At 66.0% G+C, this 86,332-nt stretch carries 74 protein-coding genes, 1 rRNA gene and 2 riboswitches (2 of these 77 only partly in view); of the genes, 33 read left to right on the top strand and 42 right to left on the bottom strand.

Features of this window, described 5'->3' with window-relative positions; genetic code table 11:
* Positions 1 to 1,366: ribosomal RNA gene (locus JQ633_RS28150) — 16S ribosomal RNA — on the bottom strand; it reaches 123 nt to the left of the window's first position.
* Between the two features lie 1,032 nt (positions 1,367 to 2,398).
* Here JQ633_RS28150 and JQ633_RS28145 point away from each other — a divergent pair.
* Entirely contained in the window at positions 2,399 to 4,471 is a 2,073-nt protein-coding gene (locus tag JQ633_RS28145) for a M23 family metallopeptidase (protein WP_211988366.1), read from the top strand.
* A 97-nt stretch (positions 4,472 to 4,568) separates the two neighbouring features.
* Positions 4,569 to 4,835: a hypothetical protein gene (locus JQ633_RS28140; RefSeq protein WP_211988365.1), complete on the top strand. Its 267-nt coding sequence runs from the start codon at positions 4,569 to 4,571 to the stop codon at positions 4,833 to 4,835.
* An 18-nt stretch (positions 4,836 to 4,853) separates the two neighbouring features.
* On the opposite strand, the gene JQ633_RS28135 is transcribed toward JQ633_RS28140, so the two are convergent.
* From JQ633_RS28135 to JQ633_RS28125, 3 genes are all read right to left on the bottom strand, one after another.
* Positions 4,854 to 5,264, bottom strand: coding sequence for a hypothetical protein (locus tag JQ633_RS28135; RefSeq protein ID WP_211988364.1), 411 nt, complete (start codon positions 5,262 to 5,264; stop codon positions 4,854 to 4,856).
* 216 nt (positions 5,265 to 5,480) lie between these two features.
* Positions 5,481 to 8,132: an ATP-dependent chaperone ClpB gene (gene clpB, locus JQ633_RS28130; RefSeq protein WP_211988363.1), complete on the bottom strand. Its 2,652-nt coding sequence runs from the start codon at positions 8,130 to 8,132 to the stop codon at positions 5,481 to 5,483.
* Positions 8,133 to 8,324: 192 nt separating this feature from the next.
* Positions 8,325 to 8,891 carry a helix-turn-helix domain-containing protein gene (locus tag JQ633_RS28125; RefSeq protein ID WP_211988362.1) on the bottom strand — a complete coding sequence of 189 codons (567 nt, stop codon included), beginning with the start codon at positions 8,889 to 8,891 and terminating at the stop codon, positions 8,325 to 8,327.
* A gap of 55 nt (positions 8,892 to 8,946) precedes the next feature.
* On the opposite strand from JQ633_RS28125, the gene JQ633_RS28120 reads away from it, so the two are divergent.
* Both JQ633_RS28120 and JQ633_RS28115 read left to right on the top strand, forming a co-directional pair.
* Positions 8,947 to 9,462 carry a GNAT family N-acetyltransferase gene (locus JQ633_RS28120; RefSeq protein ID WP_211988361.1) on the top strand — a complete coding sequence of 172 codons (516 nt, stop codon included), beginning with the start codon at positions 8,947 to 8,949 and terminating at the stop codon, positions 9,460 to 9,462.
* A 53-nt stretch (positions 9,463 to 9,515) separates the two neighbouring features.
* Positions 9,516 to 10,286: an MOSC domain-containing protein gene (locus tag JQ633_RS28115; RefSeq protein WP_211988360.1), complete on the top strand. Its 771-nt coding sequence runs from the start codon at positions 9,516 to 9,518 to the stop codon at positions 10,284 to 10,286.
* Here the strand turns inward: JQ633_RS28115 and JQ633_RS28110 are convergent.
* Positions 10,283 to 10,996: a TIGR02594 family protein gene (locus tag JQ633_RS28110; protein ID WP_211988359.1), complete on the bottom strand. Its 714-nt coding sequence runs from the start codon at positions 10,994 to 10,996 to the stop codon at positions 10,283 to 10,285. The genes JQ633_RS28115 and JQ633_RS28110 overlap by 4 nt on opposite strands.
* Positions 10,997 to 11,227: 231 nt before the next feature.
* Here JQ633_RS28110 and JQ633_RS28105 point away from each other — a divergent pair, with 231 nt between their 5' ends.
* Positions 11,228 to 12,100, top strand: coding sequence for an alpha/beta fold hydrolase (locus JQ633_RS28105; RefSeq protein WP_211988358.1), 873 nt, complete (start codon positions 11,228 to 11,230; stop codon positions 12,098 to 12,100).
* A gap of 129 nt (positions 12,101 to 12,229) precedes the next feature.
* Here the strand turns inward: JQ633_RS28105 and metW are convergent, their stop codons facing one another.
* Positions 12,230 to 12,892 carry a methionine biosynthesis protein MetW gene (gene metW / locus JQ633_RS28100; RefSeq protein WP_211988357.1) on the bottom strand — a complete coding sequence of 221 codons (663 nt, stop codon included), beginning with the start codon at positions 12,890 to 12,892 and terminating at the stop codon, positions 12,230 to 12,232.
* A complete protein-coding gene (gene metX / locus JQ633_RS28095; protein WP_211988356.1) occupies positions 12,889 to 14,097 on the bottom strand; it encodes a homoserine O-acetyltransferase MetX in 1,209 nt (402 codons plus the stop codon). Before metX ends, metW begins: the two co-directional genes overlap by 4 nt.
* 84 nt (positions 14,098 to 14,181) lie before the next feature.
* Positions 14,182 to 14,261: riboswitch (SAM riboswitch) on the bottom strand.
* Between the two features lie 175 nt (positions 14,262 to 14,436).
* On the opposite strand from metX, the gene JQ633_RS28090 reads away from it, so the two are divergent.
* From JQ633_RS28090 to JQ633_RS28080, 3 genes are all read left to right on the top strand, one after another.
* Positions 14,437 to 15,285: a chorismate mutase gene (locus JQ633_RS28090; protein ID WP_211988355.1), complete on the top strand. Its 849-nt coding sequence runs from the start codon at positions 14,437 to 14,439 to the stop codon at positions 15,283 to 15,285.
* Positions 15,286 to 15,371: 86 nt separating this feature from the next.
* Complete coding sequence (gene hisC / locus JQ633_RS28085) at positions 15,372 to 16,469, top strand: histidinol-phosphate transaminase (RefSeq protein ID WP_211988534.1); 1,098 nt, start codon at positions 15,372 to 15,374, stop codon at positions 16,467 to 16,469.
* 8 nt (positions 16,470 to 16,477) lie between these two features.
* Entirely contained in the window at positions 16,478 to 17,416 is a 939-nt protein-coding gene (locus JQ633_RS28080) for a prephenate/arogenate dehydrogenase family protein (RefSeq protein WP_211988533.1), read from the top strand.
* A 251-nt stretch (positions 17,417 to 17,667) separates the two neighbouring features.
* Here the strand turns inward: JQ633_RS28080 and JQ633_RS28075 are convergent, their stop codons facing one another.
* Both JQ633_RS28075 and JQ633_RS28070 read right to left on the bottom strand, forming a co-directional pair.
* Positions 17,668 to 18,654 (bottom strand): Bug family tripartite tricarboxylate transporter substrate binding protein, encoded by a 987-nt coding sequence (locus JQ633_RS28075; protein ID WP_211988354.1) that lies wholly within the window; start codon positions 18,652 to 18,654, stop codon positions 17,668 to 17,670.
* Positions 18,655 to 18,897: 243 nt separating this feature from the next.
* Complete coding sequence (locus JQ633_RS28070) at positions 18,898 to 20,085, bottom strand: DUF2125 domain-containing protein (protein WP_211988353.1); 1,188 nt, start codon at positions 20,083 to 20,085, stop codon at positions 18,898 to 18,900.
* Between the two features lie 125 nt (positions 20,086 to 20,210).
* Here JQ633_RS28070 and JQ633_RS28065 point away from each other — a divergent pair, with 125 nt between their 5' ends.
* On the top strand, positions 20,211 to 20,813 hold the full coding sequence (locus tag JQ633_RS28065) for a gamma-glutamylcyclotransferase (protein ID WP_211988352.1): 603 nt from the start codon (positions 20,211 to 20,213) through the stop codon (positions 20,811 to 20,813).
* A gap of 98 nt (positions 20,814 to 20,911) precedes the next feature.
* Here JQ633_RS28065 and JQ633_RS28060 read toward each other — a convergent pair whose 3' ends face one another.
* Entirely contained in the window at positions 20,912 to 21,487 is a 576-nt protein-coding gene (locus JQ633_RS28060; RefSeq protein WP_211988351.1) for an AAA family ATPase, read from the bottom strand.
* A gap of 192 nt (positions 21,488 to 21,679) precedes the next feature.
* On the opposite strand from JQ633_RS28060, the gene JQ633_RS28055 reads away from it, so the two are divergent.
* From JQ633_RS28055 to JQ633_RS28045, 3 genes are all read left to right on the top strand, one after another.
* Positions 21,680 to 24,976 carry an efflux RND transporter permease subunit gene (locus JQ633_RS28055; RefSeq protein WP_211988350.1) on the top strand — a complete coding sequence of 1,099 codons (3,297 nt, stop codon included), beginning with the start codon at positions 21,680 to 21,682 and terminating at the stop codon, positions 24,974 to 24,976.
* Between the two features lie 77 nt (positions 24,977 to 25,053).
* Entirely contained in the window at positions 25,054 to 25,521 is a 468-nt protein-coding gene (locus JQ633_RS28050; protein WP_211988349.1) for a peroxiredoxin family protein, read from the top strand.
* 115 nt (positions 25,522 to 25,636) lie between these two features.
* Positions 25,637 to 27,118: an aldehyde dehydrogenase gene (locus JQ633_RS28045; protein WP_211988348.1), complete on the top strand. Its 1,482-nt coding sequence runs from the start codon at positions 25,637 to 25,639 to the stop codon at positions 27,116 to 27,118.
* A gap of 277 nt (positions 27,119 to 27,395) precedes the next feature.
* On the opposite strand, the gene JQ633_RS28040 is transcribed toward JQ633_RS28045, so the two are convergent.
* The 3 genes from JQ633_RS28040 to JQ633_RS28030 form a co-directional block, all read right to left on the bottom strand.
* Positions 27,396 to 27,533, bottom strand: a complete 138-nt coding sequence (locus JQ633_RS28040; protein WP_211988347.1) for a hypothetical protein — start codon at positions 27,531 to 27,533, stop codon at positions 27,396 to 27,398.
* A 154-nt stretch (positions 27,534 to 27,687) separates the two neighbouring features.
* Complete coding sequence (locus tag JQ633_RS28035) at positions 27,688 to 27,939, bottom strand: hypothetical protein (RefSeq protein WP_211988346.1); 252 nt, start codon at positions 27,937 to 27,939, stop codon at positions 27,688 to 27,690.
* A gap of 446 nt (positions 27,940 to 28,385) precedes the next feature.
* Positions 28,386 to 30,218, bottom strand: coding sequence for a PQQ-binding-like beta-propeller repeat protein (locus tag JQ633_RS28030; protein WP_211988345.1), 1,833 nt, complete (start codon positions 30,216 to 30,218; stop codon positions 28,386 to 28,388).
* A gap of 214 nt (positions 30,219 to 30,432) precedes the next feature.
* Here JQ633_RS28030 and JQ633_RS28025 point away from each other — a divergent pair, with 214 nt between their 5' ends.
* Both JQ633_RS28025 and JQ633_RS28020 read left to right on the top strand, forming a co-directional pair.
* On the top strand, positions 30,433 to 32,127 hold the full coding sequence (locus JQ633_RS28025; protein ID WP_211988344.1) for a GMC family oxidoreductase: 1,695 nt from the start codon (positions 30,433 to 30,435) through the stop codon (positions 32,125 to 32,127).
* Positions 32,128 to 32,287: 160 nt separating this feature from the next.
* On the top strand, positions 32,288 to 32,578 hold the full coding sequence (locus JQ633_RS28020) for a hypothetical protein (protein ID WP_211988343.1): 291 nt from the start codon (positions 32,288 to 32,290) through the stop codon (positions 32,576 to 32,578).
* A gap of 354 nt (positions 32,579 to 32,932) precedes the next feature.
* On the opposite strand, the gene JQ633_RS28010 is transcribed toward JQ633_RS28020, so the two are convergent.
* Positions 32,933 to 33,688, bottom strand: coding sequence for an SDR family NAD(P)-dependent oxidoreductase (locus JQ633_RS28010; RefSeq protein ID WP_211988341.1), 756 nt, complete (start codon positions 33,686 to 33,688; stop codon positions 32,933 to 32,935).
* Positions 33,689 to 33,921: 233 nt separating this feature from the next.
* On the opposite strand from JQ633_RS28010, the gene JQ633_RS28005 reads away from it, so the two are divergent.
* Together JQ633_RS28005 and JQ633_RS28000 are read left to right on the top strand one after the other, a co-directional pair.
* A complete protein-coding gene (locus JQ633_RS28005; protein WP_249159701.1) occupies positions 33,922 to 35,193 on the top strand; it encodes an HlyD family secretion protein in 1,272 nt (423 codons plus the stop codon).
* Positions 35,190 to 36,779 carry an MFS transporter gene (locus JQ633_RS28000; RefSeq protein WP_211988340.1) on the top strand — a complete coding sequence of 530 codons (1,590 nt, stop codon included), beginning with the start codon at positions 35,190 to 35,192 and terminating at the stop codon, positions 36,777 to 36,779. Before JQ633_RS28005 ends, JQ633_RS28000 begins: the two co-directional genes overlap by 4 nt.
* Positions 36,780 to 36,787: 8 nt before the next feature.
* Here JQ633_RS28000 and JQ633_RS27995 read toward each other — a convergent pair whose 3' ends face one another.
* From JQ633_RS27995 to ftsE, 4 genes are all read right to left on the bottom strand, one after another.
* Positions 36,788 to 37,555 carry a lysophospholipid acyltransferase family protein gene (locus JQ633_RS27995; RefSeq protein WP_211988339.1) on the bottom strand — a complete coding sequence of 256 codons (768 nt, stop codon included), beginning with the start codon at positions 37,553 to 37,555 and terminating at the stop codon, positions 36,788 to 36,790.
* A gap of 13 nt (positions 37,556 to 37,568) precedes the next feature.
* Positions 37,569 to 38,279 (bottom strand): YdcF family protein, encoded by a 711-nt coding sequence (locus tag JQ633_RS27990; RefSeq protein ID WP_211988338.1) that lies wholly within the window; start codon positions 38,277 to 38,279, stop codon positions 37,569 to 37,571.
* A gap of 160 nt (positions 38,280 to 38,439) precedes the next feature.
* Positions 38,440 to 39,411, bottom strand: coding sequence for a cell division protein FtsX (locus tag JQ633_RS27985; RefSeq protein WP_211988337.1), 972 nt, complete (start codon positions 39,409 to 39,411; stop codon positions 38,440 to 38,442).
* A complete protein-coding gene (gene ftsE / locus JQ633_RS27980; RefSeq protein WP_211988336.1) occupies positions 39,404 to 40,063 on the bottom strand; it encodes a cell division ATP-binding protein FtsE in 660 nt (219 codons plus the stop codon). Before ftsE ends, JQ633_RS27985 begins: the two co-directional genes overlap by 8 nt.
* Positions 40,064 to 40,232: 169 nt before the next feature.
* Here ftsE and JQ633_RS27975 point away from each other — a divergent pair, with 169 nt between their 5' ends.
* Complete coding sequence (locus JQ633_RS27975; protein ID WP_211988335.1) at positions 40,233 to 41,090, top strand: MJ0042-type zinc finger domain-containing protein; 858 nt, start codon at positions 40,233 to 40,235, stop codon at positions 41,088 to 41,090.
* Positions 41,091 to 41,123: 33 nt separating this feature from the next.
* The gene (locus tag JQ633_RS27970; protein ID WP_211988334.1) at positions 41,124 to 41,501 is read left to right on the top strand and encodes a response regulator; all 378 of its coding nucleotides are present in this window, start codon (positions 41,124 to 41,126) and stop codon (positions 41,499 to 41,501) included.
* Positions 41,502 to 41,825: 324 nt separating this feature from the next.
* Here the strand turns inward: JQ633_RS27970 and JQ633_RS27965 are convergent, their stop codons facing one another.
* Positions 41,826 to 44,462, bottom strand: coding sequence for a TIGR02302 family protein (locus tag JQ633_RS27965; protein ID WP_211988333.1), 2,637 nt, complete (start codon positions 44,460 to 44,462; stop codon positions 41,826 to 41,828).
* Positions 44,463 to 44,631: 169 nt separating this feature from the next.
* On the opposite strand from JQ633_RS27965, the gene JQ633_RS27960 reads away from it, so the two are divergent.
* Both JQ633_RS27960 and JQ633_RS27955 read left to right on the top strand, forming a co-directional pair.
* Positions 44,632 to 45,015 (top strand): carboxymuconolactone decarboxylase family protein, encoded by a 384-nt coding sequence (locus tag JQ633_RS27960; RefSeq protein WP_211988332.1) that lies wholly within the window; start codon positions 44,632 to 44,634, stop codon positions 45,013 to 45,015.
* A 100-nt stretch (positions 45,016 to 45,115) separates the two neighbouring features.
* Positions 45,116 to 46,027, top strand: a complete 912-nt coding sequence (locus tag JQ633_RS27955; RefSeq protein WP_211988331.1) for an NAD(P)-dependent oxidoreductase — start codon at positions 45,116 to 45,118, stop codon at positions 46,025 to 46,027.
* A 94-nt stretch (positions 46,028 to 46,121) separates the two neighbouring features.
* Here JQ633_RS27955 and lysA read toward each other — a convergent pair whose 3' ends face one another.
* From lysA to argH, 3 genes are all read right to left on the bottom strand, one after another.
* A complete protein-coding gene (lysA, locus tag JQ633_RS27950) occupies positions 46,122 to 47,387 on the bottom strand; it encodes a diaminopimelate decarboxylase (protein WP_211988330.1) in 1,266 nt (421 codons plus the stop codon).
* A gap of 16 nt (positions 47,388 to 47,403) precedes the next feature.
* Positions 47,404 to 47,670: an LPS translocon maturation chaperone LptM gene (gene lptM, locus JQ633_RS27945; protein WP_211988329.1), complete on the bottom strand. Its 267-nt coding sequence runs from the start codon at positions 47,668 to 47,670 to the stop codon at positions 47,404 to 47,406.
* A 91-nt stretch (positions 47,671 to 47,761) separates the two neighbouring features.
* Positions 47,762 to 49,159, bottom strand: a complete 1,398-nt coding sequence (gene argH, locus JQ633_RS27940; protein ID WP_211988328.1) for an argininosuccinate lyase — start codon at positions 49,157 to 49,159, stop codon at positions 47,762 to 47,764.
* 118 nt (positions 49,160 to 49,277) lie between these two features.
* Here argH and tlpA point away from each other — a divergent pair, with 118 nt between their 5' ends.
* Positions 49,278 to 49,958 carry a thiol:disulfide interchange protein TlpA gene (gene tlpA, locus JQ633_RS27935; protein ID WP_433995700.1) on the top strand — a complete coding sequence of 227 codons (681 nt, stop codon included), beginning with the start codon at positions 49,278 to 49,280 and terminating at the stop codon, positions 49,956 to 49,958.
* A gap of 35 nt (positions 49,959 to 49,993) precedes the next feature.
* Here tlpA and JQ633_RS27930 read toward each other — a convergent pair whose 3' ends face one another.
* The 6 genes from JQ633_RS27930 to JQ633_RS27905 all read right to left on the bottom strand — a co-directional run bounded on the left by JQ633_RS27930 (position 49,994) and on the right by JQ633_RS27905 (position 53,959).
* Positions 49,994 to 50,182 (bottom strand): putative motility protein, encoded by a 189-nt coding sequence (locus JQ633_RS27930; protein ID WP_211988326.1) that lies wholly within the window; start codon positions 50,180 to 50,182, stop codon positions 49,994 to 49,996.
* A gap of 74 nt (positions 50,183 to 50,256) precedes the next feature.
* A complete protein-coding gene (locus JQ633_RS27925; RefSeq protein ID WP_211988325.1) occupies positions 50,257 to 51,138 on the bottom strand; it encodes a 3-hydroxybutyryl-CoA dehydrogenase in 882 nt (293 codons plus the stop codon).
* A gap of 205 nt (positions 51,139 to 51,343) precedes the next feature.
* Positions 51,344 to 52,294 (bottom strand): electron transfer flavoprotein subunit alpha/FixB family protein, encoded by a 951-nt coding sequence (locus tag JQ633_RS27920; RefSeq protein ID WP_211988324.1) that lies wholly within the window; start codon positions 52,292 to 52,294, stop codon positions 51,344 to 51,346.
* Complete coding sequence (locus JQ633_RS27915) at positions 52,294 to 53,043, bottom strand: electron transfer flavoprotein subunit beta/FixA family protein (RefSeq protein WP_211988323.1); 750 nt, start codon at positions 53,041 to 53,043, stop codon at positions 52,294 to 52,296. The genes JQ633_RS27920 and JQ633_RS27915 overlap by 1 nt, the downstream gene beginning before the upstream one ends.
* Positions 53,044 to 53,160: 117 nt before the next feature.
* Positions 53,161 to 53,733, bottom strand: a complete 573-nt coding sequence (locus tag JQ633_RS27910; RefSeq protein WP_211988322.1) for a cob(I)yrinic acid a,c-diamide adenosyltransferase — start codon at positions 53,731 to 53,733, stop codon at positions 53,161 to 53,163.
* 31 nt (positions 53,734 to 53,764) lie between these two features.
* Positions 53,765 to 53,959, bottom strand: coding sequence for a twin transmembrane helix small protein (locus tag JQ633_RS27905; RefSeq protein ID WP_211988321.1), 195 nt, complete (start codon positions 53,957 to 53,959; stop codon positions 53,765 to 53,767).
* Positions 53,960 to 54,125: 166 nt separating this feature from the next.
* On the opposite strand from JQ633_RS27905, the gene JQ633_RS27900 reads away from it, so the two are divergent.
* Entirely contained in the window at positions 54,126 to 54,986 is an 861-nt protein-coding gene (locus JQ633_RS27900; protein WP_249159715.1) for a YihY/virulence factor BrkB family protein, read from the top strand.
* On the opposite strand, the gene JQ633_RS27895 is transcribed toward JQ633_RS27900, so the two are convergent.
* Both JQ633_RS27895 and gluQRS read right to left on the bottom strand, forming a co-directional pair.
* On the bottom strand, positions 54,913 to 56,244 hold the full coding sequence (locus JQ633_RS27895; protein ID WP_211988319.1) for an ATP-binding protein: 1,332 nt from the start codon (positions 56,242 to 56,244) through the stop codon (positions 54,913 to 54,915). The two genes, JQ633_RS27900 and JQ633_RS27895, sit on opposite strands and share 74 nt — an antisense overlap.
* Positions 56,245 to 56,546: 302 nt before the next feature.
* Positions 56,547 to 57,416 (bottom strand): tRNA glutamyl-Q(34) synthetase GluQRS, encoded by an 870-nt coding sequence (gene gluQRS / locus JQ633_RS27890; RefSeq protein WP_211988318.1) that lies wholly within the window; start codon positions 57,414 to 57,416, stop codon positions 56,547 to 56,549.
* A gap of 163 nt (positions 57,417 to 57,579) precedes the next feature.
* Between gluQRS and JQ633_RS27885 the strand changes: the two genes are divergently transcribed.
* The 4 genes from JQ633_RS27885 (at position 57,580) to JQ633_RS27870 (ending at position 62,383) form a co-directional block, all read left to right on the top strand.
* Positions 57,580 to 58,344 carry a DNA-3-methyladenine glycosylase family protein gene (locus JQ633_RS27885; protein ID WP_211988317.1) on the top strand — a complete coding sequence of 255 codons (765 nt, stop codon included), beginning with the start codon at positions 57,580 to 57,582 and terminating at the stop codon, positions 58,342 to 58,344.
* Positions 58,341 to 59,429 carry a DUF2855 family protein gene (locus JQ633_RS27880; protein WP_211988316.1) on the top strand — a complete coding sequence of 363 codons (1,089 nt, stop codon included), beginning with the start codon at positions 58,341 to 58,343 and terminating at the stop codon, positions 59,427 to 59,429. The genes JQ633_RS27885 and JQ633_RS27880 overlap by 4 nt, the downstream gene beginning before the upstream one ends.
* Positions 59,430 to 59,520: 91 nt before the next feature.
* On the top strand, positions 59,521 to 61,308 hold the full coding sequence (locus JQ633_RS27875; RefSeq protein WP_211988315.1) for a flavin-containing monooxygenase: 1,788 nt from the start codon (positions 59,521 to 59,523) through the stop codon (positions 61,306 to 61,308).
* Between the two features lie 100 nt (positions 61,309 to 61,408).
* The gene (locus tag JQ633_RS27870; protein ID WP_211988314.1) at positions 61,409 to 62,383 is read left to right on the top strand and encodes a peptidyl-alpha-hydroxyglycine alpha-amidating lyase family protein; all 975 of its coding nucleotides are present in this window, start codon (positions 61,409 to 61,411) and stop codon (positions 62,381 to 62,383) included.
* A gap of 244 nt (positions 62,384 to 62,627) precedes the next feature.
* Here JQ633_RS27870 and JQ633_RS27865 read toward each other — a convergent pair whose 3' ends face one another.
* Positions 62,628 to 63,602, bottom strand: coding sequence for a Bug family tripartite tricarboxylate transporter substrate binding protein (locus JQ633_RS27865; RefSeq protein WP_211988313.1), 975 nt, complete (start codon positions 63,600 to 63,602; stop codon positions 62,628 to 62,630).
* Positions 63,603 to 63,729: 127 nt separating this feature from the next.
* Positions 63,730 to 65,490, bottom strand: coding sequence for a chloride channel protein (locus JQ633_RS27860; RefSeq protein ID WP_211988312.1), 1,761 nt, complete (start codon positions 65,488 to 65,490; stop codon positions 63,730 to 63,732).
* 194 nt (positions 65,491 to 65,684) lie between these two features.
* Between JQ633_RS27860 and JQ633_RS27855 the strand changes: the two genes are divergently transcribed.
* From JQ633_RS27855 to JQ633_RS27830, 6 genes are all read left to right on the top strand, one after another.
* Entirely contained in the window at positions 65,685 to 66,242 is a 558-nt protein-coding gene (locus JQ633_RS27855) for an HNH endonuclease (RefSeq protein WP_139486795.1), read from the top strand.
* Between the two features lie 159 nt (positions 66,243 to 66,401).
* Positions 66,402 to 68,453: an FUSC family protein gene (locus tag JQ633_RS27850; RefSeq protein WP_211988311.1), complete on the top strand. Its 2,052-nt coding sequence runs from the start codon at positions 66,402 to 66,404 to the stop codon at positions 68,451 to 68,453.
* Entirely contained in the window at positions 68,450 to 68,656 is a 207-nt protein-coding gene (locus JQ633_RS27845; RefSeq protein ID WP_211988310.1) for a DUF1656 domain-containing protein, read from the top strand. Before JQ633_RS27850 ends, JQ633_RS27845 begins: the two co-directional genes overlap by 4 nt.
* A complete protein-coding gene (locus tag JQ633_RS27840) occupies positions 68,653 to 69,519 on the top strand; it encodes an efflux RND transporter periplasmic adaptor subunit (RefSeq protein ID WP_211988309.1) in 867 nt (288 codons plus the stop codon). Before JQ633_RS27845 ends, JQ633_RS27840 begins: the two co-directional genes overlap by 4 nt.
* Before the next feature lie 364 nt (positions 69,520 to 69,883).
* On the top strand, positions 69,884 to 71,692 hold the full coding sequence (locus tag JQ633_RS27835; RefSeq protein WP_211988308.1) for a multicopper oxidase family protein: 1,809 nt from the start codon (positions 69,884 to 69,886) through the stop codon (positions 71,690 to 71,692).
* Positions 71,692 to 73,881 carry an alkaline phosphatase family protein gene (locus JQ633_RS27830; protein ID WP_211988307.1) on the top strand — a complete coding sequence of 730 codons (2,190 nt, stop codon included), beginning with the start codon at positions 71,692 to 71,694 and terminating at the stop codon, positions 73,879 to 73,881. Before JQ633_RS27835 ends, JQ633_RS27830 begins: the two co-directional genes overlap by 1 nt.
* Before the next feature lie 66 nt (positions 73,882 to 73,947).
* On the opposite strand, the gene JQ633_RS27825 is transcribed toward JQ633_RS27830, so the two are convergent.
* The 6 genes from JQ633_RS27825 to JQ633_RS27800 all read right to left on the bottom strand — a co-directional run bounded on the left by JQ633_RS27825 (position 73,948) and on the right by JQ633_RS27800 (position 83,205).
* On the bottom strand, positions 73,948 to 75,408 hold the full coding sequence (locus JQ633_RS27825) for a PepSY-associated TM helix domain-containing protein (protein ID WP_211988306.1): 1,461 nt from the start codon (positions 75,406 to 75,408) through the stop codon (positions 73,948 to 73,950).
* A gap of 2 nt (positions 75,409 to 75,410) precedes the next feature.
* Complete coding sequence (locus JQ633_RS27820; protein WP_211988305.1) at positions 75,411 to 77,684, bottom strand: TonB-dependent receptor; 2,274 nt, start codon at positions 77,682 to 77,684, stop codon at positions 75,411 to 75,413.
* Positions 77,685 to 77,791: 107 nt separating this feature from the next.
* Positions 77,792 to 77,989: riboswitch (cobalamin riboswitch) on the bottom strand.
* A 220-nt stretch (positions 77,990 to 78,209) separates the two neighbouring features.
* Positions 78,210 to 79,139 carry a CobW family GTP-binding protein gene (locus JQ633_RS27815; RefSeq protein WP_211988531.1) on the bottom strand — a complete coding sequence of 310 codons (930 nt, stop codon included), beginning with the start codon at positions 79,137 to 79,139 and terminating at the stop codon, positions 78,210 to 78,212.
* A gap of 17 nt (positions 79,140 to 79,156) precedes the next feature.
* The gene (locus JQ633_RS27810) at positions 79,157 to 80,647 is read right to left on the bottom strand and encodes an amidohydrolase family protein (RefSeq protein ID WP_211988304.1); all 1,491 of its coding nucleotides are present in this window, start codon (positions 80,645 to 80,647) and stop codon (positions 79,157 to 79,159) included.
* Positions 80,648 to 80,816: 169 nt separating this feature from the next.
* A complete protein-coding gene (locus JQ633_RS27805; RefSeq protein ID WP_249159699.1) occupies positions 80,817 to 81,206 on the bottom strand; it encodes a hypothetical protein in 390 nt (129 codons plus the stop codon).
* A 142-nt stretch (positions 81,207 to 81,348) separates the two neighbouring features.
* Complete coding sequence (locus JQ633_RS27800; protein WP_211988303.1) at positions 81,349 to 83,205, bottom strand: ABC transporter transmembrane domain-containing protein; 1,857 nt, start codon at positions 83,203 to 83,205, stop codon at positions 81,349 to 81,351.
* Positions 83,206 to 83,412: 207 nt separating this feature from the next.
* Here JQ633_RS27800 and rpmE point away from each other — a divergent pair, with 207 nt between their 5' ends.
* Positions 83,413 to 83,640, top strand: a complete 228-nt coding sequence (gene rpmE / locus JQ633_RS27795; RefSeq protein WP_211988302.1) for a 50S ribosomal protein L31 — start codon at positions 83,413 to 83,415, stop codon at positions 83,638 to 83,640.
* Positions 83,641 to 83,874: 234 nt separating this feature from the next.
* Here the strand turns inward: rpmE and JQ633_RS27790 are convergent, their stop codons facing one another.
* The 4 genes from JQ633_RS27790 to JQ633_RS27775 form a co-directional block, all read right to left on the bottom strand.
* Positions 83,875 to 84,492, bottom strand: a complete 618-nt coding sequence (locus tag JQ633_RS27790) for a LysE family translocator (protein WP_211988301.1) — start codon at positions 84,490 to 84,492, stop codon at positions 83,875 to 83,877.
* 14 nt (positions 84,493 to 84,506) lie between these two features.
* On the bottom strand, positions 84,507 to 85,133 hold the full coding sequence (locus JQ633_RS27785; RefSeq protein ID WP_211988300.1) for an FMN-binding negative transcriptional regulator: 627 nt from the start codon (positions 85,131 to 85,133) through the stop codon (positions 84,507 to 84,509).
* Between the two features lie 171 nt (positions 85,134 to 85,304).
* The gene (locus JQ633_RS27780; protein WP_211988299.1) at positions 85,305 to 85,907 is read right to left on the bottom strand and encodes a hypothetical protein; all 603 of its coding nucleotides are present in this window, start codon (positions 85,905 to 85,907) and stop codon (positions 85,305 to 85,307) included.
* Positions 85,908 to 86,070: 163 nt separating this feature from the next.
* Positions 86,071 to 86,332, bottom strand: partial view of a DUF1465 family protein gene (locus JQ633_RS27775; protein ID WP_211988298.1) — the 3' portion only. 251 nt of this gene lie beyond the right edge of the window; the window shows 262 of its 513 coding nt (coding positions 252-513); its start codon lies off the right edge, out of view — the gene reads right to left on this strand; its stop codon occupies positions 86,071 to 86,073.

The following is an 86,332-nucleotide window of genomic DNA, read 5'->3' as shown; positions in this document are numbered from 1 at the left end:
CTCCCATGGTGTGACGGGCGGTGTGTACAAGGCCCGGGAACGTATTCACCGTGGCGTGCTGATCCACGATTACTAGCGATTCCAACTTCATGGGCTCGAGTTGCAGAGCCCAATCCGAACTGAGACGGCTTTTTGAGATTTGCGAAGGGTCGCCCCTTAGCATCCCATTGTCACCGCCATTGTAGCACGTGTGTAGCCCAGCCCGTAAGGGCCATGAGGACTTGACGTCATCCCCACCTTCCTCGCGGCTTATCACCGGCAGTCTCCTTAGAGTGCTCAACTAAATGGTAGCAACTAAGGACGGGGGTTGCGCTCGTTGCGGGACTTAACCCAACATCTCACGACACGAGCTGACGACAGCCATGCAGCACCTGTCTCCGGTCCAGCCGAACTGAAGAACTCCGTCTCTGGAGTCCGCGACCGGGATGTCAAGGGCTGGTAAGGTTCTGCGCGTTGCGTCGAATTAAACCACATGCTCCACCGCTTGTGCGGGCCCCCGTCAATTCCTTTGAGTTTTAATCTTGCGACCGTACTCCCCAGGCGGAATGCTTAAAGCGTTAGCTGCGCCACTAGTGAGTAAACCCACTAACGGCTGGCATTCATCGTTTACGGCGTGGACTACCAGGGTATCTAATCCTGTTTGCTCCCCACGCTTTCGTGCCTCAGCGTCAGTATCGGGCCAGTGAGCCGCCTTCGCCACTGGTGTTCTTGCGAATATCTACGAATTTCACCTCTACACTCGCAGTTCCACTCACCTCTCCCGAACTCAAGATCTTCAGTATCAAAGGCAGTTCTGGAGTTGAGCTCCAGGATTTCACCCCTGACTTAAAGACCCGCCTACGCACCCTTTACGCCCAGTGATTCCGAGCAACGCTAGCCCCCTTCGTATTACCGCGGCTGCTGGCACGAAGTTAGCCGGGGCTTATTCTTGCGGTACCGTCATTATCTTCCCGCACAAAAGAGCTTTACAACCCTAGGGCCTTCATCACTCACGCGGCATGGCTGGATCAGGGTTGCCCCCATTGTCCAATATTCCCCACTGCTGCCTCCCGTAGGAGTTTGGGCCGTGTCTCAGTCCCAATGTGGCTGATCATCCTCTCAGACCAGCTACTGATCGTCGCCTTGGTGAGCCATTACCTCACCAACTAGCTAATCAGACGCGGGCCGATCTTTCGGCGATAAATCTTTCCCCGTAAGGGCTTATCCGGTATTAGCTGAAGTTTCCCTCAGTTGTTCCGAACCAAAAGGTACGTTCCCACGCGTTACTCACCCGTCTGCCGCTGACGTATTGCTACGCCCGCTCGACTTGCATGTGTTAAGCCTGCCGCCAGCGTTCGCTCTGAGCCAGGATCAAACTCTCAAGTTGGACTTGAACTTTGAACCGGCTGATCACAACGTTTGACGAGGTCCCACCATTCTTCATCGACCGAAGTCGACGAGCTGCCTACGATTCACATCGCTGGCAACGATGGTGTAACCTTTGAAACGTGTACCGCCGAAGTCTTTCGTCCACCCTCAGAAATCAAAAGCCGAAGCTTCCGAGTGTTCCGAGAGACGCAAGGACTCCGCCGTCCACGTTTCTCTTTCTTCATCTTCACTTGTCAAACAGCCCGGGATCAGGTGACCCCAACCTTCCAGAGTGGAAGGGTTCCGACACCCTTACCGACGAGGAATGAACTTCAACCGACTTGTGTCGGCTGTTGTGTCACTCAACGAGGTGAGGAGCATCAGTGGCGCGTTCGCTCGCCTTGGTCAGTGACCCGGCGGCGCCGCGCTCAGTGGTTGGTTTATAGTCCCGCCCCCTCGGGATTGTCAACGCCCATTGTCAACAAATCGTCGCACGCCAAAATCCGTTGTGCAGTGCGGGAATGTACTCGTGTTTTCTGAGGCTTAGGTAAGTGGTAAAATTTCGCTACGCAAAGCGCGTGGTAAAAAACTTCAAAAAAAGTTTGCCACTGAGGGACCGGTGAGAGCCTCCGGACGGGGTCCCAGCCTCACCGGCCAAGTCCAGTTCAGGCCCAAGCCAGGATGTACGCGGCCTCGGCTTCAGGAAGCTTTTCCACCTCGAATGCCGCACTTGAGCCACAATCCTGCGACGTTCTCGCTATAACGTATGCTTTGGACTGCTCGAAACCTGTGGGGGCTCGGGTGGTTCTTCTGGGGAACAGGCGATTTTCTTCACAAAGCCGTCGCCTCTTCCCTTCACGGCCGAGCAATATCGAGAGATCTACACACAAGTTGACGTTCGAGATCGCGGCCTCACTGATGGCCCATCGCCTTCCGAACTTCGACATGTGCAGCTCGCCACACCGCCGCAATCCTCTTGCAAGGGGATGAGCGCGGGGACACGGACGGGCAAAGGTCGAGCGCTATTGATGGAATTCGGGGGGACACGGGCTTGAGCCAACGGGCGTCACGCGGAAGCGGTTATGGACGCGAGACCGGGATGATCGATCTCGGTCACGAGCCGCCGCTTTCGGTCGACGGCACCGAGGCCGCGGTGATCGATCGCCGGCGTGTCTCCGTTCAATGGTTCAGCGGCACCATCCTGACCGGCCTGTGCGGCGCGGCCCTGATCGGCGGCGCGGTGTTTGCCTCGCTCGACGGCGAGATGACCTTCGCCAAGGTGCCGGAACGCGTCGAGGGCGCGCTGCGCGGCGCGTTCACCGGCAACGACCGGGTCGTCAGCCTGCACAAGGGCGACCGCCTGCCGCCGCCAAGTGAATCCTCCGCCTCCCGCAGCGTGGTCCGCGTCTCCACCGCGACCCGCGTCGGCAATCGCGACGTGATGCGGGTGCGGCCCTATATCCGGATCTCCGGCAATCTCTCGATGACCACGAGCGACCTGTCGTCGAAGATCCCCGCCTTCAACGCGCAACGTCTGCTCGCCGATGTCGGCTCCGATACGCCGGCGACCGCCGAGGATCCGACCGCCAATCCCGAAGCCGTCGAGCCGGACGCCGAGGTCTCCTTCGTCACCAAGGATCTCGCGACCGTGCTGCCGAAGGCGAAGCTTGCGGCCGTCGTCGCGCTCGACGACGTCTTGATGCGGGTGCGCGATGCCGCCAACTGGCGCGGCTCCGGCGCCTCGGTGCGCTACACGCTGGCCAATGCCACCGCGGATGCGACCGGCGCCGCCGGGGACATGAAGATGGCCTACGCTGCCGAGGGCAACGTTTCCGATCCCTATGCGGGCTTCGAGACGCGCGTGGTGCCGGAGAACGTCACTCTGCTGCCGAAGACCAAGGAGCAGGTCACCGGCGGCAACCCGGTCGGCGAGCGTGTGCACGTCGTTCGGAAGGGCGACACCATCACCTCGATCCTGCGCGACCAGGGCGCGACGCCCGACGAGGCCAGGGCGATTGCCGCGATGCTCGGCCCGCGCGGCCGCGACGGCGGCCTGAAGGAAGGCCAGAAGGTGCGGATCCTGATGGCGCCGGCCGCGCCGGGACCCGGCGTCAGGCTGCAGCCCTATCGCGTGGTGGTCGCCAACGAATCGATCATCGAAGCCGTCGCGGCGCTGTCCGACATGGGCAAGTATGTCGCCGTCGACGTGCAGAGCATGAACACCGTCACCGACACCGCGGATAATTCCAAGGACGACGACGACGAGGACGACGGCAGCGGCGTGCGGCTCTACCAGAGCATTTACGAGACCGCGATGCGCAACAAGGTGCCGCCGGCCGTGATCGAGGACATGGTCAAGATCTATTCCTACGACGTCGACTTCCAGCGCAAGGTGCAGCCCGGCGATTCCTTCGACGTCTACTATGCCGGCGAGGACGAAGGCGTGACGAGCACGGAAAAGACCGAAGTGCTCTACGCCGCGCTGACCGTGGGCGGCGAGACCAAGAAATACTACCGCTTCCAGAGCTCCGACGACGGCATCGTCGACTACTACGACGAGACCGGCAAGAGCGCGAAGAAATTCCTGGTCCGCAAGCCCGTCAACAACGCGATCATGCGCTCCGGCTTCGGCGGCCGCCGCCACCCGATCCTCGGCTATGTGAAGATGCACACCGGCGTCGACTGGGCCACCGCCTACGGCACGCCGATCTTCGCCTCCGGCAACGGCATGATCGAGAAGGTCGGATACGAAGGCGGCTACGGCAAATACATCCGCATCAAGCACGCCAACGGCTACGAGACCGCCTACGGCCACATGTCGGCGTTCGCCAAGGGCATGGAAATCGGCAAGAAGGTGCGGCAGGGCCAGGTGATCGGCTTCGTCGGCTCGACCGGCCAGTCGACCGGCCCGCACGTCCACTACGAGATCCTGGTCAATGGCCGCTTCGTCGATCCGATGCGCGTGAAGCTGCCGCGCGGCCGCTCGCTGGAAGGCCCGATGCTGGCCGCCTTCGAGAAGGCGCGCGACGGGATCGACGCCCAGATGAACAGCCGCGGCAGCTCGCGCATCGTCTCGGATGCGTCCAGCGCCACGCCACAGACCCGCTCCGTCAGCAACCGCTGACCGCTGGAACCTGCCTCCCGACGCACCTTTTCACACGGAACCATCGCTGCCCCTGCGGCTTGTCCGGTTAGGCAAACCTGCAGAGGAGGCGCCGCCGATGACCCGCCTCACCCGCGACGACGTGCTGAAAGCCGTCGGCAATGCCGACGATGTCACCATCGCCAGAATCATCGCATCGGGCGCAACCGTGACGGAGCTTGCCGAGGCGCAGGCCTGGCTAACCAATGACGAGCCGCTGATGAACGCCGGCAAGCCGCTGGCCATCGGCCGCGCCCGCGAGCTGATCGATATTCTTTCCGAACTCGAGCCTGCGGAGGACGACGAGCCCGCTCAACCGGGACCGCCGAGCGTTCCGCAGGAGTGACGGCCGCTCGTGCTCCGTCTATGGCGCAAGGCTCGCGCAGATCAGGAACACAATTCCGATCGCCGTGAGCCCGAACGCGACGGCCGCGAGCGGCAGCAGCATGTCGATGGCGGCATGGGTGCTGTTGATCGTGCTGCCCCAGACCGCGAATTCACCGGTCCGCCAATCACGAAACGGCACGGCCTGCCCGTGGGCTTCGTACGGCCGGCGATATCTCCACCAGATCTTCGAAAGCAGCCATGGCAGGAGGACCGCCATGAACAGCAGCACGGTGACAAATGCGAGCGACAGCTCGGTGTCGTTCTGACGGTCGAACAAGATCCAGGCCGACAGCACGAACCAGGCGATCAGGCCAACGGCCGCGCCGTAGACCCGCGGGTGAAGCTCGTCATAGACGGGACGATTATGGGCGATGAGTTCCCTGCTCATGAGATTCGCCTCCTGCTGAGAGGGACCGGAGCATGTCTCGCGCGAAGAATAGGCGCGAGAAACGCGATCCTGCCGTCGAGGCGGCAGCGGCGCACGACGCCAACCGGTCGCATGAATGAGCAACGACCGCCGGCGCCGGCAGTTTCATTAAAACGGAGCAACGCGCTTGCACTGGATGCGGCCATGGCCGCATCCAGCTGACGAGACACGAGGTGGTTAGTTCAGCTTGCGCTTCGGGACCGGCGCGTCGAACTGCACGATCTCGGCGGTGCTCGGCACCTTGCCGTTGAAGGTCAGCACGTTGCCTTTTTCCGAGATCTTGACGCGATCGCCGTCCTTGACCTCGCCGGCCAGGATCATCTCGGCGAGCGGATCCTGCACGCTGCGCTGGATCACGCGCTTGAGCGGACGGGCGCCGTAAGCCGGATCCCAGCCCTTCTCCGCGAGCCAGTCCCGCGCCTTGCCGTCGAGCTCGAGCGCGATCTTGCGATCCTCGAGCAGCTTCGTCAGCCGCGCGAACTGGATCTCGACGATGCGGCCCATCTCGCTCTTCTGCAGGCGGTGGAACAGGATGATCTCGTCGATGCGGTTCAGGAATTCCGGCCTGAAATGCGCCCGCACGACGCCCATCACCTGGTCACGCACTGCCGCGGTGTCTTCGCCCTCTGGTTGATTCACCAAGAACTCCGAACCGAGGTTCGAGGTCATGATGATCAGCGTGTTGCGGAAATCGACCGTGCGGCCCTGACCATCGGTCAGGCGGCCGTCGTCGAGCACCTGCAACAGGACGTTGAAGACATCCGGATGCGCCTTCTCGATCTCGTCGAACAGCACGACCTGGTAGGGCCGGCGCCGCACCGCTTCGGTCAGCGCTCCGCCCTCGTCGTAGCCGACATAGCCGGGAGGCGCGCCGATCAGACGCGAGACCGAATGCTTCTCCATGAACTCGGACATGTCGAGGCGGACCATAGCGGTCTCGTCGTTGAACAGGTCAGCGGCGAGCGCTTTGGTCAGCTCGGTCTTGCCGACGCCGGTGGGCCCTAAGAACATGAACGAGCCGGTCGGCCGGTTCGGGTCCTGCAGGCCGGCGCGGGCACGGCGCACCGCGGTTGCCACCGCACGCACCGCCTCGGCCTGGCCGACGACCCGCCTGGCCAGCGAGTCCTCCATGCGCAGCAGCTTGTCCTTTTCGCCCTCCAGCATCTTGTCGACCGGCACACCGGTCCAGCGCGAGACCACCTGCGCGATGTGGTTGGCGGTGACCGCCTCCTCCATCATCTCGCCGCCATTGTGCTTGCCGTTTTCCTTGGCCTCGATGTCCGCGAGCTTCTTCTCCAGATCGGGGATCCGGCCATAGGCCAGCTCGCCGGCCTTCTGGAATTCGCCGCGCCGCTGCGCATTGGCCAGCTCGACGCGCAACGCATCGAGCTCGCTCTTCAGCTTCTGGGCGTTGGAGAGCTTGTTCTTCTCCGCGCTCCAGCGCGCCGTCAGCGCCGCCGACCGCTCCTCGAGATCCGCGAGCTCCTTCTCCAGCGACTGCAGGCGGCTCTTCGAGCCGGCATCGCTCTCCTTTTTCAGCGCCTCCTGCTCGATCTTGAGCCGGATGATGTCGCGATCCAGCGAATCCAGCTCCTCCGGCTTGGAATCGACCTGCATCTTCAGCCGCGCGGCGGCCTCGTCCATCAGGTCGATGGCCTTGTCCGGCAGGAAGCGGTCGGTGATGTAGCGGTTCGACAGCGTGGTCGCGGCCACCAGCGCGGAGTCCGTGATACGCACGCCGTGATGCTGCTCGTACTTGTCTTTCAGACCGCGCAGGATCGAGATGGTGTCCTCGACCGTCGGCTCGCTGACATAGATCGGCTGGAAGCGCCGCGCCAGCGCGGCATCCTTCTCGACATGCTTGCGATACTCGTCGAGCGTGGTGGCGCCGATGCAGTGCAATTCGCCCCGCGCCAGCGCAGGCTTGAGCAGGTTGGACGCATCCATCGCGCCGTCGGCCTTGCCGGCGCCGATCAGCGTGTGCATCTCGTCGATGAACAGGATGATGCCGCCCTCGGCGGTCGAGACCTCCTGCAGGACGGACTTCAGCCGCTCCTCGAACTCGCCGCGGTATTTCGCGCCGGCGATCAGCGCGCCCATGTCGAGCGACAGCAGCTTCTTGTCCTTCAAACTCTCCGGCACGTCGCCGTTGAGGATGCGCAGCGCCAAGCCCTCGACGATCGCGGTCTTGCCGACGCCGGGCTCCCCGATCAGCACGGGATTGTTCTTGGTTCGCCGCGACAGCACCTGGATGGTGCGGCGGATCTCCTCGTCACGGCCGATCACCGGATCGAGCTTGCCGTCGCGCGCCGCCTGGGTCAGGTCGCGGGCGTATTTCTTCAGCGCGTCATAGGCGTTTTCGGCGGTCGCGGAATCCGCAGTGCGGCCCTTGCGCAGCGCTTCGATCGCTGCGTTCAGGTTCTGCGCCGTGACGCCGCCTTTGCTGAGGATGCTGGCCGCCTCGCTGCCTTTCTCGAGCGTGAGCCCGAGCAACAGACGCTCGACGGTGACGAAGCTATCGCCGGCCTTGTCGGCGGCTTTCTCCGCCGCATCGAAGGCGCGCGCCAGCTCCGGGGCCAGGTAGACCTGTCCCGCACCACTGCCGGAAACCTTCGGCAGCTTGTTCAGCGCCTCTTCGGTCGCTTTCAAAATTGCTCTGGAATTGCCGCCGGCACGGTCGATCAGACCGCCGGCGAGGCCCTCATTGTCGTCCAGCAGCACCTTCAACAGATGCAGCGGCGAGAACTGCTGGTGACCATCGCGCATTGCGAGCGACTGGGCAGACTGGATGAATCCGCGCGCGCGCTCGGTGTACTTCTCAACGTTCATTTTGTTTCCCTCGGCCTGCCATCGTCACCCATCAGGCATGACAACGGCATCTTCATTGGGTTTCCGCGGGCCGCGTTGACGTTCCTCAACCAGCCTCTGGTCGTCGCCATCATTTTTCAGGCTTGCCGCAGATGTGGGCACTTGGTTCCGAAACGGAAGGGCCACAGCGTTGCGATTTTGCCTCGGTGAAGCTCAGCGCCGCACGATGGCGACAAGGTAGCGGCAAGCCTGAGCAGTCTCATTGCGGAAGACGATATCCGACGGCGGCCCGAGCTCGACGCGGTCGCCCGCGGCGAGTTCGTGGCGGACCGTCCCCTCGATCAGGGTGAGGCGGCCGTCGATGACCCACACCACCTGACGGACCAAGTGATAGGCGCTGGCGGGGAAGCCGGCCTCCTGCCTCGCAGGCAACTCGATCTCCACCAGTTCCAGCGGATTGGCGGGATGCAGGAACACCTGGCGCCGCAGATAGGCCGCCTTTGGATCGCGCCACACCGGCTGATCCTTGGCCCGCTGCAGGCGCGATGCCTCGGCTGCCGCCACCTCGAACAGTGCGGCCAGGGTCAGACCATAGGCGGTCGCGATCCGCGACAGTGTCGCCGCCGTCGGGCTCGCCTCGGCCCGCTCGATCTTACTGAGCATGGCCTTGGAGACCCCGGCCCGGCCGGCGAGTTCCGCCAGCGACCAGCCGCGGCCCTCCCGCTCGGCGCGGACGCGCCTGCCAAGGGCTGCGTCGGTCTTGTCTTCTATAATTGACATATCGTCTTATATAGTAGACGATCGCTTCTCTTCAAGAGGCTTCAAGGAACCACCAATGATCATCCGCCCCGCCACCGACGCGGACATTCCCGCGATCACCGCGATCTTCAATGAGGCGGTCGTCAACTCGAACGCGATCTGGACGGAGAAGCAGGATTCCGACGCCGAGCGGCTCGCCTGGATGAAGGCGCGGCAAGCGCTCGGTTATCCGGTGCTGGTCGCGGCCGAGGGCGAGACGGTGCTCGGATACGGCACGTTCGGCGATTTCCGGGCCTTTCCCGGCTACCGCTACAGCGTCGAGCATAGCGTCTACATCCACGTCGATCATCGCGGCCGAGGCCTTGGCCGCATCATCGTCGACGAGTTGGTGGCCGCTGCGCGGGCGCTGGGCAAGCACGTCATGATCGCCGGCATCGACGGCGGCAATCCCGCCTCGCTCCGGCTGCATGCGCAGGCGGGCTTTGTCGAGGTCGCGCGGATGCCGGAGGTCGGGCGCAAGTTCGGCCGCTGGCTCGATCTCGTGTTCATGCAGCGCGTGCTGGACAGGCCGGGCGCCGAGCGCGCCGATTAGCCGCCGCACTGGGGGCGGTTCTCCTGGCGCGCCAAACGCGCTAGAGCGGGCGGATGGAACAGACGCATCCCTCCGCCAGGATCACCGGCATCTACCGCTATCCCGTGAAGGGGCTCACGCCCGAGTCCCTGCCCCGCGCCGAACTCAAGACCGGCGAGACGCTCCGCTCCGACCGTCGCTACGCGATCGAGAACGGCCCGAGCGGCTTCGACCCGGCCGCGCCGCAATGGCTGGTGAAAATGCATTTCCTGATGCTGCAGCGGGACGAATGGCTGGCGCCGCTGCGTGCCCATTTCGACGACGACAGCCACGTGCTGACGCTGCGCCGGGACGGCGCGATGCTGGCCCAGGGCGATCTCGAGACGGCAGAGGGGCGCGCCGCGATCGAGCGCTATTTTGCCGACCACCATACGGACCGGATCAAGGGACCGCCCAAGGTGCTGGTGAGCCCCGGGCACAGCTTTTCCGACGTTCCCCGCAAGGTGGTTTCGATCATCAATCTCGCCAGCCTGCGCGCCATCGAGACCCTGGTGCAGGCGCCGGTGCATCCGCTGCGGTTCCGCGCCAACCTCTATGTCGAGGGCTGGCCGGCCTGGCACGAGGCCAGCCTGCTTGACCAGACCATCGCGATCGGAAGTGCGCGGGCCAAGGTGGTGAAGCGCATCACCCGCTGCGCGGCGGTCAATGTCGATCCCGACACCGGCGCCCGCGACCTCTCCGTTCCCAACACGCTGATGCAGCGGTTCGGCAACAATGAATGCGGCATCTATGCCGAGATCATCACCGACGGCGCCGCGGCTGTCGGTGACACGATCGCGGCCTAGTTCGTCGGCATCACGTAGGCGTAGATCCGGCCACGCGACACCGGCGCCTCGCGGACGCGGTTGCCGTTGTTGCCCGAGATCATGATCGGATTACCCTTGGCATCGATGCCGGTGATGATGCCGACATGGCCGCCGCCGCGGCGGCTCATCACGGCGATGGCGCCGACCTGCGGGCCGGAGATGCGCTGGCCGTACTTGGCGAACGAGTTCGCCATATCGGAGCCGGTGCCGCGATGGCCGGTGTGCTGCAGCACCATGTTCATGAAACGCGCGCACCACAGGCTGCGGCGGTCGGTCGGGTTGCCGCCGAGATAGCGCCGCGCCTCCATGACGAGGTTGGACGAGCCGAAGCTGCTCGCGGTGCTGTAGCTCTTTTCGAAAGTCACGCCGCCGGTGTTCGGCACAACGTCAGCGTGAGACATGATGCGAGCGCGCGACGTGAAGGGCGTATTGGTTTCCGCGAAATCCTCCGACTGCATCCGCGCTGCCCGGCGCTCGGCGCGCGACAGCCGCGCGGCGTGGCGATAGTGACGATGCGCGGAGTGACGCGCGTGATAACCGCCATGATCACCGCCACCAGCCGAATGCGCGTGATGCGAATGACGGGGACGGGCTGAGGCCGGAGCGGCGGAGACGACGGCGAGAGTGAGCGAACACAGAGCCAGCGCCAAAACACGAAGCGACCGGCGATACGCAAGCAACTGAACCATACTTCACTTGATCCTCTGCAGAACCCCCCGTTCCCCATCGCGTTCCCAAGGGAACGCGGCGGGCGTTTTGAAAATCGGGATGTGGCGAGAGGAAGATTTCATGCGGCGCTGCGGAAACGATTTCGGGGTCATTCCGCGCAGATCTGGTGACGAAAAATATGCGGCATCGCCGCATTGCGGCCCGGAAAATTAACTGCAAATCTGAGCGCGGCCCACGAGAAGGAAAGTTCAATGCCCCACGCCACCACGAAAGATAATGTCCGCCTTTATTTCGAAGAGGCCGGCAGCGGCAGCCCGATCATCTTCCTGCACGAGTTCGCTGCCGATCACACCAACTGGGAACCGCAGTTGCGTTACTTCTCGCGCGGACACCGCTGCATCGCCTATTCGGCACGCGGCTATACGCCGTCGGACGTGCCGCCCAATGCCGACGTCTACACCTACAAGCACTTCTACACCGATGCGCTCGCGGTGCTCGACCATCTCGGCATCGCCAAAGCGCACTTCATCGGGCTCTCGATGGGCTCGTATTCGTCGCTGCAGGTCGCGCTGAATGCGCCCGAGCGCGCGCTGTCGATGACGCTCGCCGCTGTCGGCTCAGGCTCCAGCCTGGAAAATCTCGACGCCTTCCGCGCGCAGTGCCGCGCCAATGCCGAGCAATATGAGGCGATCGGCTCGGTCGAGGTCGCCAAGGTGACGCGCGAGGCGCCGAGCCGGATCCCCTTCCTGCTGAAGGATCCGCGTGGGCACGCCGATTTCTATGCCGCGCTGGCGCGTCATGACGCCAAAGGCTCGGCCAACACGATGCGCAGTTTCCAGGGCGGCCGGACCTCGATCTACACCATGACGGAGACGATCCGTCGCGCCGCGACGCCGGCGCTGATCCTGTGCGGCGACGAGGACGACAATTGCATCGCGCCGAGCATGTTCCTGAAGAAGCATCTACCGGCCGCGGGCCTCGCCTTCTTTCCGAAGTCGGGACACGTGCTCAATCTCGAGGAGCCGGCGCTGTTCAACGAGATGGTGGAACGCTTCATCGCGCTGGTCGAGGCCGGCCGCTGGCCGGTACGCGATCCGCGGTCGCTGATAGCTGCGCCGGTTTGAGGTGTCATTCCGGGGCGATGCGCAAGCATCGAGCCCGGAATCCATTCATCCACGGAGTTTGCTGCCCAATGGATTCCGGGTTCTCGCTTCGCGAGCCCCGGAATGACGGCGGCGAGAAACCGCGCGGCGTTACTTAACGCCGCCCCGGCTCAGCAGGAACACGCCCTGCTCGCCGAACATGTTCCAGACCCACCAGGGCAGATTGAGCGGCACCGGGCGGCCGTAGAGGTCGAGCGCCACCGCGCGCTCCATCTTGACGTTGATCTCGTCGCAGAGCTGCACGAAATCCTTGATGGTGCAGAAATGGATGTTGGCGGTGTCGTACCAGGTCGCCGGCAGATTCTCGGTGCGCGGCATGTGGCCGCCGACCAAGAGCTGCAGCCGCATCTTCCAGAAGCCGAAATTCGGAAACGAGACGATGGCGCGCTGGCCGATCCGCAAGAGGTTTTCCAGCACCACCCGCGGCTGCCGCGTCGCCTGCAGCGTCTGCGACAGGATCACGTAGTCGAAGGCGTCGTCGGGATAGTTGACGAGGTCGGTGTCGGCATCGCCCTGCACCACCGCCAGCCCCTTGGCGACGCAGCCGTTGACGCCCTCGCGCGACAACTCGATGCCGCGGCCGTCTATGCCGCGGCTCTCCAGCAGTTGCAGCAGTTCGCCGTCGCCGCAGCCGACGTCGAGCACGCGCGAGCCGGGGCTGACCATGTCGGCGACCAGCAGGTGGTCGGTGCGATGTGCCCCGGTCCGCTCGGGCGTGACGCCCGGCAGGGGCAGTGTCTGCTGCATGCTCATGACTGGCCGTCACCATTGCCGAGGCCGCGCGCCTTGCCTGCGGCCTGCAGGAAGGCGCGGAAGATCTCGAAGAATTCGGGCACGTCGAGCAGGAAGGCGTCGTGGCCCTTGTCGGTCTCGATCTCGGCGAACGACACCCGCGCGCTCGATGCGTTCAACGCATGCACCAGCGCGCGCGATTCCGAGGTCGGGAACAGCCAGTCGCTGGTGAACGACACCACGCAGAACCGCGTCTTGATGCCGGTGAACGCCTTCGCCAGCACGTCGTTGTGGTCGGCGGCGATGTCGAAATAGTCCATCGCGCGGGTCAGATAGAGATAGGAGTTGGCATCGAAGCGCTCGACGAACGACGAGCCCTGGTAACGCAGATAGCTCTCCACCTGGAAATCCGCATCGAACGAGAAGGTCGGCAGCTCGCGGTCCTGCATCCTTCGCCCGAACTTGCGGTGCAGCGCCGCGTCCGACAGATAGGTGATGTGCGCGGCCATCCGCGCCACCGCGAGCCCGCGATGCGGCAGGGTGCCGTTCTCGGCATAGCGCCCCTGATGCCAGTTCGGATCGGCCATCACGGCCTGCCGCCCGAGCTCGTGGAACGCGATGTTCTGCGCCGAGTGGCGGGTCGCGCAGGCGATCGGCAGCGCGCAGAACACCCGCTCCGGATAGGCCGCCGTCCACTGCAGCACCTGCATGCCGCCCATCGAGCCGCCGACCACGCAGAACAGCGTGTCGATGCCGAGGCGATCGATCAGCATCGCCTGCGCGCGCACCATGTCGGGAATCGTGACGACGGGAAAATCCAGTCCCCAAGGCTTGCCGGTGGCGGGATTGGTCGAGGCCGGGCCGGTCGAGCCCATGCAGCCGCCGATCACGTTGGCGCAGATGATGAAGTAGCGGTCGATATCGAGCGGCAGGCCGTGGCCGACCATATTCTCCCACCAGCCCGGCTTGCCGGTCATCGGGTGAACATTGGCGACATGCTGATCGAGCGTCAGCGCGTGGCAGATCAGGATCGCGTTGGAGCGATCGGCGTTGAGCTCGCCATAGGTCTGGTAGGCGATCTGGAACGGCGCGAGATCGACGCCGCAATCGAGCTTGAGCGGCTGGTCCAGGCCGAACTTCGCCACCAAGGACGACGGATGATCGACCTCTTGGGCGCGATCATCGCTCGGGATCGGTTGGCTGGTTATCGGGCGCACGTTGCTCATCTAGGCGACCTCGCCTCCACGCGGGAGGCCTTGAACAGAAATCTGGCCATAAAAAACCCGGCCTGAACGATAGGTTCGGCCGGGAGCGATCTGTCCCCGGCCTGTTTAGCGAGTTGTTTAACGTGGCTGCAAGCCGGCCGGCTCAAATGACCACGGGATCACGAGAAACTAGTCCCCACGTCCCCCCTCGTCAAGACAGCCCGGCCCGCAGCCCGCATGGTTAACCGGTCGCGCAGGGCACGCCTGCGAGGTTTCTCTTTGCTTTCGGCGGCCGTCTTTCCTAATCAGGGACCTGTCCGGGGCCGTGTCTGGCCATCAGGACCAACAAGGTTTTTCGCGATGTCCAACCCACCCCCGTCGCCGCCGTCGCTGGCCGAGCTGCGCAAGGAGATCGACGCGATCGACGAACAGGTTCACCGCCTGTTGATGGCGCGCGGCGACATCATCGACCGCCTGATCCAGGTCAAGAAGACCCAGGAGGTCGGCTCCGCGTTCCGTCCGGCGCGCGAGGCCAGCATGATGCGCGAGCTGGTGCAGCGGCATCGCGGCATCCTGCCGCTCGACACCATCGAGGGCATCTGGCGCGTCATCATCTCGACCTTCACTTATGTGCAGGCGCCGTTCGCGGTGCACACCGATGTGTCGGTCGGCGAGTCCGCGATGCGCGACTCGGCGCGCTTCCATTTCGGCTTCGTCGTGCCCTACGTTTCGCATTTCAGCGCGCAGGCCGCGGTCGAGGCGGTGGCGAAGTCGAAGGGCGACCTCGCGCTGGTCTCCGCGATCTCGAGCCGCACGCCGTGGTGGAACGCGCTCGAAGCCGACGGCGCGCCGAAGATCATCGCGCGACTGCCGTTCCTCGAGCGCGCCGACCATCCCGCCGCGCTGCCGGTGTTCGTGATCTCGCGGGTCGCCGACGATGCCATGGTCACCGAAGTCCAGACCTGGAGCGTGCGCGTCTCCGGCTGGACCGCCGATGTCGCCCGCGCTGTAGCTCCGCTCGCCGAGATCGTCGCCGTGCCCGACACCGCCTTCGACGGCGCCGCGCTGCTGGTCTCGGTCACCGAACCCGGTTTCGAGACCATCAAGATGGCGCTGATCAAGGCCGGCGCCTCGGTCCGCTCGTCGGCCCTCGTCGGCAGCCACGCAACGCGCTATACGGTGCCCTCGAACGGGCCGGCCAAAGGCTAGGCCGCCCGCCCGGATTCTTGTTTGAGGCGTTTTCCGAAGCGGCCCGGTATCCACGCCGCTGGAAAGCGCTCTGTTTGGAGTTGATGATGTCCCGTTGCGTGCCGAACCCCGGCATTCTCGATATTGCGCCCTACACGCCCGGCAAGACCCCGGTGCCGGAACCGGGCCGCAAGGTGTTCAAGCTGTCCGCCAACGAGACGCCGTTCGGCCCGTCGCCGAAAGCGATCGCGGCCTACAAGGCGGCGGCCGACCATCTTGAGGACTATCCGGAAGGCACCTCGCGCGTACTGCGCGAAGCGATCGGCCGTACCTACGGCCTCGATCCCGACCGCATCATCTGCGGCGCCGGCTCCGACGAAATCCTCAATCTGCTCGCGCACACGTATCTTGCGCCCGGCGACGAGGCGATCTCGACCACCCACGGCTTCCTGGTCTACCCGATCGCCACGATGGCGAACGGCGCCAAGAACGTGATCGCGGCCGAGACCGATCACACCGCCGATGTCGACGCCATCCTGAAGGTGGTGACGCCGAAGACCAAGCTGGTCTGGCTCGCCAACCCGAACAACCCGACCGGCACCTATATCCCGTTCGACGAGGTCAAGCGGCTGCGCGCCAGCCTGCCGTCGCGTGTGCTGCTGGTGCTCGACGCCGCCTATGCCGACTACGTCTCGCGCAACGATTACGAGCTCGGCATCGAGCTGGTCGCGACCACCGAGAACACCGTCGTCACGCACACCTTCTCGAAGATCCACGGCTTGGCCGCGCTGCGGATCGGCTGGATGTTCGGGCCTGCGCATATCGTCGATGCCTGCAACCGCATCCGCGGCCCCTTCAACGTGACGACGCCGGCGATGCTGGCGGCGGTGGCGGCGATCGAGGACACCGCGCATGTGCAGATGTCGAAGGCGCACACCGAGCAGTGGCGCAACTGGCTGACCGCGGAGATTAGCAAGCTCGGGCTCAAGGTGACGCCGAGCGTTGCCAACTTCGTGCTGATCCACTTCCCGACCGAGCAGGGCAGGACCGCAGATGAGGCCGACGTCTATCTGACCCGGCGCGGCCTCGTGCTGCGCGCGCTGAAGAATTACCAGCTGCCGCATGCGCTGCGCATGACCATCGGCACCGAGGAAGCCAACCGCCTCGTGGTCGAGGGGCTGCGCGACTTCCTGGCCGGAAAGTGACGGTGAACGTGAGCACGGCTCCGATTTTCAACCGCGTCGCACTGATCGGCTTCGGCCTGATCGGCGGCTCGATCGCGCGCGGCGCCCGCACCCAGGGCCTGGTCGGCGAGATCGTCACCACCGCGCGCTCGGAGAAGACGCGTGCGCGCGTCGCCGAGCTCGGTATCGTCGACAAGGTGGTCGAGACCAATATCGAGGCGGTGCAGGATGCCGATCTCGTCATCCTCTGCATCCCCGTCGGCGCCTGCGGCCCGGTCGCGGCCGAGATCGCCGCGCATCTGAAGCCGGGCGCGATCATCTCCGACGTCGGCTCGGTGAAGGGCGCGGTGGCGCGGGACATGGCGCCGCACCTGCCTGCCGGCGTCCACTTCGTGCCGGCGCATCCGGTGGCCGGCACCGAGCACTCCGGCCCCGACTCCGGTTTTGCCGAGCTGTTCATCAACCGCTGGTGCATCCTGACGCCGCCCGAAGGCACCGATCCCGCCGCCACCGACCGGCTGCGCGCGTTCTGGGCTGCGCTCGGCGCCAAGGTCGAGATCATGACGCCGGATCATCATGATCTCGTGCTTGCGATCACCAGCCATCTGCCGCATCTGATCGCCTACACCATCGTCGGCACTGCCGACGAGCTGGCGCAGGTGACGGAGTCCGAGGTGATCAAATTCTCCGCCGGCGGTTTTCGCGACTTCACCCGCATCGCGGCGTCGGACCCGACGATGTGGCGCGACGTGTTCCTCGCCAACAAGGACGCCGTGCTGGAGATGCTCGGCACCTTCACCGAGGACCTGTCGAAGCTGACGCGCGCGATCCGGCGCGGCGACGGCGACGCGCTGTTCGACCACTTCACCCGCACCCGCGCCATCCGTCGCGGCATCGTCGAGACCGGCCAGGATTCGGCGGCGCCGGACTTCGGCCGGCAGCATGGGAATTTGCAGAAGCCGGGGTAAGTGCCGGGTAGCTCCACGACGTCGTCCTGGCGAAAGCCAGTTGGTTTCGCGTCGCCCGCCAAAAACACAGCGTCATCACCCGGCTTGACCGGGTGATCCAGTATTCCAGAGACAGTGGTGATTGAGCCGATGGGCCGCGGCGTACTGGATCGCCCGGTCGAGCCGGGCGATGACAGTTGTGGGTGAGGACGTAGCGTCGCGTTCTTGCGACATTGTCCGAGCTTTGCAATTTCGCTCGGCGCGCCCCTGCGCTACGCCGGCGGCAGGCCGAGCGACTGGGCGGCCTCCATCCAGACCGGCAGTTCGCGCTGGTAGAGCGCGTTGCTCTCCTTGAAGCCGATCGCCGGCTCCAGCACGAAGGTGGCGAGCACCTCCTTCACCTTCGGATCATTGTTGGCGGCAACGCAGAGCTCGGACAATCGGTCGACGATCGGCTGCGGCGTCGCCTTCGGCAGCGCCCAGCCGGAGAAGCCGCTCACGGTGAAGAATTTCGATGTCGCGCCCTGCTCCGGCAGCGTCTTCACATGCGGGATCGCATCCACCTTCTTGGTGTGCACGGCGAACACGACGCCGCGATCGCCCTGCAGCACGGTCTGCGCGGCGGTGTAGCTGCCCATCGCGACGTCGAGCGTGCCTTCCGCAAGCCCGGTCCACATCGGCGCCTCGCCGCGATAATGGATTGGCTCGATGATGAGACCATACTGTTTGTTGAGCTCATTGATCGTCATGTGCGGCGCGGAGCCGGCGCTGTAGGTGCCGAAATTCACCTTGCCGCTCCGGCGCGCGAAGGCGATGAAATCGTCCAGGTTCTTGATGCCGAGCTTTGGGCTCGCCACCAGCAGCAGCCCGGCGCCCGGGATGACGCTGACCAGCGTCAGATCCTTGTCCATGTCGTAGCCGGGGTTCTTCATCATCGCCCGGTTCATCACATAGGTGGTCGAGATCGAGCACAGGATGGTGTGTCCGTCCGGCGCCGCCCGCGCCACTTCCGCCGCGCCGATCGAACCGGAAGCGCCCGCCTTGTTCTCGACGACGACGGTCTGCCCGACCTGCTTGGAAATGTACTCACCGAAGGCACGCGCCAACAGGTCGGTCTGCCCGCCCGCCGGGTAGCTGCAGATCATGCGGATCTGCCGCGACGGCCAGGCTTGCGCAGCGGCGCCGCGCGACACCAAGGGCATCGCGGCGGCCGCCGTTCCGGCAGCGATGAAGCGACGTCGATTGAAATGCGTCGGCATGAGTCCCTCCCTCGATTTTTGAGAAAGGGTATCGCATCACGGGGCAGCGGCCACGGGACAGATTGGCGCAGCGATATGCCGTGGGGCGAACAGCCGCGTGGTGACAGCCACGTGCTCGGCCTCATGCCACAGTGCGTAGCCCGAATGGAGCGGAGCGCAATCCGGGACCGGCCGTGCGACGGGTGAGAGCGTTCCCGGATTTCGCTGCGCTCCATCCGGGCTACGGATCAGTCAACCGTTGCGTCAAAACAGCGGAGGAATCTGTCCGACCTTCAGCGGGCCCATATACACGGCACCGTCGGCGAAGCGCAGCGGGAAGCTGCGGGCCTTCTTGCCTTCGAGCACCGCCTCCTTGCCGAGCGAATTGATGCCCGCGGTGATGCCGGCATTGGCGTTCTGCTTGATCACCTTGCCGAGGCCGGGGATGGCGCGGTCGAGCGCGCCGAACAGATTGTTGATGTCCTGGCTCTTCACGCCCGGCGCGACGCGATCGAGCGTCGACTGCGGCACGCCCTCATCAAGCATCTTCTCGATCCCGAGCGCCGGGATGATGCGCTCGAGGCCGGCCACCGTCATCTGCAGCTCCCCTTCGATGCGCCCCTGCGCGTTGAGGCGCAGCGTGCCGGCGGCGACCGAGAGCAGATCGCCCTGCTCGATCCTCGACTGCTGGATATCGACACTGCCATTGGCGGCCTGGATCTCGCGGAAGCGGTCGGGCCACGGTTTTGGCGAGAAATCCTTCAGCCCGTTCAGCCGCGCATGGATGTCCGCATTGAACGGCTGTGCCAGCAGCGGGTGCACGTCCTGCAGCGTGCCGCCGTTGATCTGCAATTGGGTTTCGATCGCGGGGCTACCCGGCGCCGCACCGTCGACCTGCCGGCCATGCAGCTCGATATGGCTGACGCGCGCCAGCGGCGACGGCACCGCGCCGGCGATGCGGTCGATCGCGAGATCGTCGAACACCAGCGAGGCGCGCTGCGGCACCGCCGGCAACCCGACCACGCTGCTGCGCCCGAGGCGCCAGTTCACCGACAGTGACGGCTGCGCGCCGCGCTCGGCGATGGTGGCCGGGCCCTTGAATTCGGCGATGACAAGCTTCGGATCGTAGACCTGCGCCACCACCAGGATTTCGGCGAGCCGCGCCACGAACGCCATTTGCGGCGAGGCCGTCTGCGAGACCAGCATCACGCTCGGATCGGTGCAGCGGACCTCAAACCGGAACGGGTAACCCGCCACCGAGCGGTTGCCGCAATCATAGACCCGGCCGGCCTTCGCCTCCTGCGCCCGCCAGGCATCGGCTTGCACGCCCACCTGCGAGGCGGCGAACCACCAGAAGCCGCTCCACGCCAGCGCGGCGATCAGGACCAGGACAGGCACGGCATAAAGGCCGACGCGCGAGCGCCGGCGCGGTGTTGGGGTCAGGTCGGACATGCGGGTCCTTTGCGGTGCGAATTTGTCAAATCTAAGCGCCGACAAGGCCGTCGGAAAGTTAAGCCTTGGAAACAGAACGGAATTTGCTTCGCTTGGGCGAGGCGTTCTGCTAGCCCATCAGCGCCATGCCCGCAAATATTTCCCAATCCGATACCGCTGACGGCGACCTCTGGGTGTTCGGCTACGGCTCGCTGATGTGGAAGCCGGGATTCGAGTTCCTGGAACAGGTGCCGGCGCGGCTGATCGGCGAGCATCGCGCGCTGTGCGTCTATTCGTTCGACCATCGCGGCACGCCGGAAAAGCCGGGCCTTGTGCTCGGGCTCGACCGCGGCGGCGCCTGCCGCGGCATCGCCTTCCGCGTCGCCGCGCAGCTGCGTGACGATACCATTGCCTATTTGCGCGCACGCGAGCAGACCACCAATGTCTACCGCGAGGTGATGCGCTCGGTGTGGCTGGAGAACGAAGCGCGCGAGCGCGTCAGCGCGCTGGCCTATGTGGTCGACCGCGGCCATGTGCAATATGCCGGACGGCTGTCGCCGGCCGAGCAACTGCGCCTGGTGCAGCAGGGCCACGGCCGCTCCGGCGACAATCGCGACTATGTGCTGTCGACGGTGGCCTCGATCGAGAAGCAGGGTTTTCGCGACGCGCCGCTGCACCAGCTGGCGACCATGCTGCGCGACGCGGGCACCCGCCATCACGATGCGCGTGCGGCGAGCGGGAGCGAATAGGATCTCGTAGGATGGGTGGAGCGCAGCGATACCCATCATCTCACCTTCGGACACGGATTTTGATAGGTATCGCTGCGCTCCCACCCATCCTACACAGATCATCTGCGGAGGCGATCGAGCGCCTCCTCGACACATGCGTCAAGGCTGCGATGCGCGGTATCGACGACAATCCGCTCGCGATCCCGCGCATCATAGACGCGGCCGGCGACGGCATCCCAGTCCGGCAAGACCAGTCCGGCGATGTCGCTCGAGCGCGTCTCGATCCGCCGGCGGTGCTCGGCCGGATCGCTGCACACCACTTCGAGCCAAGTCACATCTGCCCCGGCCTGTCGCGCCGCAGCCTCCCAGCCGTCGCGCGCCGCACGGCAATCGTTGACGCAGTCGGCGAGCACATCGAGGCCGAGCGCGAGATTGTCGGCCGCGACGGCCTGGGCTGCGCGATAAGTCCAGTCCTCGAGATCGCGGGGCGCGGTGGACGATGTCCAGATCGCCTGATCCATCGTGTCAATCCGCAGCCACATGATACCGAGGCGCTGCGCCAGCTGCCGCGCGATGCTCGACTTGCCGGTGCCCGGCAGGCCAGCCAATGCGATCAGTCTTGCCATGGTGTTCCCGGATTCTATTAGGCTGGCGCTGCGCTGCACAGGGTCGCTAGCGCAACCGTAGCCCACCATCGTCCTCTCGGGAACATCGGCGAGTTGCGCCTCTATTGCCCGATTGTTGCCGGATCGCGCGTTTCCACCGCCTCGCGCGGCGCATCCGGCAAATCGCGGCGGAGGTGTGGCGGCGTGCTGTGACATTTGGGCTTTTGCATTACAACGCCGGCAGATAGAAGCTGGCGCGCAACGACGTCGACCGCTGATGCAATGAACCTTTCCGCTCCCTTTGTCCGCCGGCCGGTCGGCACCACGCTGCTGTCGCTCGGGCTCGTGGTGGCCGGCGTGATCGCATTCTTCAAACTGCCGGTGTCGCCGCTGCCCGACGTCGACATCCCGACCATCATGGTGCAGGCAACGCTGCCCGGCGCCAGCCCGGCCGACGTCGCGGCGACCGTGGCGAGCCCGTTGGAAAGGCATCTCGGCCAGATCGCCAGCGTCACCGAGATGACGTCGATGAGCTCGCTCGGGTCCGCACGCATCACGCTGCAGTTCGACATCAACCGCGACATCAACGGCGCGGCGCGCGACGTGCAGGCGGCGATCAACGCGGCGCGCGCCGACCTGCCGACCAACCTGCGCAGCAACCCGACCTACCGCAAGTTCAACCCGGCCTCGGCGCCGATCCTGATCTACACCCTGACCTCGGACACGCTGACACCGGCCGAACTCTACGACGCCGCCTCCACCGTGCTCGCCCAAAAGCTCTCGCAGGTCGAGGGCGTCGGCGAGGTCTCGGTCGGCGGCGGATCGCTGCCCGCGGTGCGGGTCGAACTGACGCCGTCGGCGCTGTACAAATACGGCATCGGGCTCGAGGACGTGCGCGCCGCGCTGACCAGCGCCAATGCGCACAGCCCGAAGGGCGGCATCGACGTCGGCGACCAGCGCTACCAGATCTACGCCAACGACCAGGCCCGGAAAGCCGACGACTACAAGCCGCTGGTGGTGGCCTACCGCAACGGCGCCCCCGTGCGCCTCACCGACGTCGGCGAGGTGATCGATTCCGTCGAGAACGTCCGCACGCTCGGCCTCTCCAACGGCAAGCCGGCGGTGGTGATGATCGTGTACCGGCAGCCCGGCGCCAACATCATCAAGATGGTGGACCAGGTGAAGGGGCTGATGCCCCAGCTCAAGGCCTCGGTCTCGCCGGCGATCAACCTCACGCTCGCGGTCGACCGTTCGAAGACCATCCGGGCCTCGCTGCACGACGTCGAGATCACGCTTTTGGTCGCCGTCGCCCTCGTGATCCTCGTCGTGTTCGCGTTCCTGCGCAACGCGCGCGCCACGCTGGTGCCGGTGGTGGCGGTCGGCGTCTCGCTGATCGCGACCTTCGCGGTGATGTACCTGCTCGGCTACAGCCTCGATATCTTCTCGCTGATGGCGCTGACGGTGGCGACCGGGTTCGTGGTGGACGATGCCATCGTGGTGCTGGAGAACATCACCCGCCACATGGATGCGGGGATGTCGCGGCTGGAAGCGACCCTGCTCGGTTCGCGCGAGGTCGGCTTCACCGTGCTGTCGATGAGCGTCTCGCTGATCGCGGTGTTCGTGCCGATCCTGCTGATGGGCGGGCTGGTCGGCCGCCTGTTCCGCGAATTCGCCATGACTATCACGATCGCGATCGCGATCTCGCTGGTGGTGTCGCTGACCACGACGCCGATGATGTGCGCGGTGCTGCTTAAAAGTGAACGCGGCGAGCAGCACGGGCGGATCTATCGGTTCAGCGAGTGGGTGTTCGAGACGATGCTGCGCGGCTACCGGGCGACGCTCGCGGTCGCGCTGCGCCATCCGCTGTTGGTGATGCTGATCCTCGGCACGACGCTCTATCTGAACTTCCACCTCTACGCGGTGGTGCCGAAGGGCTTCGTGCCGCAACAGGACACCGGCCTCTTGATCGGGTCGATCCAGGCCGACCAGAGCACCTCGTTCCAGCTGATGAAGCAGAAGCTCACGCAGTTCATCGACATCGTCAAAAGCGATCCGGCGGTCGACACCGCGGTCGGCTTCACCGGCGGCGGCGGCGCGGGACCGGGCGGCGCGACCAACACCGGCACGGTGTTCGCCTCGTTGAAGCCGAGCGCCGAGCGCAAATTGCGCGCCGACAAGGTGATCGAGCGGCTACGCGGCAAGCTTGCGGAGGTCGCCGGCGCGACGCTGTTCCTGCAATCGATCGGCGATCTCGGCGCCGGTGGGCGCTCGGGCAACGCGGCCTATCAATACACGCTGCAAGGCTCGACCTTCGAGGAGCTGAATGAGTGGACGCCGAAGCTCGTCGCAGCGCTGCAGAAGGAATCCACGCTGGCCGACGTCAACAGCGACCAGCAGAACAAGGCGCTGCAATCCAACCTGATCATCGACCGCGACGCCCTCGCCCGGCTCGGCATCACGGTGAGCCAGCTCGACAACACGCTGTACGACGCGTTCGGGCAGCGCCAGGTCTCGACCATCTTCGTCGCGCGCAACCAATACCATGTCATCATGGAGGTGACGCCGCGCTATTCTCAGGATCCGCAGACGCTGAAGGAGGTCTACATCTCGACGGCAGGCGGATCGGCCAGCGGCACCCAGAGCAGCAACGCGATCGCCGGCACGGTCTCCTCCTCGTCGCAGAAGAGCTCGGTGTCCTCAGTCGCGGCCAGCGTGGTGCGCAACCAGGCGACCAACTCGATCGGCGCCACCGGCAAGGGCGTGGCCTCGACCGGCACCGCCGTCAGCACCAGCCGGGAGACCATGATCCCGCTGTCGAGCGTGGCCCGGTTCGAGCACGGCGAGACACCGCTCGCGGTCAACCACCAGGACCTGCTGGTCTCCAGCACCGTCTCCTTCAACCTGCCGCCCGGCGTCTCCTTGAGCACCGCGACCGCGACGCTCGAGCGGGTCATGCACGAGATCGGCATGCCGGCGGGAATCCATGGCGGGTTCGCAGGATCGGCGAAGATCTTCCAGCAGGCGCTGGCCAGCGAGATCTACCTGATCATCGCCGCGTTCGCGACCATCTACATCTCGCTCGGCATGCTCTATGAAAGCTACATCCACCCGCTGACCATCCTCTCCACGCTGCCCTCGGCCGGCGTCGGCGCGGTGGCGGCGCTGATGATCTCGCACACCGACTTCGACATCATCGGCGCGATCGGCGTGATCCTCCTGATCGGCATCGTCAAGAAGAACGCCATCATGATGATCGACTTCGCGCTCGACGCCGAGCGCCAGCGTTCGCTGTCGTCGCGCGATGCGATCTTCGAAGCCTGCGTGATGCGGTTCCGGCCGATCATGATGACGACGCTGGCCGCGCTGTTCGGCGCGGTGCCGCTGATGATCGGCTTCGGCGAAGGCAGCGAGCTGCGCCAGCCGCTCGGCATCGCGATCTTCGGCGGCCTGATCCTGAGCCAGATCCTGACGCTCTACACCACGCCGGTGGTCTACCTCTATCTCGACCGCGCCCGGCTCTGGACCGAGCGCAAGCGCGAGGCGCGCCGCGCTCGCCGGGCGGCAGCACGCCCGTCCTGACGCGTTGACAGACCCGCAGCGGCCTTGCCAACTTCCGTTGTGGGCGGACGCAAGAAAATGAGCAAGGAGCCTGATCTGTGACTCTCGCACCGGAACTTGCCGTGACGCGCTGGTTCAACACCAGCGAACCCCTCACCCTGGCCGCACTGCGCGGCCGGCCGGTGCTGCTGCATGCGTTCCAGATGCTGTGCCCCGGCTGCGTCGCGCACGGCACGCCGCAGACCCAGCGCGCCTTCGAGATCTTCAGGCAGTCGGACCTACAGGTGATCGGCCTGCACACCGTATTCGAGCACCACGCCGCGATGACGCCGGTCTCGCTCGAAGCCTTCATCCACGAATACCGCCTGACCTTCCCGATCGCCGTCGACGAGCCCGGCGAAGGCACGCCGATCCCCGTCACCATGCAGCGCTACGGCATGCAGGGAACGCCGACCAGCATCCTGATCGGGCGCGACGGCAAGGTCGCGCATCACCTTTTCGGGCAGCAGAGCGACATGGCGATCGGCGCCCTGATCGCGGCGGAGCTTGCGACGCCGCCCGCCTGACACCGGGGGCGGAGCCGGCTGCAACCCTCATGCGCGGGCCAGGTTATGACGGCGTCGCCGAAGCCGTGCTATCGTTCCGCTCAACCAAACCAGGCGCGCCGACCGGGAGGATATCGTGAAAACCTATCAGCTCTACATCAACGGCCAGTATGTCGATCCCGCCAACGGCGAGTGGTTCGACACGATCGATCCCTACCGCGGCGAGGCCTGGGCCAAGATCCCGCGCGGCTCGGCCGCCGATGCCGACAAGGCGGTCAAGGCCGCCAACGAGGCGATGTGGCACGGCCCGTGGGCGAAGATGACGGCGTCCGCCCGCGGCAAGGTGATGCGCAAGCTCGGCGACCTCGTCGCCGCCAATGCGGAACGTCTCGCCGAGATCGAGGTGCGCGACAACGGCAAGCTGATGGCCGAGATGCTGGGCCAGCTGCGCTACCATCCGGAATGGTGGTGGTATTTCGGCGGCCTCGTCGACAAGCTCGAAGGCGGTCTGGTGCCGATCGACAAGGCCGAGACCTTCGCCTACACGACGCATGAGCCGGTCGGCGTGGTCGCGGCGCTCACCGCCTGGAATTCGCCGCTGCTGTTCGTCGCCTGGAAATGTGCCGCCGCGCTCGCTGCCGGCTGCGCCGTCGTGGTCAAGCCGTCGGAGTTCACCTCGGCCAGCACGCTGGAATTCGCCGCGCTGACCAAGGAAGCCGGCATTCCCGACGGCATCTTCAACGTGGTGACGGGCTTCGGGCCCGAGGCCGGCGCCGCGCTGATCTCGCATCCCGGCGTCGCGAAGATCACCTTCACAGGATCGGACACGACAGGCGCGAGGGTCTATGAGACCGCGGCGAAGAGCCTCAAACGCGTCTCGCTCGAACTCGGCGGCAAATCGCCGAACATCGTGTTCGAGGATGCCGACCTCACCGCAGCCGCGGCCGGCGCGATCTCCGGCATCTTCGCGGCGACCGGGCAGACCTGCATCGCCGGATCGCGCCTGCTGGTGCAGAGCTCGATCAAGGAGAAGTTCGTCGCGCGCGTGCTGGAGCTGGCGAAGTCCGCCAAGATCGGCGATCCCAGCAAGCCCGACACCAATGTCGGCCCGATCACGACGCCGGCGCAGTACAAGAAGGTGCTCGACTACATCGACATCGCCAAGGCCGAGGGCGCGCGCTGCCTGCTCGGCGGCAAGCCGGCCTCGGGCGAGGGCATCACCGGCGGCCAGTTCGTCGAGCCGACCATCTTCACCGATGTCGACAACACGATGCGGATCGCGCGCGAGGAGGTGTTCGGGCCAGTGCTGTCGATCATCTCGTTCGACACCGAGGAAGACGCCATCCGGATCGCCAACGACACCATCTATGGCCTCGCCGCCGGCATCTGGACCAAGGACCTCGCCCGCGCCATCCGCGTGCCGAAGCAGCTCCGCGCCGGCACGGTGTGGGTCAACACCTACCGCGCCATCAGCTACATGATGCCGTTCGGCGGCATGAAGCATTCCGGCGTCGGCCGCGAGAGCGGCATCGATGCGGTGCGGGAATATCAGGAGACCAAGAGCGTCTGGATCTCGACCGCCACCGACGTGCCGGCCAATCCGTTCGTGATGCGCTGAGCGGATGCCTGAACCTCGCGCGGGTTCACCTTTTCTCAAGGAAAGGTGAATCGGCGCGGGGGTCGTCGATCGGCTAATATTGCCGAAGGGGGGCTTCCTCGGGGGAGGAGGCTCGTCGATGACACCACGGTTTGTTTTGATTGTTTTTTCGATCGCATTTGGCCTGGCGGTTACATTCGCCGCTATCACCACATCCAGGCAAGTCGCGGCGTCACATGCCGCGACCGTCGCGCGGGTCATCTAGGCGCGAGACGACGCTTGCAGGCGCGTCGAAGGTTCACAGATAGCGTTTGGCCACCAGCAGAAAGCCAAGCACGCCGCTCGTCACGGCGACGACGGCCACGCCGTTCCAGACGCTGAAATAGGCGGCCGACCAGAACGTAGCGGCTGCAGCCTTGTTCGGTTTCTTCGACATCTGTCGCCATTCGAATCGGCGCCGCCGTCCGGTCAACACGGACGACGGCGCCTGTCTGAGAGGCTTCTGGCGAAGCCACGGCCAACCTAGGCGGCGTTGATGAACGGTTCGTATACTTGGGCCCGCCTTGGCCAACCGAATCCTTCGTTACGCTTTAGAACGAAGCATAGGCATTGCGGAACGCGATGGCGCCGGCCAATGAGCGCGGCCGGGCCCGAACGGCGTGGCCATCATTGCCGCTCTGCACGATCCATTGGCCGTTCTGCTGGCCGACGATCTTGCCGACGTGATGACGCCAGACCACGATGGTGCCGACCGAAGGGCCGCCCGCATTGCTGCCGTATCGCGCCCAGGATCGCGCCAGATTGAACTGCGGACCGGGATCGCTGCCGACCTGCGAGCGCATGTACCACCCGCACCACGCAGCCGGACGCCCCGAATGTGCATAATGACGATGATGATGGTGGCGGCCGCGAGCTTCAGCAGCCGACGAAACAAGTGCCGAGAGCACGGCAACCGCAACGAGGAGTTTACGCATGACAATAGCCCTTCTTGCTGTTGGCGGAGACCATCCTTTTGTGTGGGAGAAAAAATCGCGGATGATCCCGCGATCAGATTGCGAAGCGACCAAATCGGCCGGACGACGCAACACAGAGGCGGGCAATGGCCCGCTGACGCCGTTTAAGTAACGGGCCATGGCCAAAATGTGGCCGGAAATTCGCGTTGAGCGAGCACATATTGCTGCGATCTTGGTGTGGTTGTCACACTGCTATTCAGCGTGAGCGGCGTGACGCAAGTGGCCACGACAGCAACACCAACACGCGCGCGAAGCCGAGAAGACGACGAGCTCTGTCAGGGGTTGCCGACCTCGAAAGCCAGCAGAACGTTGCCGCCCAGGCCGCCCCATTGCGCGTAGCCGGAATTGACGTACAGCATCCCGTCGGCGATGACCGCGCCGGGCCCGTCCATCGCACCGCCATGGGCCGCAACGCCATTCACGGTGGTGTAGTCGCGCGCAGTGTCGATCTCCCACAGCAGCCGTGAGTCATCGGTCGCATAGGCGCGCAAGAAGCCACTCACTCCGCCGGAGAAAACGACACCGGGGATGAGGGTAATCGCCGCGGAGAGGGCCGGACTGCACTGGTGGCGGTCGCCGCAGGCAACCGGCGCCACCTGCATCGAGACTTTCCCGGTCGCAAGATCGAGTGCGAACAGGCCTCCGCCTGCGGCTGCATTCAGGCGCCGCGTGCCGTCGTTCATGAACCGCACGTCGGAGATCGCGACGTAGATGCGGTCGCGGTCGGCGGCGGAGCCCCACTCACTCCCGCCCAACGGGCCACCCGTGCCGACCCGCGTCTGCCACAGGATCTTGCCCTCATGGTCAGGATCCAGCGCATGGACCACGCCGGATTTCTGGCCAATGACCAGCACGCGTTGTCCATCATTCAAGCTGACCAGTATCGGCGATTGTCCGAAGTCATGGTCCGGGCCACGGCTTTCCGGACAGTTGCTCTGATCGGCGCCGAAGCACGCAACAACGAAGCTGTCCTTCGGTGTCGCCTGCTGATGCCAAAGCATTCGGCCGGTCGCCAGATCGAACGCGAGGACGGCATCGCTGGTGTCGGTCGCCGGGTCGGCATAGCTGTTCGACGTCGCGACATAGAGCGCGCGGCGCTGGACATCGATCGTCGGCGCGGACCAGACCGATGCGCCGGCCGGACCGAACAGCTGGGTTCCGATGGCATTCGCCCTCGTCGGATGCGGCGCTTCGGGGATGGTGTAGGCCTTCCAGATCTGCGCGCCGGTTTCGGCCTTCAGCGCAACGACGCTGCCGCGGAACGTGCAGCATTGGTAGGTGGGGCGCGACCCGATGGCCTCCTCGATCGAGGAAACGCCGACATAGACAACACCGGAATAGACGGCCGGTGCACCGGTGATCCGGGCGGCCGGATGATCGTCGACCTTGCTTTTCCAGATCAGCGTGCCGGCCCTGGCATCGACGGCGTAGACGTTGGCACGCACATCGCCAAACACGACGGCAAACTTGTTGTCGTCCAGCGGGACAAAGCTGATGGCTGTCCGCACCGGCGCCTCGGTCACGAATTCCCAGCGGGTGCATCCGGTCTTGGCATCGAGGGCGCGGACCTTGTAGTCGCCACCACCGACGAACAGCAAGCCGCCGACGACAGTCGGCTGCGCGTTGGCGTTGGATGTATCAGGAAATCCGAACGCCCATTTCAGACGTAACCGCGGGACCTGGTCTTGCGAGAGGCCGGCCATTGCCGCCGGCTGAAACCGGCTGTTGTTGAGGTCCGCGGCCCAGCCGTTCCACCGTGGCCCATCGATCGACTGCGGAAAGCCGGACCCGCTCTGCGCACACTGGCCCGCACTCCCGGTCGCCGCTTGCGAAGCGGCCTTCCCGGTGACGAGTGAGGCAATGGCCGCCCGCTCGTCATTGCTCAGCCCCTGCGCGAACGATGCCATCGTGCCGGTGGTGATCGCACCCAGGACCTCGTCGAACGACCTTGATTGCAGCGCCGTGCGGCTCGGCGCACGAACGTTGGTGCCGCCGCCGTCGTGACACTGCGCGCAACGTTGCGCATAGAGGGCAGCGCCGCCATGCTGCGCCGCCACAGGGAGTGAACACCAGATCAACACAGCAACCGCCGCAGCAATCCGTTTCATCGTCGTTCACCGGAGCTTTTGATGACGAGAGCCACGGTAGCCTAGCAGAACCCGGATGATTGCCAACGTCCCCGGCTACAATCTGACCCGAATAACACCTGGGAAGGCCGACCCGGCGGGCGCGCTGGTAAGAACCGCCGCGCCAGGGCCGGCGTGACCTCGCGAGAATTTCCCGCTAACGTCCTCGGACAAAACCAAAAAGGAAACGTCCATCGTGTACGACTACATCATCGTCGGCGGCGGCTCGGCAGGGTCGGTGCTGGCTCACCGGCTCTCGGCAAAGAGCGCCAACAAGGTCCTGCTGTGCGAAGCCGGACAGGACACACCTCCCGGTAACGAGCCTGCCGAAATCCGCGACAGCTATCCGGGCACGGCCTATTTCGATCCGCGCTTCCACTGGACCGAGCTCAAGGTCACGACCCAGGTCGTCAGCCACAACAATCCGGACGAACCGCGTCCTCCGTTACGCAAGTACGAGCAGGCGCGCGTGCTGGGCGGCGGCTCGTCGATCAACGGCCAAATGGCCAACCGCGGCGCGCCGACCGACTACGATGAATGGGAAGCGCGCGGCGCCGCCGGCTGGAGCTGGAACGACGTGCTACCCTTCTTCAAGAAGGTCGAGCGCGACCTCGATTTCGACGGGCCGTACCACGGCAAGGATGGCCGGATTCCCGTCCGCAGAATTCCGCAGGAGCACTGGACGCGGCATTCGCAGGCGTTCGCCGAGGCATTCCGGCAAGCCGGCCATCAATTCGTGCCGGACCAGAACGGCGAGTTCATCGACGGCTATTTCCCGGTGACGCACTCCAACCAGGCCGAGCAGCGCGTCTCCGCCGCGATGGGCTATCTCGATCGCGACACGCGCAAGCGCGCCAACCTCACGATCTCCACCAACACCCAGGTCAGGCAGCTGCTGTTCGAGGGCACGCAGTGCGTCGGCGTCAAGGCACAGGTCGACGGGCGCGAGCAGGAATTCCGCGGCCGCGAGATCATCCTCTCCAGCGGCGCCATCCATTCGCCGGCGCATCTCCTGCGCGCCGGCATCGGCCCGGTCGGCCATCTCCGGGATATGGGCATTCCTGTGCTGATGGGACTGCAGGGCGTCGGCCAGCGCCTGATGGATCATCCCTCGATTTCGCTCTCTTCCTTCGTCCGCCGCGGCGCGCGCATGAACGGGCACACCAGGCGCCACATGCAGCTCGGCCTGCGCTATTCCTCCGGACTGCCAGATGTGCCGAAGGGCGACATGTTCGTCGTCGTGCTCAGCAAGTCGGCCTGGCACGCGGTCGGCGCGCAGATCGGCTCGCTGCTGACATTCGTCAACAAGACCTATTCCGAGACCGGACAAATCAAGCTGGCCTCGCGCGCGCCCGAGGCAGAGCCGATCGTCGAGTTCAACCTGTTGTCAGACCGGCGCGATCTCGATCGCCTGATGAGCGGCTTCCGCAAGATGGCGGCGGTGCAAATGAGCGATGCGGTGAAGGCGGTGACCGACAAGCCGTTCCCGGCGTCCTACACCGACCGCGTGCGCAAGATCGGCGTCGTCAACAACACGAACAGGATTTTGACCAACATCGCCGCGGTCCTGATGGACGGCCCGGCCGCGCTGCGCCACTACATGATCGACAATTTCGTGGTCGAAGGCTTCAGCTTCGACGACGTGATCAACGACGACGAGGCGCTGGAGGCCTTCGTGCGCAAGGGCACCATCGGCGTATGGCACGCCTCATGCTCCTGCCGGATGGGGCGCGCCGACGATCCGATGGCGGTGGTCGACACACAGGGCCGCGTCAAGGGCATCCAGGGCCTGCGCGTCGTCGACGCCTCGATCTTCCCGGTGGTGCCCTGCGCCAACACCAATTTCCCGGTCCTGATGACCGCGGAGAAGATCGCGGCGGCGATGCAGTAAGCGGCGAGGAGAATGGATGAGGTTACGTGCCACGCGCCAGTACGCGCTGGTGGAAGTTCTGCTGAAACCGCTCAAGCTTTATCGATTCTTGCAGATGCTCCTTTACGCCGCGGGCCGTAGGTAAGGATCGCGAGCAGAGGTACGTTTGGCTGAGCGATTGATGTTGGACGACAATACGACGATTAAAATCGTTCTCGCGTTCGCCGCGACGGTTCTTTGGATATTCACCGTTATGCGGCGGGGCCCAGATTTGTCAGTCCGAGGGGCTGATACATGGTCAATGGAGACATTTGGCTTCTGGTGGATAGCGAGAGCCTTGGTCATTCTGACGATAATTGCTCTCGGTATCGGACTTGCCTTCGGCGGCAAGGGCAGCTTTGCAGGTGCATTGGTTCTTTTTTGCTTTTCTGCGGCAACCGCCCTTGTCGGGTTTTGCCGTAGTAGAATTTAGCTGAGAGCTTCCGCGCGCGATCCGACGTCAGTCCAAGGCCGACATGAGCAATAATCGGTGTGAGGTCAGCTTAGCGCCAACACGCGATATCGCACCGCTTCTATCTTCCAAGCGTTGCAACGAGCCGGCGGTGACGTTCAAGCCACTCCGGCTTCTGCAAACCGATGACTCGCACGCACAGCTCCACGCATTCATTGCAGATCGCACCGGCAGTCTGCCGACCACTTGTGCTCACGGATACCGCGTTGACCACGGAAACAACCTCGCCCGGCTCCTTTCCACAAAAGGAGCAGATCAAGTCCGAATTCGTCATACTCTAGTCCCTCTGCGACCGAAGGCAGGCATCACATAACCCTAATGCATCGCCATCGGGTTGCCGCCGTCCACGACGATGGTTTGCCCGGTGACGCTGTCCATCCGGCAATAGGCGACCACGAGCTGGGCGATATCGTCGGCGCTGCCGGTTCGTCCCAGCACCGACTGCGCGCGCGCCGCCTGCCGCATCGCCTCGGGCACCCGCTCGGCCATGCGCGTTCCCTCGACGAGGCCGGGCGCGACGCAGTTGACGGTGACTTCAGGCGCCAGCGCGACGGCGAGGCAATGCGTGAGATGGATCAGCCCCGCCTTGGCGACCGCGTAGGCGATGCTGCTGCCGCCCGGTGCGAGCCCGGCGATTGACGCGATATTGACGATGCGGCCGGCCTTGTGCCGCCGAAGCTCGGGGGCGAAGCCCTTCGCGAGCAGGAAGGGTCCGCGCAGATCGGTTTCCTGAATCCGGTCCCAGATCTCCAGCGTCAGCGCATCAAGATCCTTGAACGGGATGCCGACGTTCCACGCGGCGTTGTTGATCAGAATGTCGAGCCGGCCGAAATGGCCGGTCACGGCTTTCACGCACGCATCGATCGATGCGGGATCGCGCTGATCGAGTTGTACGGCGTGGCTGCGCCGGCCGGTCTTCCGCAGCGCCTCGACCAACTCCGCTGCGCGCGCGGCTTCTCCGACATAGGAAACCGCCACATCCGCACCCGCGGCGGCGAGAGCCCTGGCGATCACTTCGCCGATGCCACCCGACCCGCCGGTGACGAAGGCAACTTTTCCGTTGAGGTCCATCGCTTTCCCTCGTTCACGCGAGCAGTACCGCGCAGGGCGGAGGATACACCCTTCGACGCAGGCGGCAAAAATCCCGCGCCAAATGCCCGGTCACGCGCGCGTGTGCGGCGGCGCAGCGCAGACGGTAACCGCAATCGCTCTGCAGGGAGAGCAATCGCCTTGGCGCAGCCGCCGGTCCGATCCGGTAGGTCATCACCGTGCCCGCAATGGAGCGGATGGAAAGGGGAAGCGACATGGTTGCCTTAACAGCGATGTCCCAAACTGCCGCGGTTGCGCTCTCCGGGGCCGGTCGGGCCGCATCACCGGCGGAAGCAAAGGCTGCTGCGGTCGAAGCGCCGGCGCCGGCCAAAGGTCCGGAAGCCAAGGTCCCTGAAACCAAGATTCCTGAAGCCAAGATTCCTGAAGCCAAGGCTCCGGCAGCCGCTCCGAACAAGCCCGCGACCGGCGCGCCATCGGGCGGCCTGCGACGCCTGCTCATCCCGTTGATGGCGGTCGGCGTGGCATCCCTGCTCGTCCTGATGACGTCGGCCCGCTGGAATGCCTGGCTCGGAGGAGCCGCGGTGCAGAGCACCGACAATGCCACCGTACATGCCGAGACTAGCCGCCTGAGCGCCCGTGTCAGCGGCAATGTCAGGCGCGTCCTGGTGCGGGATTTCCAGCGCGTCAGGGCCGGCGACCTGCTGATGGAGATCGAGCCGGCGGACTACGATGCAGCGGTGGCGCAGGCCAAAGCGAGCGTCGCCGCGGCGCAGGCCAGCCTCGACAATCTGAAGAACCAGAAGGCGCATCAGCGCGCCGTCATTGCCCAGGCGGAGGCGCAGCGCCGCTCCGCCCTCGCCCGCGAGTTGGAGACGCGGCAGGAGCTGGAGCGGCAGGACCAGCTGCTGCGCGGCGGCGTCGCCGGCACGCGGCAGCGGCTGGAGCAGGCGACGGCCGCGCACGACACGGCCGGCGCCGCGCTGGCGGCGACCGAGGCGACGATCGACGCGCAGCGCAGCCAGCTCGAGATCCTGAACGGCGACGAAAGCCTGCTGCGCGCCAAGCTGCAGGCCGGCGAGGCGGATCTCACGACCGCCGAGCTGCGCCTCGGCTATACCCGCATCGTGGCGCCGTTCGACGGCGTCGTCGGCGAGCGCATGGTCCAGGACGGCAACTACGTCAATGTCGGCACCAATCTGATCGCTGTGGTGCCGCTGCCGAGCGTCTACGTGGTGGCGAACTACAAGGAGACGCAGCTGACCCACGTGACGCCGGGCCAGCCGGTCGACGTCACCGTCGACACCTTCCCCGGCGTGGTGCTGCGCGGTCGCGTCGAGCGCATCTCGCCGGCCAGCGGCGCGACCTTTGCGCTGCTGCCGCCCGACAACGCGACCGGCAACTTCACCAAGGTGGTGCAGCGCATCCCGGTCCGCATCGCGTTCGATCAGAGCCAACCGCTGGTCGACCGGCTGCGGCCCGGGATGTCGGTCGTCACGCACATCAAGGTTGCCGGAGACACGCTATGACGGCCGCAGCCATCAGCAGCGGGCCAATCTCTATCGGCCAAACCTCGCACCGCCCGCTGTTCGCCGTCGGCGCCGTGCTGCTCGGCGCCTTCATCGCGAGCTTCGACGTGCGGCTGTTCGCGCTGGGCCTGCCGGACCTCCGGGGCCAGTTCGGCCTCAGCTTCGACGAGGGGGCATGGCTGACGACGGCCTCGACCGCGCCGCAGATCCTGATCGCGCCGGCCGTGGCCTGGCTTGCCACCGTGTTCGGGCTGCGCCGCGTGCTGATCGGCCCGAGCTTGCTCTACATCGTCATCGCGTTGGCGATCCCTTTCGTGCGCGATTACCAGACGTTGCTGGCCCTGCATCTCATGCGCGGCCTGCTGCTCGGCGTGTTCGTGCCGGCGACGATCATGATCGTGCTGCACAACATGCCGATGCAATGGTGGATCGTCGGCCTCGCCGCCTATTCGTTCCGGCTGTCCTTCACCGGCAATGCCGGCGTGTCGCTGGTCGGCCTCTATGTCGATCATGTCGGCTGGCAGTGGCTATATTGGCAGGATGCCGTGGTCGCCGCGCTGATGGCGCTGCTGACCTGGCTCGGCACGCCCCGGGAAGAGATCAACCGCAAGCTGATGGCGCAGGCGGACTGGGGCGGCATGCTGCTGCTCGGCGCCGGCCTTGCGCTGATCTACGCCGGCTGCGACCAGGGCAACCGGCTGGACTGGTTCGAATCCGGCACGGTGACCGGGCTGATCGTCGCCGGCGGCGCGCTCGTTGTCGCGTTCCTCGTCAACGAAGCGCTGGTCCCGGAGCCGTGGGCGAGTCCCACCGTGCTGATGTCGCGCAACGTCGTTTTGGTGCTGCTGACCCTGATGACCTACATGGTCACCAGCCTGTCCAACACCATGCTGGTCCCGAACTTCCTGACCGTCGTCGCGGGGCTTCGGCCCGAGCAGATCGGCCAGCTGTTCCTGCTCTACGTGGCCTTGCCGCTGCTCGTCGCGGTGCCCGCCGCCGTCTGGCTGCTGCGCCGGATCGATGCGCGGATCGTGGTCGTGCTCGGGCTGACGAGCTTTGCGCTCGCAGCCTGGATGGGCACCCGCATCACGCAGCAATGGGCGCCGGAGAATTTCATTCCGATGGCGCTGGTGCAGGCCGTCGGCCAGGGCCTCACCTTCACCGGCCTTCTGATCTTCGTGCTGTCGAATGCGAACCCGGCGCGGGCCACCGCGTTCGTCGCCTACATCCAGGTGATGCGCCTCGACGTGATCGAGATCGCAGTGACGGCGATGACGACCTGGCTGCGCGTGCGCCAGCAGGTCCATTCCAATCTGATCGGGCTGCACGTGTTCGCCGGCGACGGCGAGGTGGCGCGGACGCTCGGCGCCCTGACCGGCCGCTTTGCGCAATTTGGCACCGCCGGAGAGACGGCGCTGGCGCGCGCCACCGGCACGCTGGCGTCGCTGGTCCGGCGCGAAGCCAATGTGCTGTCCATCATCGACGGCTTCCAGATCGCATTCTGGGCGGCGATCATCGGGCTGATGCTGGTCAGCCTGATGCGGGCGGCACCCGCTGGCCCGCTGACGCCGGCGCGGGCGAAGTAAACTGCGTTCTAGCCCTTCGCCGGGGTCGGCACCTCGCCGAACAATTGCGCCTGCTCGGCGCGGGCGGCGTCGACGATGCGGGTGGTAGCGGTCTCGATCTGATCGCGCAGGCGGGTCATGAATTCGTCGCGCGGCAAGCCCGGCGGCAGCGGATCGAGGAATTCAACCACCAGCGTGCCGGGATAGCGCATGAAGGTCCGGCGCGGCCAGAACAGGCCGGAGTTGAGCGCGATCGGCAAGCATGGCACCGCGCTCTCGACATAGATCTGGGCGACGCCGGCCTTGTAGGCGGGCGGCGCGCCCGGCGCGGTGCGAGTGCCCTCGGGAAAGATCACGAGCTGACGGCCCTGCTTCACCTCGGCCGCGGCCTGCTTCAGCGTCTTGAGCAGCGAGCGCGGACCGCCGCCGCGCTCCACCGAGATCATGCCGGCCTTCTTCAGGTACCAGCCGAACACCGGGATCATCATCAGTTCGCGCTTGAGGATGAACAGCGGGTGCTCGAAGAAGCGCACCAGCGCAAAGGTCTCCCAGAACGACTGGTGCTTCGCGGCGATCACCAGCGGTCCCTGCGGGATCTTCTCGACGCCGCGGAACTCGATCCTGATATTGCAGATCACCCGCATCAGGAACAGGCTGATGTCGGCCCACGCCGCCTGCAGCGCCATCAGCGCGCCGCGCGGCAGCAGCAGCGTCGGGATCGCGACGATGCACAACACCACCAGCACCAGATAGAACAGCACGTTGAAGATCAGCGAGCGCAGGAAGATCGACGTCATCTCTATCCCAGTATCAATTCGCCTGCGCGGTGGCCGGGCGGCGCGGCGTGCCGGCCGGCTCGCCCGTATCTGGCCTCAGATCGAGACCGACATCGGCCAGCCGCACCCGCACCTCGGCGGCGACATATTTGGCGTACTCCGATAGCAGGAGACGGAACGTCGCGCCACTTGTCCACCACGGCTCGTCGCGCCATTTCTCGCCGACCACGGCGAACGGGATCAGCGTGATGTCGGGCATCGCATGCGACAGTTCCACGATCGCGCGCGGCATGTGGTAGTTCGAAGTCACAACGATTAGCGACTTGAAGCCGCGCTCGCGCGCCCAGCGCCGCGTCTCCGCCGCATTGCTGCGGGTGTTGACCGCGGAACGGTCGAGATCGACGCAGCAGCTCATCAGCCGCTGGCTGTCCGGTAGCGAGCGCGAGATGTCGCTCGCGTCATTGGTCGGATGCACGCCGGAGATCAACAGACGTTTGCCGTAGCCCGCGGCCAAGAGCTCCATCGCGTCCGACACCCGAGAGGAGCCGCCGGTCAGCACCACGATGCCGTCGGCGGTCTGCGGCGGATCGGTCTCGACACCACGCAGCTGCGACAGGAAGCCGACAAAGCCGATCCCGGCGGCGACGAAGGCCAGCGCCAGTGGCGCGACGATGGCCGCGCGCAGCCAGCCCCGCGGGCGCGCGGCAGGGCCGTTCGGCGACGTATCGTCGGTCTCCAAACTCATGTGATGCGGCAGTCCCTTCCCCCCGGCGGATTTTAGAGCATGAACCGAAAAAGTGGAAATCCGGTTTGCTCGGCGGCAAGACCGGGCGTGCGCGCGCAATGTCACATTCCAGCCGCGCTCGCGATCACGTTGACGGCACCATGATCGCGGTCACGCGCCGTCAGTCGATGTCATCCAGCGTCGCAAACAGCGTGCGTCGCGACGCCCAGGCGGTGATCGCCGCGATCAGCACCGCCTGCAACGCCAGCACCAGATAGCCCGACGGCCGCAGCGAGAACGTGCCGAGCAGCGCCGCGAACTGGTCGCCCACCGGCGTGCCGGAGAACCAGTTGGCGATCGATTCGGAAAAGCCAAATGCCAGCATCGCCGCGCCGCCGCCGATCAGCCCTCCTTCGAGGCCGAGCCGGAGGAAGTGGCGGAGGAAGCGGTTGGCGATGTAGCTGTCGCCGGCACCGACGAAATGCAGCACCTCGACGATCGGCCGGTTCGCCGCCATCGCGCCGCGGGTGGCGAACGACACCGAGATGATGGTGGCGATGATGACGAGAATGAGGATGCCGACGCCGGCGAACATGGTGGCGCCGGTCATCGAGCGCATCCGCTCGATCCAGGCGCGGTGATCGTCGACGCTGGCGGTCGGCGCGACCTGCGTCACCCGCGCGCGCAAGCCTGCGAGGTCGAGCGTGGAGCCCGGCTGCACCCGCGCCACGATGACGCGCGGCACCGGCAATTCGTCGATCGAGAGCCCGCTGCCGAGCCACGGCTCGAGCAGTTTTGAGGATTCCTCCTTGCTGAACGGCCGCACCTCGAGGATGCCCGGCTGCGCCCGCATCGCGTCCGCCGCGGCCTGCGCATCGCGGTCGAGGTCGCGGCCGGTCGACGGTCGCACCTGGATGGTGATCTCGCTCGCGACCTCCGACTGCCACTCGGCCGCCGAGGCACTGACCAGCAGCACGGTGCCGGTGGTGAGCGACGCCAGGAACGTCATGATCGCGACCACCGCGACCAGCGCGCGGCCGGAGATCGAGGCGCGCGGCACGATCGGCGACATGTTGCGCGCGGTGGCCGGGACCTGCGGACGCTCGCGTCCGAGATCGACCAACGGCACCTTCTCGTCGCCGGTCCTACTCATAGATGTGCAGCCGTCCCTGATGCAGCACGAGGCGCCGCGCCTCGTACTGGTCCATCAGCGTGATGTCATGGGTCGCGATGATCACCGCGGTGCCCGATTTGTTGAGCTCGATGAACAGCCGCAGCAGGCGCCGCCCCAGCGTCGGGTCGACGCTGCCGGTCGGCTCGTCCGCCAGCAGCAATTGCGGCCGCGAGATCACCGCGCGCGCGATCGCGGCGCGCTGCTTCTCGCCGCCCGACAGGATCGGCGGCAGCGCATCCATGCGCTCGCCGAGGCCGACCCATTTCAGGAGGTCGATCACCTCGCGGCGGTAGCTCGATTCGTCGCGGCCCATGACGCGGAACGGCAGCGCCACATTCTCGTAGGTCGTCATGTGGTCGAGCAGGCGGAAATCCTGCAGCACGATGCCGATCCGCCGGCGCAGCTCGGCGACCTGGTCCTTGCCCAGCAGCGAGACGTCGTGGCCGAACAGATTGACCAGCCCGCGGGTCGGCCGCAGCGACAGGAACAACAGCCGCAACAGCGAGGTCTTGCCGGCGCCCGACGGTCCGGTGAGGAACTGGAAGGAGTGCGCCGGGATGGTGAAGGAGAGGTCGCGCAGAATCTCCGGGCCGAGCCCGTAGCGGAGACCTACATGTTCGAACCGAACCAAGCCTAGCTCCGTTCGAGAGGGCCGAGAGCCCAATACCCCACACCAGCGACGCCCCAGCCGGCGGACCGGCCGCGCACCGCACAGAAGGGTTGTGCTTCGGTTATGGTTTCCGATTCGTTAACGGTCGCTAAGTAGCATCCGGGCAGAGTCACAGTAGAGATTCGGCTCCATGCACATCGTTTGCCCGCATTGTACAACATCCTACGCCATTCAGCTGGCCACCCTGGGGGACGCCGGGCGCACCGTCCGCTGTTCCCGCTGTAAGGAGGTCTGGCTGGCCCGGCCGGAGGATGCGGTCGAGGCGGTGCCGGCCATGGTGCCTGCCGGCGCCGATGCGGCCAGCGAATGGGCGGCGATGGAGCGCCAGGACCATCAGGACCGCGACGGGGAGCCCCCGATGGTCGAAAGCCCCTCGATCTCGGCCGACCTGCCCGACGAAGGACACGCCGCCGACTGGCCGGAGGTCGCCCAGCAGGATGCCGCCGATCATGCCGACATCCAGGCCGCGGCCGGAACCAGGCGCGGCTTCCGGCTTTCCCGGCTGTTCCGCCTGCCCTCACTGCCCCGGATCCCATTCATGCCGGTGGTCGGCGCCCTGCCCACCACCTGCGCGGCGATGGCGGCGCTGATCGTCGCGCTCGTAGTCTGGCGCAACGACGTGGTGCGCCTGCTGCCGCAGTCGGCGCTGTTCTACAAGATGGTCGGGCTGGACGTGAACCTGCGCGGGCTCGCGTTCAAGGACCTCAAGATCACCAACGAGACCGTCGACGGCAAGCCGGTGCTGGTCATCGAGGGCATGATCGTCGGCCAGACCCGCAAGCCGGTCGAGCTGCCGCGGCTGCGCTTCTCGGTCCGCGACGCGCAGGGCGCCGAGATCTACGCCTGGAACGCGGTGCTGGAGCAGTCGGTGCTTCATCCCGGCGAAAGCGCCTTCTTCAAGTCGCGCCTCGCCTCGCCGCCGCCCGAAGGCCGCAATATCGACGTACGTTTCTTCAACAAGCGGGATCTCGCCGGCGGCCGCGCCTGAGGCTGCCCGCGATCGCTTTACGGAAATGAGCTCATGCCGCGTGTCCTGATTGCCGACGACGAAGACTCCATGCGCTCGCTGGTGGCGCGCGCCATTGCGATGGACGGCCACGAGACCGTCACCGCGCAGGACGGCGCCGAGGCGCTGGAAATGCTGACCCGCGACGAGGGCGCGTTCGACCTGCTGCTCACCGACATCCAGATGCCTGTCATGGACGGCATCGCGCTGGCGCTGACCGCGGCGCGCGACTTTCCGGCGCTGAAGATCCTCCTGATGACCGGCTTCGCCCACCAGCGCGAGCGCGCCTCGGGCCTCGAGGCGATCGTGCATGATGTGGTGACCAAGCCGTTCGCGGTCGCCGACATCCGCACCGCCGTAGCCGACGCGCTGGCAGCGCGGAAGGCGAGCTAACGCATCCTCCTCACCTACCTAGAACCGTCATCCTGAGGCGCGAGCTCTTGCGAGCCTCAGGATGACGGGGATAGCTGCGTAGCCCGGATGGAGCGAAGCGCAATCCGGGAACAGTGTCGCAGGTTGCGCGAACCCCGGATTACGCTGCGCTCCATCCGGGCTACAAGCTCGAGCCACACACACGCTGTCATGCCCCGCGAAGGCGGGGCATCCAGTACGCCGCGACTTTTCGATTCAATCGCTGGTGTCTCTGGAATACTGGATCGCCCGGTCGAGCCGGGCGATGACGGCGGAGGGTGCGGACGAGGCTCAGTAATCCGAGGCTCAGTAATCCTTCAGCAGCCGCTCGATGTAGTCGAGTTCGAGCTGCGGGCGGGACGGGTCGGCGAGGCGGCGGCGGAGTTCTTCCAGGATGCGGCGCACGCGCTGGACGTCGATCTCGCCGGGGATCTTCACCGTGTAGTCGTCGCCGAGGTCACGGCCGTGCAGCGGCCGGCCGAGCGGGTCGGTGCGGTTGCCGCCGCTCTGCTGGCGGCCGGCGCGATTGCTCGGGCCGTCGCCGGGCTGGTCGCCGTCGCCCTGCTGCATCGAATCGGCGAGGCTCTGGGCGCCCTTGCGCAGCGCATCGAGCGCCCGCCCCTGCGAATCCACCGCGCCATCGGCATTGCCCTCGCCGAGGCGACCGGTGGCATCGCCCATCGCGGAATCGGCCTGGTCGAGGCCATCGCCGTCGTCACCCTGGTCGCCCTGATCGCCGTCGCCCGGCTGTCCCTGCTCGGCCTGATCGCCCTTCTGGCCCTTTTGACCTTTCTGGCCCTTCTGGCCGCGCTGATCCGGACCCATGCCGCGCTTGGCGAGCTCGTCCTGCAGCTTCTTCAGGCGGTCGCGCAGCCCCTGCTGATCCTGCTGCAGGTCGTCCATCGACTGGTCGCCCTGCTTGCCGCGCATGCGGTCGCGGCGCGAGTCCTGGCCCTGCTTGAAGGTCTTGTCGCGCAACTGCTGCTGCTTGCGGATCATGTCGCCGAGCTCGTTGAGCGCCTGCTCCATGCCGTCGTCGCCCTGCCCGGGCTGCGCCATCTGCAGGTTTTCCAGCATCTGCTGCATCTGCTCGAGCAGCTGCCGTGCCGCCTCCTTGTCGCCGGAGCGTGACAGCCGCTCCATGCGATCGAGCATGTTCTTCAGGTCCTGCTGGCTCAACACCTTGGCGTTCGGATCGAGCGGCCGGGCGAGCTGCTGCGGGTTGTTGCGGAACTGCTCGACCATCTGGCGCAGGAAGTTGTCCAGCGCGGCGCGCAGATTGTCGGTGAGCTTCTTGATCTCCTCGTCGCTGGCGCCGCGTTCCAGCGCCTGCTTCAGCGCGTCCTGCGCCGCGCGCAACGCCTTGTCGACGTCGGAGATGTTGCCGTCCTCGATGGTGACGGCGAGCGACCACAGGCTGGCGACGACCTCGCGCAGCTGGTCGTCGGTGCGCGCCGCCTCGAGCTGATGGCCGACGCTGAACAGGCCGAGATACTGGCCGGCATCCGGCGTGAACATCTCCGGGGCGATCATCAGCGCCTCGAGCGCGGCAAACACCTGGCCGTTCTGGTTGGCATCGAGCGCCAGGATGCGGCGCTGCTCGATCAGCGCGCGCGCCAGCGGCTTGGTGAAGAGGCGCTCGGGCAGGCGCATGTTGAACGGATCGCTCTTGGCCTCGTTGCCCGCCTCATCCTTTGCGGTCAGCGTCAGCGTCACGTCGGCGCCGGCATAGGGGTCCTCGGTGAGATCCTTCAATGTCTGGCCGACGCCATTACGGGTGCGCGCATTCGGCAGCACCAGCGCGAATTGCGGCGGCTCGAACAGCGGACGCGGCTGCGCGGCCTTGCTCGCGTCGCGGCTGGGATCCTTGACATCGCTCGGCCGCGCCGCGAACTGCGCGCGGGCTTCGCTGACGCCGTAATCATCCTCGAGCTTGTACGAGAGCTGCAGGGAGCCTCGCGCCTGCCGCTCCGGGTCCTTGGCGAGCGCGATCGACGGCGGACGATCCGGGGTTGCGGTGAACTTCCACTGCGGCTGGCCGGCCGGGGCGCGGACATGCGCGGTGCCGTCGGCCGTGATCTTGAAATGCCGCTCGTTGGTGCCCTTCGGCGCCGCCTCGGCGGCCGCGATCTCGGTCACGCCGCCACCGACGGCGACATCGATATTGCCGCCGCTGGAGCGCACCAGCAGCGTGCTGCCGGCGGGAACCGCGAGCGGGCCGTTGTCGGCCGCGGCGGCATCCTTGTTGGCATTGGACAGGATGACCGGCGGCTTGCCGGTGTAGTTCGGTGGCGTCACCCAGGCGTCGACCCGGATGTTGGCCGGCGCCATGATGCCGTTCCAGTCGAACGCGGAGACGAGGCGCAGGCCGCGCTCGTCGCCGGCGGCGACATAGGTGGCGACCAGCATCACGATGACCAGCGCACGCAGCGCCCAGGGATCGTGCAGCGAGACGCGCGGCCGCGGCAGGCCGGCGCGGATGCGCTTGATCGAGGCCAGCGTGCGCTCGCGCTGCGCCTGCCACAGCGCGAGCGCGAACGGATCCTGCGTCGACAGCGTGTCGGAAAGGGTGGTCGCCGGACGGTGACGGATGCCGGCGCCGCGGTCGAGCCGGCTCAGCGCCTCGTCGCGGGTCGGCCAGCGGAAGCGTACGAGCGGCAGCAGCATCGCGAGCGCGGCAAGCGCGAACAGGCCGGTGCCCGCCACCCGCGCGGCAAACGGCAGCACCAGCCAAAGCCCGGCCCATGACGCGACCAGGAACAGACCGACGACCGTGAGGAACCGGGCCAGATGCGGCCAGGCGCGCTCCCACGCAATCGCAAATGTTGCCCGCTGCAGAGCCTCGGTCAGCTTCAGCTGCGTCAGCTTCAGCCGTGAAGCCGCATCGCTGTCGCGCGCGGCGCGTGACGGGTTCTCCGACGGGTCGAGGTTGGCACCGCTCAATAAAATCTCCGGGTTACCAGCACGTCAGCCTAGCACAGCGGCGGCATTGAGGCACCCGTTTCGGGACGAAACCCACACCGGGAAATACGCATAACACGAAGGAGTGACTGCGGCGTTTCGACCCCGTAACGTCCCGGCCCGAACCGCGGCATTAACCTGTGAGGGAAGTATGGACCAGAAAACGCACGACAAGGGCTTGGAGATCCGCAAGGCGGTGCTTGGCGAGGCCTATGTCAACAACGCGCTGAAGAACTCGGACAGCTTCAACAAGCCGTTCCAGGAGCTCGTCACCGAATATTGCTGGGGCGCGGTCTGGGGCCGCGAGGAGTTGCCGCACAAGACCCGCAGCATGCTCAACCTCGCGATGATCTCGATCCTGAACCGGCCGCACGAGTTGCGGGCGCATATCAAGGGCGCGCTGACCAACGGCGTCAGCCGCGACGAGATCCGCGAGATCTTCATGCAGGCGGCGATCTATGCCGGCATTCCCTGCGGCGTCGACAGCTTCCGCATCGCGCGCGAAGTGTTCGCCGAGCTCGACGGCAAGGCGTAAGCGAGCCGCGCTGCCTCAACATCGTCGTCCCTGCGAAAGCAGGGACGACACCGAATATGACGCGGGCTTCGCGCGTAACGACATACAGAGGAAACGACTTATGGAAATCGGATTCATCGGCCTCGGCAAGATGGGCTTCCCGATGGCGCGGCGGCTGATCGAGGCCGGCCACACCCTCACCGTGTTCGACACTCGCAAGGACGCCGTCGACCAGTTCGTCGCGCTCGGCGCTGCGGCTGCGACGTCGCCGAAGGACATCGCCGACCGGGTCGAGACCGTGATGGCGAGCCTGCCCTCGCTGCGGGCCTCGCTCGAGGTCGCCACCGGCACCGGCGGCGTGATCGAGGGCGCGCGGGTGAAACGCTTTATCGATCTCTCCACCGTCGGCTCGCAGATGGCGGTGAAGATCCACGACCTGCTGGCGAAGAAGAACATCGTGCAGATCGACAGTCCGGTCTCCGGCGGCGTCTCCGGCGCCGAGAAGGGCACGCTGGCGGTGATGGTGTCGGGCCCGAAGGCGGATTTCGAGCTGGTCAAGCCTGCGCTCGACGTGATCGGCAAGGTGTTCTTCATCGGCACCAAGCCGGGCTCCGGCCAGACCATGAAGCTCGCCAACAATTTCCTCTCCGCGACCGCGATGGTGGCGACCTCGGAAGCCGTGGTGATGGGCGTGAAGTCGGGGCTTGATCCGGCCGTGATGATCGACGTGATCAACGCCGGCTCCGGCCTGAACACTGCAAGCCGCGACAAGTTTCCGCGCTCGGTGCTGCCGCGCAGCTTCGACTTCGGCTTCGCCACCGGGCTGATGGTGAAGGACGTGCGCCTCGCGGTCGAGGAGATGCGCTCGCTCGGGCTTTCGATGGAAGTCGCCGAGGCGGTCGGCCGGCTCTGGGAAGTGATCATCCGCGACGAGGGCCCGGAGTCGGACTTCACCGCCGCGATCAAGCCGATCGAGAAGGCCGCGGGCGTGATCGTCGGCGGCGGCAAGGGCGGTGGTCACGCCGCGAAATGAGACGCGTAGCCCGGATGGAGCGCAGCGCAATCCGGGTTCTCACCACGTGGCAAGATCGTCCCGGATTTCGCTGCGCTCCATCCGGGTTACAAGATCACAGCCAGGGCGCGGGCTTGTCCATCGCGATCAGCGCATCGACGTCGATGCGCGGGCGGATCACGGCGTACTGGTCGTCCTTCACCAGCACTTCCGGCACCAAAGGCCGCGTGTTGTAGGTGCCGGACTGCACCGCGCCATAGGCGCCGGCGGTCATGATCGCGAGGAGATCGCCGGCCTTCGGCTGCGGCAGCGTACGGTCGAGCGCGAGGTAGTCGCCGGTCTCGCAGACCGGGCCGACGACGTCGGCGACCATGGTCGGCGCATCAGGCGCCGGCTGGCGTACCGGCAGGATGTCGTGATGCGCCTCGTACAGCGTCGGCCGGATCAGGTCGTTCATCGCCGCATCAATGATCACGAAATTCTTGGCATCGCCCGGCTTCACATAGACCACGCGGGTGACCAGGATGCCGGCATTGCCGACGATCATGCGGCCCGGCTCGAACATCAGCGTGCAGCCGAGATTGTGGGTCACGCGCTTGACCATCGCGGCATAGGCATCCGGCGCCGGCGGCGCGGCGCGGTCCATGTAGTAGGGAATGCCGAGGCCGCCGCCGAAATCGACATGCGAGATGTCGTGGCCGTCGGCGCGCAGCTCCTGGACGAATTCGGCGAGCAGGCGGAAGGCGGCCTCCAGCGGGCCGAGATCGGTGATCTGGCTGCCGATATGCACGTCGGTGCCGGTCACCTTGATGCCCGGCAGCTTTGCCGCGCGGGCATAGACCGCGCGTGCCCGCGCGATCGGGATGCCGAACTTGTTCTCGGACTTGCCGGTCGAGATCTTGGCATGGGTGCCGGCATCGACGTCGGGATTGACCCGCACCGAGATCCGCGCGGTCGTCTTCATCTCGACGGCGAGGCGCGACAGCAATTCGAGCTCCGGCTCGGACTCGATGTTGATGCAGAGGATGTCGGTCGCGAGCGCGGCGCGCAGCTCGCTTTCGGTCTTGCCGACGCCGGAGAACACGATCTTGGACGGCGGAATGCCGGCCGCGAGCGCCCGCTTCAACTCACCGCCCGACACCACGTCGGCGCCGGCGCCGAGCTTCGCCAGCGTGCGCAGCACGGACTGGTTCGAGTTCGCCTTCATGGCGTAGCAGACCAGCGCCTTCTCGCTGGCGAAGGCCTCGGTGAAGACGCGGTAGTGGCGCTCGAGCGTCGCGGTCGAATAGCAATAGAACGGCGTGCCGACGGCTTCCGCGAGCTCAATGAGATTGACCGCCTCGGCGTGCAGCACGCCGTTGCGATAGTCGAAATGGTTCATGACACGCTTTTAGCTGTTAATTGCCGAGCAGCGGATCGAGGATAAAGGATTTTTTCGCGCCTTTCGGCGCGGTCGGTCCGGCATCCGATCCGTAGGTCGGGTTGAACACGCTGGGCTGCGCCTGCCGCTCGGCCTCGGTATCGCCGGGAGCCGCCGGCACCGCATTCGCGGTCGGCGGCAGGTCGAGCGGTCCCTTGCGGCCGCAGCCGCCAAGCGCCAGCGCAGACACGCTCAGCACAATGATGGCCCATCCCGACGGGGTGAGGCGGTTCTTGCTGGTCACGACGAAATCCCCAATGCGGCGGCACCATACAAACATTGGCGTGCTCTGGCGAGCCCCGGACGGCGATGAAATCACGGTGATTTTTCCCAGTTCAGCCCAATTTTCGCTCTTTTTCCAGCCGCTTGGCCCAGGCCTTGGCCTGCGCCAGCACATTCTTCGGCGCCGTGCCGCCGAACGAGGTGCGGCTTTTCACCGACGACTCGACGGACAGCACCTTCAGCGCGTCGGCGGTGATCTTGGGCTCGACCTCCTGCATCGCCTGCAGTGGTAATTCGTGAAGCGCGATGCCCTGCTGCGAGGCGAGGCCGACGATCCGCCCGGTGACGTGGTGGGCATCGCGGAACGGCATTTTCAGCGTGCGCACCAGCCAGTCGGCGAGATCGGTCGCGGTGGCGTAGCCCTCACCGGCGGCGGCCTTCATCTTGGCCTCGTCAGGCACGAGGTCCTCGACCATGCCGGTCATGGCGCGGATCGCGAGCGAGAGCGCGGCGAACGCCTCCATCGCGCCCTGCTTGTCCTCCTGCATGTCCTTTTGATAGGCGAGCGGCAGGCCCTTCATCACGATCAGGAGCGCGGTCAGCGCACCGATCACCCGGCCGGTCTTGGCGCGCACCAGTTCGGCGGCATCTGGGTTGCGCTTCTGCGGCATGATCGACGAGCCGGTGGTGAACTTGTCGCTGAGCCTGACCAGGCCAACCAGCGGCGAGGTCCAGATCACGATCTCCTCGGCGAAGCGCGACATGTGGACGGCGCAGATCGCCGCCGCCGACAGCGTCTCCAGCACGAAATCGCGGTCGGACACCGCATCGAGCGAATTGGCCATCGGCCGGTCGAAGCCGAGCGCCTTGGCAGTCGCGGCACGGTCGATCGGGAACGAGGTGCCGGCGAGCGCGGCGGCTCCCAGCGGGGATTCGTTCAGCCGCTTGCGCGCATCGGCGAAGCGGCCGCGGTCGCGCGAGGCCATCTCGACATAGGCCAGCAAATGGTGGCCGAACGTCACCGGCTGCGCGGTCTGCAGATGGGTGAAGCCCGGCATCACGGTTCCGGCATGCTCTAGCGCGCGGGCGACAAGTGCCTCTTGGAACGCGGCGAGCGCCGCATCCGTCTCGTCGATCGTGTCGCGGACATAGAGTCGGAAGTCGGTCGCGACCTGGTCGTTGCGCGAGCGCGCGGTGTGCAGCCGGCCCGCGGCGGGGCCGATCAGCTCGGACAGCCGCGACTCGACATTCATGTGGATGTCCTCGAGCGCGCGCTTGAAGTCGAAACCGCCCTTGCCGATCTCTGACAAAATCGTGTCTAGACCTTTGCCGATATTTTTCGCATCAGCAGCCGTGATGATGCCTTGCGCGGCCAGCATCGCCGCGTGGGCCTTGGACGCCGTGATGTCCTGGGCATAAAGGTGACGGTCGACGTCGATGGAGACGTTGATTTCCTCCATGATGGCGTCGGGACGCTCCGAGAACCGGCCGCCCCACATCTTGTTGCTCATGACTTCTCGCTCACGACTTTGTATTGCAGGCCTGCTGTTTCCACGGCGAAACAGCAAGGCGGTTCCGATCGTATTCCCGGCACTGCTTAGCCATATCTGACCCAGGATGACAAACAATATGCCCGAGACGACCCCTCCCCAGCCGGCCGCCAAGCGTGCCGCCGGATGGCGCATCCCGCTGGTGATCGGCGCGGTGCTGGCCGGCGCCGTGATCGGCTATGTCGGGGTCTCCAGCCTCAAGCATGCGCCTGGCGGCGACATCGCCTGCAACGGCGCGGTGGACCTGGCGAAGAAGATCGCCCCCCTGGCCCATGGCGAGGTCGCGGCGCTGACCATGGCGGCCACCCCGCTCCGCCTGCCCGACCTCACCTTCGAGGATGCGAACGGCCAGCCCAAGAAGCTCTCGGACTTCCGCGGCAAGACCCTCTTGGTCAACCTCTGGGCCACCTGGTGCGTGCCCTGCCGCAAGGAGATGCCGGCGCTCGACAGCCTGCAGACCAAGCTCGGCGGCAAGGATTTCGAGGTGGTCGCGATCAACATCGACACCCGCGACCCGGACAAGCCGAAGAATTTCCTGAAAGAGGCCAATCTGACCAATCTCGGCTATTTCAGCGATGCAAAAGCCAAGGTGTTTCAGGACCTTAAGAACATAGGCAAGGCGCTCGGGATGCCCACGTCAGTGTTGGTCGACGCCAAGGGCTGCGAAATCGCCAACATCGCCGGCCCCGCCGAATGGGCGAGCGACGACGCGATCAAGCTGGTGAAGGCCGCGCTGCAGCCGGCCGCCGCGGGGCTTTGATCAGGTAACGGGTTTTGATCAGGTAACGGGTTTGATCAGGCGACCGCGTTGAGGTTGCCGCCGACGCCGGAGGCCAGATTCGCGGTCGAGGGCGTGCCGAGCAGGGTCTGAACCGCAAACTTTTGCGCGTCCATGTTCTGCTTGGTGACGCGGGTCGCGATCTCGTTCTGCAGATTACCCTGCTGCATCGACAGGATGCTCGTGACCATGCTCATCATGTCCATGCGCGGTACTCCCAGAACAGCGCATGGCGTAGCGCGGGAAAGTTAATGCCGGGTAAGCGGCGCGAGCGTGGCGCCTACCGCGTCGGGACCGGGCGGTCGCCGCGGTAGTCGTAGAAGCCGCGCTGGGTCTTGCGGCCGAGCCAGCCGGCCTCGACGTATTTCACCAGCAGCGGGCACGGCCGGTACTTGGAATCGGCGAGCCCCTCATGCAGCACCTGCATGATCGACAGGCAGGTATCGAGGCCGATGAAATCGGCGAGCTCGAGCGGGCCCATCGGATGATGCGCACCGAGCTTCATCGCCGCGTCGATCGCCTCGACATTGCCGACGCCCTCATACAGCGTGTAGATCGCCTCGTTGATCATCGGCAGCAGGATGCGGTTGACGATGAAGGCCGGGAAGTCCTCGGACACCGCGACCTGCTTGCCGAGCTTGCTGACGAATGCCTTCGCGGTGTCGAAGGTGACGTCGTCGGTGGCGATGCCGCGGATCAGCTCGACGAGCTCCATCACCGGCACCGGATTCATGAAGTGAATGCCGATGAACTTCTCGGGACGGTCGGTCGACGCCGCAAGGCGGGTGATCGAGATCGACGATGAGTTCGAGGCGACGATCGCCTCCGGCTTCAGCACCGCGCAGACATCGTGGAAGATCTTGCGCTTGGTCTCTTCCTTCTCGACCGCGGTCTCGATCACGAGGTCGCAATCGGCCAGCGCATCGAGCGTCTCTGAGGATGTGATGCGGTCGAGCGCCTGCTTGCGCTCGGCATCGCTGATGCTCTTGCGGGAGACCTGACGGGTCAGATTGCCGTTGATGGTCGCGAGCGCCGATTTCAGCCGGTCGCCGGACACGTCGTTGAGCACCACGTCGAAGCCGGCCAGCGCCGCCACATGCGCAATCCCGTTGCCCATCTGGCCCGAACCGATCACGCCGACTTTCTTGATTGCCACCGTCATCCCTGTCATCCACCGGAACGGCGCGCACATCGCGCCTGCTCACGCCCAACGATACCCGAAAACGCGCCGGTCCGGGTGCCCAATCGCCGGACGCGGCCTCTTTTGTTTGAGCGCGATCCTGACGGAAACCAGCCTCCGGCTTCCGGCTCATGCCTCAAATAAAAACACCGGCCGGAGCTTGTCCATCCGGCCGGTGTCCTGTCGCTTACTTTCCGAGCTTGCCGAGCGCCTCGGTGAGCTCCGGAACCGCCTGGTAGAGGTCGGCGACCAGGCCGTAATCGGCGACCTGGAAGATCGGTGCGTCCTCATCCTTGTTGATGGCGACGATCACCTTGGAGTCCTTCATGCCCGCCAGATGCTGGATCGCGCCGGAGATACCGACCGCGACATAGAGTTCCGGGGCCACCACCTTGCCGGTCTGGCCGACCTGCCAGTCGTTCGGCGCATAGCCGGCATCGACCGCGGCGCGCGAGGCGCCGACGCCGGCGCCGAGCTTGTCGGCGAGCGGCTCGATGTACTTGGCGAAGTTCTCGCGGCTCTGCATGGCGCGGCCGCCCGAGACGATGATCTTGGCCGAGGTCAGCTCCGGACGGTCGCTCTTGGCGACTTCCTCGCCGACGAACGTCGACAGGCCGGGATCGGCGGCCGAAGCAGCGCTCTCAATTGCCGCGCTACCGCCTTCGCCGGCTGCGGCGAAGGTCGAGGTGCGCACCGTGATCACCTTCTTGGCGTCCTTCGACTTCACGGTCTGGATCGCGTTGCCGGCATAGATCGGACGCTCGAAGGTGTCGGGGGCGACCACCTTGATGATCTCCGAGACCTGCATCACGTCGAGCAGCGCGGCGACGCGCGGCATCACGTTCTTGAAGCGCGAGGTCGCGGGCGCGACGAAGGCGTCGTAGTTCGGCGCCAGCGCGACGATCAGCGCGGCCAGCGGCTCGGCGAGATCGTGCTCGTAGGCGGCGCCCTCGGCGACCAGCACCTTGCTGACGCCGGCGAGCTTGGCGGCGGCTTCCGCCGCGGCCTTGGTGCCTTGGCCGCCGCCGGCGACCAGCACATGCACGTCGCCGCCGAGCTGCGAAGCCGCGGTCAGCGCCTTGTTGGTCGAGTCCTTCAGGGTCTCGTGGTCGTGTTCAGCAATCAGCAGCGTCGTCATCAGAGAACCCCGGCTTCGGTCTTGAGCTTGTTTACGAGTTCGGCGACGTCCTTGACCTTGACGCCCGCCTTGCGGCCTGCCGGTTCCGCGGTCTTCAGCACTTCCAGACGCGGCGTCACATCGACGCCGTAGTCAGCGACGCTCTTGTCGTCGATCGGCTTCTTCTTTGCCTTCATGATGTTGGGCAGCGACGCATAGCGCGGCTCGTTGAGGCGCAGGTCAGTGGTGACGATCGCCGGGCCCTTCAGCTTGATGGTCTGCAAGCCGCCGTCGACTTCGCGCGTGACCTTGAAGTCGGATCCTTCGACCTCGAGCTTGGAGGCGAAGGTCGCCTGCGACCAGCCGAGCAGCGCGGCCAGCATCTGGCCGGTCTGGTTCGAGTCGTCGTCGATCGCCTGCTTGCCGAGGATGACGAGGCCGGGCTGCTCCGCCTCGACCACCGCCTTGAGGATCTTGGCGACGCCGAGCGGTTCGACATTGCCTTCGGCCTTGACCAGGATGCCGCGGTCGGCGCCCATCGCAAGCCCGGTGCGGATGGTCTCGGAGGCCTGCGCCGGTCCGATCGACACCACCACCACTTCGGTCGCCTTGCCGGCTTCCTTGAGCCGCAACGCTTCCTCGACGGCGATTTCGTCGAACGGGTTCATCGACATCTTGACGTTGGCGAGCTCCACGCCCGTCCCGTCGCTCTTGACGCGGACCTTGACGTTGTAGTCGACGACCCGCTTTACCGGCACAAGAACCTTCATCGATCCTCTTTCGCTGTCATTTCATGGGTTTTGGTTGGCTGGCGCGGAACCTAAAGCGCCCGCTACCCCCGGTCAACGCGCCCGGGCCAAAAATCCGTCCGCTGATCTTGAAGCAGTTTAACGGTTCTGGCCGGGCACCCACAACACGTCTCCCGCCCCCTTATTGTTCTGGAAGCGGCTGGCAACGAACAGGAAATCCGACAGGCGGTTCATATACTGGATACCAGCCGCATTGACCGTCTCGTCCGGCCGGGCGGCGAGTTCCACCATGATGCGTTCCGCCCGGCGACATATGGTCCGGGCGAGGTGCAGATATGCGGACGCCGCCGTGCCGCCGGGCAGCACGAACGAGGTCAGCGGCGCGAGCTGATCGTTCAGACTGTCGATATCGCGCTCGAGCCGCTCGACCTGGCTCGCCAGAACCCGCAGCCGCTCGGCCTTTCCCTCGCGTTCCGGCACCGCGAGGTCGGCGCCGAGATCGAACAGGTCGTTCTGGATCCGCCCCAGCATCGCGTCGACGTCGGGGCTGCCGGAAAGGTGCAGGCGCACCAAGCCGATCGCGGCGTTGGTCTCGTCGACCGTGCCATAGGCGGCGACGCGCAGATCGTATTTCGGCCGCCGCTCGCCGGAGCCGAGCGCGGTGGTGCCGTCATCGCCGGTGCGCGTGTAGATCCGATTGAGAACGACCATGGCCGTGATCTCCTAGAGGTTGGCGCATCGACTATCGTCCCATCGCCCAGACCGCGAGCATCGCGATGACGATGGCGACGAACTGGAACAGGACGCGCAGCCGCATCAGCTTCTGCGACGTGTTCGGCGAGCCGCCTCGCATCATGTTGACGAGGCCGAGCAGCAGCACCAGCGCGACGGCGCCGACTGCGATGGGAAGAATGAACGTGCTGAGTGCAGTTGTCATGCCAGCTACATAACACCGCCTTGTGCCGACTTCCACACAGGGCGCCCATGCAACCTTCTGGCTTTTCAGCGCGTAATATCAGAAGCTGGAGCGGTTCTCGGATCGAGCGTCCTGCGACAATGCCGGGTGGAATGTGAAGCAGCTTCGTTACGTCTACCGCGTCGTGATGGATGCCTTTTACACGTTCCTCGCCGATGACGGCTGGGCGATCGCGAGCCACATCGCGCTGTCGACGTTGATGGCGCTGTTCCCGTTCCTGATCGTGCTGACGTCGCTGGCCGGGTTCTTCGGGTCCAAGCCGCTCGCCGATGGCGCCGTCGGCCTGTTGCTGCAGGTCTGGCCGCAACAGGTGGCCGATTCGCTGTCCGGCGAGATCCACGACGTGCTGACGAAGACGCGCGGCGACATCCTGACGATCGGCGCGGTGCTAGCGATCTACTTCGCCTCCAACGGCGTCGAGGCGTTGCGGGTCGCACTGAACCGCGCCTATGCCGTGGTCGAGATGCGAAGCTGGTACTGGCTGCGGCTGGAGTCGATCGGCTACACGCTGGTCGCAGCCGTCACCTCGCTTGCGATGGCGTTCCTGATCGTGCTCGGGCCGCTGATCATCGAGGCGGCGCGGCGCTACATCCCGTTCTTCGTCGAATCCAACGAGAGCCTGCTCAACATCGCCCGCTACGGCATCACGATCCTGGCGCTGATCGTCGCGCTGTTCATCCTGCATGCCTGGCTGCCGGCGGGCCGCCGCAGCTTCCTGCAGATCCTGCCCGGCATCATCTTCACCATCGTTGCCTCGCTGCTCTCGGGCATCGGCTTCGGCATGTACCTGGCGCGCTTCGCCAACAACTACGTCACGATGTATGCGGGGCTCGCCTCGGTGGTGATCGCGCTGGTGTTCCTCTATTTCATCTCGGCGATCTTCGTGTTCGGCGGCGAACTGAATGCGGCGATCATCAAGTCGCGGCTGGCGCGCGCCGTGCCGCTGCAAGCAGCGCGGTCGCGAGCGCCCTCGGCGACACAGGCTTGACCAGGAAGGCGTCGGCGCCGGCGGCGCGCGCGGCAGCCTCGTCCTCGGCACGGCCGGAAATGCCGATGATCGGAATCCGGCCATGCGGCGGCGGCAGCGCGCGGATCTGCCCGATCGCCTCGACGCCGCCGATACCCGGCAGCACCATGTCCATCAGCACGGCGTCGAAGTCGCCCTGCGCGAGCCTGGCGGGCGCGGCCTCGCCCTGCCCGACGAATTCTGCCTGGTGACCGAGCTCGGTCAGGATGGTGTTGAGCACGACGCGGCCGAACGGATTGTCCTCGACACTGAGCAGGCGCAGCCCCTGCGAGGCCTTCGCCGCGCGGTCGTCCGACATCACGCCGACCGGCCCATCGGCCGGCGCCAGCATGACGCTCAGCGTGAAGGTGGCGCCGCCGCCGCGGCGCTGCGCCACGACGATGTCGCCGCCCATCGCGTGCGCGAGCTGCCTGACCGAGGACAGGCCGAGCCCGGCGCCGCCGAACCGCGAGGCGATCGAGACGTTGGCCTGCGAGAACGGCTTGAACAGCCGCTTCACCTCGGCGAGCGACAGCCCGATGCCGCTGTCGGCGATCGCAAAGGCGACGCCGACCCTGCCGCCGGTCTTGCCACGTCCCCTGGGCAAACGCGCCGGCCCGACATGCAGCGCCACGGCTCCCTGCTCGGTGAACTTGACCGCATTGTCGATCAGGTTCTCCAGCGCTGCGCGCAGGCGCACGGGATCGCCGACGGCGAAGGCGGGCAGCCGGTCCGAGAGCTCGAACGAGGCCTGCAGCCCCTTGGCCGCCGCACGGCCGGCCAGCGAATCGCCGGCGTGCCGCGCCAGCGCGCGCAGATCGAAGAAGTCCTGCCGGATCTCGAGCCCCGGACCGTCGCTGCGGGCGGCATCGACGAACAGCGTCGCAAGGCTGGCCAGATGCTCGGCGCCGGCCTTGATGGTGTCGACCCAGCGGCGCTCGCGCTCGCCGAGGTCGGAGGTCGCGAGCAGGTTGCTGATGGCGAGGATGCCGGTCAGCGGCGTCCGCACCTCGTGGGCGAAGGCGGCGAGCGCGGTGTCGACCATGGCGGAACCGGTCGTCCCGGCCGCCTTTGGCGAAGTCCGCTTGCGGCGTGGCTTCACCGCGGACTTGGCGGCGCGGGCCTTCACTGCGCTCGTCTTGGCGCGCGTCCTGGCAGCGCGCGGCTTGGAGGCGCGCGGCTTTGACGGCGGCCCCTTGACTCGCCGCTTGCTGCGCCCTCCGCGCGATGCTTTCGCCATGATCTCCGTCACCCCGCCCCGGCGGCAGCATGGCATGCCAGGAGTGGCGGAGTCACGGCGGCGTTTGGGAGGAGCCAAGGCAAATCAGGATGATGGGTAAGCGGCCCATCCGCTTGCGACCTCCTCCAGGGGGCTCCCAGCCAAAATGGCGAAAACAACCCCATGCAAAGTAGCCGGCGGCTGCGGGCGCGGCACGGCGGCTTGACACGTCGGGCAACTCAGAGGTACTCTTCCATTATTCCGAAATCATGTGGACGCCTCCCCCCGCAAGAGGGAGCGTGAGCACGAGCTCCTCCGGCGGGCTACGACAACCCCACCAGGCGGCGGATATCGGCCGGGGTCGCGCCCGCCGCTCGCAACTCGCGCAGACCGGTGGCGCGGGTCGATTTCGACAGCTTCTGCCCGGCCGCGTCGCGGATCAGCCGGTGATGCCGGTAGGCCGGTGCGGGCAGGCCCAGCAACTCCTGCAGCAGGCGATGGACGCTGGTCGACCAGAACAGGTCAGCTCCGCGCACGACATCGGTGACCCCTTGCAGGGCATCGTCGATCACGACCGAAAGATGATAGCTGGTCGGCGTCTCCTTGCGCGCCAGGATGACGTCGCCCCAGGCCTCCGGACGCGCCGCAACGTCGCCGCTCTCGCCGTCAGGGCCCTCGCCGGCTTCTCGCCAGCGCAGCGGGCCGACGCGCGCAACAGCGGCCGCCATGTCGAGCCGCAGCGCGAACGGCAGTCCCTGCGCGGTGAGCCGGTCGCGTTCCGCCGGCGCGAGCGATCTTGCGGTTCCCGGATAAAGCGGCGCACCGTCGGGATCGCGCGGCCAGGCGCCACCGGCCTCCTTCTCCGCCACCAGCCGGCCGATTTCGGCACGACTCTCGAAGCTCGGATAGACCAGGCCCTGCGCCACCAGCCGCTCGACCGCCGCGCGATAGGCGGCAAAATGCTCCGACTGCCGCCGCACCGGCGTCTCCCAGGCGATGCCGAGCCAGGCGAGATCCTCATAGATGGCCCGCTCGAACTCCGGCCGGCAACGCGTCGCGTCGATATCCTCGATCCGCAACAGCAGACACCCGCCCGCCTGCCGCGCCAGGTCGAAGTTGAGCAGCGCCGACAAGGCATGGCCGAGATGCAGGTAGCCGTTCGGGCTCGGCGCGAAACGGAAGACGGGCGGCATGGCGATCCAGTCAATCGTGCATCATTGCCGGGCATAGCCGTCTGAAGGACGGCGTCGCTTCCGCCCGCCTATGTCCGGCAATCCAACTGGCGAAGACTCTGTTACGATAGGAGATGGATGCGCGGGTCAAGCCCGCGCATGACAAGTTGAAGCAGACCCGCCAATGTTGATCCACCTCGAAACCCAGGCCGATCTCGACGAAGCGATCCACAGACTGGTCGACCAGGACCGCCGCCTGCGGCCGATCCTCGAATTGACCGGCATGCCGGCGATCCGCCAGCGCGAGCCGGGCTTTGCCGGGCTGGCCGCGATCATCTGTGGCCAGCAGCTGTCGACCGCCAGCGCGGCGGCGATCTGGGGCCGTGTCAGCAAGGCGTACGATCCGTTCCATCACGACGCGATCCGCAAGGCGCGCGCCGACCGGCTCGGCCGGCTCGGGCTGTCGGCGGCCAAGATCAAGACGCTGAAACACATCGCGCGCGAGCTGGCCGAGGAGCGGCTGAACCTTGATGTGCTCGCCAATGAGGAGGCCGACGCCGCGCACAACACGCTGACCGCGCTGCCCGGCATCGGCCCATGGACCGCCGACGTCTATCTCTTGTTCTGCCTCGGCCACGGCGATGCCTGGCCGGCCGGCGACCTCGCTGTGCAGGAAGCGGTCAAGGCCGGGCTCGGACTGAAGGAACGGCCGACACCGAAGCAGATGGCGCCGCTCGCCGAGCCGTGGCGGCCGCTGCGCGGCGCCGCCGCGCATCTGTGGTGGGCGTATTACCGCACACTCAAGAAGCGCGAGGGCGTGATCGCCGGCGACGCAGCGATCGCCGGCGACGCCGAGGCGAACAGCGTTTCAAACTTTGTTGCTGTTGCGGAGCCGGCTCCCGGCAAGGCAAAGATCGCAGCGCGTAAAAAGCCGGGAGCGAAGCCATGAACTCGACCGATTTCATCGTGGTCCGCAACGACCTGCAGCAGTGCAAGCTGATCGAGCCGGCGCTGCCCGACGCCGCGGCGCTGCCGGCCGACGCGCTGCTGGTGAAGGTCACGCGCTTTGCGCTGACCGCCAACAACATCACCTATGCCGTGATCGGTGAGCAGCTGAAATACTGGCGGCTGTTCCCGGCGCCCGCCGACTACGGCATCATCCCCGTGTGGGGCTTTGGCGAGGTGATCGGCTCGAAACATCCGAACGTCGCCGTCGGCGAGACGCTGTTCGGCTATTTTCCGATGGCGACGCATCTGGTGATCGAGGCCGCCGATGTCAGCAAGCGCGGCCTGCGCGATGCAGCCGCGCACCGCCAGGAGGTCTCGCCGGTCTACAACGCCTATGCCCGCGTCTCCGGCGATCCGACCTATGCCGGCCGCAACGGCGACTATCGCGCGCTGCTGCTGCCGCTGTTCATGCTGTCGTTCCTGGTCGACGACTTCCTCGCCGAGAACGAATTCTACGGTGCACGGCGCGTCATGCTGTCATCGGCCTCGAGCAAGACCGCGTTCGGTCTCGCCCATCTGCTGCACAAGCGGAACGGCATCAAGGTGATCGGGCTGACATCGAAGGGCAATGTCGATTTCGTCAACTCGCTCGGCTGCTATGACGAGGTCGTCACCTATGACGCGGTCACAGCGCTGCCGCAGGCGGAACCGGTCGCCTATGTCGACATGGCCGGCAACAGCGCGCTGCGCGAGACGCTGCACCGGCATTTCGGCGCGCAGATGGTCTATTCCGGCCGTATCGGGCTGACCCATCGCGCGAGCGAGCCGGACGAGCCGGCTTTGCCCGGCGCCAAGCCGGTGTGGTTCTTCGCGCCGGACCAGATCCGCAAGCGCGCCAAGGAATGGGGACCGGGCGGCGTCGACCAGCGGTTCGGCGCCGCGTGGACCGAGCTCGCGCCGCATCTGCCTGACTGGATCAAGGTGATCGAGCGGCGCGGACCCGCAGCGGTGCGCGAGGCCTATCTCGATACCCTGCAGGGCCGCGTTCCGCCGGATCAAGGCCTGATCCTGTCGCTGGCCGAATAGGCGGCATCTCGTCACGGCCTTTCTGCGCCGGCGCCGATGGGTATAGGCTTCCCGGCCAGGGAAACGCCGACAAGGTGACGAGAAACGCGCGATGCTCGACAAGACGGACGATATTTCGGTCGCCGCCGACAATTGGCTTGTGCAGTTCGAGGATGCGCTGGCCAGCCCCGACGATGTGCTGCTGCGGCCGCTGTTCCATCCCGATAGCTACTGGCGCGACGTGCTGGCGCTGAGCTGGAACATCCAGACCGTCAACCGGGCCTTCGCGATCCTGGAAGAACTGCCCATGCATGCGCGGCGCAGCCGGCCGCACGACTTCCGCATCGATGCCGACCGTGCGCCGCCGCGCAAGGTGATACGCGCCGGCACCGAGGCGATCGAGGCGATCTTCAAGTTCGAGACCGCGGTTGGCCGCGGCCACGGCATCGTGCGGCTGATCGGCGATGCCGCCGATGACGGCAGGCTGAAAGCCTGGACGCTGCTCACCGCGCTCGAGGAGCTGAAGGGATTCGAGGAGCAGCAGGGCGACCGGCGGCCGCGCGGCCAGGCCTATTCACGCGACTTCCGCGGCCCGAACTGGCTCGACCAGCGCAAGACGTCCGCCGAATATGCCGGCCGCGATCCCGATGTGCTGGTGGTCGGCGGCGGACAGGCCGGGCTGGCGATCGCGGCGCGGCTCAAGCAACTGAACATCGACGCGCTGATCGTCGACCGCGAGGCGCGCGTCGGCGACAATTGGCGGAGGCGCTATCACGCGCTGACCCTGCACAACCAGGTGCAGGTCAATCACATGCCCTACATGCCGTTCCCGCCGAACTGGCCGACCTACATCCCGAAGGACAAGCTCGCCAACTGGTTCGAGGCCTATGTCGACGCCATGGAGCTGAACTTCTGGACCGGCACCGAATTCCTCGGCGGCGGTTATGATGAGGCGCAGGGCCGCTGGAGCGTGGAGCTGCGCCGCGCCGACGGCACGACGCGCAGGATGCAGCCGCGCCATGTCGTGCTGGCGACCGGCGTCAGCGGCATTCCGAACCGGCCCGACATTCCCACCCTGGAGAAGTTCGCCGGCAAGGTGCTGCATTCGAGCGGCTATGAGGATGGCGAGGACTGGGCCGGCAAGCGCGCGCTGGTGATCGGCACCGGCAACAGCGGCCACGACATCGCGCAGGACCTGCACTCCTCCGGCGCCGAGGTCACGCTGGTGCAGCGCTCCTCGACCCTGGTCACCAATATCGAACCGTCGGCGCAGCTCGCCTACGCCGCCTACAATGAAGGCACGCTCGAGGACAACGACCTGATCGCGACCTCGATGCCGCTCGCGTTGGCCAAGCGCAGCCACATTCTGATGACCGAGAAGTCGAAAGAGCTCGACAAGCCGCTGCTCGACGGCCTCAGCCGCGTCGGCTTCAAGCTCGATTTCGGCGACGGCGGCACCGGCTGGCAGTTCAAGTACCTGACCCGCGGCGGCGGCTATTACTTCAACGTCGGCTGCTCCGACCTCGTCGCCGGCGGCGCGGTGCGGCTGCGGCAGTATGCAGACATCGACAGCTTTGTGAGTGAAGGCGCGCGGCTGAAGAGCGGCGAGACTGTTGGCGCCGACCTGATCGTGCTCGCCACCGGGTACCGGCCGCAGGAAGAGCTGGTGAAGAAACTGTTCGGCGAAGCGACGGCTGATCGCGTCGGCCCGATCTGGGGCTTTGGCGACGGCCAGGAGCTGCGCAACATGTACACCCGCACGCCGCAGCCGGGCCTCTGGTTCATCGCCGGCAGCCTCGCGCAATGCCGCATCAACTCGCGCTTCCTCGCGCTGCAGATCAAGGCGATCGAGGAGGGATTGCTGCCGCGCGATGTCGGGCCGGTGGCGCGGCTTTCATAACAATCGTCGTTCCGGCGCGCGAAGCGAACCCGGAACCTCGAGATTCCCGGTTCGATGCTGCGCATCGCCCCGGAATGACACCCTGGGGAGAAAACAAAAAATGACCACCATCCTGGGCAGCGGCGAACACCGCTACCGCGTCATCGAGAACTGGGCGAAACTGCCCGACGGCTGGAGCCTGACCGACGTCGCCTCGGTCGCGGTCGACAGCAAGGACCGCGTCTACGTCTTCAACCGCGGCGAACATCCGATGGTGGTGCTCGACCGCGACGGAAATTTCCTCCGCAGCTGGGGCGAAGGATTGTTCTCGCGCGCCCACGGCCTGCATATCGACGCCGACGACAATCTCTATTGCACCGACGACGGCGACCACACCGTGCGCAAGTGCACCACCGACGGCAAGGTGCTGCTGAGGATCGGCATCCCGAACAAGCCGGCGCCGTTCATGAGCGGCGAGCCGTTCCACCGCTGCACCCACACCGCGCTGTCGCCGCAGGGCGAGATCTACGTCTCCGACGGCTACGGCAATGCCTGCGTCCACAAATACACGCCGGACGGCAAGCTGATCAAAAGCTGGGGCGAGCCCGGCACCGATCCCGGCCAGTTCAACATCGTGCACAACATCGCGACCGACGCCGACGGCTTCGTCTACGTCGCCGACCGCGAGAACCATCGCGTGCAGGTGTTCGACGGCAACGGCAAGTATGAGACGCAGTGGAACAATCTGCACCGGCCCTGCGCGCTGTGCCGCTGCGGCGGCGGCAAGCAGCCGACCTTCATCGTCGGCGAGCTCGGCCCCGGCATGGCCGTCAACCGCAAGGTGCCCAATCTCGGCCCGCGGCTGTCGATCGTCGACGCCAGGGGCAACCGCATCGCCCGCCTCGGCGGCGAGAACGGCCCCGGCATCGAGGCCGGAAAATTCCTGGCGCCGCACGGCCTCGCGCTGGATTCGAAGGGCGACATCTATGTCGGCGAAGTCGGCGTCACCGACTGGAAGACCAGCTTCCCCGACACCGAGATGCCCGCCGCGGTGCGCGTGACACGGTGCCTGCAGAAGCTGGAGCGGGTGACGTAACGGCCTCCGCCGTCATTGCGAGCGAAGCGAAGCAATCCATGGGCCCGCATATGCGGGACGATGGATTACTTCGTCGCTTCGCTCCTCGCAATGACGATAGATCGGGAAAGCGCGTCCACCCCCGTCGCTTCTTCAGCGGCCCTCGAAGGGTCGACGGCCCGGCTGGTGGCCGTGCATCCTTCGAGGCTCGCTCCGCTCGCACCTCAGGATGACGGGTTTGGCAGTGCACCACTTGCGGTCCCACTCACTCCGGCTTGATGCCGGAGGCCTTGATGATCGGCCACCAGCGATCGGCTTCCTGCTTCTGGAATGCGCGCAGCGCTTCCGGCGACTGCTGCTGGAGCGGGGTGATCTCGATGCCGAGTTCGGCGAAGCGCTGCTTGACCTTGGGATCGGCCAGCACCTGCGTCATGACCGCGTTCAGCTTGGCGACGATGTCCTTGGGCGTGCCCTTCGGCACCCAGAGCCCGTACCAGAGCGAGGCGAAGAAGCCCGGCACGCCGGCTTCATCGACGGTCGGGATGTCGGGCGAGGTCGGCTGCCGTGCATGGCCGGTGACCGCGAACGGCTTGACGTTGCCGCTGCCGAGCAACGAGCGGAAGTTCGAGGCCGGTTCGATCATGAAATCGATCTGCTCGGCGAGCAGGTCCTGCATCGCCGGCCCGTTGCCGCGATAGGGCACGAACTGGAATTTCGTCCCGGTCGCCTTCTGGAACGCCACGCCCGTGAGCTGGCCGGTGGCGCCGACGCCGGCGATGCCGACCGAGGCCTTGTCGGGATTGCTCTTCAGCCACGCGACCAGGCCCTTCAGATCGTCGGCGGGAAAGCTCTTCTTGCCGACGATCAGAAGCGGCTCGCTGCCGATCTCGATCACCGGCTCGAGATCCCTCAACAGATCGAACGGCAACGCGTAGAGGCCGCCGGTCAGCATATGCGTGGTCGAGGTGCCGATCGAGAGCGTGTAGCCGTCGTTCGGCGCGCGTACCGCGCGGGCGACGCCGATGCTGCCCGCCGCGCCGCCGGCATTCTCGATCACCACCGGCTGGCCGAGCCGCGGCCGCATGCTTTCAGCGAGGAAGCGCGCCAGCGTGTCGGTGGCGCCGCCGGCCGGGAACGGCACGATCATGGTGATTGGCCGCGATGGATAGTCTTCGGCGGCAACGGGACCGGCCGCGATCAGGCCGAGCAGCATCGCGATCGGTACGAGCCAGCTTCGCATTGAGATCCTTCCTCGCGCTCTCCCGGCGCGTTAGCCTTTTTTGACGCGTTTTCTTCACGCGAACCGGTACCCACTTCGCTCGAAAACGCTATCCGGCTCTCAATCTTTGCGGCTTTCGCCGGCGAAATCAAATCTCGCCGATCACCTCACGGCGGCGCTGCTCGGATTCTTCGGCGTAGCGCCGCATCGCATGCGCCTCGGTGAGCAGGCCGATCGGCCGCCGGTCGCCGTCGCCCTCGACCACGGCGAGCGATTCCGCTTCGGCTGCGTCGAACACCGCGATCGCTTCCTGCACGTTCATGGCCGGATGCAGCACGACTTCGGCATAGTGCAGGATGCCGGCGAGGCCCTTCTCGATCTCGATATCGGGCGCGTGCGCCTCCGCGACCAGCGCGAGCCCGGCATAGCGTCCCTCGCCGTCGACCGCGACCACCTGGGTCTTCGAGCCGGGCGGGAATTTCTCGCGGAACGCCTCGATCGGGATCGACGCGTCCACCGTCGTCAGGTCCTGGCGCATCATCTTGCCGACCGTGAGATCGCGGATCCAGCCGATGTCGGCGGCGCTGCGGATGGTCTCGCCGCGCAGATGCAGCCGCCAGGTCGCGAACGAATAGCCGAACAATTCGCGCGTGATCGTGGTCGAGATGATCACCGCGACCAGCACCGCCGTGGTGAGCCAGAGGTTGCCGGTGGATTCCAGCGCGATGAACGACATCGTGAGCGGACCGCCGATCACCGAGGCCGACAGCGCGCTCATGCCGATCACCGCATAGGCGTTGGGATCGAGATTGAGGCCCGGCCAGACGATATCGACACCGGCAGCGAACAGTCGGCCGCCGAGCGCGCCCATGAACAGCGTCGCGAAGAACAGGCCGCCGCGGAAGCCCGAGCCGAGCGACACGATCGAGGCGATCGCCTTCAGCACGAACACGCCGGCGATGAAGGCGAGCGGCATCGCCACGATGCCGCCGAAACTCAGCGCACCGTGGCCCGACGACATCACCTGCGGCGTCAGCAGCGCCATCGCGCCGACCGCAAGCCCGCCGATCGCCGGCCGCAGCGGCGGCCACAGCCTGGTCTTCGCCAGCAGCGCCTCGCACACGGTGACGCCGCGCATGATCGCGATGCCGGTCAGCGCCGCGACCATGCCGAGCAGCGTGGCGATCGCAAGATCGCGCCCGAGCACATCGCCGACCATGCCGACCCCGACGCCGAGCGGCAGCGGCTCGAACGCGTGGGCGACGAAATAGCCGGTGACCGCGGCGACGCCGACCGGGGTCAGGCTCGCCGGCGTGTAGCCGCCGATCACGAGCTCGAAGGCATAGAACGCGCCCGCCAGCGGCGCGCTGAAGGCGCCGGCGATCGCGGCCGCCGCGCCGCAGCCGACCATGATTCGCTGGTCGTTCCGTCTCAGGTGAAAGCCGCGGCCGAGCGAGGCGGCGAGCCCGCTGGACAATTGGGTGTAGCCGGCCTCGAGCCCGACCGAGCCGCCGATGCCGCTCGACCAGATCGTCTGCAGCGCCACGATGACGCTGCCGCGGAACGACATCCGCCCGCCATAGAGCGCATTGGCCTCGATCGGGTCGATCTCGCGGGCCGGCCGGACCCGCAGCAGCAGCAGGAACGCAATGCCGAGCAGCAGGCCGCCGACGGTGGGAACCAGCAGCGCGCGCACCGGATCGATGCTGGGCTGGCTCGACAGCCGGTCGCCTAACGGCAAATTGAACAGCACCGCATGCAGCACCGTCACCAGCCCGCTCATGGTCGCGACCACGAGGCCGCCGATGGCACCGATCAACACGGCCAGCACCACGAGGCTGGTCTCGTGTGCACGCACGAATGCACGCAGCCGGCGCGGTGCTTCGAGATAGCTGGACGTGGTGGTCATCGGCAGGGGTCCGTCAGTGGCCGATCAGGTCTCTGCGGCTCCCTTTACGGGCCTCATCAGCGGGTTGCAATCCGGGCAGGAACATGGCGAGGGCGCGGCGGATAAGCCGCTCATAGCTCTTCACAATCCCGTCACGCTGCCTGTAGTATGTGAGTGCATGCTGCTTCGCAGCTAATGGGAGTCAGGAGCGTTATTTGAACGCACATGTCTCACAAGGCGGCTGGCCGGTTCTGGTGCTGAACGCGGACTTCCGCCCGCTGAGTTACTACCCGCTGTCGCTCTGGTCCTGGCAGGACGCGATCAAGGCGGTGTTTCTCGATCGCGTCAACATCGTCGAGTATTACGACAGGGCGGTACGAAGTCCTTCCTTCGAAATCCAGCTGCCCAGCGTCGTATCCCTCAAATCCTTCGTCAAGCCGACAACCCACCCCGCCTTCACCCGGTTCAACGTCTTCCTGCGCGACCGCTTCTCCTGCCAATACTGCCTGTCCGCGGACGACCTGACCTTCGATCACATCATTCCGCGCAGCAAGGGTGGCCAGACCACCTGGGAGAACGTCGTCGCCGCCTGCTCGCCCTGCAATCTGCGCAAGGGCAATCTGACGCCGCAGCAGGCCAAGATGTTTCCGAAGCAGACGCCCTACGCCCCCACCGTGCACCAGCTGCACCGCAACGGCCGGCTATTCCCGCCGAACTATCTGCACGAGAGCTGGCTCGACTATCTCTACTGGGATACGGAGCTGGATCCGTAAAGCCGCCGTGTCGCGGCTGCGCCCCTGCGCAGCGCACGGGCGCGCGCCGGTGTTCCCGGGGATGTCGGCGGCAAGGAACTTGCGCTAACCTTCGCGACGCTGCAGCGCATCGGGCAGCGGACCCACCGTCTGCACCACTGCGCCAGAGTCAAAGAAGTCATGCGCGCAGAAGAGCCGTTTCTGGTCCGCCACGCGGATCTCATTTTCGCCCTGAAGACGTTCGCCGCGTCGATGCTGGCGCTGGTGATCGCGCTGGCGATCGATCTGCCGCGGCCGTATTGGGCGATGGCGACGGTCTACATCACCTCCCAGCCGCTGGCCGGCGCGACCAGCTCGAAGGCCTTCTTCCGCGTGCTGGGAACGGTAGTCGGCGCGTCCATGACGGTCGCCATGGTGCCGAACCTGGTCAACGCGCCGGAGCTGCTTTGCCTCGCGATCGCGCTCTGGGTCGGGCTCTGCCTTTATCTGTCGCTGCTTGACGGCACGCCGCGCAGCTACGTCTTCATGCTGGCCGGCTACACCGTCGCGCTGATCGGCTTTCCATCGGTGGCCCAGCCGGGCAGCATCTTCGATATCGCGCTGGCGCGGCTCGAGGAGATCTCGCTCGGCATCATCTGCGCGAGCCTGGTCTCGACGGTGGTGTTTCCGCGCAGCGTCGCGCCGGCCGTCGGGAAGCGCGTCAGGAATTGGCTCGCCGATGCCCGCCGGCTGTCCCGCGACGCGCTGCTGCAACAGGGAACCGGCGAGACGCGCCGGGCCCAGCGCCTGCGCCTCGCAACCGACATCGTCGAGATCGACACGCTGGCGACCCACCTCGCCTATGACCGTCTGGCCGATGCCAGCTCGGTACGCGGCCTGGCCGAGGTCCGGATGCGCATGCTGATGCTGTTGCCGGGGATCGCCTCGATCGAGGACCGGCTGGCGGCGCTCGGCGACGCGGCGCTGCAGCGGCAGCCAGAGCTCACGCGCCTGCTCGATGAGCTCGCCGAATGGATCGTGGACGAGCAGCGCCTGCGGCAATCCGCGGAGCAGATGCGCGCGGCGATCGCGGAGCGGCAATCCGCGCTCGACGGTCTCGTGCCCCGCGAGCGCATCATCACCATCAGCCTGCTGCTGCGGCTGCGCGAACTCGTCGACATCTCGGCCGATTGCCGCGCGGTGGGTGATGCGATCGCGACGGGCCAGGACATCTCCACGGTCGCGCTGGCGTTCCGCCCCGAGGCGGGGGCGGCGCCGGCTCGCCATCGCGATCACGGCATGGCGCTGTGGTCGGCCGCGGGTGCGGCGATCGCCATCCTGATCTGCTGCGTCCTGTGGATCGGGACCGGCTGGGCGGATGGCGCCTCGGCACCGATGACGGCGGCGATCGCCTGCTCGTTCTTCGCGGCGCAGGACGAACCGGCGCGCGGCATCCGTGTGTTCGGCCTGTTCTCGCTGGTCGCGATCGTCGTCGTCGCGATCTATCAGTTCGCGCTGGTGCCCGGCATCTCGCATATCGAGGTGCTGATCGCCGCGCTGGCACCGACCTTCCTGCTGTACGGCTTCCTGATCGCGCGGCCCGCGACCGCCCCGATCGGCATGGCGCTCGCCGCCAACACCGCGACGCTGCTCGCGCTGCAATCGACCTACAGCGCCGACTTCGCCAGCTTCGCCAACTCGTCCGTCGCCTTCTTTCTCGGCGTCGTGATCGCCGAGATCGTGACGCGGATCGCGCGCGGTGTCGGCGCCGAATGGGTCGCCAAGCGCCTGATGCTGTCGAGCTGGCAGACGCTCGCGTCTGCCGCCGAGCGCCGCGGCCAAGGCGATCGCGCGGAGTTCGCCGGACTGCTGCTGCATCGTCTCGGCCTGCTGGTGCAGCGCGTCGCCTTCATCTCCGAGAGCGACCGCCGCGACGCCGACAGCCTGGTTCAGCTCCGCATCGGGCTCAACATCATCGACCTGCGGCGGGCCCGCTACGGCCTCGCGGCATCGACGGTGCGCGCCATCGATGCGATGCTCGACGATCTGGCGGCGGTGTTTCGCGGCCACGCGGGAGGCGCAATGCCGTCCGAATTGCTGTCGCACATCGATGCCACGCTGACCGCAGCCGTGAACGACCCCAATGAGAGGGCGCGCGACGACGCGCTGCTCGGCCTCGTCGGCATCCGCCGCGGCCTGTTTCCGGATGCCCCCGCCTACCAGCGTCCGCCCGAGGAGAGTTTTGCGGCATGAGGTATGAGCTCGACATCTACGGTGTGCTGGTCCCGGCGCTGCTGCTGTGGCTGATCGTGGCCTATGCATTGAGCGTGATCGTGAGCCGGATCATGCAGCGCTTCGACCTCTACCGGCTGGTCTGGCACCGCGCGCTGTTCAATTTCGCCCTCTATGTCTGCCTGCTTGGCGGCGTCGTATATCTCTCGGAGTTTCTGCCATGAAGGGTAATTTCGCCTGGCTCGGCCGCGTTGCGCTGACACTCGTCGCCGTCGTCGCGGCGCTGGCGGTCGCGCGCGGACTGTGGGCCTATTACATGGAATCGCCCTGGACGCGCGACGGCCGGGTCCGCGCCGACGTGGTTCAGGTCGCGCCCGACGTATCCGGCTTCATTACCGACGTGCTGGTCAAGGACAATCAGAAGGTCCGTCGCGGCGATGTCCTGTTCCGGATCGATCGCGCGCGCTTTGCGCTGGCGCTGCAGCAGGCCGAAGCGGTGGTCGCCGGTCACCGCGCCACGCTGGACCAGGCCAACTCCGACCTGAAGCGCTACAGCTCGCTGACCACGGATGCGGTGTCGCAGCAGAAGCAGGAGCAGGTCCTCGCAACCCAGCTCCAGGCCAAGGCGAGCTACGACCAGGCCGTGGCCGATCGCGCGGTGGCCCAGCTCAACCTCGAGCGCAGCGAAGTGCACGCGTCGGTAAACGGCACCATCACCAACATGGATCTGCGGCCCGGCGTCTATGTCACGTCAGGCAGGGGCGTGATGGCGCTGGTCGACGCCGACACGTTGCATGTCGAGGGCTATTTCGAGGAAACCAAGCTGGCGCGCATCCATGTCGGCGACAAGGCGCAGATCCGCCTGATGGGCGAGCCGGTCCGGCTCTCCGGCCATGTCGAGAGCATTGCGGCCGGCATCGAGGACCGCGACCGGGCCCAGGGCGCGAGCCTGCTCGCCAACGTCAACCCGACCTTCAGCTGGGTTCGCCTCGCGCAGCGCGTCCCGGTGCGGATCGCGCTCGATCAACTGCCGGATCGCGTCGCGCTTGTGGCCGGCCGTTCTGCAACCGTCGAGATCATGGATTGATCGGCGAACCGCCGGCGACGGTCGCGCCCAAACTCATTCACGACGCGCGATGACGAGCGGGATTCGCGGCGACAAAAAAATTTGCCGCGTTGCTGAACATGTCTGTGCGTTTCGCGTTCACTCACCGCGCACGCATCCGATTGATCGGACAACACGTTTGAACGTTGCGCACGGCCTGCGTCGAAGTGACGCGAATTTCTGTCACATGGCTGTTAAATACCTGCCAGATTCCCGCAACAACGCGCCGGTAGCCTCGTAGCACCAGACAAATTGCCGACGACTGCAGTCGCACGGAGTGAACTGACGCCATGCCCGGCGTCGGCACGCTCATGCGCGGCTGGCGGCAACGCATTGGCGGGATGGCGTGCCGCGACGATTCTCCACGATTTCATCTGTCATCGTTGCAGCCGGCCTCGGGCTTGCCGCGAGCGGCATGACCGCGTGGCTCGGCGCAGCCGTGTTGCAGGACACGCCGCCGGCGCAGCACGACGTCTGTGCGCGGCCCGAGCCGGGCAGCGCGATCGCCGAACCGGAGCAATTACGCAGCCGCGACGGCGTGCTCGAAACCGATCTCAGCGTGCATGACGAGAAGCTGCCGGACGGAACCAGCCGCTACTGCTACCTGACCTCGGACGGCAAGCCGTCGCCGACCCTGCGGCTGAAGCCGGGCGACGAACTCGTCATCCATTTCAAGAACGACCTCGTCGATCTCGACACCGCGACGCCCGCGCTCGACCGGCCGCTCGCCGGTGCGCCGATCTGCTCGGCAAAGCAGAAAGCGGACCCGTGCGCGAGCGGCGCGATGACGCCGGTGTCGACCAATCTGCACTTCCACGGGCTGACCGTGCCGCCGGTCTGCCACCAGGACGATGTGCTGAGAACCTCGATCCAACCGAACGATGCGCCGTTCGAGTATCGCCTGCGGATTCCCGACGACGCCGCGCCCGGGCTCTATTGGTATCACCCGCATCTGCACGGCTTCAGCAAAACCCAGGTGCTCGGCGGCGCGTCCGGCGCCCTGATCATCGAAGGCATCGAGCGCGCCGATCCTTCGCTCGCCGGATTGCCGGAGCGCGTGCTGGTGATCCGCGACCAGGATCTCGTCAATCCCGACGCACAGCCGGCGAAGTCCGAGCCGGTCATGACCAAGAGCCAGCTCGACAATGACGGCGACGCTGCCAACTCCGGCACCGGCTTCGGCAAGCCGGCGAAGGATCTCTCGGTCAATTTCGTGCCGGTGCCGTATCCGAACTATCCGCCGGCGACGCTCTCAATGAAGCCGGGCGAGCGGCAGCTCTGGCGCGTGCTGAATGCATCCGCGATCACCTATCTCAACCTCGCGCTGATCATCGGCCGCACGCCGCAGCAGATCGGTGTCGTCGCGCTCGACGGCGTGCCGCTGCAATTTGACGGCAGCCCGTCGCCGGCGGTGCAACAGGTCAACCATATCGGCCTGCCGCCCGGCTCGCGCGCCGAATTCATCGTCGAGGGACCGCCGGCCGGCGCGTCCGCACTGCTGGTGACGCGCGCGGTCGACACCGGTCCTGCCGGCGAGAACGATCCCAACCGCGCGCTGCTGGCGATCACCGCGTCGGCCGACGCGCGCGAACCGCCGTCCATGCTGCCGGCACATGCCGAACCGCTGCCGCGCCCCGAGCGGCCATGGGTCGGCGACGTCGCACCGGTGCGCGTGCGAAAACTGTTCTTCTCCGAACAGCCCGAGAATCCGGCCGACCCCAACAGCCCGACCAAATTCTTCCTGACGATCGACGGCGAGACCCCGAAACCGTTCGATCCGCAATCGGACGTTCCCGACATCACGGTGCGGCAGGGCGACGTCGAGGACTGGATCATCGAGAACCGCTCACCCGAGCTGCACGACTTCCACATCCACCAGCTTCACTTCCAGCTGCGCGACTGGTCCGGCATCGCGGTCAACGAGCCGTTCCTGCGCGATACCGTCAACGTGCCCTACTACAACAACCGGATGCTGAAATATCCGAGCGTGCGCCTGCGCATGGATTTTCGCGATCCCAACATCGTCGGCACCTTCGTCTACCACTGCCACGTCCTCGAGCATGAGGACGGCGGCATGATGGGACGGATCAGGGTCGTGCCGCGCGACACCGCAACTTCGTCCAAGTCGCTCAACCAGCACAAAGGAGAGCTTTAATGCGCGACAAGCATAAATCACGTTGGCTGCAGGGTTGCCGTCTGACCCTCAGCGCATTGGCACTGGGGCAATTCACCGTCGGCCCTGTGCTGGCGGAGGAAGCCAACTTCCACGGCGGACACGAGACCCGGACGCCGATCAAGCATGTGATCGTCATCGTCGGCGAGAACCGCAGCTTCGACCACGTGTTCGCAACCTACGTGCCCGAGCGCCATGGCGAGAGCGTGATGAACCTGCTGTCGCAGGGCATCGTCAAGCTCGACCACAACAAGAATGCGATCCCCGGGCCGAACTTCGAGAAGGCGCATCAGCAAGCCGCGACCGATACCGGCCTGAACGATGCGTTCCTGCTGAGCCCGCCGAAGAAGGATTTCCCCAAGGACCAATTGCCGGCTCCGCTGGTCGGCGGCCCCAAGGTCTCCTACATCCCGAACAAGTGCGGCAGCTCGCCGATCACGACCTGTGAGGCGTCGCTCACCCTGGCGCAGCAAACCGAATCCGGCCTGCCGTCCGACTACTATCAGTTCCTGTTGACCGGCGGCACCAATCAGACCTCGGCGACGCCCGACCAGCGCATCAGCAATGTCGGCACGCTGCCGGCGGGTCCGTTCCAGCTCACCAACGGCGATGCGATGCCGTACGACGCCTATGCGGCGAGCCCGGTGCATCGCTTCTATCAGATGTGGCAGCAGCTGAACTGCAGCCACTCGGCCGCCAGCCGCGACAATCCGTCGGGCTGCAACGGCAATCTGTTCGCCTGGGTCGAAGTCACCATCGGCGCCGGCAGCAACGGCGCGCAGCAACCCGCCAACTTCGCGACCGACTATGCGCCGAACGCGACGACGACGGGTGAAGGCTCGACCGCGCTCGGCTTCTACAACGTGCAGAAGGGCGACGTGCCCTACTTCACGAGTCTCGCGCAGAAGTACGCCATGAGCGACAACTTCCACCAGTCGGTCAACGGCGGCACCGGCGCCAACCACATCATGCTCGGCCACGCCGACATGATCTATTTCAGCGACACCTACGGCAACGCGGCAGTCCCGCCGAACGGCACGCAGGTGTTCGGCGGCACGCCCGACGCCGGCATCGTGCATCAGATCGAGAACCCGAACCCGGCCATGGGTACCAACAACTGGTACACCGAGGACGGCTACGGCGCCGGCGGCAATGGCGGCTTTCCGCCGCCCTACGCCACCAACCCGGTCTCCGGCGGCGGCTCCTACAGCGACTGCTCGGATGCCTCGCAGCCCGGCGTCAAGCCGATCCTGGACTATCTGAAGGGAATCCGGATCAACGCCAATTGCGAGCCGGGCCACTATTATCTCTTGAACAACTACAATCCCGGCTATTTCGGCAACGGCAAGAACGCCTACACCGACACCAACCCGTCCAACACGGCGTTCACGATCCCGCCGTCGACGCGCAAGAGCATCGGCGACAGCCTGAACGAGCGTAACATCTCCTGGAAGTATTACGGCGACCAGTGGAACAACTACGTCAACGATCCGTATCAGCTCAACTGGGGTGCAGCCGGCCCGAACACCGACGAGTACTGCAACATCTGCAACCCGTTCCAGTACGACACCTCGATCATGTCGCACCCGGACCAGGTCGCAGCCCACATCCAGGACTCGGCGAACCTGTACACCGACATCTCCAAGCACACGCTGCCGGCGGTCTCGATCGTGAAGCCGAGCGGCTACACCGACGGCCATCCGGCGTCATCCAAGCTCAATCTGTTCGAAGGCTTCGCGAAGAAGATCGTCGACCAGGTCGAGGCCTCGGACTACGCCAAGGATACCGCGATCTTCATCACCTTCGATGAAGGCGGCGGCTACTTCGACTCCGGCTATGTGCAGCCGCTCGACTTCTTCGGCGACGGCACGCGCATTCCGCTGATCGTGGTCTCGCCCTATGCACGGCAGGGCCACATCTCGCATGAATATTCGGATCACGTCTCGATCCTCAAATTCATCGAGCGGAACTGGAGCCTGCAGCCGATCACCCATCGCAGCCGTGACAACTACCCGAACCCGGTTGCGGCATCGGGCAATCCCTACGTTCCGGTCAACAGCCCGGCGCTGAGCGATCTGTTCGACTTCTTCGATTTCGACGGCGGCGATCACCATGGCGGCGGCAAAGACCACGGTGGCGATGAGGATCATGGCGGCGGCCGGAACCACTGACGCCCGCGCTTGACGACACCGCCTGACGACACAAACAGACCGCCGGCCCGAAAGGCCGGCGGTTTTTCATTGCGCGGGCTTCGGCCGCAGCCGGCGCCAGCCGATCACGACGCCGCTGATCGAGACAATCGTGCCGACCAGCGACAGCAGCCAGACCACGACGTCGCGCGCCGGGAAGAAGCGCAGCAGCAGCGGAAAATCCAGACTGTGCAGCGCGTTGAACAGCCAGCGATAGGTGCGGCGGCTATCGTCGCTGCGATCGAGGATTTCGCCGGTGACGGGCGAGATGTGCAACCAGGTGCGAGCGGGATCATCGAAACCGACCCGCAGCACCGGAAATTCGCGCGAATTGTGCAGGGTGTACCAGTACGCGTCGGGCGCATCGATCTCCCGCGTGAACGCCAACGCAGCCCCGGGCATCGCGCGACGGGCGGCTTCGATGATCTGCTCCCGCGACAGGGTTACGGCAGCGCCCGTCAGCGGATCGGCCAGGCTCTGACGGCCATCCTTGTTGCTGAGCATCATCAACGGATGTCCGCCGATCCAGACGAAGCGGGCCTCCACCGCTGATGCCGATGGCGCCGACGGAATGCCCGCGACGATGTCGGGCGAGGCGTGGCCGCTGTAGCCGGCGGCGACCTCGCGGGTGATCCCGCGGCCGGAGAACGCGCCGGCGGGATTGAGCGAGAGCCAGCCGCTCAGCATCCAGGTGAAGACGAAGATGCCGCCGATCAGCCCGGCGATGTGATGCCAGGCCATCCAGCCGCGATACGGCGAGACGGCACCGCTTGCGTAACGGCGCGCCAGCCGCAGCCGGAGAATGCCGATCCAGAAGCCGGTGACGGCGACCACGAGGCAGACGCCCGAGATCCACAGCACGACGTCGCGCCACAACGGACCGTCCTTGCGCAGCACGGTCGGATAGATCCAGTGCGGGATCGCGCCGAGCCAGTTCCAGATGCGCTCGCGCCGCGTCGTGTCGAGTGCGATTTCGCCGGAGCGCGAGGAGACGTAGAGTTCGGTGCCGTCAGCATCGCCGAGGCCGATCAGATAAAGCGGCCGCAGCGGATCGAAGCGCGCCGTGACCGACCATTGGTCGCGCGTCACGGTCTCCAGCAAAAGCGGCTGCATCGCTTGCGGGTGGTGCCCGGCAATGGCCAACGCCTGCTCCGGCGTGACGTGTCCGATGACGCTGCCGTCGATCGCCGAAAACGTGACCGCCCCGCCCTTCCATCCCGTCACACGATAGACCGGGATATCGTCCATCATCGAGAGCCGGAGGTCGCGCGGATACTGCTCCATGCCGGCGATCGCAAGCGCGCGATCCGGCGTGATCTGCACCTTGTTCCAGAGGATGACAGGGAGCGCCGCGAGGCGCTCGCTGTCGGTGAGGCGTGGAAACGCCACATACATCATGACGAGGCCGGAGATGAACCACATCGCGAACAAGAGGCACGTCGCGATGCCGATCCAGCGATGGGTCACATAGAGCCATCGCCGTCCCCGCCGGATCAATGCGCGGCGCATGATCAGAACTTCACGTTGACGGAGAGTTCCGCCGTGCGCGGCATGCCCAGCAACCACTGCCCCGTACCATTCGATGTCACCGCGTAAACCTTGTCGAACAGGTTGTAGACCCGGAACGCGACCGTGGTGCGCTCATCCGGCTTCCACCTGACACCACCATTGACGACGTTGTAGCCCGGCCGCAACTGGGTGTTGGCGAGGTCGGAGTACATCGCACCGACCATCTGCACGCCGCCATAGGCCGACCAGTTCGGCGCGAAGTCCCAGGTCAACCAGACGTTCGAGACCTGCTGCGGCACGTTGACCGGCACATTGCCCGCAAAGTCGACGATCTTGCCGCCGACCAACTGGCTGTTGTTGTCGTACTTCGCGCGCAACACCGCCAGATTGGCATCGATGCGCCAGCCGTAATCCAGCGCGAGCCCGATCGTTCCTTCGACACCACGGGAGGACTGCTGGCCGACCTGAAGCGAGAAGCCGGGATTGCCGGGATCGGCAATCAGCAGGTTGTTCTTGACGATCTCATAGGCCGCCAGCGTCCACTCGCCGCGACCGCCGAGGAACGATTGCTTGATCCCGATCTCGGTCTGCTTGCCGGTGGAGAGCTGAAAGCTCTTCTGCGATGCCGACAGCGAGATCAGATTGCCGACCGGATCGACCCCGACCGCATACTGCCCGTAGAGCGCGAGGTTCCTGATCGGCTCGTACACGAGGCCGGTGCGCCAGCTGGTGCCTGACAGCGTGGTTTCGAAACTGTTCGCCGGTGTCTTGTAGTCGGTGCGGTCGATCTCGGGGCGATCGAACCTGACGCCGGTTACGAGTGACAATTGATCCGTCAGCTTCAGCCGGTCTTCGGCGAACAGCGCGTATTGATTGACGATGGCGTTGAAGCCCGGCGTGGTCGCGTTGGTCGTCGCGAAGAACGATCCGGGATCGAACACATAGGGATTCACCGACGATGCGCCGCCGAACGGCGAGTTGTTGGTGTGGAAGAACTCGATGTGATTGACGTCGAATCCAGCAACGAACTGGTTGGCGAGACCGAAGACGTGGCCGCTGAAGGTCGCGTCCATCCGGTTGCCGGACTGTTTCTGGTCATGGAAGATCTCGATATAGCTCGAGCGATCGATCAGCTGCGTCTTCGGATTGAAGGCGTAGTTCTCGATGTCGCGCCAGTGCCGTTCGCTCGTCAGATAATAGAGCGTGTTGTTGATCTTGATGCCGTCGGCGACGTCCCACTCGGTCTTGAACTGGGTCCAGCTGTCGCGATAGCGGATGGCGCTGTCGGACGCGTTGTAGTTCTTGAAGCGCAGCGCATCCTGGATCCCGCCATTGACCAGCGGCGTGCCGAAATAGCGCGACGGGCTGCGGTCGCCATAATCCTCGGAGAGCGTGAAGGCGAGATTGTCCGACGCCTGCACGCGCACGGCGGCGGAGACCGCCGCGTTCGAGGTCTTGTCGCGATCGACCCAGCCGTCCGACATATTGCCGGTGGCGTTGATGCGATAGGAGACGTTGGGATTGATCGGGCCGGTGCTGTCAACCGCGAGCCGCCTCGTCATGTTGCTGTCCAGCGACATCGCGGCTTCGTTGTACGGCGTATTGAGCGGCTTCTTCGGGATCACGTTGATGACGCCACCGATTGCGCCCTCACCGTACAGCACCGAGGCGGGCCCGCGCAGCACTTCGATGCGCTGAGCCGACCAGGTGTCGAACGGGAACGTCAACGTGCCGGAACCGATATAGAACCGCGTGCCGTCGTACAGCGTCATCACCGAATTGCTGCCGGCGAAGCCGCGGGTGCTGAACGACAGCCCGCCATTGCCGGGCGCCGGCGTCGCGGTAAAGCCGGTCGCATTCTGGGTGACGGCATCAGTCACATTATGCTGGCCGCGCTCTTCGATGGTCTGCGACGTGATGGTCTCGACGCTGGCCGGCGTCTGCAGCGGCGTCAAATTGAGCCGGCTGCCGGTCGATTCGGGCTTGGTGGCGTTGAGGGTCGGCGACGCGGATGCGGACGATGCCCCCGCTTGCGTGGCGCCGCCGGCCGCCGCGGTTGCTGCCGGTCGGGGCCGAGGCCGCGATGCGGATGCCGTGCTGCTGCTGCGCTCGGGACGTCTCGGCCTGGCGGTCGCGGACGGCGCGACCTCGACGGGATCGAGCACGGCGGCTGGCCGGATGGTCTGGGTCCAGCCTTCGGCCGGCAACAACAGCGATGACAGGGAGCAAACGACGCCGAGGCGCATCCGGCGCGCGGCGGGAGAGGACGAGGACATGAAAAACGACTCGCGGCTAACGTGGCACGTCACCGCGAACGCGGACACCGCATGCCCGAAGGCAATGCGCCGATCCCCACCAGGACGCCCCCGCCCGATGTGCTCGCGTGTGACCACGACTGACGGCAGGTCTCCTGGCTCGCGGGTCGTCGCCTGTCGCCGCCTTCCCGGGCAGATCGGCCCAGTGGCTAATTGACGAATGGCTCGCCGCTTACAGTTGCGGGGACAGCTGCGGCCTTGGGATCATTCCCGCACCGCATTCCCTTTTGATCTCCCGAAGGAGAACCGTCGCGCGGGACGATAGGTGCCGCGGGATGCGCTGTCAATTCGACGTGACCGGCGTGGTCATCGTTTGCGAGATGATGCGGCTGCGACGACACAACGTCCATCCGCTTGCGACGCCTCCCTACTCCGTCATCCTGAGGAGCGCGAAGCGCGTCTCGAAGGATGCACGGCCCGGCCGGTGGCCGATTCATCCTTCGAGACGCCGCTTCGCGGCTCCTCAGGATGACGGGAAACAGATGCTCACCCAGCTTCAATGCAGGCTTGCATTGCCGCATCGACCTCGGCGCGCGACAGCGCGCCCAGTTCGGCAATGAACACGATCCGCGTTCGCGGCACGTCAGGCGCGGGCACACCGCCGGCGGCGAGTGTCGCGCGGCCGCCGGCGAGTTGAAACACGGTGAGCCGCCCGGGCTGCTCGACCGTCTCGAACAGGCCCTTGGCGCGCGCGAGCTTCGGCGCCAGCTTGCCGATCGCCTGCTGCAGGCGCGGCAGGTGCACGCGCCGTACCGAGGTCCAGCTCAGCGTCTCGAACCGATCGGCCACAGGCCGGCGCGGCGCCACCTCGCGCGGCTCCGGCACGTGGTCGGGGTCGATCGGAAAAAGAAGTGCCGCGGGGACCTCGCCCTGCACGGCATCGACCACCACCGCCGCAGGACGCTGCGCGCGGATCGCATCGCGTATCGCGGCGCGCGCGGCGGCATCGGCGAGGTCGACCTTGCTCAGCGCCACCACGTCGGCTGCGCGCAGCTGCGAGCGCAGCAGCGCATCGTTCAGCGCGGCCGGCGGCTGAGTCGCGTCGACCACGCACAGCACCGTGTCGAGCGGCGCCTCCTTCCAGATCACCGGATCCATCAGGTTGCGCACGATATCGGCGGGGTCGGCGATGCCGCTGGTCTCGATCACGATGAACTCGGGCCGCGGATCACGCCGCAGCAGGCCGGCCAGCGTGCGGATCAGATCGCCCTCCAGCGTGCAGCAGATGCAGCCGTTGCTCAGGCTGACCACGCCGTCGCCGGCGCCCGCGATCAGCTCGGCATCGATGTTGATCGCGCCGAAATCGTTGACCACGGCCGCGATCCGCTTGCCCCCGGCGTGCGCCAGCAGATGATTGACGACCGTGGTCTTGCCCGCCCCGAGAAAGCCCGCGACCAGCAGGATCGGGACTTGCAGGGTTTGGGCCTGCACGATCAGCCCGCCACGATGGGCCGGCGCACCGGCCGTCCGGGCCGCGCCGCCACGTCCATCACGCCGTCCGCGATCAGCGGCTGCCCGCTGACGACGAGATGCCGCACGCCCTCCGCCGGACGGTTCATCGCCGAGAAGGTCGCGCGGTCGCTCAGCGTCTCGTAGTCGAACACCACGACGTCGGCATCTGCGCCCGCCTGCAGCCGGCCCTTGGCGCGCATCGCCGGCGTGCTGGCCGACAGGATCTCCGCCGGGATCAGCGCGCATTTGCGGATGCCCTCGAGCAGCGAGATCTTCCGGCGTTCGCGCACCCACTCACGGATGAAGCGGGTGAAGCAGCCCGCCGAGCGCGGATGCGAGGTGGCATCGTCAGGCAGCGGCCAGGCGTCGCCGCTGTACGGCTTGCCGTTCGACAGCGTCCACGGCATCGCGTCGGAGGCGATCGCGCCGCCGGGATACAGCACCGCCATGTCGAGCAGATCGCGATGATGCGCGTTGTTCTCGATATCGAGCACGTGCCACAGCACCAGCGCGGACGGGTCGTCGGCCTGTGCCGCCAGCAATTCCTCGCGGCTGCCGAAGCGGTGCCCGTCGGTGACGCGCTGTACCGAATCGTAGCCGAGGCCGTTGCGCTCCTCGAATTTCGGATCGCTGAAGAAGGTCGCGGCCAGCACGGTCGAGCCGGTGCCGTACGGATAGGCCTCCACCGTGATCGGCAGGCCCTGGGCCTGCGCCTTGGCGATCAGCCCGACGCAGCGTTCGATGTCGGTCTTGCTCGACGAATTGAAATGGCAGATGTGCATATGCGCGCCGGTGGCGCCGGCATAGCCGATCAGGCGGATATAGGCCTCCGCCGCGCTCTCCGGATCGATGCGCGACATGTAGGCGACATGGGTGAAGGTCGGCACCGCATGATCGGCGGCGAGCTGGCACACCGCGGTCAGTTCCTGCACGCCGGCGCCCGGCGCGTAGGCATTGAGGATGCCGATGCCGATGCCGCCTTCGTTCAGCCCGCCCCCGAGGCGCTCGAGGATGCCGCCGACCTCGCTTTCGGTGGCGACGTTGTCGATCCAGCGGCGGTCGCGCATCGCGGCGCCGAACGATTCCAGCGAGCTCTCGGCATTCGAGCCGGTCATGGCGCCGATCCGCGCGAACGCCCAGTTGGCGGCGGCGCCGTAGTTCAGCACCCGGCCCTTCTCAGCCTGCCGCTTGTACCAGGAGGCCACCGGCAGCACGCCGGCCTCGAGGTCGAGCGTCGTCGTCACGCCGTCGAACGCCTGCATGCGGTCGGCCGGAATGGTCTGGCCGTGGGCATGCAGGTCGATGAAGCCGGGTGCCACCACGAGGCCGGTGGCGTCGATGCGCCGCTCGGCGCCGCCGAGCCCGGTGCCGACAGCGGCAATCTTGCCGTCCACGATCGCGACGTCGCCGACCGCGTCCATTCCGCTGGCCGGATCCACCACCCGGCCGCCGCTGATCACCAAACCACCCATCGTCGCACTCCCGCATTCCGAAACTGAGGTCGGCCTCAGCTGAGGCTGCGACCGGTCCCTGTCGAGCCCGCCACAGAGAAGCCCATCGCACCCGTCGCAGCAACCCGGTCCGGGTTGTAGCGACATACCGTAACGGAATATCCAGCGCGACGCGCAGGAGGGACCAGCCTTATGTTCCGGTCGCACGCCGCGGCGCGAGTCCCCGCCAGAGATCGTTGTTCGGCTTGATTCGGCTGGCGACGAGTTTCGGCGGCGTCCGGTCCCGTGCGACCGCGGCTTCGAACGCGCGCTTGAACCTGACATTGTCGATCTGCGCCAGGAAGCGCTGGATCACCGCCTCCTGATCCGCATCTTGACCGGAGATCGCCGTGCACAGTTCCGCCGACGTCCTGCGGAAGAAGTGGAACGCGTCGTCAGCGCCGCCGAGCCGATCGACCTCGCCGGCGACGCCGAGCACATGCATCCGGTCGTCGTCGTCGAGCGTCACGGCAAAGCGCAGGACGGCGAGCTGCCAGGCGCGCAGCAGCCTGCCCTCCGGTTCGGTCGCTGTCTCGCGCATCAGTCGAACACCCCGCCCGCCGATGCTCCCTCCGCTGTCGAGGGAGGTTCGGCGCGGCGCGACTATCCTTGCGCGGGAATAGGTTTTCGAGGGGAGCGCGCGGCCGATCACATAGGAAAAGCATAGAGGCGCGAAGGCCCCTTTAGATTCCCTCGAACTGCAGCCGTGCCAGCCGGGCGTAAAGGCCGCCGGCGGCGACCAGCTCGGCATGGGTGCCCTGCTCGACGATCCGGCCCTGCTCCATCACCAGGATACGGTCGCAGGACAACACGGTGGCGAGGCGATGCGCGATCACCAGCGTGGTGCGATGCTTCATCAATTCTTCCAGCGCGGTCTGCACCAGCGTCTCGCTCTCGGCGTCGAGGGCAGAGGTCGCCTCGTCGAGCAGGAGCAGCGGCGCATCGCGCAGGATCGCGCGTGCGATCGCGATGCGCTGGCGCTGGCCGCCGGACAGCGTCACGCCGCGCTCGCCGAGCTGCGCCTCGAAGCCGCCGGGCAGCCGGCGCAGGAACTCGGTGGCATGGGCGAGATCGGCGGCGCGCTCGACCTCGGCATCCGTCGCATCGGGCCGGCCGAAGCGGATGTTCTCGCGCGCGCTGGCCGCGAACACGACGGAGTCCTGCGGTACCAGCGCGATGCGCGCGCGCACCTCGGCCGGATCGGCATCGCGGATCGCCACACCGTCAAGCGAGATGGTGCCCGATTTCGGATCGTAGAAGCGCAGCAGGAGATGGAACAGTGTGCTCTTGCCGGCGCCGGAGGGACCGACGATCGCGACCTTCTCGCCCGAGCGCACCTGGAGCGACACGCCGTCGACCGCGAGCGCGTTCGGCCGCGTCGGATAGGCGAAGCTGACATTGTCGAAGCCGACATCGCCGCGCGAAGGCTGCGGCAGCGCGCGCGGCGCGGCAGGAGCTGCGATCTCCGGCTTGACGCGCAGGATCTCGAACAGCCGTTCGGCGGCGCCGGACGCGGCCGAGACCTCGCCCCAGACCTCGCTGAGCTGGCCGAGGCCGCTCGCGGCAAAGGCCGTATAGAGGATGAACTGGCCGAGCCGGCCCGGGCTGATGGTGCCGACCAGCACGTCGTGCGAGCCGACCCAGAGGATCACGACCACGCTGGCGAACACGATGAAGATCACGATCAGCGTCAGCACCGCGCGCGCCTTGGTCGAGCTGCGCGCGGCGTCATAGGCCTGCTCGACCTCGTGGGCGAAGCGCGTCCGCGCCAGCCGCTCGCCGGTATAGGCCTGCACGGTGCGGATCGCGTTGACGAGCTCGCTCGCATAGGCGCTGGCTTCGGCCAGCGTGTCCTGCGCGGTGCGCGACAGCCGCCGCACCCAGCGGCCGAACGCGACCAGCGGGATCACGATCATCGGGATCGCCAGCAGCACGAACAGCGACAGCCGCGGGCTCGTGATCACCATCATCGCGGCGGCGCCGATGAACAGCATCATGTTGCGCAACGCGATCGAGACCGAGGCGCCGACCGCCGACTTGATCTGCGTGGTATCGGCGGTGAGCCGCGACACCAGTTCGCCCGAGCGCGCCGAATCGAAGAACGTCGGCGACAGCGAGATCAGGTGCGCGAACACATCGCGCCTGAGATCGGCGACGATGCGCTCGCCGATCGTCATCACGAGGTAGTAGCGCGAGGCACTGGCGCAGGCCAGCACCGCGACCACCGCGATCATCACGCTGAAATAGCTGTTGATCATCGCGATGCCTTCGGGCGTGAAGCCCATGTCGATCATCCGCCGCACCGCGACCGGCACGATCAGCGTGGTGATCGCCGCGACCGTCAGCGAGATCAGCGCGAGGATGGCGCGACCCTTGTAGCGCGCGACATAGGGCGCCAGCGCCAGCAGCGGCCGCAGGCGCGCACGGCTCTTGGCCGGCTCGGTGAGCTGGCTCTCGATGAAGGCTTCCTCCTCGAGCAACGCATCGCGCGGGGGCTGCGGATTGCTCCTGATGGTCTCAAGCTGTTCGGCTACGCTCATGATCTAGACCGGTTCTATCGCCCCCCACATAGGCCCGCCGACCCCCGGCTGGCAAATGGACCGAAAGTCCCAATCCGGTGATGGGCTTGAGGGCGGTTTTCCAGCCGGTTTCCGGCTTGTTTTGGCGTTCCCCTTGGGGTATAGAGCCGCCCAAATCCCGTATCCCAGACATCTTGAGACGGGCGCCGGCGCGCCGAAGGAACTGCCATGAAAGCCGATATTCATCCGAATTATCATATGATTAAGGTCGTCATGACCGACGGCACCGAATACATGACCCGCTCGACCTGGGGCAAGGAAGGCGAGACGCTGAACCTCGACATCGACCCCAAGTCGCACCCGGCCTGGACCGGCGGCACCCAGCAGCTGATGGACCGCGGCGGTCGCGTCTCGCGGTTCCAAAAGAAGTTTTCGGGCTTCCTCAAGAAGGACTGAGGTCTGCACCCGTTTCGCCCCTTGCGGCGAGATCGAAACGCCCCCATCGCGGGGGCGTTTTTGTTTGGGGATGTTGCCTGATCGCTCACCAAACAACGCGCTGTCATCACCCGGCTTGACCGGGTGATCCAGTATTCCGGAGGCAGCAGTGCTCGAGCCGAGAAGCCGCAGCGTACTGGATCGCCCGGTCGAGCCGGGCGATGACACCGGTGGATGGGGACTACGAACGGACCGCTAGCGATCCTGGAATGCGAGGCGTGCGCCGAGCGCGACAAGGATGCTGCCGCCGATCCGTTGCATGATGCGCTGCGAGGTGCGCGAGCGCTGCAGCTTCGACATCACGGCGCTGGCGAAGACCACGCAGACGACGTCGACCAGCGAGAAGCTCAAATTCACGATCGCGCCGAGCAGGAACAGCTGCGCCCAGACCGGCAGGCTCGCTGATGCATCGACGAATTGCGGCAGGAAGGCCAGGAAGAAAATCGCGGTCTTCGGATTGAGCACCTCGACCACGATGCTCTGCACGAAGGCGCGTTTTCCCGACAGCGGCGCCAGCTCGGGCCGCGCAGTGTCACTGCCGTCGCGGAACAGCGACAGGCCGAGCCAGACCAGATAGGCCGCGCCGGCGAGCTTCATCGCCATGAACAGCGGCGGCACCGCGTGAAACAGCAGCGCGAGGCCAGCCGCCGCGGCGATGACATGGACATAGCCGCCGAGATGCAGGCCGAGCGAGGCCATCAGCCCGGCGCGCCGGCCGCCGGCCAAAGTGCGCGCGGCGGCGTAGAGCATGGCGGGCCCCGGGATCAGCGCGAAGGTCGCGGTGGTGATCGCGAAGGCAAGGTACAATTCCATCGGTATGCGCGACCTCAGTTCGCCGGGATCATCGCCGCGACCTCGCGGTCGACGTGATTGTCGCTGGCGCCGAGCCCGGCGATGACACCGGCGCGATCCTCGAGCTTGCGGTTCTGGCTCATCTTCTTCTTGGCATCGAGCCGCGTGACCGGCATCCGCAAGCCGACGATGCCGCGCAGCTGCGCCTTGATGAAATCATCAGGCGCATCCGAGACCTGCCATGCTTCCTTGCGCGAGCTCTCGTGCAACTCGGTCAACCGCGTCACGACCGCGAGCAGGCGGTCGGCATCCTCGAAGAATTCGACGGGGCCGTACGCGTGCACGGCAACGTAATTCCAGGTCGGCACGACCTTGCCGTGCTCGGCCTTGGTCACATACCAGGACGGCGTCACATAGGCGTCGGGCCCGCTGAAGATCGCCATCGCCTCGTCGGTCGCGGGCGTCTTCCACTGCGGATTGGGCCGCGCGACGTGGCCGTACAGCGTGCCGAACTCGCCCTCGCCTGCGTCGAGGATCAGCGGCAGCGGCGTTCCGATCAGACCGTCGGCGGTGGCGGTGACCAGCGTCGCCAGCCGCGACGCCTTCATCGCGGCGTGGATCGCGCCGAGCTCGTTGATCTCAAAGTGCGGCGGCAAATACATGGCAGACCCTTTGGCAGACCTCGTCAGCTATCGACTCGCACAATAGCGCCGATGTGGTCTATGATAAGGGCCACTTTCGATCATATCGACTGAACCACTATGCCGCGCCCGCGCACCACCGTCAGCATCCCATGGCATGGACAGCTCCGCGGCGGCTCGATGCCGATCGAGCTATTTCTGTTCGGCCTGCTCCGGCCGAATCGTCATGGTGTGCACACGCTTCGGCTCAGTTAACGAGTTCGGCCCTGGCCCCGCTTCCTGCTTGACGGATCCGATGCGCACTTTGGCGTCCTCTATCAGCGCAGCGCACGTCGATTGATCGATAGTGAACTCAAAAGGAGCCCTATTGTCGGGCGAGGCAAGAACTTGATGTATTACGACTCCATCTTTTTGAAATAGCGATACGCTACCATCAAAGCAAAACTTGCCGGCAAATCGAAGTCGCTGCTCCTCGCCTTCGGCTTTGTCGCGAGGAAACACACGCGTATCATTCGCCCTGTAATGCACCACGACGACGTTGTCGTGCGACGTTGCAAATTCGAAGGTTCTCGACGGGGTCGCCGTTTTCGGCATCTTTGCGTCAATCGCGCGAGCCATCGCGTCGATCGAATGAGCAATCGCATGGGCCATTTCCGCAGGTGTCTTGGGGGGCGCCTCCAGGCGGCTGGCCGTTTGGCCGCCAGCCTTGCCAATAGCCGCCACAACAAGCGGTACCGCACACGCTGCGGCAATCAGCGACCTTCGCCGAGAAAACACCTTGATCGTCCTCCGCACCGAACTACCCGCCGACACACAGCAAAGCGATTGTGCCTCAAGCCTGAAGCTAGGAACAGGCTCTGCGAGAGTTGGATTGGTCGCGTGAGCGCACACACGGCCCAATACGAATGATGGCGCGGCCTACGCCGCGCCATCTGTCGTTTTAGGATGCCTTGCGCCGTTACCGCTCGAACGCGGCCTTCAGGCGGTTGAGTTGCGGCACCAGCGGATTGCCGATCGACGAGCGATCGGGCGCCGGGGCGTGGATCGTGGTGTCGAGCCGGCGCACGCGCGCTTGCAGGTCCATCGAGCGGGCGATCAGGACCTGCAACTGCTCGGGCAGCTTCGCGATCATGTCGGTCGGGCCGGGATCGGCCGCGGTGAGCTTGACCTTGGTCTTCTCGCGGTTGGCTTGCGTGAGCGTCATCTCGCCTTCCTTGACC

Source organism: Bradyrhizobium tropiciagri (genome assembly GCF_018130505.1).
Taxonomy (GTDB): domain Bacteria; phylum Pseudomonadota; class Alphaproteobacteria; order Rhizobiales; family Xanthobacteraceae; genus Bradyrhizobium; species Bradyrhizobium tropiciagri_B.
This window is presented reverse-complemented; position numbering and strand designations above follow the sequence as displayed.

Coding starts and splice junctions, on each gene's coding strand:
- JQ633_RS28040 (WP_211988347.1), bottom strand. CDS start 27,533: ATGTCGAAGAAACCGAACAAGGCTGCAGCCGCTACGTTCTGGTCGGCC.
- gluQRS (WP_211988318.1), bottom strand. CDS start 57,416: ATGCCGCCCGTCTTCCGTTTCGCGCCGAGCCCGAACGGCTACCTGCAT.
- JQ633_RS28005 (WP_249159701.1), top strand. CDS start 33,922: ATGGTTGCCTTAACAGCGATGTCCCAAACTGCCGCGGTTGCGCTCTCC.
- JQ633_RS27850 (WP_211988311.1), top strand. CDS start 66,402: ATGCGCGCAGAAGAGCCGTTTCTGGTCCGCCACGCGGATCTCATTTTC.
- JQ633_RS28000 (WP_211988340.1), top strand. CDS start 35,190: ATGACGGCCGCAGCCATCAGCAGCGGGCCAATCTCTATCGGCCAAACC.
- argH (WP_211988328.1), bottom strand. CDS start 49,159: ATGAGCAACAAGATGTGGGGCGGCCGGTTCTCGGAGCGTCCCGACGCC.
- JQ633_RS27840 (WP_211988309.1), top strand. CDS start 68,653: ATGAAGGGTAATTTCGCCTGGCTCGGCCGCGTTGCGCTGACACTCGTC.
- JQ633_RS27915 (WP_211988323.1), bottom strand. CDS start 53,043: ATGAAGGTTCTTGTGCCGGTAAAGCGGGTCGTCGACTACAACGTCAAG.
- JQ633_RS27860 (WP_211988312.1), bottom strand. CDS start 65,490: ATGACCACCACGTCCAGCTATCTCGAAGCACCGCGCCGGCTGCGTGCA.
- JQ633_RS28060 (WP_211988351.1), bottom strand. CDS start 21,487: ATGGTGGGCTACGGTTGCGCTAGCGACCCTGTGCAGCGCAGCGCCAGC.
- JQ633_RS27955 (WP_211988331.1), top strand. CDS start 45,116: ATGGAAATCGGATTCATCGGCCTCGGCAAGATGGGCTTCCCGATGGCG.
- JQ633_RS27845 (WP_211988310.1), top strand. CDS start 68,450: ATGAGGTATGAGCTCGACATCTACGGTGTGCTGGTCCCGGCGCTGCTG.
- JQ633_RS28075 (WP_211988354.1), bottom strand. CDS start 18,654: ATGCCGACGCATTTCAATCGACGTCGCTTCATCGCTGCCGGAACGGCG.
- tlpA (WP_433995700.1), top strand. CDS start 49,278: ATGCCCGAGACGACCCCTCCCCAGCCGGCCGCCAAGCGTGCCGCCGGA.
- JQ633_RS27895 (WP_211988319.1), bottom strand. CDS start 56,244: ATGGCGAAAGCATCGCGCGGAGGGCGCAGCAAGCGGCGAGTCAAGGGG.
- JQ633_RS27925 (WP_211988325.1), bottom strand. CDS start 51,138: ATGACGGTGGCAATCAAGAAAGTCGGCGTGATCGGTTCGGGCCAGATG.
- JQ633_RS28110 (WP_211988359.1), bottom strand. CDS start 10,996: ATGGTTCAGTTGCTTGCGTATCGCCGGTCGCTTCGTGTTTTGGCGCTG.
- JQ633_RS28035 (WP_211988346.1), bottom strand. CDS start 27,939: ATGCGCTCGCAGGTCGGCAGCGATCCCGGTCCGCAGTTCAATCTGGCG.
- JQ633_RS27975 (WP_211988335.1), top strand. CDS start 40,233: ATGCACATCGTTTGCCCGCATTGTACAACATCCTACGCCATTCAGCTG.
- hisC (WP_211988534.1), top strand. CDS start 15,372: ATGTCCCGTTGCGTGCCGAACCCCGGCATTCTCGATATTGCGCCCTAC.
- JQ633_RS27885 (WP_211988317.1), top strand. CDS start 57,580: ATGTTGATCCACCTCGAAACCCAGGCCGATCTCGACGAAGCGATCCAC.
- JQ633_RS27995 (WP_211988339.1), bottom strand. CDS start 37,555: ATGACGTCGATCTTCCTGCGCTCGCTGATCTTCAACGTGCTGTTCTAT.
- JQ633_RS27985 (WP_211988337.1), bottom strand. CDS start 39,411: ATGAGTAGGACCGGCGACGAGAAGGTGCCGTTGGTCGATCTCGGACGC.
- JQ633_RS27810 (WP_211988304.1), bottom strand. CDS start 80,647: ATGGGTGGTTTGGTGATCAGCGGCGGCCGGGTGGTGGATCCGGCCAGC.
- JQ633_RS28115 (WP_211988360.1), top strand. CDS start 9,516: ATGGAACAGACGCATCCCTCCGCCAGGATCACCGGCATCTACCGCTAT.
- JQ633_RS27865 (WP_211988313.1), bottom strand. CDS start 63,602: ATGCGAAGCTGGCTCGTACCGATCGCGATGCTGCTCGGCCTGATCGCG.
- JQ633_RS28065 (WP_211988352.1), top strand. CDS start 20,211: ATGCCCGCAAATATTTCCCAATCCGATACCGCTGACGGCGACCTCTGG.
- JQ633_RS28070 (WP_211988353.1), bottom strand. CDS start 20,085: ATGTCCGACCTGACCCCAACACCGCGCCGGCGCTCGCGCGTCGGCCTT.
- JQ633_RS27805 (WP_249159699.1), bottom strand. CDS start 81,206: ATGCGCGAGACAGCGACCGAACCGGAGGGCAGGCTGCTGCGCGCCTGG.
- JQ633_RS27820 (WP_211988305.1), bottom strand. CDS start 77,684: ATGTCCTCGTCCTCTCCCGCCGCGCGCCGGATGCGCCTCGGCGTCGTT.
- JQ633_RS27880 (WP_211988316.1), top strand. CDS start 58,341: ATGAACTCGACCGATTTCATCGTGGTCCGCAACGACCTGCAGCAGTGC.
- JQ633_RS28030 (WP_211988345.1), bottom strand. CDS start 30,218: ATGAAACGGATTGCTGCGGCGGTTGCTGTGTTGATCTGGTGTTCACTC.
- clpB (WP_211988363.1), bottom strand. CDS start 8,132: ATGAACGTTGAGAAGTACACCGAGCGCGCGCGCGGATTCATCCAGTCT.
- JQ633_RS27970 (WP_211988334.1), top strand. CDS start 41,124: ATGCCGCGTGTCCTGATTGCCGACGACGAAGACTCCATGCGCTCGCTG.
- JQ633_RS28120 (WP_211988361.1), top strand. CDS start 8,947: ATGATCATCCGCCCCGCCACCGACGCGGACATTCCCGCGATCACCGCG.
- JQ633_RS27990 (WP_211988338.1), bottom strand. CDS start 38,279: ATGAGTTTGGAGACCGACGATACGTCGCCGAACGGCCCTGCCGCGCGC.
- JQ633_RS27870 (WP_211988314.1), top strand. CDS start 61,409: ATGACCACCATCCTGGGCAGCGGCGAACACCGCTACCGCGTCATCGAG.
- JQ633_RS27800 (WP_211988303.1), bottom strand. CDS start 83,205: ATGAGCGTAGCCGAACAGCTTGAGACCATCAGGAGCAATCCGCAGCCC.
- metX (WP_211988356.1), bottom strand. CDS start 14,097: ATGAGCAACGTGCGCCCGATAACCAGCCAACCGATCCCGAGCGATGAT.
- JQ633_RS28055 (WP_211988350.1), top strand. CDS start 21,680: ATGAACCTTTCCGCTCCCTTTGTCCGCCGGCCGGTCGGCACCACGCTG.
- JQ633_RS27910 (WP_211988322.1), bottom strand. CDS start 53,733: ATGGTCGTTCTCAATCGGATCTACACGCGCACCGGCGATGACGGCACC.
- JQ633_RS28125 (WP_211988362.1), bottom strand. CDS start 8,891: ATGTCAATTATAGAAGACAAGACCGACGCAGCCCTTGGCAGGCGCGTC.
- rpmE (WP_211988302.1), top strand. CDS start 83,413: ATGAAAGCCGATATTCATCCGAATTATCATATGATTAAGGTCGTCATG.
- JQ633_RS27905 (WP_211988321.1), bottom strand. CDS start 53,959: ATGACAACTGCACTCAGCACGTTCATTCTTCCCATCGCAGTCGGCGCC.
- JQ633_RS28140 (WP_211988365.1), top strand. CDS start 4,569: ATGACCCGCCTCACCCGCGACGACGTGCTGAAAGCCGTCGGCAATGCC.
- JQ633_RS27790 (WP_211988301.1), bottom strand. CDS start 84,492: ATGGAATTGTACCTTGCCTTCGCGATCACCACCGCGACCTTCGCGCTG.
- JQ633_RS27930 (WP_211988326.1), bottom strand. CDS start 50,182: ATGGACATGATGAGCATGGTCACGAGCATCCTGTCGATGCAGCAGGGT.
- JQ633_RS28020 (WP_211988343.1), top strand. CDS start 32,288: ATGTTGGACGACAATACGACGATTAAAATCGTTCTCGCGTTCGCCGCG.
- JQ633_RS28010 (WP_211988341.1), bottom strand. CDS start 33,688: ATGGACCTCAACGGAAAAGTTGCCTTCGTCACCGGCGGGTCGGGTGGC.
- JQ633_RS28090 (WP_211988355.1), top strand. CDS start 14,437: ATGTCCAACCCACCCCCGTCGCCGCCGTCGCTGGCCGAGCTGCGCAAG.
- JQ633_RS28135 (WP_211988364.1), bottom strand. CDS start 5,264: ATGAGCAGGGAACTCATCGCCCATAATCGTCCCGTCTATGACGAGCTT.
- lysA (WP_211988330.1), bottom strand. CDS start 47,387: ATGAACCATTTCGACTATCGCAACGGCGTGCTGCACGCCGAGGCGGTC.
- JQ633_RS27785 (WP_211988300.1), bottom strand. CDS start 85,133: ATGTATTTGCCGCCGCACTTTGAGATCAACGAGCTCGGCGCGATCCAC.
- JQ633_RS28105 (WP_211988358.1), top strand. CDS start 11,228: ATGCCCCACGCCACCACGAAAGATAATGTCCGCCTTTATTTCGAAGAG.
- JQ633_RS27920 (WP_211988324.1), bottom strand. CDS start 52,294: ATGACGACGCTGCTGATTGCTGAACACGACCACGAGACCCTGAAGGAC.
- JQ633_RS27825 (WP_211988306.1), bottom strand. CDS start 75,408: ATGCGCCGCGCATTGATCCGGCGGGGACGGCGATGGCTCTATGTGACC.
- metW (WP_211988357.1), bottom strand. CDS start 12,892: ATGAGCATGCAGCAGACACTGCCCCTGCCGGGCGTCACGCCCGAGCGG.
- JQ633_RS27875 (WP_211988315.1), top strand. CDS start 59,521: ATGCTCGACAAGACGGACGATATTTCGGTCGCCGCCGACAATTGGCTT.
- JQ633_RS27960 (WP_211988332.1), top strand. CDS start 44,632: ATGGACCAGAAAACGCACGACAAGGGCTTGGAGATCCGCAAGGCGGTG.
- JQ633_RS27830 (WP_211988307.1), top strand. CDS start 71,692: ATGCGCGACAAGCATAAATCACGTTGGCTGCAGGGTTGCCGTCTGACC.
- JQ633_RS27900 (WP_249159715.1), top strand. CDS start 54,126: ATGGATGCCTTTTACACGTTCCTCGCCGATGACGGCTGGGCGATCGCG.